Consider the following 88,017-nt stretch of genomic DNA (forward strand, 5'->3'; position numbering starts at 1 on the left):
ACACGCCGACGGCCGCCACTCAGATCACGCAAGACACGGACCGCGCGCGTAAAGCCGCGTAATCCTGTCGATCTGTCACACTTTGAACTGCGGGTCCGCCTCCCGGTTCCGGCCGGGAGGCTGTGATTGCGGAGAAACGAAGATGATCACTGCAGGACGTACTGGCGCGCCTCTGTCGCGCGCCTGCAGTTGGCCTGGACCGCGCAAACCATGAAACTCAATGGTTCGTTCAATTTGGAGGATCATATGAACGATCGGATGTTTGACAGCGCCGTTTTCGTGAAAAGCGGCGACAACCTTGTTCAGGAAATCACGTGTCTCGAGGACGCTCTGGAGTTCCTCTATGAATGGCCGAAGGACAGGCGCGGCCCCATTCACCAAACCGCATTGCGGGCCTGCCAGCGAGCTTTCGATAGCGATTATCCGCTTTCCGCAGCCAGAGACGCGTTCAGCGGTTTTGCGAAAGCAGCCAGAATCCTTGAGGAAGTATCCAAGACAATGCCGTGGATGATGGGCAGAGGTGGCGAAGGCGGAGGAGTGACTGCCTAAAGCGCGTCGCGAAACGGATTCATGCGACACGCTTTAAGTCTTTGTTTTGATGCATGTCGTTGTCCCAGAACCGCGGCATACTTCTGGGTGACATGCATTAGGAAAGGAGGTCATGATGCTATCGAAACCTTTTGAAAAGCCGGTCCGGGTGTGGGTGGGATTGGGCTTTCCCCGCCAACTCAACACGGTCGCAGATGCCTATCAATTCGCATCCGAATGGTGTGGCAACAGCCCGGAGCAGAGAGCTGCTATTCGCGCTTGCAAAGCCGCTCTGATTGGCGATGTGGAACCCGAGACAGCACGAGGCGTCTTCGTCGCGTTCGCTCGCAAGAAGGATATTCTTATGGAGGACGGCATCGAGCCTGCGCCTTCAAGGACGCTAAGCCCGCACCACGTCTAAAGCGCGTCGCGTTTGAACGGACTCAGACGACGCGCTTTAGGTCTTTGTTTTTATGCATGTCGTCGTCTCAAAACCGGGGCCACTTTTGAGCGCCATGCATTAGAATGTCCACAAACACGAGGCGGCTGCCACAAGCGGTGGCCGCCTTACCGGCTAAGTCGTCGAAGGGGTCAGCCAAAAACGGGCTTGGCTAAGTTATTGAAAGGATGGTGGGCGTGACAGGGATTGAACCTGTGACCCCTGCAATGTCAATGCAGTGCTCTCCCGCTGAGCTACACGCCCATCCGAAGCCGCGCATACACCATTTTTGGTCCAGCGCGTCAATAGCCGGAAAGGGAAAGAAAGGCTCGTTTTGTCGCGCCGCCGACGAAGCGGCGAGATCACACTGTGCGTGCTTCAGGCGGCCTGCAGCATTTTTTCGACCTCGTTGACGAGATCGCGCAGGTGGAAGGGCTTGGACAGCACCTTGGCGTCTTTCGGCGCCTTGGAATCGGGGTTGAGCGCGACGGCCGCGAAACCGGTGATGAACATCACCTTCAGGTCGGGATCGATCTCGGTGGCGCGGCGGGCGAGTTCGATGCCGTCCATCTCCGGCATGACGATATCGGTCAGCAGCAGGGAGAAAGGTTCTTCGCGCAGCCGCTCGTAGGCGCTGGCGCCATTGTCGAAATCGCTGACGTGGTAGCCGGCCCGCTCCAGTGCCTTGACCAGGAACCGGCGCATGTCGTCGTCGTCTTCCGCCAGCAGAATGCGTGCCATCTTGTCCCGTCCGAATCACCCCAGCCAAGCCTGCCGTCCGGCAAGCCCGTTAACCATCCTGTATATGAGGAGCTGACGGTAAACATCAAGTGAACGTTGGCGGCATTAATCCTGATTTGACGGGGTTCCTGACATGCCGAAATGCTGGACATGCGGCCGATGAGGTGGCAGTTTCCCATCATGATGCATTGCTGTTTCCGGGTTCGTTCAAATTGACGACGGCAGCCGAAGATTTTTCGGTCGTTCCACCCTTCGAAATCCGATCGGGCGCCGAGCAGCGCGTTCCCTTCGTCTTCAACTCACCGCATAGCGGCCGCTATTATCCAGACCGCTTCCTGGCCATGGCGCGGCTCGACCGGAACGCCATCCGCCGCTCCGAGGATTGCTATGTCGACGAGCTGTTCGGCAGCGCGGTGGTGCTGGGCGCGCCGATGCTGGCGGCGAATTTTCCGCGCGCCTACCTCGACGTCAATCGCGAACCCTGGGAACTCGACCCGCGCATGTTCGCCGAGCCGGTGCCGTCCTTCTGCAACATCCGCTCGGCGCGCGTTGCCGGCGGGCTCGGCACCGTGCCCAAGCTGGTGGGTGAGGGGCTCGACATCTATTCCGGCCGTCTGCCGCTGGCGGAGGCCGTCCAGCGCATAGAGGCGGTCTACAAACCCTATCACGAGACGCTGAAGCGGCTATTGACCAGAACCCATGCCAGGTTCGGCTATGCCGTGCTGATCGACTGCCATTCGATGCCGGCGAGCATCAGGGTGGGCGACAGCGGCCTGCGGCCGGATTTCATCGTCGGCGACCGTTTCGGCATCTCGGCCACGGCAGCCCTGACCGAGACGGCGATCGGCCTGCTCATCGGCATGGGCTACACCGTCGCCCACAACAAACCCTATGCAGGCGGCTTCATCACCGAGCATTACGGCCGGCCGGCGCGCCATCTGCATGCGCTGCAGATCGAGGTCAATCGCGGCCTCTACATGAATGAGCGGACGTTCCAGAAATCGGCCGGCTTCGATGCGCTGGCCGACGATATGGCGCGCTTTTCGGCCGACCTGATGGCGATGCCCGACCACCACTTCATAGACCTGCCGCTGGCCGCCGAATGACACGGAGCGGCGGCTGTTCATGAGATCCCGCGCTGGCCATCCCGCAGCGTAAAAAAAGACCGCATCGTTTGCACGACACGGTCGAAGTCTAGGGAGGAAACGCCCAAGGAGGGCATGGACAGGAAAACCTGTCCGAGAACAAATTTATTGTGCGATGCACAAATGTCAATCGATCCCACGCTTTTTTAATTCACTCTGATGTGAAAATGCGTTTCGATGGCGCCGATGTGTGACATTTCGGCAACGCTGATGTCTCTAAAATCGATAAACCGGCTTGTTTTGGCGGGAAAGTGCCTGCAGACCGGGTTGGCACTCTGCAATGCGGGAGAATCACGTGGACATCAGCATCGATTTCATGCGCCGGATCGCGCAAGCGGCGGCGGCTGAAACCTTGCCGCGTTTTCGCGCACAGGGCGCGGTGGCCAACAAGGAAAAAGGCAGTTTCGACCCGGTCACCGAGGCCGACCGCGAGGCCGAGCGCGCCATCCGGGCGCTGATCTCGGCTGAGTATCCCGATCACGGTATCCTTGGCGAAGAACATGGCAGCGAAAACATCTCCTCAAGGCATGTCTGGGTGATCGATCCGATCGATGGTACCCGCGCCTTCATCTCAGGCCTGCCGGTGTGGGGAACGCTGGTCGGATTGACGGTCGACGGTGACGCCGTCGCCGGTATGATGGCGCAGCCGTTCACCGGCGAGCTGTTCTACGCCAACGCTTCCGGCTCCCACTACGAAGGCCCCGGTGGGCCGCGGAAGCTGTCGACCCGCAAGAGGACGAAGCTTGACGAGGCGACCTTGTTCACCACCACGCCGGCGCTTTTCAAGGGCGAGGCGCGCATCCGCTACGACGCGTTCGAGAAACAGATCCAGCTCGCCCGCTACGGAGCCGATTGCTACGCCTTTGCCATGATTGCCTCGGGCAGCGTCGACATCGTCGCCGATCCCGGATTGAAACCCTACGACATCGTGGCGCTGATCCCGATCATCGAAAAGGCCGGCGGCGTCGTCACCACATTCGTGGGCGGTCCGGCGGAAAAGGGCGGCGACATCCTGGCCGCCGCAACGCCGGAGCTTCACGCGGCTGCAATGGCAGCCCTGCGGGGCTGATAGTCGACCCGATCAGCGCGGCTTGATCGAGCGCTGGAATTCCGCCGGCGTTCGCCCGTAGACCTGCCTGAACGCTGAGCTGAAATGGCTGTGGCTGGAGAAGCCGAGGTCCAGGCCGAGCGTGGTCAGATTGTCGTAGCGGCCAAGCAGGTCGAGCGCGCGCGCCAGCCGCAGGCGCAGATGGTAGCGATAGAGCGGCATCGCCTCGACCTGCTGGAAAACCTGCGTGAGATAAACCGGTGATACCCCGACTTCAGCGGCGATCTCGGCCAGCGTCCAGCGCCGCGAAAGATCCGAGGACAGGACGAGCTTGGCGCGATCGACCAGCTTCTGCCGGCCAGCGCTTGCGCCGGCGGCATGCGAGGTGCGCTCGCCGAGGGAGCGCCGCACCAGCGTCAGCGCCAGGGTTTCGGCCTCCAGCGTTCGGCAATGTTGCGGCTCAGGCTGTGGCGCAGCACCGCCACCAGCGCCTGAGCCCGCGGGTCGATGCGGCGGCGCTGACGACGAAACGCCACGGCGCTGCCCGAGCGCAACTGCTCCTTCGGCGTCAGCTCCTGCAGTTGCGCCTCCTCGACAACGAGATCGAGGCAGGAATCGCCACCCTCGACGGGATGGCTGATCCGGTAGCCTTCGGCGTTGTTGAAGAACAACAACTGGTTGGCTTCGGCGACCGCATCGTTGCGGCCGACATGGCGCACGAAGACGCCGCGATAGGGAAACACAAGATGCGTGGCAGCGGTGCACTCTTCTTCGCTCTTGTGCCGGCATTCGCCGCTGCAGAGGACATCCCTCACCATGACGGTGCCGGTGTCCAGAAGTGTCTGTACCGTGAACTGCGACATGGTGAGCTGAGACATGGCCGTGGCATTCTACCCTTGCACCGAAAGCTGCTCCGGCACATTAGGCGATTGACCTGTCCAAACCTGTCAGGAGACTTCACCTGTCGGGCCCTTTGTAACGGCCATGGCTCAGTCCCACAAACGGCGCATGTATTCGCAGTGAGCTTGGCTGCGCGACAGGCCGATGTCCTTGAGCTGTTCGTCGGTCATTTCGAGCAAGGCAAGGCGGCTTCGGCGCCTTTCCAATTGACGGCCGATCCAGTTGGCCGCCGCGATGCCTTGTGTCCGCAAGGACCGCCGGAACGTCGCGGTTTGAGTTGTCGGCTGATGTGCGAGGCATTGCGCCGCATGATCGGGGCGCATCGCTCAGGCTTCCCCGTTGCCGGCGCCGGCCACTGAGGCGCCGGCTTCGTTCAGCGCAATCGCGCATTCCTCGCAGCAGACCTCGACGGTCTTGCCGCCGACCTTGACGCGGATCGGGTTGGCGTCCAGCTGGCAATCGCAGGCAGCGCAGGTTTTCTCGGTCATGACGTCATCTCCTTGGCGTTCGGTTCGACCCGGAGAGATGAGCATTCCGGGGCGGCACCGGCTGTCAGAATCTTTAGCTCTTTGGGTGCTGCCGGCGCTGCTCCTGACAGTAGGCTGTCAGCAGGCGACGCAAGCTCAAGGCGCCGCAACATGCAGCGCCGGCGGCATCAGGCTGTCGGGTCGCCGTTGCCGGGTATGAAGGCGTCGAAGGCGGCGAGCAACTGCTCGCGATAGACATCGGCCTCCTGCAGGATCTCGTGTTTCGAGCCATCGATCATCAGCAGCGAGCCCAGACGCAGACGCCTGGCATAGGCTTCCACGGCCTTGGTCGAGACGACCTGATCGGCGCCGGCGGCGATCATCAGCAGCGGCACCTGGATCCTGGCCATGAAGTCGGGCTCACTGATGGCTTCGCCTGCCTTGATTGCCGCCTGCAGCCAGCGGATCGTCGGCCCGCCGAGCGCCAGTTGCGGATAGTGCTCGTAGATTTTCGTGTTGCGCTGATAGCGCCCGGGGTCCGATGTCACCTTGTTGAGGGCGAAGGGCAGGGTTTCCCTGGGACGCGGACCCCAGGCGGCGTAGAGCCGGCCGAGGCCGAGAAAGCACAATATCGAGCAGACGCGGCGCGCGGTTTTTGCCGACACGGGCGAGTCGGGCACCGTCAGGAAAGGCGCAATCAGCACCATGCGACGCACCCGGTTGACCATCGACGGCGCCGCGAGCAGCGCGATCACGGCGCCCATCGAATGGGCGAGGATGTAATACGGGCCGCGGCAGTCGGGCAGCACGATATCCTCGAAGAACTGTTCGAGGTCGCCGGTGTAATCGTAGAAAGAGCGGACATAGCCGCGTTGCGGATCGGCGATCAGCCGGTCGGAATCGCCCTGGCCGCGCCAGTCGAGCGTGGCGACGCCGAGGCCGCGGTCGGTCAGGTTGCGGATGGTTTCGAAATACTTCTCGATGCACTCGTTGCGGCCGGGCAGCAGCACGACGGTGCCTTTCAGCGGCCGGGTGACCGCGGCAAACAGGCCGTAGCGGATCTTCTTGCCGTCGCGCGTGGTGAAAAAGCCGCCGGCGACATTTTGCGGCGGCGGATTGCCTGGCGTGGGATGGAAGAGATCCGTCATTAGGCGCTTGCGTCTTCGTGGTGTCTCACCCGGCAGGGCGTCGGCATGGTGATAGACGCCAATGGATGAAAAGCAAAGGGAGGACGCCAAGGGGGCGGACGAACGACAAGCAAGGCCGGAAGCAGCCTGCGGCGGCGTGCTTCCGGCCTCTGTCGATCCGGGAGGAAGGGACGTTACACCCGGTCGGCCTCGTCGCGGCGCTTTCATCCGGCGCCGCCTGGTTCTTTATCCTGGGGGCACTCTAGCGCCGGCCGGCTGAACGGGCGCCGAAGCAGCGGTTCATCTGCCGTTCATCGACGCCTCGATTGGCGCTCTTCAAAAATCCTTGAAATGCGCTTTTGCGCTCCCCAAATGTCGGATGCAGCCGCCGATGTCGGGGCTGCTGGTCCACCCGAAACGCCTTTCCAGGGTTTCGCACCGGCCACACGCAAACATGTTGCTCAACAGGAGAACACCTCATGCGTCACGTTGATTTTTCCCCGCTCTATCGCTCGACCGTCGGCTTCGACCGCCTGTTCACCATGCTCGACTCGCTGGCCCAGCCCGATGGCGCGCAGACCTATCCGCCCTACAACATCGAGCGCACCGGCGAGGACGCCTATCGCATCTCGATGGCGGTTGCCGGCTTCTCGGACGAAGAGATTTCGATCGAAGCCCACCGCAACGTGCTGACCGTCAAGGGTGAGCGCAAGGAAGAGGGCAATGGCGAAGGCTCCGAGCTGCTCTACCGCGGCATTGCCTCGCGTTCGTTCGAGCGCCGCTTCCAGCTTGCCGACCATGTCGAGGTCGTCGGCGCCACCCTGAAGAATGGCCTGCTTTTCGTCGACCTTAAGCGCAACATCCCCGAGGAGCTGAAGCCGCGCAAGATCGCGATTACCGCCTCTTCGGCCAACGCCAAGCAGATCGAGGCCAAGAACGCCGCGTGATCAAGACGGCGGCGTCACAACGCCCAAGGTTGAAAGCGTCTCCTCCCGAGACGAAAGCGGCGCCGCGAGGCGCCGCTTTTTTTCGCCGCAGCCTCTGTCACCCCAACCGAAGAGTTCTGGCTCTTTTGCGGCGGGCGCCGTCTTCCCATGAAGGGCGATGTCTGATCTTTCGGCTGATTTTTCCCTGGCCCTAACGGCAACCATTGCGGTGACCTTCCTGCTGGCCGGCATCGTCAAGGGCGTTACCGGTATGGGACTGCCGACGTTGGCGATGGGGCTGCTGGGCACAATCATGCCGCCGGTCGCCGCGGCTTCGCTGCTGATCGTGCCGTCCTTCGTCACCAATATCTGGCAGCTGTTTGCCGGCCCGAGCTTCGGATGGATCCTCAGGCGGCTGTGGCTGATGATGGTCGGCATCGTCGCCGGCACGCTGGCCGGCTCATGGCTGCTGGCCAGCGACAATGTCAAATGGACGACGGCCGGCCTCGGGGCGGCGCTGATCGTCTATGCCGTCTATACGCTGCTGGCGCGGCAGTTGACGGTTCCCGCGTCAGCCGAGCGCTGGTCGTCGCCCATCGTCGGTTTCCTTACCGGCATCGTCACCGGCGGCACCGGCGTGTTCGTCGTGCCCGCTGTACCTTACATTCAGGCGCTGGGCTTGAGCCGTGACGATCTGATCCAGGCGCTCGGCCTGTCCTTCACCGTGTCGACGATCGCGCTCGCTGCCGGCCTTGCCTCGCACGGCGCGTTCCAGGTCGGGCATGTCGCCATGTCGTCGCTGGCGGTTGCGCCGGCCTTGCTCGGCATGTGGCTCGGACAGTTGCTCCGGCAGCGGATCAGCCCGGCGACCTTCCGGCGCTGGTTTCTTGTTTTCCTGATCTTGCTTGGCCTCGAGCTTTTGGCGCGGCCTTTCCTTGCTTAGCGATCGGTGCCGGTTGCGAGAACGGCCTCGACGTTTTGCCGGTGGACGGGCTCGTACAGCGCGAAGTACTCGACCGCGCCCGTGGCGAATATGTCGGCGCCGCAGGTTTTCAGATCCTGCTTCGCAAGATCAGGCTCACGCCGGCAGCGAAGCAGTTTTTGAACGTAGGCTTGCGTCGCGGCGATGAGGCCTTTGTCGTAGCCGCCTCGCTCAATCGCTTCGAGCGAGCCGTGATTGGGCAAGATGCGGTCTATCGACCAGCCGGCCATGCGTTCGAGATCGACCAGATGTTGCGCCAGCCAATCCGCCTCGCTGACATAGGTGATCGGATCCTCGAGCGTGTCGCCCGCCAGGAGCAGGCCGGTTTCGGGCATGAACAGCACCGTGCCGTCATGGCTGTGGATTTCGACCTGACGCAGTTCGACGGCGATCGATCCAACGGCGAGGTCAAGACTGCCTTCGAAGGTCCTGTTCGGCAGCACGAGAGGCTTGATCGGTGGAACACCGCTTTCGATCTCGGCCCGGTTGTTCGCGAGCGCCGAGGCGGTGAGCGTGTTGGCGATAATCTCGCAATCCTGAAACACCTCATTGCCGGCAATATGATCGTCATGCCAGTGGCTGAGCACGACCCGGATCGATGTTGCGCCCATGTCTTCGAGCGTCTGCCTGATGAAGCGCGCGTGAGGCAGCGAAATATGCGTGTCGTAGACAAGCGCCTGCGAACCATCGACGATCGCATAGGTGCAGATGCCGAGGGCATAGGCGCCGTCGTCCAGCCAGTTCGGCTCGTCCGACCAGGCGCGAACGCCGTCAACGCGGCCATCGTAGAAGCCGAGCACGTTTGGCGCCGGGCGAACCAGTCGCATGGTTGAGCCGAGAGGTGGCTTTGTCATTGGCGCGGTCTCGCGGGTTCAGGCGATCATCTGGCCGAAGCGATCGACCTCATCTGAAGTCGTGGCAAAGCTGGTGACGAAGCGATAGAGCAACTCGTCCTCGCCGACATGGCCGTCGAAGCCGTGCGGCCTGTGCCAGTCGTAAAAGGCTGCGCCGACGGATTGCAGCCTTTCGGCTTCCGCCTTTTTCATCACCGCGAACACCTCGTTGGCCTGCGGCAACCAGGCGAGCTTCGCCGTTGCCGAATCCTCGATCGCAGCCGCCAGGCGCGCGGCCATGGCATTGGCATGACGGGCCGTGTCCAGCCACAGGCCGTCCGTGAAGTAGGCGTCGAACTGCGCTGCGATGAAGCGCGACTTAGAGAACAGCTGTGCGGCGCGCTTGCGCAGGAAGGACAGCTCCTTGGCGCGGTCGAGGTCGAACAGCACAATGGCTTCGGCGCACCAGCAGCCGTTCTTGGTGCCGCCGAACGAGACGATGTCGACGCCGCGCTTCCAGGTCATTTCGGCCGGCGTCGTCTCAAGCGCGACCAATGCGTTGGCAAAACGGGCGCCGTCCATATGCAGCGGCAGGGAGAAGCGTTTAGCGATCTCCGAAATGATGGAAATGTCGTCGAGCCCGTACACTGTGCCGACTTCGGTCGATTGGGTGATCGAGACGGCCGTCGGGCGTCCCCAATGGACGATCTCGGGTGCGAAACGGGCGACGGCGCGTTCAAGATTGTGCGGGTCGATCTTGCCCAGGGGGCCGTCGACAGCATGGAGACGCGAGCCGCCGCTGAAATATTCCGGCGCGCCGCATTCGTCCTCGATGATATGCGATTCCCGGTGCGCAAAGGAAATGCCGCCGGGCTTGTTGTAAGCGGCCAGCGACAGCGAGTTGGCCGCCGTGCCGGTAGCGACGAAGAACACCGCGACCTCGCGTTCGAAGATCTCGCTGAAACGCTGGTAGACGGCGCGGTCGAGATCGCCATCGCCATAAGCGGTCGAAAAGCCGCCGGCATTGGCTGACAGCCCGGCGGCAATGTTGGAATGGACGCCCGCCCAGTTGTCGGATGCAAAGAACATCAGGAAAGTCCCTGTCTAGTTGAGAAAGTCTGGTTGCGACAAGAGCGCGACCATGGCCGTTTCGGGGTTTGACGCGCAAGGGCCAAGGGCTGAAAAAGCGGTAAAGCCAAAGGCGATCACGAAGGAGTGCCGGGACCGAAATTTCGTTTCAACAGCGCCTGACGTAATTTTCTGTCGCCAAACGTCCAAGAATTTGGTGAATCGGTCTTGTGTACGCCCAGGATTTCTGACATAAAAATTTAGGACAGTAGTGCTGTCTTATTTTGTCGCACAAGTCAGGCTGGATTGGCGTATCATTTAGGCCACTCCGGCCGTTGCCGCGAGCGACGGGTAGACGGCTCGGCTGTGGCCTGTACGATACCGGATACGAACCGGCGGTGCACCGCACGGTCCGCCAAGGATTTCGAAAAGACGTGCCGCAAGAATGAGAGCGGAAGCCAGTCGCTTCCCAAGGTAGACCAGCGCCCCAAATGCTAGACGTGCAAGGGGCCGGAGCGGAGGACAGGACGATGACGGAACTGACGCCATCTGCGATTATCGGCCAGGCCGCGCAGACGAAAGCGGCAGCCGTTAAAAATACCGTTCTGACCAAAGAAGGCCAGACCACCAACGGCCTGACCACCAATGGCATGGCCGCGCAGGGTCTCTATGATCCGCGCAATGAGCATGACGCGTGCGGCGTCGGCTTCATCGTCAACATGAAGAACGTGAAGTCGCACCAGATCGTCAAGGACGGGCTCTTCGTGCTCGAAAACCTGACGCATCGCGGCGCTGTCGGCGCCGATCCGCTGATGGGCGACGGCGCCGGCGTGCTGGTGCAAATCCCCGATCATTTCTTCCGCGAAGAGATGGCGGCCCAGGGCGTCGAACTGCCGGCGGCAGGCCAATACGGCGTCGGCCACTGGTTCATGCCGCAGGATGCGGCACTGCGCGCCCATATCGAAGAGATCATCGCCGAATCGGCGCAGTCAGAAGGGCTGCCGCTGCTCGGCTTTCGCGACGTGCCGGTCGACAATTCATCGCTGTCGAAGGCGCCCGATATTGCGGCCTCCGAACCGTTCCATCGCCAGGTCTTCATCGGCCGCACATCGGACATTCCAGATGACGAGGAATACGAGGCCAGGCTGTACCTGCTGCGCAAGGTGATTTCCGGCCGCATCTACGCCGAGAACAACAACAAGGATATCGGCGCCTACTGTGTGTCGCTATCGGCGCGTACCATCGTCTACAAGGGCATGTTCCTGGCCTACCAGGTCGGCGCCTATTACAAGGATTTGTCGGATCCGCGTTTCGAGACCGCGCTGATCCTCGTCCACCAGCGCTTCTCGACCAACACCTTCCCGTCATGGAAGCTCGCGCACCCCTACCGCATGGTCGCGCATAATGGCGAGATCAACACGGTGCGCGGCAACAACAACTGGATGGCGGCGCGCCAAGCCTCGGTCGATTCCGAACTGTTCGGCAACAACATCTCCAAGCTGTGGCCGATCTCCTATGACGGCCAGTCCGACACGGCGTGCTTCGACAATGCGCTCGAATTCCTGTTCCAGGGCGGCTACAGCCTCAGCCACGCCATGATGATGCTGATCCCGGAAGCCTGGGCCGGCAACAAGCTGATGGATGCCGATCGCAAGGCTTTCTACGAATACCATGCAGCGCTTATGGAGCCGTGGGACGGGCCGGCCGCGGTCGCCTTCACCGACGGCCGCCAGATCGGCGCCACGCTCGACCGCAACGGGCTGCGCCCGGCGCGCTACATCGTCACCGACGACGACCGCGTCATCATGGCGTCAGAGGCCGGCGTGCTGCCGGTGCCGGAGGAGAGGATCGTCAAGAAGTGGCGGCTGCAGCCCGGCCGCATGCTTCTGATCGACCTCGCCAAGGGCCGCATCATTTCCGACGAGGAGATCAAGTCGGAGATCGCCACCAGGCATCCCTACAAGACCTGGCTCAACAACACGCAGCTGATCCTCGAGGATCTGAAGCCGGTCGAGCCGCGCGCGCTGCGCAAGGATGTCAGCCTGCTCGATCGCCAGCAGGCTTTCGGCTACACGCAGGAAGACACCAAGCTGTTGATGTCGCCGATGGCGACCACCGGCCAGGAAGCCGTGGGTTCGATGGGCACCGACACGCCGATCTCGGCGATGTCGGACAAGTCGAAGCTGCTCTACACCTATTTCAAACAGAATTTCGCCCAGGTCACCAACCCGCCGATCGACCCGATCCGCGAGGAGCTGGTGATGAGCCTTGTCTCGTTCATCGGGCCGCGGCCCAACATCTTCGACCTGGTCGGCAATTCGCGCCGCAAGCGGCTCGAAGTGCGCCAGCCGATCCTGACCAATGGCGATCTGGAAAAGATCCGCTCGATCGGCCACACCGAGGACCGTTTCGACACCAAGACCATCGACATCACCTACGGGTCGAGCGAGGGCGCGGCCGGCATGCAGGGCGCCGTCGAGCGTCTGTGCGAGCGGGCGGAAGCCGCTGTCGCCGGCGGCTACAACATCATCATCCTGTCCGACCGCCAGGTCGGTCCCGACCGTATCGCCATTCCGGCACTGCTGGCGACGGCTGCCGTGCACCACCATCTGATCCGCAAGGGTCTGCGCACCGCGGTCGGCCTGGTCGTGGAATCCGGCGAGCCACGCGAAGTGCATCATTTCTGCTGTCTCGCCGGCTACGGCGCCGAGGCGATCAACCCCTACCTTGCCTTCGATACGCTGCTCGACATGCACAAGCGTGGCGAACTGCCGGCTGAGGTTGACGCCTACGAGGTGGTCTCGCGCTACATCAAGTCGATCGGCAAGGGCATCCTCAAGGTGATGTCGAAGATGGGCATCTCCACCTATCAGTCCTATTGCGGCGCGCAGATATTCGACGCCATCGGGCTGAAGTCGGATTTCGTCGAGAAGTACTTCACCGGCACAGCGACGCTGATCGAAGGTGTCGGCCTGGACGAGGTCGCGGCCGAGACGCTCAGCCGCCACACCGACGGTTTCGGCAACGATCCGGTGCTGCGCAACAGCCTCGAGGTCGGCGGCGAGTACATGTACCGCATGCGCGGCGAAGCCCATATGTGGTCGCCCGACGCCGTCGCCACCTTGCAGCACGCCGTGCGTCAGGGCTCGTGGGAGACGTTCAAGGAGTATTCCGCGCAGATCGACAGCGAGACGGCCCGTGCTCAGACCATACGCGGCCTGTTCAGGATCAAGCTTGCGGAAGAGACCGGCCGCAAGAAGGTGGCGATAGAGGACGTGATGTCGGCGGCCGATATCGTCAAGCGCTTCTCGACCGGGGCGATGTCGTTCGGCTCGATCTCGCGCGAGGCACACACGACGCTGGCGCGCGCCATGAACCAGATCGGCGGCAAGTCGAACACCGGCGAGGGCGGCGAAGAGGCCGACCGCTATCTGCCGCTGCCCGGCGGCAGCAAGAATCCCGAACGTTCGGCGATCAAGCAGGTCGCCTCGGGGCGGTTTGGCGTCACCGCCGAGTATCTCGTCAATTCCGATGTCATGCAGATCAAGGTCGCGCAGGGCGCCAAGCCCGGTGAGGGCGGCCAGCTGCCCGGCCACAAGGTCGACGCCACCATCGCCAAGGTCCGGCACTCGACGCCTGGCGTCGGCCTGATCTCGCCGCCGCCGCATCACGACATCTATTCGATCGAGGATCTGGCGCAGCTGATCTATGATCTGAAGAACGTCAACCCGGCGGCCGACGTATCGGTCAAGCTGGTGTCGGAAGTCGGTGTCGGTACGGTTGCGGCCGGCGTCGCCAAGGCACGCGCCGACCACATCACCATCTCCGGCTATGATGGCGGCACCGGCGCGTCGCCGCTGACCTCGCTCAAGCATGCCGGCAGTCCATGGGAAATGGGCCTTGCCGAGACGCACCAGACGCTGGTGCTGAACGGGCTGCGCTCGCGCGTTGCACTGCAGGTCGATGGTGGCTTGCGCACGGGGCGCGACGTCATCATCGGTGCGCTGCTCGGTGCCGACGAGTTCGGCTTCTCGACCGCGCCGCTGATCGCGGCCGGCTGCATCATGATGCGCAAGTGCCACTTGAACACCTGCCCGGTCGGCGTCGCGACGCAGGACCCGGTTCTGCGCAAGCGTTTCAAGGGCACGCCCGAGCATGTCGTCAACTTCTTCTTCTATGTTGCGGAAGAGGTGAGGGGGCTGCTGGCCGAGATGGGCTACACCCATATCGACCAGATCATCGGCGACAGCGACCTGCTGGAGAAGCGCGAGATGATCCAGCATTGGAAGGCGCGTGGGCTCGATTTCGGCAAGATGTTCTTCAAGCCGGACGCGCCGCATGAGGCGGTGCACTGGACCGAACGGCAGAAACACCCGATCGACGATGTACTCGATCGCAAGCTGATCGAACTGGCGAAGCCCGCGCTCGAAAGCAAGCAGCCGGTCAAGATCGAGGTCGACATCCGCAATGTCGATCGCTCCACGGGCGCCATGCTGTCGGGCGAAGTCGCCAAGCGCTTCAGGCACAAGGGCCTGCGCGAGGACACGATCCAGGTGAAGCTGACCGGCACCGCCGGCCAGTCGTTCGGCGCCTTCCTGGCGCGCGGCATCTCGTTCGATCTCGTCGGTGCGGCCAACGACTATGTCGGCAAGGGCCTGTCGGGCGGACGCATCGTCATCCGGCCGCCGGAGGAGTCCAGGATCGTCGCGGCGGAATCGATCATCGTCGGCAACACCGTCCTCTATGGCGCGACCGAGGGCGAGGCCTATTTCGCAGGTGTCGCCGGCGAGCGCTTCGCGGTGCGCAATTCGGGCGTCGCCGCCGTCGTTGAAGGCGTCGGCGATCATGGCTGCGAATACATGACCGGCGGCATCGTCGTCGTCATCGGCCAGACCGGTCGCAACTTCGCTGCCGGCATGTCGGGCGGCGTGGCCTATGTTCTGGATGAGGCCGGCGATTTCGCCGCGCGCTGCAACATGGCGATGGTCGAGCTGGAGCCGGTTCCGGAAGAAGACGATCTGATGGAAAGGCTGCTGCATCATGGCGGTGACCTCGACCACAAGGGTCGCGTCGACGTCTCGGGCGACATGACCACCCATGACGAGGAACGGCTTTACCAGCTTATCTCGAACCACGTCCATTTCACCGGTTCGGTACGCGGCCGCGAGATACTCGACGACTGGACGACCTTCCGGCCGAAATTCCGCAAGATCATGCCGGTCGAATACCGCCGCGCGCTGATCGAGATGGAACGCATGCGCATGGGCGTGGCGGCGGAATAGGTTTTTCGACTTGCCGGGAGGCGCAGGCTTCCCGGCGGAACTTTCAGCGACAGTTTGACCTCGGATGCAAGGTTGCCACGGCTGCCTCAAGGGGTTAACGGGTGCGAAAACCGCACCATCTGGACAGCAGGAACTGGACTATGGGCAAGGTAACAGGCTTTCTCGAAATCGACCGGCAGGTGCACAAGTACCAGCCGGCCTCCGACCGCATCCGGCATTTTCGTGAATTCACGCTGCCGATGTCGGACAAGGAGGTCGAGAAACAGGCGGCGCGCTGCATGGATTGCGGCATCCCGTTCTGCCACGGGCCGACCGGTTGCCCGATCCACAACCAGATCCCGGACTGGAACGACCTCGTCTACAATGGCGACTGGGACAATGCGATCCGCAACCTGCATTCGACCAACAATTTCCCCGAGTTCACCGGCCGCATCTGCCCCGCGCCCTGCGAGGAAGCCTGCACGCTGAACCTCGAGGACATTCCGGTTGCCATCAAGACTGTCGAACAGGCAATCGCCGACAAGGCTTATGAAACCGGCCATATCCGGCCTTATCCGCCAGAGAAGAAGACGGGCAAGCGGGTCGCTGTCATCGGCTCCGGCCCGGCAGGGATGGCGGCGGCGCAGCAGCTTGGCCGCGCCGGCCACGAGGTCAGCGTTTATGAGCGTGAGAGCCGTCCCGGCGGGCTGATGCGCTACGGCATTCCCGACTTCAAGATCGAGAAGCACTATATCGACCGCCGCATCGAGCAGATGCAGGGCGAGGGCGTGACCTTCCATTGCGGCGTCAATGTCGGCGTCGACAAGCCGGTGGCAGAGTTGCTCGCCGGATACGATGCGGTGCTCTATTGCGGCGGTTCGGAATCGCCGCGTCCGGCCAATATTCCGGGCGACGATCTCGGCGGCGTCTATGACGCCATGCCCTATCTGGTGCAGCAGAACCGTCGCGTCGGCGGCGAGCCGATCCAGTCGGTGGCCTGGCCGTCGCATCCGATCATCGCCGGCGGCCAGCATGTCGTCGTCGTCGGCGGCGGCGATACCGCGTCCGACTGCGTCGGCACCGCCTTCCGCCAGGGCGCGGTGCGCGTCACCCAGCTCGACATCCGCCCGCAGCCGCCGGAGAAGGAAGACAAGCTTTCGGTCTGGCCTTACTGGGCGACCAAGATGCGCACCTCGTCCTCACAGGCCGAAGGTGCGGAGCGCGAATTCCAGGTGGCGACGCTCGAATTCATCGGCGAGGACGGCCAGCTGACCGGCGTCAAATGCTGCGAAGTCGACGAGAAGCGCAAGCCTATCCCCGGCACCGAATTCGTCATCCGTGCAGACCTCGCCTTCATCGCCATCGGCTTTGCCGGACCGGCTGCCGCCGGCGTCGCGAAAGAGCTGGACGGTGAGATGAAAATCACCACCGACAGCCGCCGTTCCCGCAATGTCGAAGCCAACGATCGCGACTACAAGACCAGCGTCGACAAGCTCTACGCCGCAGGTGATGTGCGCCGCGGCCAGTCGCTGGTTGTGTGGGCGATCCGCGAAGGCCGCCAGGCCGCGCGCTCGATCGATGAAGCGCTGATGGGGTCGACGGTACTCCCCCGTTAACGGTTGATCGCCGTCGTCGTATCCGTCGCGGCAGCGGCCTTGGGCGGCCAGGAGAAGTCGTCGGCGCGACCGGGCGAGGCCTCGGGCGCCTTGCCTTCGAGGATTAGTTTTTCGCCGGGCAGATCCGGATTGGCTTTCGGCGCCGCCGCCGCACCGAGAAGCTCGGTCCCGCCGTCGAGCGCCGGATCGTTGAGCAGCATTGGAACGGTGCGGTCGACCACGATCGGGGCGGCGGGCAGCGACGGCGCCTCGACCGGGGCGCCGGCCGGTGCGGCAGCCGTCACCACGCTTCCCGGCGCTGCCAGGCCGAGGATCTTGGCCAGCGGCTTTTCGGTGTAGAAGGCGAGCTTTCGCTTGCCGGCTTTCGAGACGTTGATGCCGTCGTCGGAGCGCAGCCGCACGGCCTGGCCGTTAATGTCGGGGCCGGTCGAGACAAAGGCGCCGTTCTCGTCGACGAACCCATCCCAGACATCGACGAATTCGCCGCCGTTCTTCTCGGCAGCCGAGTGGTAGATGTCGTTGAATGCCAGCATGTCGGAGGTCATCTTCGGCGTCTTGAAGGCTGGCATGCCGACCCACAGATAAGGCACCTTGGTCGCCGCCAGTGCCTTTCCCAAGGCTTCGGTCCGGCGTTCGTATTCCTTGGTCCAGTTCTCGGAGCGCGGCTGCTCGCGCACATCGTTGACGCGCATCTGCTGGCGGTCGTTGGAGCCCAGCATGACGACCACGGCGGCGGGCTTCTCGGTCTCGACCAGCGATTTGACCTGTTCGGGCCAGTTGTAGACATCATCGCGCACGAAACCCGAAGAACCGTTGGCGCGCTCGACGATCCTGACGTTGGCATTGTCGGCAAAGGCTGTTTCGAGGCCTTCGGCCAGGCCGTTGGCCATGAAATCGCCGATCACCAGAACGACGCGGGCATCCGGTGTCTTCTCGACAATCGGAGCGGAAGGTTCAACGGGTGCACGGGGCTTCTTCTTGACCTTCGGCTTTGCCTTGCGGACGTCGAGCGGCGGCTCGATGCGTTCGCTGCGGCGCGGGAACAGAAGGTCGCGCAGCGACCAGCCGCGGTTCTGCGGTTGTTCCTGCGCCAAAGCCGGTGTGTGGAAAGTGCCGGCGAGTCCCGTCGCCAGGACAACGATGGCCAGAACGAGGATCGGCAAGCGGAAAACGATCACACGGATACGCGTTGCCGAAACCAAGCACCCTCTCCATCCCTTGGTGCATGGCCCTCGCAGGGGATCATGCACAGACCGATGCTACGGCATCCCCTGCGCGTCACAGATGCGCGCTGCCGTCGCCGGCTCTATTTCTTTCTGAGCCATTTGAGCACTTCCATGCTCGGATACCCGTCCTGGGTCAAGCCGACCGTTGCCTGATAGGTCATGATGGCGGTTTTCGTGCCGTCACCGATCTTGCCGTCGAACTTGCCGTCGTAAAGTCCGTGCTGCGAAAGCCGCTTCTGCAACTCCTGCCTTTCCTCGAAGGACAGTTTGGTGAAGGGCCGCTTCCAGTCCTGCACCAGACCATTAGAGCCGGCGATTTCGTCGGCAAGAAGGCCGACGGCCAGGGCATATTTGTCGGCGTTGTTGTAGGCCTTGATGACGGAGAAGTTCTTGATCATCAGGAAGGCCGGTCCGCCGCGGCCGTCCGGCACTTTCAGCGTCGCCTTGTCGGTTGCGTTCTTGAACGGCTTGCCATTGGCCCTGGCGACGCCGAGCGCCTGCCACTGCGCCAATGTCTTCGAGCCGGCCGGCAGTTTGCCCGCCGGAATGGTGACCTCGTAGCCCCAGGTCTTGCCGCCCTGCCAGCCATTCTTCTTCAGCAGATTGGCTGATGTCGCCAACGCATCGGGGATCGAATTCCAGATGTCGCGCTTGCCGTTGCCGTCCATGTCGACGGCATAATGCTGGTAGCTGGTCGGGATGAACTGGGTCTGGCCCATGGCGCCGGCCCAGGAGCCCATCAGGTGGCTTTCGTCGATGTCGCCGGTCTGCAGGATTTTCAGCGCGGCGACCAATTGGGTGCGGGCGAATTTCGAACGCTTCGGGTCGCCATAGGCGAGGGTTGCCAGCGAGCGGATGACATTGCGCATGATGTCGTCGCGCTTGAGGATCTCGCCATAATTCGATTCCATCGACCAGATGGCGAGCAGGATGTAGCGGTCGACGCCGAACCTCGCCTCGATCCGTTCCAGCCACGGCTTCCATTTCCTGGCCATCTGCTGGCCGACGGCAACGGACTGGTCGTGGACGCGGTTGTCGAAATAGTCCCAGGCAGGTGCGGTGAATTCGGGCTGGGTGCGTGCCTTTTCCAGCACCACCGGGTCGGGTTCATTGATGCCCCGGAACGCCCGGTCGTAGACCGCGCCGGAAACGCCGCCCGCCACGGCGGTGGCGCGGAAGCCGGCGACCCATTGCCGAAACCCGGCATCGGCGAAGGCCGGTCCGGCCGGCATCAGCAAGGCGAGCGAGAGGCTGGCCGCCGTCAGCACGCTGGTAAAGAGTTTTGCGGCACTGCGAACGGACATATTTTCCCCTTTCTTTATCTCAGGAAAGACCATTCATCGCCGAACCGGGTTAGCAATTGGTTTACCATAGGCGGCGCCTGGAACGAAAAGACACCTGGATGCTTTACCGGTTGATGTTTCCCTCAATGGCCCGATAATCCACAATTCCGGCGCGAAAATGTCGCGAGGCGGGATTGCCGGGCACGCCCTCAAACGGATAATTGACGCATGAAGCGAGTTCGCAAGGCAGTTTTCCCGGTCGCCGGTCTCGGCACACGGTTTCTCCCGGCCACAAAGGCCATCCCCAAGGAGATGCTGACCGTCGTCGACCGGCCCGTCATCCAGTATGTCGTCGATGAGGCGCGCGAGGCCGGCATCGAACATTTCATCTTTGTCACCGGCCGCAACAAGGCGGTCATAGAAGACCATTTCGATATCCAGTTCGAGCTCTATGATACGCTGGCACAGCGCGGCAAGGACGAGCAGTTGGCCCGCCTGCAGCGGCTGCAGCCGGCGCCTGGGCAGACCTCCTTCACCCGCCAGCAGGTGCCGATGGGGCTTGGCCATGCCGTCTGGTGCGCCCGTGAACTGGTCGGCGACGAACCCTTCGCGCTGTTGCTGCCCGACATGATCATGCAGTCGGAGAAGAGCTGCACGAAGGCCATGGTCGAGCTCTACGAGGAGACGGGCAACAACATCATCGCCGTGCAGGAATGCGATCCGGCCGAGACCCACAAATATGGCATTGTCGGCCGGGGCGAGGACACGCATCACGGCTTCCGCATCACCGAGATGGTCGAAAAGCCGAAGACCGGCACCGCACCGTCCAATCTCTACATCAACGGCCGCTACATCCTGCAGCCCGAGATTTTCAAGATCCTGGAAAGCCAGGAAAAGGGCGCCGGCAACGAGATCCAGCTCACCGACGCGATGCTGAAGCTGGAAAAGCAGCAGCCCTTCTTTGGCTACCACTTTCAGGGCCGCACCTTCGATTGCGGCTCGCCGGAAGGGTTCGTCGAGGCCAATGTCGCCTTCGCGCTGTGGCGCAGCGACATGAACGAGAACATGGCCGGCGTCATCCGCACGCTGCTCGATGAGATGAAGCCGTCCGAGCGTCGCGGCGCTGCTTTTTAGCTACCGCTGCAGCTTCAGCCCCAAATAGATGCTGTTGGCGGTGTAGTTGCGCCCGGGCAGATTGCTGGTCAGCTTTTCGGTGCGGGCGCGGCTGGTGAGACCGACGTAACGGTTCAGCCACCAGGTCAGCCCGGCCTCTGCACTCAGTGTCATGTCATGGCCGTCGGAGCCGGTGTAATTGCGCCAGTCGAGCCCAAGGGCTGCGTTGCCGGTCAGGTCGGCGCGGATCTGCCGCTCGCCGGTGAGGCGGCCGGAATAGAGGATGTCGCCGCTCTCACCGGCATTCGTTGTGCCTTCGACCGTGGTTCGCCCGGTGAGGCCGATGATGGTGCCGCGCTCGGGCGACCATTTGAGGTCGGCATTGATGGTGGCTCCCGAAATCGCCTCCAGGTTCTTGTCGTCGATCGCTTCCCGCAGCCAGCCGGCCGAGAACTCACCTTTGAGCTTCTCGCCCATGTCGACTTCGATACCGGCGCGTGCGCCAAGCCGGGTCGAAGAGCGCTCGAAGCCCTTGTTGTCGATCCGTTGGTCATATACCCGGCGGCCGAGCTCAATCTCGGCAAAGGGCGTCAGAGCCGGGGAAATTTCATAGCCGGTCCGCAACGTTGCGGTATAGAGCGTGTTGTCCTGGTCCTTCTGCGACAGCGAGGTGCCATCGGTAAGTTCGGCATCGCCATAGATGTCGTGGGTGACTGCGCCGGTCAGCGCAAAGCGCATCTTGCCAACGTCCTTCTCGACGCCGAGGCTGCCGTCGACCGTCTGGCGGATCGGCTGCGATTTGACGCCGGCAATGGCGTCGGGCGCGGAGGCCGATTCCGGCGCAATCTCGTAGCCGAGCTTGGCGATGGCACGCAGTTCATTGTCGAGGTCGACATTGTACGTGCCTTGGATACGGCCGCGTGCCTCATTGATCTTCTGGCCCGAAATGGTGTTGCGGAAATTGCCGTAGCCGTCGATGACCGCCGAATTCTCGCGCCAATCGGAGGCGGCGGAAAAACGCAGCGCCGTTTCGGACAGCACCGCCGACTTGCCGCCAGCGCTGGAATCGGCGTTCGACGTGACGGCAACGCCCTGCTCGAGCGTCGGCCGCAGCAGGAACGAGCCGACCTTGATGCCGGTTGCCGCGTACGGGTCGTCCTCGAGCTTCTTCTTCTGGCCCTCGATGGCGTCGGTGCGCTCGGCGCCAGGGTCGAGCTTCTCCCGGTCGACGCTGTCGACGGTGAGGACACGGCGGTTGGCTGTGTCCTGATCGGCGTCGTCTGCCGCAGTGCCGTCCGGAGTCGTTCCGGTGGTGGTCTGGTCCGTGGCTTTGCCAGGCTTCTTCTTGTCGGCAGCCTTGGTTTTGTCCTTGGCCTTGTCTGCATCCGCGGAGGCGCGTTGTTTTGCCGTCGACGGCCGGCGTGGCTGGACGGTAGGCGGCTTGTCGGCGAACGAATCGTCGATGGTCGCCGGCGGGTCGAAAATGCTGTTTGCGCCGGCCTGTGACGGGTCGGTGTCGTCAGGCAAGGCGCCATCGCTGGCTGGCACATAGGCGGTTGGCGTGTTTCCCGTGGGGGCGGTATCGGCAGGGGCGGGCTTGACCTGCGTGTTGGCCTTGCTCAATTGCCTGGCCCGGCGCTGCTGGTCGGACAGGATCGCCGATTCCGAAACTTCACCGCGCAGCTCCGTCTCCTGGGCATGAAGCGCAGTTGGCCGCAGCAAAGCGAGCACGCTCGTCGCCAGAAGCAGAGCGCAAAAGGCTCTGCCCGTTCGACCTTTTTTCTCTTGAGGCTGGGCCCGCGACATCGTCACCACTGCTTGCGCGGCGCAAGCGCGCCATACTTACCGAACCGTAAACGGGGATGGTTAACGGAGGGTTGAAGGTGTGCCTGTACGACATGGCTGGACGGCAATTCTGTTGGACAGGCGAACGGCAAAGCGCTAATCGCATCAGCCATGCATGCGGGATCCCCAGAAAAGAAGCCTTTGGAGGCTTCGGTCGCCTCGGCGCTGAGAACGGTAGCCACGGAACAGGCCGGCGTGGCGGCATTGGCCGCCGCGCTGGAGAACGAACTGGCCGAACCTTTCGCCCGCGCCGTCGACATGGTGTCGCGCATCAATGGCCGCGTCATAGTCACCGGCGTCGGCAAAAGCGGCCATATCGGCACTAAGATCGCGGCTAGTCTGGCTTCGACCGGCACGCCTGCCTTCTTCGTCCATCCGGCGGAGGCCAATCATGGCGACCTTGGCATGATCGCCAGAGACGATGCCATCATCGCCATGTCATGGTCCGGCGAGAGCAAAGAATTGATGGGCATCGTCGCCTATTCCAGGCGCTTCTCGATCCCGCTGATTGCGATTACCGCGGGCGCGGCCTCGGCGCTGGCGCGCGCGGCCGACGTGGTGGTGCTCCTGCCGTCCGCGCCGGAAGCCTGCCCGCACGGTCTGGCGCCGACGACATCGACCCTGCTGCAACTGGTGGTCGGCGATGCGCTGGCTATCGCGCTGCTCGAAGCGCGCGGCTTCACGCCCGACCATTTCCGCACGTTCCACCCCGGCGGCCAGCTCGGCGCCAATCTCACGCAGATCCACGAGATCATGCATGTCGGCGAAAGGCTGCCGCTGGTGGCTTCCGGCACGGGCATGCGCGAGGCGATCCTCGAATTGTCGAACAAGGGCTTCGGCTGCGTGGCGATCGCGACGGCGGATGGCGCGTTGGTGGGCATCATCACCGATGGCGACATCAGGCGTCACATCGGCAGCAATCTCATGGAAATGAGCGTCGATCAGGTGATGACGAAAAAGCCGAAGACGGCCACACCGGACACGCTGGTGGCGACGGCGCTGCAGATTATCAACAATTCGGCCATTACGAGCCTGATGGTGGTCGAAGGCAGGCGGCTCGTGGGACTGGTTCATCTGCACGACCTGCTGCGCATCGGCGCCGCCTGAAAAAATCAAAGGACGCGTCGCGTTCGGGAAGCCCTACGCGACGCGCCCTGATTTTCCGGATCGAAAGCGCCATGCGCTTTCGAAATGTCAGACGGCCTCGACGGTCAGTTCCAGATCGGTGTCGGCCGAACTGACGACGCGCACCTGCGTGCCGGCCGGCAGGTCGGGACCGGAGACGCGCCACAGCGTGTCGCCGAGCTTGATGCGGCCGCGACCGTCCTTGATCGGCTCGGCCAGCGTTGCCATCCTGCCGACCAACTGCGCGCCGCGCCGGTTGAGCAGCGGCTGATCACTCGGGACATTACGCCCGCCGACTAGTTTCTTGCCGACGAAGGCCGAGACCAGCGACAGCGCCAAGAAGGCGAGGACCTGGACTTCCCAGGCCCAGAAGCTTGCGTCCCAGATGAGCAGGGAAATCACACCGATTACCAATGCGGCGATGCCGATCCACAGCATGAATATTCCTGGCGCGATGACCTCCATCACCAGGAGGACGAAGCCCAGAACCATCCAGTTCCACGGACCAAGTTCGGAAATGATGCGGTCAAACATGGGCGTGCGCTCCTACTTCCTGTGGAGCATGATCTTTTCCGAAAACCGGTTCCCACTTTTCGGGATCATGCTCGCGACCTCAGTTCTCGTCAGGTCTCAGTTCTCATTCGGGCGAACCACCGGAGGGCGGCCTGCCTGCCTGGCGGCGCCGGCGGTGCCTTCGCTGCGGAACACCTCCCTGGCGATCTCGCTTATGCCGCCGAGCGTGCCGATCAGCGCCGAGGCTTCCATCGGCATCAGCACGACCTTGCTGTTGTTGGCGGTACCGATCTTGCCCATCGCTTCGGTGTATTTGAGCGCCACGAAGTAGTTGAGTGCCTGCACGTCGCCCTTGGAGATGGCTTCCGATACAACCTGGGTGGCTCGCGCTTCGGCCTCGGCCGAGCGTTCGCGTGCCTCGGCGTCGCGGAAGGCGGCTTCCTTGCGGCCTTCGGCCTCGAGGATCTGCGACTGCTTGAGGCCTTCGGCGGCGAGGATCTGCGCACGCTTGTTACGTTCGGCCGTCATCTGACGACCCATCGATTCGATGAGGTTGGCCGGCGGATTGATATCCTTGATCTCGACGCGGGTGATCTTGATGCCCCACGGATGCGCCGCTTCGTCGACGACGCGCAGCAGGCGCTCGTTGATGGCGTCGCGGTTCGACAGCAATTCGTCGAGGTCCATCGAGCCCATGACGGTACGGATGTTGGTCATCGTCAAATTGAGAATGGCGTTCTCCAGGCCGGCGACTTGGTAGGCGGCCTGCGCCGCATTGAGGATCTGGTAGAAGGCGATGCCGTCGACGCCGACAATGGCGTTGTCGCGCGTGATGATTTCCTGGCTCGGAACGTCGAGCACCTGCTCCATCATGTTCATCTTGGCGCCGATGCGGTCGACGAACGGCACGATGAGGTTGAGGCCGGGGCTTAGTGTTTTGGTGTAACGGCCAAAGCGCTCCACCGTATAATTATAGCCTTGCGGGATTGTCCGGATGCCTTTGATAAGAAGCACCAATACCAGAAAGGCAAGCGCACCAATCGCAATACCGAAACCACTGAAGTCCATTTGAATCTCCCTCAGATGCCGGCCATGGCGTTGATTCCATGCAACCGACTTCACCAAACACTTAGGTGTGTTTCAATAATGTTACAATCAGGTGATCGTTGATTATTGGTGCATGGAATAGCGCAACTGCGGCGATCGATCGCCGCAACGTGGCGGCCTCAGACCCAGCCCGACAGCTCGCGCCGCACCATCGCCTCGATCACCGCCATGCCTTCTGCACTGTCGTTGAGGCACGGGATGTGGGCGAATTTCTCGCCGCCGGCGTGATGGAAGGTCTCGGCCGCCTCGCGGCCGATTTCGTCCAGCGTCTCGATGCAGTCGACGGAAAAGCCTGGGTTGACGATGGCGATCGATTTCACGCCGTCCTTCGCCAGTTTCTCGACCGTCTTGTCGGTGTAGGGCTGCAGCCATTCCTGGGCGCCGAAGCGCGACTGGAAGGTGATGATCAGCTTCTTTTCATCCCACCCCAGTCGTTCACGCAACAGCCGTGTCGTCTTCTGGCAGTGGCAGTGATAGGGATCGCCCTTCTCGAAATAGGGCTTCGGGATGCCGTGATAGGAGGTGATGACCACCTCGGGCTCGAAGTCTAGCGTTGCCAGATGCCGTTCGATCGAATGGGCGAGCGCCTCGATGTAGACCGGCTCGTCATAGTAGGGCGGAACACTGCGCACGGCAGGCGCGCGGCGCATCTTCATCAAGGCGCGAAACAGCTGGTCGTTGGCGGTCGCGGTGGTGGTCGCGGAGTATTGCGGGTAGAGTGGGAACGACAGGATGCGGTCGCAGCCTTGCTCGACCAGCCTTTGAGCGACGCTCGCGGTCGAGGGGTTGCCGTAGCGCATCGCCCAGTCGACCACGACATCGGGTAGGTCGATGAGCGCTGCGGCCAGCTTTTCGCCCTGCGCGCGGGTGTAGGTGCGCAGCGGCGACTCGTTCCTCTCGCGGTTCCATATCCTGGCGTAATTGGCGCCGGACTTCTTCGGTCTGGTGGTCAGTACCAAGCCGTAGAGGATCGGATACCAGATCGCCTTGTTGAGTTCGATGACGCGCGGATCGGACAGGAATTCGCGGAGATAGCGCCACATCGGCTTGAAATCGGTACCGTCGGGCGTGCCGAGATTGACCAGCATGACGCCGATCTTGCCTGCCTTTACCGGCGGATGTCCGGCCGGTAGCGGGTCGAGCGCTTTCGCGGCTTTGGGGTCGACAGGCGTGGAAAGCGTCATGAAGGTCTCCCGACACCGCGAAAACCGACGATGTCGGGCGAAACTAGCGATGCGGCGCGAGTTTTCAATGCTGTGTCTGGCCGCACCTTACCTTGAAAGCCAAAAACCCCGCCGGTTACCCGGACGGGTTTTGCTGGTCGCAAGTGCGAAGCGAGGTTACTTCGCCGGAATGGTCAAGGTCGCGCCGACAGGAAGCCGGCGTGGTTCGTAGCCTTTGTTGGCCTCGGAGATCACCTTCCACTTGGCGCCGTCGCCGTAGGCCTTCTTGGCGAGATCCCAATAGGTATCGCCGGCGACGATGACATGGCTGGCTTCGGCCGGGGCGGCGTCAGCCGGCTTTGCCGGAGCAGGTGCGGCTTCGGCCGGTTTTGCCGGTTCGGCCGGAGCCGGCGTTGCCGGGGCGGTTTCCGCCGGGACAGTCGGCGGCGTGGTGGTGATGTCGCCGGAGCCTGCCGGCAATGCGGGCATCGCCGGCTCCGCCGGTGCAGCCTCGGCCGGTTTTGCCGGTTCCGCTGGAGCAGGTGCCGGTTCGGCTGGTTTTGCCGGCTCGGCGGCCGGGGCAGCCGCTACGGTTGCGGTAACCTCGGTGATGCGGCCGTCGAGCTTGGGCGTATAGGGCCGGTGCGCGGCGAGATAGTCGGCGACCACCTGTTCGAGGCCCGGGCCGTAATCATAGGCGTTCTTGGCCTTCTCGGCGAAGACCTTGTAGCCGTCGCCGCCCTGGCGGACGTAATTGTTGGTGGCGACCAGATAGTCCTTGTCCGGATTGATCGGCGCCCAGGCACCGTTCTGCATCACCTCGACCGACTTGACTCGGCCGGCATTGGGCGCGACCGACTTGTCGAAGGAGTATTTGAGACCTGCCACCTGCGGGAAGCGGCCGCCGCCGTCCTCGACCTGGCTGACGCCGTTTTCCAGCCCGGCAACCAGATCCTTTCCGGAAATCTGGAAGGTCGCCAGCGTGTTCTGGAACGGCAGCACGGTCAGCACCTCGCCCATGGTGACGGTGCCCTTGTCGATCGAAGCACGCAGGCCGCCGCCATTCGAGACGACGATCTCGACGCCCTGTCCCTTGACGCGGTCGAGGATGGCGTCGGAGACGAGGTTGCCCATCGCGCATTCCTTGGTGCGGCAGCTTTCGCGGCTGCCGTCGATGGCCTCGGTGGTCTCGGCCACTTCCTTGTTCTTCAGCGCCTCGATCGGCGCGCCAAGCTCCTTGATGCGGGCAAGAACGGCCGGATCGGGAGTGATCGACTTGTCGAGGAAGATCGGGTCGCCGCTGGCTTCCTTGACGTTGCCATTGTCGTCGAACACGACCTTGAATTCGCCGAGATATTTCGAATAGGACGCGGCCTGCACCACAGGCACCTTGGAGCCGTCGGGGTTGTCGACCATCGTCGGGTAGGGGCCTTCAGCCTTCGGGTCGGTGTTGGACAGAAGCGAATGGCTGTGGCCGCCGACCACCACATCGATGCCCGGGATCTTGGCGATGACATCGCGCTCGCGCCTGTAGCCGATATGGGTGACGGCAATGATCTTGTTGACGCCTTGCGCCTTCAGCTTCTCGACCTCGGCGGTGATCGACTTGACGTCGTCGGCGATGGTGATGTTGGGGCCGGGAGAGGCGAGTTCCGGCGTGTCGTTGGTCACGGCGCCGACAATGCCGATCTTCTGGCCGCCGACCTCAAGCACAATCGACGGCTTGATCTTGCCTGCGGCGCCGGACTTGTCGTTGGGCACGACATTGGCGCTGACGATCGGGAACTTCGCCTTGTCGAGATAAGGCACCAGCGCGCTCTCGCCATCGTCGAATTCGTGGTTGCCGAGCGTCACCGCGTCGGGCTTGATCTGATTGAGGAATTCCTCCTCCGCCGTGCCCTTGTAGGTGATGTAGAACAGCGATCCCTGAAAGCTGTCGCCGGCATTGAGCAGCAGCACGTTCTGGCCTTCGAGCTTCTTGCGCTCCTGTGCGATCGCGGTGACCAGCCGGCCGGCGCCGCCGATGCACTCACCCTTGGTCTCTTCCTCGGCCGAGCAGGTTGACTCGTATTTGTTGTTGCCTTCGATGCGGCTGTGCCAATCGTTGAAATGCAGGATGTTCAACGTGTAGTCGGCAAAGGATGGTGCGGCCGACAGGCCGAGTGTCGAGGCAGAGAGGGCGGCAATGGCGGCGAGCTTCTTCATCTTCGTCTCCCGGATATGATCAAAGGCGTTTAACGCTCTTGCCCGACTGCAGGATAACAGCCAGCATTTCGGGTATGTTCACATCGCGGTTGTGGCGATGCAAGAAGAATCAGGGCGGATAACCGGCATCGGTTTGCCGGCATAAAAAAGGCGGCGGCATCGCGCCGCCGCCATCCGCAAAGCCGCATGGGAAAGGTTCAGCCGCGCCTGGTCAGCACGAAGTTCTGCCCGGCGGAGCTGGTGCAATTCAGCTGGTTTATGGACACCAGCAGGCAGTTGAAAGCGATTGGCTGCTGCCGGATCAGCGAGGTTCCGTTGATCTCGACCGAGGTGGCGCCGGTCTTGGTGTAGCTGCCGTCAGCGAATTTCTCACCGGTCTCCGCCGAAACGGTGGTGAAGACGCCGCCGTTCAATGTCGAGACCGCCTTGCCCTCGGCGTTCAGCCAGGAGCCTTCGACGCCTCGCGCCTGCGATGAGATCGGTGGCCCGTCGGAACCGCCGGTGGTGCAGGCGGCAAGCATCGTCGCAAGAACGCCCGCCGCGCCCGCAGAAAGAATTTTGCGCGCAATCGTCATATCAAATCCTCTCCTGGCGCATCGGCCCAATCGCCAAACGACGTTTGGGGAACCGATGTGCGTGGCCTCAAGTTTCCAGAGCCGTCCCTCGTGCGTCCAAACGGATGCACACTGCTCTCGTCCGCATCCCTTCAATCGCCCGATTTCCGGGCGATTGCAAGGCAGTGGGGCAGGGGTATGGAACCGCTATCGAACGAGGATGTTGCGGAATTGCCACGGGTCGCTTTTGTCGAGGTCCTCGGGAAACAGGCCCGGACGGTTATCGAGCGGCGTCCAGTCGGTGTAGTAGCCCTTGACCGGTCCGAGATACTGGGACTGCACTTCCAGGCAGCGCTTGTAGTCCATCTCGTCGGCCTCGACGATGCCGGCTTCCGGGTTTTCCAGCGCCCAGACCATGCCGGCGAGCACGGCCGAGGTGACCTGCATGCCGGTAGCGTTCTGGTAGGGCGCCAGCTTGCGGGCTTCGGCCAGCGACAGCTGCGAACCGTACCAGTAGGCGTTCTTGGCATGGCCGTAGAGCAGCACGCCAAGCTCGTCGACGCCGTCGACCAGCTCGTTTTCGTCCAGCACATGGTGCACGGGTTGCGCCTTGCCGGCGGCGCCGAACATTTCGTGCAGCGACAGCACGGCGTCGTTGCAGGGGTGATAGGCATAATGGCAGGTCGGGCGGTATTGGACCTTGCCCTTCTTACCGCGCACGGTGAAGAAGTCGGCGATCGAGATCGCCTCATTGTGCGTCACCAGGAAACCGTATTGCGCGCCCGGCGTCGGGCACCAGGAGCGCACGCGGGTGTTGGCGCCGGGCTGTTCGAGATAGATCGCAGCCTTGGAGCCATGCTTGTGCTCCTTGCCGTTCTTCGGCATCCATCTCTCATGCGTGCCCCAGCCGAGCTCGGCCGGCTGCAGCCCTTCCGAGATGAAACCTTCGACCGACCAGGTGTTCCAGAACACGTTCATCGGCTTCGGCTTCTTGGTGCGCTGGGTGTCGCGCTCGGCGATGTGGATGCCCTTGACGCCGGCCTTCTTCATCAGCTTCGCCCAGCCGTCACGGTCGTCCTGCGCGGGTTCGGAAAACTCGAGGCCGAGGTCGCCGGCAAGGTTCAGCAGCGCCTGCTTGACGAACCACGAGACCATGCCCGGATTAGCGCCACAGGTCGAAACCGCGGTAGCGCCGCCGGGCTTGTCGTGCTTCTCCTTGATCAAGGCTTCGCGCAGCGCGTAGTTGGTGCGGCTGGCATTGCCGGCCTTGGCGTCGAAATAGAAGCCGAGCCACGGCTCGACGACGGTGTCGATGTAGAGCACGCCGAGCTTGCGGCAGAGCCGCATCAGGTCGACCGAGCCGGTATCGACCGACAGATTGATGCAAAAGCCCTGGCCGCCACCATTGGTCAAAAGCGGCGTCAGCAGTTTCTTGTAGTTCTTCTCGGTCACGTGCTCCTGCACGAAGGCGATGCCGCGCTCGTCGAGCAGCTTGCGGTCGGTGTCGAGCGGGTCGATGACCGTCATGCGAGACTTGTCGAATTTGAAATGGCGCTCGATCAGAGGCAGCGTTCCCCGTCCGATCGAACCAAAGCCGATCATCACGACAGGGCCGGTGATTTCACCGTAAACGGGCCAGTTTTCATTCGCCATTTTATCGAGCACTCCTTCAAGCAACGCGCCAAAACGGCCGTTCGACCGCCGCGCGACAAACCATAGATCATTGTCACAATAAAGCGAAAAGCAGGGATAAGGTTAGTTCCCGACGGCGCAGATGCGCCTACGGTTCGAGCAGTTTCGCGAATTCCGGTGTGAACAGCGCTTGTGCTTCGGAGACCGGCATTTCAACGAGATCGTCGCCGCAAGCCTGGATGACGTTGGGCAAACCTTGCAGCCCGAAGACCAGAACCTGCCTGTCGCCATCGCGCTTCAGGCTGGCGCCGAGATAGTCGCTGATCAAATCGTCGATGCCGCATTCGGCCTCGTAATCCACCTCGGTCTGGTCGCTTGGCTTCTTGCGGTTTTCCCTGACGAAGGCGGCCAGCGAGGGGCCTGGCTTGCCGTCGCCCGTATCGGAAAACATGTCCTGAAGGGTAAGCAAGGCGCCACGGCGCACGTCCATGACATAGGCGTCGGAATAGTTGTTCGGATGCGCACCGCCGCAATAGAGGCTGCCGGATTCCGACCAGCTCATCAGCTTCGGCGTCAATGACGTAACTTTGGACGTCGTGTCTTCATAGCCGCCAAGCGAATCGTCGTCCATGCCCTCCATCGGCGGCCCGTCGTGGAAACCGGCATATTGCAGCGCCGCGCACGTCAAGGCGCTGAGGCTGTCATGCCAATGGCGGTTCTGCAGCAAGGCATTGGCGGCTTCGATCGGCGCACTGCCGGCGAGATCGACGATGCGCGGCCTGGCGAATTTGGTGCGCGGATCGGTGACATAGTTGTAGGCTGCATCCGGCCAACCTTCCTTGGCGTCTGCCTTGGGCGCGAAATCCAGCTTGAGATAGTCGTAGGGCGATGCCGCCATGGTGATCGGCGCATCGTCGCCCGAGAATGTCATGTCGGTGAAATCATAGAGATCGCGTGGCGTCGTCGCCGGCGTCTCCGTCTGGGCACGGCTGGCGATCCTTGTCAGCTTCAGCGGCAGGGTCTTTTTGGCCGTCCAGGTGCCTTCCAGCGTCTTGCCCTTGTCGGCGGAACTCAACCGCCAGACGGCGCCGATGGGTGGAGCCTGGCCGTCGCCGCACTTCTTGGCATCGCAGGCTTCTTCCTCGGCCAATTGAAAGGTGGCGCCCTTGCTCGACTTCGCCTGCAGAGGAATATCGACGCCCTTGGAACGGTAGAAATAGCGCGCCGCCAGTGCCTCTCCAGCCGTCGCCGGATCACCGGTAAACTCGACGACGATGTCGATGTTGCCGAGCTTCCCCGCATAGGTCACCGGTTCCGCATGCGCTGTTGCCGGCAACGCCAGGAATGCACCGAGCAGGACGGCTAGCTTCAGAACATGTCGGACCATCGTCACTCCTGAGCCATGGTTTGCAGGCGTTGCACCAGCCGGTCACGGTCTGATGTCATCCCCTTGTAGTCGAGTTGAGCCTCATCCAGCGCCTGCAATTGCGCCGCGAAAGAGGCGGCAAGCGTTGCCCGGTCGGGATGCCGCGCCAGCACTTTCAACGGGTCGAGATGGATGCGGATGGTGAACAGGATGTCGCGCGAGACGGACAGTTTGCGCAGCGTCTGGCGCTCGACGCGGATGAAGGCGTGGGCGTTTACGTCGCCGTCGGGAAATCGCGAGGGGCGCCTGGTGGCACGGTCGATGCGCTCGACATTGGAGAGCGGATGATAGAGCGCGTCGTCGGCCTGGATCGACCAGTTGAAGCGTTCGACAGCCTGACCCTGCAGGCCGTCGAACATGCGGTTGATGAGCTCGGCCGGCCTGGTGCCCGGACCGAAGCCCGGCACCGGTGCGTGGATCTGCTGCAGCGGCCGGCCGAATTTCTCGACCAGCGACCAGGATGACGGGAAACACAGCGAGCCGGCGGCGAGCCGCCAGCCGGTGTCGTCACGGCGCATCAGGATCAGGTCTTCCTGGACGAGCAGCGACGCTGCGACCAGCGGGGCATCGGGGAAGGTGGCGTCAGAGTCGGCTTTGGCGCCAATGACCTCAACCCCGGCATTGGTGCGCCGGTACATCCCGGGAAATCTCGACAGCAGATGTGCTTCGAGGAGGCCGCGCACTTCGCGCTGGGCGTCGCGCGTGCCGTCTTCCTCGACAAACACCTTGTCGGGAATTTCGGCATACAGCCGGCGCTTTTCGGCGAGATGGTCGAAGAGATACCGGTCGACCTCGATCCACTTGTCGAGTTCGAGCGGCTTCAGCCCGATGGTGAAGAGCTTTGAGGAGCCATCATAGGGCGTGTGCGTGGGCTGACGAGAATTCATGCTTCGCTAGAAAGTGTCCAATGCCGGCGGTTATTCTCGCAGCCGCTTCGTATCAGGCCAATGTTGCCGGGATCAAGCCGCGCAGAGAATTGCCGACGAACAGTGTTTTGGCGGATTTCAACTCGTCATAGCTGTAGATCGCCTCTTGGGCGCGGCCTTCGTCCAGCAGCTCGGCGCGCAATACGCCAGGCAGCAGGCCGCAGTCGAGCCTGGGTGTCATCAGCATGCCATCACCGAAATCGGCGAAGACGTTGGTGATGGTGCCTTCGCAGATTTCGCTGCGCTCATTTGCGAGCAACACTTCGTCGGCCTGGGTGATCAGATATTCGGAGCGGGCGTGGGTGTAGATCTGTCGCCGGCTGGTCTTGTGGCGCAGCAGCGCGTCCGAGGAAGAGAGCCGCACCCGCGCCAGTCGCAGCCGCCAGACCTTGTCGGCGGCGAACGGCTCATAGGGCTGGACCGAGGCGGTCACTTCGCCATTGCGCTGCAGGGCGAGCCGGGTGCGCAGCGCCGTCTGCTGCGCCCCGATAGTATTCGCCAGCACCTCGCCGATCGGCTGCGGATCGCAGGCAAAGCCGAGTTCTTCCGCCGAGCCGTAAAGGCGCGCGAGATGGCGTTCGAAGCGCAGAAAGCCCTGGCCGGGCTCCCAGCGCATCGTCTCGATCAGCTCGAAATCGGCGGTGTCCCCGTCGCGAAGCGCGCCTTCAGCAGACACTCCTGATACTCCTCTTGCGCCGTCGAATCGAAGACGACGCCGCCGCCGACATTGTAAACGGCCTCGCCACTGGAAAAGAGCGATATGGTGCGGATCGCCACCGAAAAGCGCATCATGCCGCCAGGCGCGATCCAGCCGATGGCGCCGCAATAGACGTCGCGCGGTGTCTCTTCCAGCTCGTGCAGGATTTCCATGGCGCGGATTTTCGGTGCGCCGGTAATCGAGCCACAGGGAAACAGCGCGCCAAAGATTTGGCGGATGCCGAGATCAGGCAGAAGCTTCGCCCGCACACGGCTCACCATCTGATGGACGGTCGGGTAGCTCTCGATGCGGAACAGTTCCGGCACTTCCAGCGTGCCGATCTCGCTGATCAGGGAGATGTCGTTGCGCAGGAGATCGACGATCATCCGGTTCTCGGCCTGGTTCTTTTCGTCGCTGCGCAAGAAGGACTTCAACCGCGCGTCCTCGGCCTTGGTCGCGCCGCGCGGTGCGGTGCCCTTCATCGGATGGGTTTCGATCATGCCTAAGGCATTGATCTCGAAGAACAGCTCGGGCGAACGCGATAAGATGATGGGATCGCCGAGCGAAATCAGTGCGCCATACTTGACCGGCTGGCGTCCTGTCAGTGCGTCGAAGGCAGCAACCGGATCGCCCGACCATTGGGCACGGACCGGAAAGGTCAGGTTGCCTTGGTAGCAATCGCCCTTGCGGATGTGGTCGTGAAGGCGCGCGAAGCGTTTGGCGTAGTCCTGAGCGGACCAACTGGCCCTGGCGTCGAAGATGGGGCCATTGGTGGCCGGCGCATCGTTGCGCGGCACGGCCTCTTCGGCCGGAGCATTGAAGACACCCAGACAAACCAATGGCGCGCGCCGGCCTTCAGGCAGCAGCGGCACGAGTTTCGGTTCGAGCAGATAGCCCGCTTCGTAGGAGAAATAGCCGGCCAGCCATTTGCCGGCATCGCTCGCCGCCTGCGCAGCCGCCAGCGCCGGCAGAAAATCCTTGGCATCATAGGCAATGATGATGTCGGCCGGGTGGTCGAAGACCAACTGACGGCCGCTTTCATCGTTGCGGAAAATGGCAGAGGGCAGGGGCATGGGGCTCGGGTACTGCGGTCGATGACGCCAGAACCGCTCTATATGGGGGCCGGGCGGCGTGCAATCGAGGGAGCGGCGTCGCAGGGCGCAAAGACAGTGGCGAATGCAAAAACAAAGACGGCGCCCGAGAGCGCCGCCTTCTGCTTATGTTGCCGATGACAGATCAGCTGTTGTTGGCGGTCCCGGCGCTCGGGAATTGGCGTGCGAACTCCTTTTCGTCGCCGGCGGCAAGCAGCTTGGCCTGCTCGACCCACTTTTCGCGAGCGATGCGGCCGTCGAAATTCAGCGTGTCCTCGATGCGCTTGACGTCGGCCGCGGTCCAGCCGGCGATCTGCGCGTAGGTCGTGACGCCAAGGCCCTTGAGCAGTTTGTCGTTGACCGGGCCGATACCGATCAGGCGACGCAGATTGTCGGCCTTTCCAGCTGCCGGGGCGGCCTTCTTCGGGACGGCGGCGGGCTTTGAAGCCGCGGCTTTGGGCGCGGCCTTGGCGGCGGCAGGTTTGCTGGCCGCTGGTTTTGCGGCCGCGGATTTGGCCGCAGCTGGTTTGGCCGCGGCGGGTTTGGCGGGGGTCGGTTTCGCGGCCGGGGCGGACTTGGCCGTTGCCGCTGTCGATACCAGGGCGGCCGGCGCCGAACTTGAAGGCTTGGCGGATGGAGCTGATGTTTCACGCAGCCGCCGTTCGAGATCGGCGCGGGTCTTGCCGCAGGCGTCGAGTTCGCCAGTCAGGCGATCGGCGTCGGCGCGCAGTCTGTCACGCTCGCTGCGGGTGCGGTCGAGATCGCCGCGCAGGCTGTCGAGTTCGCCGCGCAGCCGGCCCCAGATAAACCAGCCAACCAACACACCTACAAGGAACGCCAGGACAATGTAAAAGAAGGTCATCGTCTCTCTCCAGTCGGATCCGTCTGCCGCCGTCCCAAGTCATGACCTTGGCAGATCGGATCATCCAATGTGGTTCGGCGGCTCAGGGAACAGCCGGTCTGTCGTCGAGTGTCGGCGTTCGGCTTTCCGCCCATTGCCAACCGTCGCTGTCGCATTCGTCAGACCGCTGCCATGGGCCGGGATACTGTCCGGCCTTAAGCCGCGCGCCCGGCTGAGCTTCAGTCGGAAAGCTATCATACGGTTTCGGGAAAGCTAACGGAATTTTCGCCGGAGAGTTATTCAAGAACAGATATTTAGAACAAGAACAGAGCTGCCGTCACATGCATTCCGGCTAAACTGTTCTGCGATTCTGCAAAGTCGAGGCCGCTGCTGAACCTGCCACTCTGCGCCATCGGTCCAATGGGTGCGCGCATTAACTGTCGAGCGCTTCCAACTCGTCGATCAGGCCGCCGATCACGCCAAGCCCGATCTGCCAGAAGGCGGGGTCGGTGGCGTCGAGGCCGAAGGGCGCGAGAAGCTCCGAGTGATGCTTGGTGCCGCCGGCGCGCAACATCTCGAAATACTTATCCTGGAAGCCATGCTCAGCGTTCTGGTAGACCGCGTAGAGCGAGTTCACCAGGCAGTCGCCAAAGGCATAGGCGTAGACGTAGAAGGGGGAGTGGACGAAGTGCGGGATGTAGGTCCAGAAGACCTCATAGCCCTCGCGCAGCTTGATCGCCGGCCCCAGGCTTTCGGCCTGCACCTCGAGCCAGAACTGGCCGAGCTTGTCGGAGGTCAGTTCGCCGTTCTTGCGCTCTGCATGCACCTTGCGTTCGAACTCGTAGAAGGCGATCTGGCGCACGACCGTGTTGATCATGTCCTCGACCTTCTGGGCGAGCATCGCCTTGCGCTGGCGCTTGTCGGTGGTCTGGTCGAGCAGCGAACGGAAGGTCAGCATCTCGCCGAACACCGAGGCCGTCTCGGCCAAAGTCAGCGGCGTCGAAGCCATCAGCGCGCCCTGGCCGCCGGCCAGCACCTGATGCACGCCGTGGCCGAGTTCATGCGCCAGCGTCATCACATCGCGCGGCTTGCCCATGTAGTTGAGCAGCACGTAAGGGTGCGCCGAAGGCACGGTCGGATGGGCGAAGGCGCCGGGCGACTTGCCGGGCCTGACCGGCGCGTCGATCCAGTTGCGGTCGAAGAAGGTGCGGGCGATCTCCGCCATGTCGGGGGAAAAGCGCTGATAGGCCGATAGCACAGTGTTCCTGGCATCATCCCAAGGAATCACCGCTTGCGGCGTTTCGGGCAAGGGCGCGTTGCGGTCCCAGTGGTTCATCACCTCCATGCCCAGCCAGCGCGCCTTCATCGCGTAGTAGCGATGAGACAGGCGCGGATAGGCCTCGCGCACGGCCGATGCCAGCGCGTCGACCACGCTGCGCTCGACACGGTTGGCGAGATGGCGTGAGTCGGCGATGTCCTCGAAGCCGCGCCAGCGGTCGGAAATCTCCTTGTCCTTGGCCAGCGTGTTGGTGATCAGCGTGAAGGTGCGCAGGCTCTTGCGGAAGGTTGTGGCCAGCGCTTCGGAGGCGCGGCGGCGGACCTCCCCATCGGCGTCCTGCAGGCGGTTCAGCGCCGGCTCCAGCGTCAGTTCCTCGCCGTCTATGTCGAAACGCAGATCGGTCATCGTCTCGTCGAACAGCCGGTTCCAGGCACCGCGCCCGGTGATCGACTTCTCATGGAACAGCTGCTCGACCCGATCCTCGAGCTGGTAGGGCTTGTCCATTCTGAGGTCGAGCACCCAGGGCCGGTAATGGGCAAAGCCGGCGTCGGCGGCGAGGGCGGATTCGAGCGCCTTGTCATCGATCAGGTTCAGTTCCAGCGCGAAGAACAGAAGATGCGCGCTGGCGTCGGTCATCTTTTCCTGGATGTCGCCATAGAGCTTTGCGCGCTGCGGATCGGCGGTGTTGCCGGCATAGATCAGGCCGGCATAGGAGACGATGCGGCCGATCAGTTCCTCCAGCGCCTCATAGGCTGTCAGCGCCTCGCCAAGCCTGCCGGCGCTTCCGCGCCCGGCCTCCGCAGCCAGTGTGCCCTTCCAGCGGTTCTCGAAGGCGACGGCGTCGGCCGCCGCCTTGGCAAGGTCACGCTTCAGTTCGGGCGCTTCCATGCCGGAATAGAGGTCGGCGAGATTCCATTCCGGCAGGTCGCCGAGTTCCGCCGCGCCCTGACCGGACGCTACCGCCGCAAGCTGCCGACCGAGAATCCTGCTCATCAACAATTACCTTCTGGAATCAAGGGGAAAGGACAAGCCGGTCAAATCCTAAGGAATTCGTTCACCGGGTTTTTTGAAACCTTGTTTAGAACCCTGTGCCAAGATGATCCATGGGAATTTCCCAGGCGGGCAACTCAAATCAGTCATGACAGGTTCCATTCTTATAGTCGATGACGATCCCGTGCAGCGCCGGCTGCTCGAGGCGGCGGTGACGAAATTCGGCCACAGCGCCATCGTTGCCGATGGCGGCGAGGCCGGTCTGAGCGCGCTTGACGGACCCAATGCGAGGGATATTTCGGCAGTCATCCTCGACCTTGTCATGCCGGGCCTCGACGGCATCGGCGTGCTGAAGGCGATGCGCGAGCGCGGCATCACTGTTCCCGTCATCGTGCAGACTGCGCAGGGCGGCATCGAAACGGTGGTTTCGGCGATGCGCCACGGCGCCTTCGATTTTGTCGTCAAGCCGGCGTCTCCCGACCGGCTGCAGACCGCGGTCGGCAACGCGCTCAAGGTCGAGGCGGTCGAGGACGAGGTCAAGCGCACGTCGCGGCGTCGCGGCGGCCACCTGACCTTCAAGGACATGATCACGCACAGCCCGGCGATGGACCGGGTGATCCGCCTCGGCCAGAAGGCTGCGGCCTCCAACATCCCGATCCTGATCGAGGGCGAATCGGGCGTCGGCAAGGAATTGGTGGCGCGCGCCATCCAGGGCAGCGGCGAACGCCGCACAAAGCCGTTCGTCACCGTCAATTGCGGCGCCATCCCCGACAATCTGGTCGAATCGATCCTGTTCGGTCACGAAAAAGGTTCGTTCACCGGCGCCACCGAAAAGCACACCGGCAAGTTCGTCGAGGCGCATTCGGGCACCCTGTTCCTGGATGAGATCGGCGACCTGCCGCTCGACGTGCAGGTCAAGCTGTTGCGCGCCGTGCAGGATGGCGAGGTCGATCCGGTCGGCGGCCGTTCCACCGTCAGGGTCGACATCAGGCTGATCTCGGCCACGCACCGCAACCTTCTGCAGCAGGTCAAGGACGGCAAGTTTCGCGAGGACCTGTTCTACCGGCTCAACGTTTACCCGATCGTCGTGCCGCCGCTGCGCGACCGCCGCGACGACATCCCCTATCTGGTCAAGCATTTCATGGACAAGGTGGCGCCGGCGGGCAATCGCCTGCACGGCATCTCGGATGCCGCACTGGCCATGCTGCAGGCCTATGATTGGCCGGGAAACATCAGGCAGCTGGAAAACGCCGTGTTCAGGGCCTCGGTGCTTGCCGAAGGCGATGTGCTCACGACTGACGAATTTCCGCAGATCCGGGCGCAGGTCGACGGCACCGTGAATCTCGACGCCGATGCGTCCTTGTCGGACCCCGGCATGGCCTTGAGCACCGGATCGCAAGGCGATGGCGCGCAGACTGATGACGCCGGTACTGCAGCTGCCGAGCTCGCCCCTCCGGCCAGGTTGCTTCAGCGTTTCGGCACATTGAGGGCGCTGGACGAGCGTGGCAATGTGCGTGCGCTGGCCGATGTCGAACTCGAAATGATCAAGCTCGCCATCGACCATTACAACGGCCAGATGAGCGAGGTCGCACGGCGTCTCGGCATCGGCCGCTCGACGCTCTACCGCAAGCTCAAGGAATACGGCATCGACCCGGAAACCGGCCGCCTCGACCGCCTTGCCTCCTGAACGCCGAATTCCACAGCTTGCCAACGCAAGGCCGGGACCAGCTTGCCATGCCATATCCGGCGCTGCATAAGGGGGTTGGGGCGGGAATATGGCTGACGCGGACAGCGTTGTTCACGCATTAAGGCCAGCGGTAACAGATCGTGTAGCGCGAAAAGGCTGAATCTTGATCTAAACCAGCAGTTTACCAAGAAATCCTGTGTATTATTTTTGACGGGATATCGCCACGGTGTTACCGCATTTCGGCTTCAATAAGCGATGATTAACCATTAGGATCGATATTCGGATGTGAGAACCACGCATCCGTTTGGACAAATCCGGGGACAAACGGCAGCCTGCAAGGCCTTTTGATTTGAACAAAGTCGAACGACACAGAAACGGGCGGCGCGATCACATGGGCGTCTGGCCGAGATGGCTGGCAGCGTTGATCGTTGCGTTCGCTTTCCTCGCCGCAACTGCTGCCGGCGCTAGCGCTGAAACGCGCTCGCTCAAGCTCTATCACCTCCACACGCACGAAAAGGCCGAGATCGTCTACAAGCGCAATGGCCGCTACGATCCGGCAGGCCTCAGGAAGATCAACATCATCCTGCGCGACTGGCGTCGCAACGAACCGACCAAGATGGATCCGCGCCTGCTCGATCTGGTGTGGGAAGCTTACCGGCAGGCCGGCGCCACCGACTATATCCAGGTCGTCTGCGGCTATCGCTCGCCGTCGACCAATTCGATGCTGCGCAGCCGCAGCCGCGGTGTCGCCAAGGAAAGCCAGCATATGCTGGGCAAGGCGATGGACTTCTACATTCCGGGTGTGCCGCTGAAAAAGCTGCGCAACATCGGCCTCAAGATGCAGGGCGGCGGCGTCGGCTACTATCCGTCGTCGGGTTCGCCCTTCGTCCACATGGACGTCGGCAATGTGCGACATTGGCCAGGCATCAGCCGCCAGGAACTGGTCAGCCTGTTCCCCAATGGCAAGACGCTGCATGTGCCGAGCGACGGCAGGCCGTTGCCGGGTTATGACCAGGCGCTCGCCTCCTACAAGGCGCGCAAGGGCGCCGGTTCTCCTGCCATCATGATGGCCAGCGCAGGCGGCAGCACCAAGAAATCCGGTGGCTTCCTGTCCGCTTTCTTTGGCGGTGGCGGCGAAGACGAAGCCGACGACAGCGCCGATGTCGCTACCGCCGCGCCGCCGCCGAGAAGCGTGAAGCCGGTGCTGGCTGCCACGAGCAACAACAACAGCAATCTGCCTGGCATCGCGATCGTGTCGCCGCAGAACGCCAAGCGCGCCAACATTCCGCAGCTTGCCGACGACAGCGCTGACGATTCGGAGCCGCAGGACACGCCGGAGACGATCATCGCCGCGCTGCCCGCCAAGGAAGTGCCGCTGCCCGCTTTCGCACCGCGGCCGAAGGCCGATGTCGGCGCGCAACAGCCTGAGACCGTGCCGTTCGGCGTGGCCGATGCCACCACCGAACAGACGGTGGCGACGGCGCAGGCGCCGGCCAATGTGCCGTTCGGCACGGCCGATGCGAGCAATGCCGACCAGGGGGCCGATCAAGCTGCCGCTCCGGCGCAGGTCGCGGTGAACGTCCCGTTGCCGACCTGGCGTCCCGACCGCTCTTCGCCGCCGGCTGAGCTTGCGCCGCAGGACGAGGGCGTTCTGCTGGCGCTGGCCGATACGGCTGCCCACAAGCAGAGCGCAACCGACGCGTTCTCGGTGCTGCCGTCGCAGCGTCCGGACGAGGTCAAGGCGGTTCTCGAACAGGCCAGCGCCGCCGATACAGCCGGTGCTACCGACGACTATCAGGTCGCCTCGCTCGAGCCGCGCTCGGCGTTCAACGATCCGTCAGGTGTCGATGCCGCATCGCCGCGCGGTGCTATTGCTGCCCGTCCCGCCGGTACCGATCCGGCCTCAGTGATCGGCGCCGGCGTCAAGACGACACGCAAGGAAGCCAGGGCTTCGGCCCGCGACCTGAAGCCAGGACCGAAGGCAGTGGTGGTGGCGGCCGAACCGCAGGCGGCCCGCTGGGCGCTGAGCAGCGGCGACAACATCGCCACCGTTTCCAGCCCGACGACAGCGCCGCGCTATGCATACAACATCGTGCATACGCCGCCGAGCGAGGTCTACACCGCAGGCTTCCAGGCGGACAACCAGATGGCCGATGCCAACCGCTTCACCGGCAATGCCGTGAAATTCCTTTCGGTCGCCCGCTTCCAGACGAAGTAAGAGCTCGACGGGGTAAACATCGAAGCCGCGCTGGGCAACCCGCGCGGCTTTTTGCTGTTGGCGAATCTCCAGCACTGGCTTCTAGCGTCCCGGAATGCTAACCACCAGCCTGCATTCCCGCTTCGTCTAATGGTAGGACAGCGCCCTTTGAAGGCGTGAATCGAGGTTCGAGCCCTTGAGCGGGAACCAAAATCTCAATGCGTAGCAACCCCCGTCGGCGCAAGCTGGCCGGGTTTCTTGTGCCGAGAGCAATCCAGGAACAGTGTGAAACGATTTGCCGGGAAAAGCGCGGAGCGTTTCCCTTGGGAATTGCGCAAAGATAAAGTAGCGAGGTTATTTTCCGAGCTTGCTCGCGGTCTGTGCGAGCGCCTCGATCTCATCCCACTTGCCGGCCTTGACCAACTCGTCCGGCGCCACCCACGAGCCGCCGACGCAGATAACGTTGGACAGGCTGAGATAGTCGGCCGCGTTCTTGGCCGAGATGCCGCCGGTCGGGCAGAATTTCACGTCGGCCAGCGGCGAGGCAAAGGCCTTCAGCGAGGCGATGCCGCCGGATTGTTCGGCCGGGAAGAATTTCAGGAACCGCAGGCCGGCCTCGCGGGCAGCCATGATCTCGCCGGGCGTGATGGCGCCGGGCAGCAAGGGAACGTCGCTGTCCTTGGCCGCCGCCAGCAACTCTCGCGTGATGCCGGGGCTGACGATGAATTTCGAGCCAGCGGCCGCTGCCTCGTCGAACTGCTTGGCATCCAGAATTGTGCCGGCGCCGACAATGGCGCCCTCGACCTCACCGGCGACGCGGCGGATCGCTTCCAGCGCATCGGCGGTTCTCAACGTGATCTCGATTGCCGGCAGGCCGCCGGCGGCCAGCGCCCGGGCGAGCGGGACGGCGTCCGCGACATTGGCGATCTTCAGCACCGGAATGACCGGCTGGCCATTGAGCAGCGACAGGAGCGTTTCGGTCTTGCTGAGCATTGGCTTGTCTCTCCCTAGGTGATTTCAACCGATTAGCAGAAGGCCGATTCCGAGTCCACGAAACCCGGCCTGCCGCGATGTCACATGTCGGCCAACGAGCCTGCGGGCGAATACCGAGGAAGTGCTTTAGCTCTGCCTTGAATCCGCTTTGACCACAGTCTAGTGGCTTGGCGATGACCAACCATGAACCCGTGCGCGTCGCCGCGCTCTACAAATTTGCGAGGCTGGGCGACTTCGACGCGCTGCGGGTCTTGCGCACGCCGCTTGCCGCCTTCTGCTGCGGGCGCGGCATCAAGGGCACGCTGCTTCTGGCGCAGGAGGGCATTAACGGCACGGTCGCCGGCAGCGAAACCGACATAGCCGACCTGATCGCTTATCTCGAGGCCATCGAGGGTCTTGCCGATCTCGAGGTCAAATACAGCACTGCCGCCGAAATGCCGTTCCATCGCATGAAAGTGCGGCTGAAGCGCGAGATCGTCACCATGGGCGTCGAAGACCTCGACCCGGCGACGGGTGCGGGGACCTATGTCGCGCCGGCCGACTGGAACGCGCTGATCTCGGACCCCGGCACCATCGTCATCGACACACGCAACGCGTACGAAGTGTCGATCGGCACGTTCGAGGGCGCGGTGGACCCGCGCACGTCGAGCTTTCGCGAATTCCCGGCCTGGGTGGAAAAACACCGCGACCAACTCGACGGCCGCAAGGTTGCGATGTTCTGCACCGGCGGCATCCGCTGCGAAAAGGCGACGGCCTATGTGAAGTCGCTCGGCTTCGAGGATGTGTTCCATCTCAAGGGCGGCATCCTCAGATATCTCGAAGAGGTGCCGGACGAAGACAGCCTGTGGCAGGGCGAGTGTTTCGTCTTCGACGAGCGGGTCTCGGTGTCGCATGGGTTGACCGAAGGCGAGGCCGAACTCTGCCGCGCCTGCCGGCATCCGCTGACGCCGGAGAACCGGCTGTCGCCGCATTTTTCCACCGGCGTGTCATGCCCGCATTGCTACGAGGCACGCTCGGATGAGGATCGCACCCGCTATGCCGAGCGCCAGCGCCAGGTCGAACTTGCGCAGGCGCAGGGCAGGGGACATATCGGCAGTTAAGTGCCGCCGACGCCCTGACTGGATCACCACACGACAGAATAGCGGTCGATCACCCACAGCCATGTGCCGTCGGCCTGCCGGCGCGCGACCTCTGAGGTTATCGAGCCGTCGGCAAGCCTGGTCGACGTCAACGCGAGTTCGCCGTTAATGGCCGCCGGGCGCTGCTCGCCGCGCTGGAATTTTCGCCAGCTCGCGGCAAAGGCTTCGAACAAAGCGCGGATCGCCTCATGGCCACGGGTCAATTCGGCTGCTCCGGTGTCGATGACGGCATCGGGTTCGAACAGCGCTACCATGCCCTCAATGTCTCCCGCCCATTGCCGATCAATTAGCAGGCGCTCCAGATCCTGGGGATCTCGTGCTTGGTCGCGGTCTGGCTGATCGGTCACGGCAAAACTCCTCCCTCGCCGACGTTGCGGCGACACTAACCGAAGCCGAGGCGGGTTTCGACACATCGAATTTGATTTGCGGCATTGCCGGCGCCGATAGCAAAGCGCCGGTCCGTCATTGTAATGTCAACAATCGGGACCTACGTCTGCAACGTCCAAAACCTGCCCGTCCACGTTGGCGCGGGCCCTTTTCTGGAGGCACCATGTTCGACCCCAAGAAGCTTCTCGACGATCTGCTCGGCTCGCAAGTTCCCGGCACAACCGGCACCGTTCGCGACAAGGCCGGGCAGGCTGTGCAGATGGCCAAGGACAATCCGCTGGCCGCCGGTGCGCTGGCCGCGGTGCTGCTTGGAACCGGCACGGGACGGCAGGTCACCGGCACGGCCGTGAAGCTCGGCGGACTGGCTGCGATCGGCGGTCTCGCCTACAAGGCCTACCAGAATTACAAGGCCGGCAATGCACCCGAGCAGGCGCCGGCGGCCGGCCAGCCGGAATTGCTGCCGCCGCCCGCCGACACCGGCTTTCATCCTTCACAGGCGCCACAGGGGGAGGACGAGTTCACGCTGACCCTGGTGCGGGCGATGATCTCGGCGGCCAAGGCCGATGGCCATGTCGATGACGCGGAACGCCAAAAGATCGCCGGCAAGCTCAGTCTGGCCGGCATCGGCACGGAAGCGGAAAAGTTTCTGATGGCCGAGCTGGACAGCCCGCTCGACCTCGATACGCTGGTCGCAGGCGCCAAGACCGATGAGCAGAGGCTCGAGCTCTACACGGCGTCCCGACTGACGATCGACCCCGATACGCGCGCCGAACGCGGCTATCTCGACCTGCTCGCCGGCCGGCTCGGCCTGCCGGATGCGCTCGTCGATCATGTCGAGGCGACGGTGTCGGCGGTCAAGGTGCCGGTTCCGTCAGGCACGGCGCCGAACCCGCGCTGGTAGACAACGCAGCCGCGGCGGGAAAAGCGTTAACTTCTCGTTTACCGAGGAAGCGCATGATTTTAGTTAGTCGGATCGGCTTTTCCTCCTCCCAAGCCCGGTTCAGATCAGGGGGCGGTCGCCAATGACCGCCCTTTTTGTCGGACCGATCACATAAAGCGCGTGGCGCTTCATGTTTTTGTCCTGGTGCATGTCGTTCTCTCAGAACCGGGGCCACTTTTGAGCGACATGCATTAGTGTCCGGCTTGCCATGATCGCCCTCATTTGCGATGGGTCGGTGCATTCGGATGCACCCCGATCTGTGCCGGGGATGCGCGGCGCGCAGGAGCAAAATCCATGACAGCCCTCACAGAGAAAACCGCCATCGTCACCGGCGCCGGCACCGGCATCGGCAAGAGCGTCGCCACGGCGCTGCTCAAGGCGGGCTGGAACACGGTGTTTTGCGGCCGCCGCAAAGCGGTGCTCGACGCCGCCATTACCGAAGCCGGGAAAGCGGACGCCAAGGCGCTGGCAGTTGCCTGCGACATCAGCAAGGCCGGCGAAGTCGATGACCTGTTCGAGACGGTGGCCGCAGCCTTCGGCCGTGTCGATCTGCTCTTCAACAATGCCGGCATGAGCTACAAGTCGACGCCCATCGACGAGATCCCGGTCGAGGTCTGGAACGATATTGTCGGCGTCAATCTCACCGGATCGTTCCTATGCGCTCGCGCCGCCTTCAGCGTCATGCGCAAGCAAAAGCCAATGGGCGGCCGCATCATCAACAATGGCTCTGTGTCGGCCTATGCGCCACGGCCGGGCTCGGTGCCCTACACCGCGACCAAGCACGCCATATCGGGGCTGACCAAGACGCTGGCGCTCGACGGCCGGCCCTATGACATCGCCTGCGGCCAGATCGACATAGGCAACGCGCTGACCGATATGGCGCACGCAATGACGGTCGGCGTGCCGCAGGCCAATGGCACCATCGCCGCCGAGGCGGTGATGGACGTCCAACGCGTCGCCGACGCCGTCGTCCACATGGCCAGCCTGCCGCTCGACGCCAACGTGCTGTTCATGACCGTGATGGCGACCAAGATGCCGTTCGTGGGGCGTGGGTGAGCAGCCGAAGGCCTACTTCTTCAAAAACGCCTCGATCCGCTCCAGCGCTCGCAAGATGTTCTCTTCGGAATTGGCGTAGGAAAGCCTGATGTAGCCTTCGCCGAGAATGCCGAAATCGGGACCGCCGATCAGCGCCACGCCGGCCTCCTCGAGCAGTGCCGAGGCGAGCTTCTTGGCCTTCCAGCCGGTCTTCGAGACATTCGGAAAGGCATAGAAGGCGCCCTTCGGCGTTATGCAGGAGACGCCGGGCAGCGCGTTCAGCCCCTCGACCACGATCTTCCTGCGGTTGTCGAAGGCGCGCATCATCTTGTCGACATCGTCCTGCGGGCCGTCGATCGCGGCGATGCCGGCGAACTGGCTCGGCGCGTTGACGCAGGACCAGCAATTGACCGCCAGCTTGCGGACCTTGTCGTAGAGATGCCCGCCCTTGTCGCCATTCGGCCAGATCGACCAGCCCATGCGCCAGCCGGTCATCGCCCATGTCTTCGACCAGCCGTTGAGCACGATCAGCCGGTCGCGAATTTCCGGAAAATTGAGCAGCGAAAAATGCGTCTCGCCGTCATAGGTCATGACGTCGTAGATTTCGTCGGAGAGGATGGCGACCTGCGGATGCGCTTGCAGTCCCTTCACCAGCTTCTCGATCTCGGCGCGCGGCGTGACGCCGCCGGTCGGGTTGGCCGGTGAGTTGAGGATTAGCAGTCTGGTCTTCGACGTGATCAGCGCCAGCGTCTCTTCTGCCGAGAAGGCAAAGCCGTTCTCCTCGCGGATCGGCACCGGAATGGGCGCGGCGCCGGTGAACTCGATCATCGAGCGGTAGATCGGAAAGCCTGGGTCTGGATAGAGGATCTCGGCGCCGGGTTCGCCGAACATCAAGATGGCCGCGAACATGGTCGGCTTGCCGCCGGGCAGGATCATTACATTCTCGGGCGAGACTTCGACGCCGGTAGTGGTCAGCGTGCGCCGCACCACCGCTTCGCGCGTCGCCAGCAGGCCATTGGCGGGGGTGTAGCCATGGTGGCCGTCGCGCAGCGCCTTGATCGCGGCCTCGACAATGTGCTGCGGCGTTTTGAAGTCGGGCTGGCCGATGCCGAGATTGACGATGTCGCGGCCCTGTTGAGCCAGTGCAGTCGCGCGCGCCAGCACGGCAAAGGCGTTTTCCTCGCCGAGACGGTCGAAGGCCGAAATCGTGTGGAGCATTTTTCCCGTCCGTGTGGTTCTTGCTGTTAGGTCGCGTTTTTGTGAGCGTCTGCTCACAAAAGTCAAACGGATTGGAGTTTTGCGTGTCGGAAAATCTCAAAGATTGGCAAGCGCGTCCGCGGCCCGAGCGCAAGCCCATTGACGGCCGCTATGTCCGGCTCGAACCGCTGAGCGCCGAAAAGCACGGCGATGGGTTGTACGAGGCGTCGTCCGTGCCCGACATCGATGGACGCTTTGCCTGGCTGCCCGACTACCCGCCGCAAACCCGCGCCGATTTCCAGCCATGGCTGGACAAGGTCGAGGCGAGCGAGGATCCGCTGTTCTTCACCGTCATCGACAAGGCCAGCGGCAAGGTCGCCGGGCGACAGACGCTGATGCGCATCGATCCCGCCTATGGCGTCATCGAGATCGGCAACATCTATTGGGGGCCACTGATCTCGCGCAAGCCGGCAGCGACCGAGGCGCAGTTCCTGTTCATGAAGTATATTTTCGACGGGCTCGGCTATCGCCGCTACGAGTGGAAATGCAACAACCGCAACGAGCCGTCAAAGCGCGCGGCGGAACGGTTCGGCTTCAAGTTCGAGGGCATTTTCCGCCAGCATCTTGTGGTCAAGGGTGAAAACCGCGATACCGCATGGTACTCGATCATCGACAAGGAATGGCCGGCGCTGCGCAAAGCCTATGAGGCATGGCTCGATCCCGCCAATTTCGACGGCGAAGGCCGGCAGAAGCGGCGGCTCGAGGATTTCCGCGCCGAGTTTGGCGCGTAACAGGAGTTTTTTCCGATGGCGCACAGCCATTATCATGGTTCGCATGCTGGGCATGGCGCCGGCCACGTGCATGGCTCGACCGACAAGAAGCGTGTGCTGATCGCAGCCTGCCTGACCGCCGGCTTCATGGTGGCCGAAGTGCTTGGCGGCCTTTTGACGGGATCACTGGCGCTGCTGGCCGACGCCGGCCACATGCTCGCCGACTCGATCGCGCTTGGCCTTGCCTGGTACGCCTTCCATCTTGGCGGACGGCCGGCGACGGTGCGCCTCACCTATGGTTTCGGCCGGGTCAAGACGCTGGTCGCCTACACCAACGGCATCGCCATATTCGCCATTGCTTTGTGGATCGTCTACGAAGCCTGGGGCCGGCTGATGACGCCGGCGCCGGTGCTGGGCGGGCCGATGCTGGTGGTGGCGATCGCCGGCCTTCTGGTAAACTTCGCCTCGTTCTTCGTGCTGCATGGCGGCGACCACGACAGCCTCAACATGCGCGGCGCCATCCTGCATGTGCTGGGCGACCTGCTCGGTTCGGCGGCGGCGATCGTGGCGGCGCTGGTCATCCTGGCCACCGGCTGGACGCCGATCGACCCGATTCTGTCGGTGCTGGTCTCGGTGCTGATCCTGTCCACCGCATGGTCGTTGATGCGCGAAGCCGCCCACGTCCTTCTCGAAGGCGTACCGGCAAGCCTCGACCGCGACATCATCGCCAAGGACATTGCCGGCACCGTCAAGGGCGTGCGCGAGGTGCACCATATGCATGTCTGGTCGCTGGACGGCTCCAGCAACATGGCGACGCTGCATGCCTGCCTCAACGATGGCGTCGATCCGCACCAGGCGGTCAGCGCCATCAAGAAGCGGCTCGCCGCCGAACACGGCATCAGCCACGCGACGGTCGAACCGGAATTCGGCCAGTGCGCCGACAGCCATGACGAGCACGATCATGACCACGACCATGGTGCGCCACCGCATCACGGCCATTATCACTGACAGGGAATTTCATGGCATTGGCATCCGAGTTGACGAGTTCCCAATGTGGCGGGACGGCATGATGGATCGCGACACGCGAAACGCGCTGATTGCCGCAGCCTGGATCATGCTGCTGTTCGGCATCGCGGCGTTCTATCTGCCGACGGTGATGCTGGCTGTCGGCAATATCTCGACCGTACTTGCCGGCATCGTCGGCATCGCCTTCGTGCTGGCATTCTTTCTGGTGTTCTGGTTGCGGGGCCGCAGCCAGAACAAGGGCAAATAAGAGGCTTTCGAAATGCGCATCCTGATTACTGGCGCGGCCGGCATGGTCGGCCGCAAACTTGTCGACCGGCTGGCCAAGGACGGCACGCTCAACGGCCGCAAGATCACCGGGCTCGACCTGCACGACATCGTGCCGCCGCAGGCGCCGGCGATGGATGGCGTCAGCATCGCCACGCATACGGGCGACCTTGCCGACGCCGGTGCTGCCGAGAGCCTGGTGGCGTCACGCCCCGACGTCATGTTCCATCTCGCCGGCATCGTGTCGGGCGAGGCGGAGGCGAATTTCGATCTCGGCTACCGCGTCAATCTCGACGGCACACGGGCTCTGTTCGATGCGGTCCGGCTGGCGGGCTTTTCGCCGCGTCTGGTCTTCACCTCGTCGATCGCGGTGTTCGGCGCGCCGTTCCCCGATGTCATCCCGGACGACTTTCATCCGACGCCGCTGACCTCCTACGGCACGCAGAAGCAGATGAGCGAAGCGCTGCTGGCCGACTATTCCAGGCGCGGCTTCTTCGACGGCATCGGCATAAGGCTGCCGACCATCTGCGTGCGGCCCGGCAAGCCGAACAAGGCGGCGTCAGGTTTCTTCTCCGGCATCATCCGCGAGCCGCTGAGCGGCCACGAGGCGATCCTGCCGGTGCCGCGCTCGGTGCTGCACACCCATGCCAGCCCGCGCTCTGCGGTCGGTTTCCTGATCCATGCCGCCGGGCTCGACGGTGCCGCTGTCGGGCCGCGCCGCAACCTCACCATGCCCGGCGTTGCCGTCACCGTCGGCGAGCAGATCGAGGCGCTGGAGCGCACTGCAGGCGCCGAGGTGGCGAGCCTGATCCGTGAGGAGCCCGACGAAACGATCTGGGCGATCGTCAAGGGTTGGCCGACGCGCTTCGAGGCGCGCCGTGCAAGGGACCTCGGCTTCAGCGCCGAAAACAGTTTCGATGAAATCATCCGCGCTCATATCGAGGATGAGCTGGGCGGAATGATCGCGGGTCAGGCCTGACCCGCCGAGGTCACACAGCTCCGGACAGGCTCGCCGACAACAGCAACAGTCCGAACAGGAAGACGAAGGTGGCGCCGCCGATCTCGACGAATGTGTGAATGCGATTGCCCATGCGGCCATCGCCGGCGAAATAGACCGCCCAGTTCTTGGCGGTGACTGCGATCGTTGCCAGCGCCGAGACTGTGATGGCGGTTCCAATCGACATCGCCAGCACCGACAGCAGGCCGCCGAGCCACAGGCCGTTGAGCAAAGCGAAGCTCAGCACAATCAGCGCGCCGGAGCAGGGGCGGATGCCGACGGCGGCTACAGCCGACCAGGCCGTGCGCCAGTCGAAGCGGTCGCCCGACAGCAGCGCCGGATCGGGCGCATGTGAGTGGCCGCACGTATCACAGACCTCGCCGGCTGGGTGATCGTGAGCGGCGTGATCGTGATGAGCGTGGTCGTGATGGGAATGATCGTGTGTGTCGTGGTCGTGCGCAGCGTGATCGTGATGATCATGCGAATGGTCGTGATGCACATGCAAGGCATGCGAATGCGCATGCGCCGCGTGGCTGTGAGCGGCATGCGAATGGCCGCCATGGGAATGACCGGCGTGGGCTGCCGACAGGCTGTAGGCGGGCGCCTTGCCGAACCAGCGCAGGACCGTAGGCCTGAGCTTGCGCCACAGCAGCCAGGCGCCGAACAAAGTGACGAAGACATAGCTCATGATCTCCATGAACCAGGCTGCGTCGGTCATTGAGATGGCGGTGCCGCGCAGGACGAAATAGGCAAGCAGCATCACCAGGATCGCGGTCAGGCCCTGCAGCAGCGCCGAGACGAAGGACAGCAGGATACCGCGCCTGAGCGCCACTTCATTGGCCACCATGTAGGACGAGATCACCGCCTTGCCGTGGCCGGGGCCGGCGGCGTGGAAAATGCCGTAGGCGAAGGACAGGCCGATCAGCAGCCACATCTTGCTGCCGTCCTCGCGCATTGCTTTCATCGCCGTGGCCAATGCGCGGTAGAATTCCTGCTGGCGCAGATTGATCCACATCAGGATATGGGCGAACGGGCCGGTGGTGGGCGCCATGCCGTCATTGACACCGATGCCGAGTGAGCTCTGGGCATGGGCCTGCCCGAGAAAGTGCGTCATCAGCAGGGCAGCGGCCACGAGGCCGAATGCCAAACGCAGGGACGGTTTCATCACCGGATCTATCCTTCTGGCGGGCAATTCAGTTCGAGCTTGGTGGCGAAGATCTTGCTCATGTCGGTGCCTGTCGGGTCGTTGAAGAACGCGTCCGTCAGGGTCTTCTGGTTTTCCTTGATCGCCTCGTCTGGATCAGGCCGGATGACGCTCTTGGTGCAGTTCGAGGGCAGGCCTTCCACCGTGATGTTGCTATCCTCGGTGAAGTCGATCGCTGTGTAGAAGGTTGGATCGTAGACGCCGAAATCGATCTTGCCGGCGAGCTTGATCGGCACCTTGGGTTCGGATTCGAACAGGATGATCAGCTGGTCGTTTTCGAAATTGGCCATAAGATGCGGTGGCGGCGTCATCGGCACGTCCTTGCCGTCGACGGTGACGAGCTGGAAATAATTGAACTCGGCCAGCGAGGCATGAACGGTGTCGGCGACATCCTTCAGCTCCTTGTCGTCAAGCTTCAGGTCGGAGTTCTTGTCGAACTCCATCATCACCGTACTCGAAAACAGATCATCGAAACGCCAGAGGTGACGCAGCGCTTTCACACTTTGGTGATCCGGAGAGAGGATCACGTCGAGGCGGGCCTCGGCGAAGACATGAGGATGCGCGCCAGCCGCTCCGACGGCGACAAAAGGCGCCGCCAAGGCCGAAGCCAGCATGATTGCGTGCCGTTTCAGATGCATTCTCGGTCGCTGTTCCATCGGCCTCGGAGAGATTTCGAGAGGTTACCAGAAACGGGGCGAAATTGGGACCGCGGCACGGCAAGACCGGGTCAGGCGCTCTCGCGGTTCTTGAACCACTGCACCAGAAAATCGACGAAGACACGGACCTTGGCCGGCAGATAGCGGCGGTGCGGGTAGACGGCGAAAATGCCGCTGCCCGACTGGATGCGGTCGTCAAGCAAGGACACCAGCAGCCCGGATGCGAGGTCGGGTGCGGCGATGAAATCCGGCAGGATGGTGAAGCCCAGACCGGTCACGGCGGCGGCTCGCGCGGCCATCGGGCTGTTGACCTCGATCGGACCCGATACGTTGACACTGACAGACTCCTCGCCATCGCCCCTGAAGCGCCAGTTGGCGAGCGAGCGGCCATTGGTGTCGACGATGCAGGGCAAGTTGGCGAGATCCTGCGGGCGCGTCGGCTTGCCGTGCTTGGCGATCAGCTCCGGCGAGGCGCAAAGCTTGATCGAAAACGGCCCCAGGCGGCGGGCGATCAGCGATGAGTTCTCCAGGCGCGAGATGCGCACGGCAAGATCGAAACCTTCCTCGACCAGATCGACAAAACGGTCGTCGAGATGGATGTCGAGCACGATGTCGGGATGCTGCTTGGCGAAGTCGATCAGCGACTGGCCGATCGGTGCGTCGGCGAAGGTGCGCGCCGCGGAGAGCTTGATCCTGCCGCGCACGTCGCCGGAGGATTCGCGCACGGCGTCGGCTAGGCTGTCGACCTCGCGCACGATTTCCGAAGCGCGGCTGTAATAGGTATGGCCGGCCTCAGTCAACGAGAACTGCCGCGTGGTGCGGTTGAGCAGCAGCGCGCCGAGTTCGTCCTCGAGTTCGCGCACATATTTCGACAGCAGCGCCTTGGAGCGACCGATCTTGCGCGCGGCCGCCGAAAAGCCTTCGGCCTCGACGACGTCGATGAAGGCGCGCATGCGGGTCAGTGTATCCATCATCAGGCCTTTCGTGCCGCATCGAGAATTCGCCGGCCGAGCCGTATCAGGGCAATGTCGCTGCCGGGAGGGCCGAGCAGCGAGAGGCCGAAAGGGGCACCGTCAACCGAGCCCAGCGGCAGGGTGATTTGCGGAAAGCCTGACAGACCCGAAAGGCACAAAAGATGCAAGGCCCTTTCGCGGTAGGCCTGGAGCTGCTGCGGCTCGCTTTTGACCAGAGGTGCGGGGCCTGGAACGGTGGGCAGGACAAGAAACCCGTCCTGGCCGAGCAGCGCGGCTAGCTCGGAGCGGAACGTCAGGCGGCGCACCGCCTCGGCCCGCGCGGTCTTTTCGTCGATCGTGCGGCCAAAACCAAAGCGCTCCTCGACGCCCGGCCCGAGATCGCGCTCGCCAGAAATGATCCAGGCGCCATGCTGCTGCCAGGCCTCGGCGGCCTGGAGGCGGCGAAAGCACCAGTAGAGCTCGTCGGGGAAGGAGGCGAAGCTGTACTCTTCCGGCGCCGGCTCACCGATAAGACTGGCGGCCAGCGCTCTCATCCTGGCATATTCGGCTGCCTCAGCGGGGCCGGCCACGAAAGCGTCCAGCCAGCGGATCGAAAGCGGCCGGGTGAGCGGATACGGATGCGGGTCGCGGCCGAGCAGCAATTTGCCGATCGTCTCATAGGTCTCGATGTCGTCGGCGAACCAGCCGAATGTGTCGAAGCTCGGCGCCAGCTTCATCGTGCCTTCGAGCGAAATGCGGCCATGCGTGGTGCGCAGCCCGATCAATCCGCAAAAGCTCGCCGGGGCGCGGATCGAGCCGCCGGTGTCCGAGCCGGTAGCGATATCGGCAAGCTTGCCGGCCACCGCCGCCGCCGAGCCTGACGAGGAACCGCCGGTGACGCGATCGGGAGCGGCCGGGTTCACCGGAAACGGAAAATGCGCGTTCTGGCCCATCAGCGAGAAAGCGAACTCGTCGGTCTGCGTCTTGCCGATGAAGCGCGCGCCGGCGTCGAGAATCATCTGCACGGCCGGTGCCGTGCTGGACGCGGCATGCGCCTCGTCGAACTTCACCGGATTGCCGCAACCGGTGCGGTAGCCGGCGACGTCGTAAATGTCCTTTACCGCCAGCCTGAGCCCGGCCAGCGGCCCCAGTTCCGCATTGGCGACCGGCATGCGGCGCAGGTCAAGAAAGGCGTTGAGCGGGCCGTGCGTGCCTGGCATCGTTCGATATCCGTATACAGTAGGCCCAGCATTGTTCGATGCCGGAAATTTTACAACCTGGGATACGATTTTTATTGATTGTGAAATCTTTCGATCTTATATCGCGCTTGCCCAAAGTCGCACGTGCCTGTGGGTGTCCGCCGATCCTCGAATGGTGAGGGAAATCGGTAAGGTAACTGGAGCTAACCCCTCCAGTCGGTCTAGCGGCCAACCGCCAGCCCGAGGACACCTTGAAGCAACGACGGTGCGGGCCTTTCTGGTGTTCTGCCGGTCGTCCAAAGACCGGGGTTACTGAAGAGGCACACCTTCATTGCCGGCAGTGCGGACGGGTCTCCCATCCAAGCCAAGGCAGACAAAGCGAACCGAGGCCGGGCAAGGCCAAGGTTCACCGCCGCGAGACGGCGTTTCATGGTTCCGGGGTCTCCACCGGCTGGTTCCATGAACTTCCGTCCCGCCTTTGTTTGACCGCGCGTCGCGAGGCCGAGAGCCCGCGTCCGCAGCCTTATTGCGCGCCGCAAGGCGTTAATGGAGAGACCCCGATGGCCACTCAGCGCATCCTCGACTTCCTCGCCACCCGACGTCCGTCCGGCCCCTGCCTCGTCGTCGACCTCGATGTCGTGCGCGACAATTTTCGCGCCTTCGAAAAGGCGCTGCCCGATTCCCGGATCTACTATGCGGTGAAAGCAAATCCGGCGCCGGAAATCCTGCGCCTGCTTGCTGCGATGGGCTCATCCTTCGACACCGCTTCCGTTGCCGAGGTCGAGATGGCGATGGACGCCGGTGCGCCGGCGGACCGTATCTCCTTCGGCAACACCATCAAGAAGGAGCGTGACATTGCACGCGCCTACCAGCTCGGCATTCGGCTGTTTGCCGTCGATTGCGTCGAGGAAGTCGACAAGATCGCCCGCGTCGCTCCCGGCGCCCGCGTGTTCTGCCGCGTGCTGACCGACGGCGAAGGCGCCGAGTGGCCGCTGTCGCGCAAGTTCGGCTGCGTGCCGGCGATGGCCGTCGACGTGCTGCGCCATGCCAGGACGCTCGGCCTCGACGCCTATGGCGTGTCGTTCCATGTCGGCTCGCAGCAGACCGACCTGACGGCGTGGGACCGTGCGCTGGCCGACGCCAAGAAGGTGTTCGCCACGCTCGCCGATGAAGGCATCGTCCTCAAGATGGTCAATATGGGCGGCGGTTTCCCGACGCGCTATCTGCGTGACGTGCCGGCGGCCCAGGCCTATGGCCAGGCCATCTTCTCGGCGCTGCGCAAGCATTTCGGCAATGCGATCCCTGAGACCATCATCGAGCCGGGTCGCGGCATGGTCGGCAATGCCGGCGTCATCAAGTCGGAAGTCGTGCTGATCTCGAAGAAGGCCGAAAACGACAATGTGCGCTGGGTGTTCCTCGACATCGGCAAGTTCGGCGGTCTGGCCGAGACGATGGACGAGGCGATCCGCTATCCGATCGTCACCCGCCATGACGGTTCGGAGACCGCACCTTGCGTGCTCGCCGGCCCGACCTGCGATTCGGCCGACGTGATGTACGAGAAGACGCCGTATCCGCTGCCTCTGTCGCTGACCATCGGCGACGATGTGCTGATCGAAGGCACCGGCGCCTACACGACCACCTACTCGGCGGTCGCCTTCAACGGCTTCGAGCCTCTCCGATCCTACGTGATCTGACGGCTTCGGCCTTCAGATCACCCCAGGCGGACGTTTGCGTCCGCCCGGGTTCGCCTGTGGAACAAGCTCCGCTCGTGAAGGATCGCGGAAATGGACATTGTAAATTACATTGACGGTGCCGTGGGAATCTCCCCCCTTGAGGGGGAGATGGCAGGCAGGCCAGAGGGGGTCGTCTCGCGTGAAGCGCCGGCATCCCTCGTCCACGACGCGGTGTCGCGTCAGGTCGTGCCGACCCCCTCTGTCGCCTTCGGCGACATCTCCCCCTCGAGGGGGGAGATTGCCCGCGCCATTGTTGTCGTCGCCGAAACTGCGGCAGACATCGCATCGCGTGAAGCGTTGCTCGATCGCGCCATGGGGCCGATGCGGCGCAAGAAATCGTCGGAGAAGCTGCGGCGTGGCCGCCGGCCTTCCGAAGGCCTCGCCTTCGTGGCGCGTGATGCGGCGGGCGCGGTGATCGGCACTGTGCGGCTGTGGGATGTAAGGCTGGGCGAGGGTGGCCCGGCGGCGCTCCTGCTCGGACCGCTCGCCGTCGATCCGGCGCTGAAGAACGCCGGCATCGGCTCGGCGCTGATGCGCCATGCTTTGGCCGAGGCCGCGCGTCTCGGCCATGCCGCGGTGCTGCTGGTCGGCGATGCGCCTTACTATGGCCGCTTCGGCTTCTCGGCGGAGAAGACCGGCGCGCTCGCCATGCCTGGTCCGTACGAGCGGCACCGCCTGCTGGCGCTGGAACTGATCGATGGTGCGCTCGACGGCGCGCGTGGCACGCTGAGGGCTGCAGGTCGCAAGCTCAAGGCACAGAGGCTGTCGCTGGCCGCCTGATTGTCCAAAAACAAACGCCGCCGGTCCTTTGCATTTCAGCGAGGGCGGCGTTTGTTTTTGCGAAGGGCTCAGCCGATCAGTTGGCTGAGCGCCATGGCGGCCGACATATCGCCTTCGACCTTTATCTTGCCGGACATGAACGCCATGGTCGGGTTGAGGTCGCCGGCGATCAGCGAATCCAGATCGTCGAGCGACAGCTTTATGGTGCAGTCGGTCGTCGCGTCGGTGGTCGAGACGGTTGCGCCGTCGATGACGATGACGCCGTCACTGCCGGTATCGAACTTCACGGAATGTTCGAACCCGGCGCTCGCCACGCGCGACCTCATCTTCTCGGCAATGTCCTGAACGCTCATGACTGTTCTCCTGGTCTCGTTGCGTTTTGCCGCGCTTCAGTGACCGGCCTCCGCCGAAGTCGCTGTCTCGCGCGTGCCGCGATCCTGGTCGCTTGGCGCATATAGCTTCGAGTTGACGTAAACGTCAACGCGCGATGCGTCATCTCGTTTCAGTCGGAAGGAATGCGGCAGAGAACATTCACCCTGCGACGAAGGTTAGTGTTCAGCAGCGGGCTTCGCCGCCTCGGCCTGGGCCGATTCCGCCGGGGCCGGTTCGGTCGGCGTGGCCGGATCCTTGCGGCGGCGCATGGCGTTGTCGCGGATTTCATCCTTGGTCAGGAAGTTGACTTGGTCGATCAGCACTTCATGCACTAGGTCGGCGCCGACGCGGGCGTTGACGGTGTCGCGTATGGCCTTGCGGAAGGCATCGAGATCGATGGTTTCCTTCTTGGTGAAGTCGATCTGAGGATTGGAGTAGAGATAGGAATAGACCTGATCGGTCATCAGCGCTTCGGCCGGGATCGACATCTTCTTTATCTCGGCCGGCTCGACCGTGTAGACGAGCTTGGTGAGGAAATAGCCGTCGATCTTGGAATCGCGGATCAGCGGCACCGAGATGATGTCGGTCTTGACGTAGTCGAGGCCACCCAGCATCGGTTTCGGCGTCTCGCCGACGCCGCGCTCACCGGCCGCCTGGAACGAATAGAACACCGCGCCAAGCGTGGCGGCGCAGATCCAGATCGCGGCGGCGATGAATTTGATCACCGGTTGTTCCCGCCTGTTGCCGAGATCATCAGCTCGCCCAACCGAATTCGCCGGCCGAGTATGTGCCGTCGGCTTCGGCGCGCTGAATGGCGTTCTTCAACAGCGTGGCGACTTCGTTGACCGCGTTGAGGTGGGCGAGGATTGCAGCCTCGTTTTTCGCGAGCTTCTGGCGCAGCCGCGCCAGACTGTCGCGATGCTGTTCCAGGAATTCGATCTCGTTGGCGCCCTTCATGGCGCGGGTCAGCTCATAGAGGTAGCGGCTCTTGCGGGCGTTGGAGGCCTTGAGGTCATAGCTGGTGTCGTTCTTCAAACCGGCCGTCTCTTCCTCGACCGCTTCCTCGATGCGGCCGATGATGGCGGCAAGGTTGCCCGGCCGTGCAAACGGGATCGGCGCTTCGGACGTACGCGCCGGCAGGTTGGAAGAGTATTTTGAAAAATCGGCCATTGAAAATCCTGGTCTAGATCTTGATTTCGGTTTTGATGGTCGTCTCGTCGCCGGTCATCGACCGTGCGGCCTTGCGCTGCAATTCCTCGACCAGCGAGGTGGACAGCCGCGCCTGCTGGTCGATCTCGGTCTTGTGCGGCCCGGTTGACACCGGGCCGATCGGCACGGTGCGCTTGCCGTCCTTGTAGTGGTCGGCGAGCAGCGATTTGGCAATGCCGATCCCTCCGCGCTCGGCCATGACGTCGGCGACACGCTCGGCAAGCTGCGATTTCCACATGTCGCCGGCCAGCCCCTTGCCGTAGACGCCCTCTGTGTCCTTGGGCAGCATGTTCTGGATGAAGGTCTGCAAGACCATGGCCTCGAACTTCTTGAATTTTCCCGCGGGATCGGCGCCTGCCGCGGCCTTGTCGGCCGTGGCACGCGACAAGATCGAGCCGGTATCCACCGAAGCCGCCATGTCGACAAAAAAGGCGCCGCCAACGCCGTTGGCCCGCTTGGCCAGCGCGGCACGGGCAGCCTCGATATCCGTCGGGTCGACGGCTCGGGCAACATCGAGAACGATGTCGCTGGGTGGAGAAATCGCCAAGAAAGTCCGCCTCTTTGCCGGGTTTCCTGAGCGACCATGCCGCAAGAAGCTTGTGGCAGGCTTGCCGGTTTGAAATCCTTCGCCGGATGCTGGGCCATTGCTATCAGCAGCGGCAAGTCCGGCTGGGTCGATGCGATCTGGTCGTTTGCGGTGGGCGCTGCCGGCGTCGCCATGGTCAGATCGTAGGTGGCGTAAGCGCAGAGGCCGAACACGGCGCCGTACACCCAATACAGCCCGCTGCACGGAACGAAACCGAACGCCGTCCGCAAGTGACGCGGCTCTAACTTCCGATTATTCCTGCCCGCGCTTCTGCGCGATCAGATCGAGCCGGTCGCGGTCGGAGCGTTCGCGTTCGTCCTGTCGGCGCACGTCCTTGTAGGCGCGCTCGACCATGTTGGTGCGCGCCGTCGCAGTGGCGATGAGCGTGACCTCCTGCCTGGCGCTTTCCAGGCTCGCTTCCTGCCGGACCAGCGCATTGGCGATGCGGCGATGGTAGAGGTCAGGGAACAGCACCGCCATCGACTGGTCGGCGTCGAAATGCTGGACAAGTTCCCTGGCCTCGGTTTCGGCGGTTGCCGCTGCCGCCAGGAACGCCGCATGGCGCGTCTCGTGCAGGGCCTTCAGCTGCTCCTGCACCTTGACCAGTTTCTTCAGCCGTTCCTTGCGCGTGCTCATCTCACCTCGCCAGCGTCAGATCGACAAAGCCGTCGACGAACAGCGACAGCATGGTGCCGATGGCGAAGTAGAAGATGATCATGCCGCCGGCGATGACGAAAGGCAGTGAGATGAAGTAGACCGGAATCTGCGGCGTCAGCTTGTTGACGAAGCCGATCGTCAAATTGACCAGGATGGCATAGGCGATGAACGGGCTGCCGAGCCGGATGACCAGGAAGAAGGCGTCCGACACCGTGTCGGTGAGATCGACCAGGGCGGCCTGCGGATTGAAGAAGACGTTGACCGGCGCCACCGTGTAGGAGGCGACCAGAGCGCGGATGATCTCGTGGTCGAAATCGAAGACGAAGAGCAGCAGCAACGCTGAAAACGAGATGATGGCGGCGAGGGCCGCCTGCGGCTCTGGCTCCTCGATGGCGGGGCCGCCGGTGCCGCCATAGCCGATCAGCATGGCGATGGCCGAACCCATGAAGCGCAGCGCCTCCATGTAGAGCCTCGTCATCGCGCCGATCAGCCCGCCGACCAAAAGTTCGGAGATGATCATCGGCGCCAGCACCTGCGGACGCGCATCGACGAAGGGAAAGATCTTGTCCCACAGGAGGGCGAGCAGGCCACCGGTGGCGGCGATCGACACGAACAGCCGGACCTGGACCGGCACGCGGGCGCTGGACAGGCCCGGCATCAGCATGAAGCAGGCGCCGATGCGACAGAAGGCGAGGAAGGCGGCGATGACGACGCCTTGCGACAGTATGTTCACGAGATCGTCCCGAGCACCTTGATCTCGACGCCCTTGGCGATTTCGACATGGGAGAGAACGGGAAGCGTCGTGAACAGGCGCTCGATGATCATGCGCACATAGGGGCGAGCATCGGGCGCGGTGACGAGGACAAAACGCTCGCCGGCCTCGAGATGCTTGCGGATCGCCTTGGTCGCGTCCTGGCCGAATTCCTCCAGCTGGCGCGGGTCGATGTCGAATTCGCGCACCTCGCCCTTGGCGTCGCGCTTGAGGCTCTGGTGGAAGGCGAGGTCCCAGCGATTGCCGAGGCGCAGCACCTTGAGCATGCCGCCTTCGGAGAGATCGCCGCAGATCTGCTGGGCCATGCGGATGCGGACATGCTCGACGATCTGCTCGGTGCGCCGCACATGCGGAGCGATCTCGGCGATGGCCTCAATGATCAGGTGCAGATTGCGGATCGAGACGCGTTCGGCCAGCAGCAGTTTCAGCACCGCCTGCAGGCCGGGATAGGAGATGTGCGAGGTGCAGATCTCGTCGGCGAGCTTGCGGTATTCCGGATCCTGGCGCTCGAGCAGCGCCTTCATGTCCTTGTAGGACAGAAGCTGCGGCAGGTTGTTGCGGATCACCTCGGACAAATGGGTGAGCAGCACCGACATGTTGTCGGCAAAGGTATAGTTCTCGCGCTTCAGATCCTCGGCGAAGGTTTCGAGCACCGAGAAGGCGCGCATGCCGAAGGCCGGCTCGCGGATTTCCTCGCCGGGAACGTCGGGCAAATCCCGGTTGCCGAGCAGCACCATGATCTCACCGACGCGCATCTGGTATTCGGCGACGACGGTGCCGTGGACCTTGATCTGATAGCTTTTCGGCGGGATGCCGAAATCGTCGGCGACGCGCACTTCCGGCACGACGAAGCCATATTGCGTGGCAAATTTCTTGCGCATCTTGGCCATGCGGAACACCAGTTCCTGATGCGACACCAGCAGCCGCGTCGACAGCTGTTTGCCGATCAGAAGCTCGATCTCGGCGGTGGTCAGCGAAGCCTTGACCGAGTTCTTCTCTTCCTCGACCTTGTTCGCCTTCTCCAGATCCTTGATCGCTTCGGCGGCGGCAGCCTCGCGGTTGGCGCGCATCGGGATGACGTAGCCAAGGCCGGCCATGCCGGCGGCTAGCGTGAAGAACGGGAAGAACGGCAGGCCGGGCATCAGGCCGAGCAGGACGAGCAGCGAGGCCGCGACATAGAGCGCGCGCGGATGCGCACCGAGCTGGCCGAACACCGCCTGGTTGGTCGAGCCGCGCGTGCCGCCCTTGGACACAAGCAGGCCGGCGGCGAGCGAAACGATAAGCGCCGGGATCTGGGTGACGAGGCCGTCGCCGACCGACAGTTTGATGAAGACATCGGCGGCTTCGCCCATGCCCATGCCGTGCCTGATGTAACCGATGGCGATGCCGCCGACGATGTTGATGGCGGTGATGATGAGGCCGGCAATGGCGTCGCCGCGGACGAATTTCGAGGCGCCGTCCATCGAGCCGAAGAAGGAGGATTCCTCTTCCAGCTCGCGGCGGCGCAGTTGCGCTGTCTTGTCGTCGATCATGCCGGCGGACAGGTCGGCGTCGATCGACATCTGCTTGCCGGGGATGGCGTCGAGGGTGAAGCGGGCGCCGACTTCGGCAATACGGGTGGCGCCTTTGGTGATGACGATGAAGTTGACCACAATCAGGATCATGAAGACGATCAGGCCGATGACGAAATCGCTGGCCATCACAAGTTTGGAGAAGCCGGCGATGACATAGCCGGCGGCGTGCGTGCCCTCATTGCCGTGCGACAGGATCATGCGCGTGGTGGCGATGTTGAGCGATAGCCGTAGCATGGTGGCGATCAGCAGCACGGTCGGGAAGGACGAGAAATCGAGCGGCCGCTGGATCCACAGCGCCACCATCAGGATCAGCACCGACAGTGCGATCGAGAAGGCGAGGCCGATGTCGATGAGGAAGGCAGGGATCGGGAGGAACAGCACGGCCAGGATGATGACGATGCCGATGGCGAAGAAGACATCGCGGCCGTTCTTGGCCACTGTTCCTGTCGCTAAGCTTTCGCTGACGGCCATATCGTCCCCAATCACAAGCCTGCCGAGCACGCGACAGCCCTTCGAGCCTAACCGGTCAAGCTTGCGCGAGGGTGGGAGGACTGGTTACTTGCCAGGACGACAGAGGCCTTGAGGAGAGAGATCATGCTGGTGATCATCGGCACCATTCGCCTGCCTGCGCAACGGCTCGACGAGGCAAGGCCGGCCATGCGGCGCATGATACTGGGCAGCTGGGCGGAGCCCGGCTGCATCGAATACTCCTACGCGCAGGACGTGCTCGACGCCGGGCTCATCCATGTAATCGAGGTGTGGAGCGACAGGGCCGCGCTCGACGCGCATTTCCGCTCGCCTCACATCGCCGATTGGCGGGCGAGCTGGGCATCGCTCGGCATAGGCGAGCGCAACCTCATGCTCTACGAGGCCGGCGAGCCGAAGCCGATCTGAGGACCAGGCACAGTCAAGAAGGCGTGGGCCCAAGAAAGTCTAGCAGGCGTTGACCTGTCTGCAGACCATCCGCCGCCATCGGTATCGTGGCAGTCTTCATAGCTGCCGTAGCAGGTGTTCGTCGAATTGCGATACCAAGGATAGCCGCCAGGACAGCAAACATCTTGTTGTGCAGTCTGGATAAATTCCTTTGCCGGCCGGCTTTGGTTTTCCGGATTGCCTCCCGCCAAAAAAAGAGACATCGGGTGTGACACAACAGACCTAACCGGCATATCCATGCTTGAATTGCTCACCGCAGACGAGCTCAAAAAAATCATGCCAACAGCTAATGAAAAAAATCCCCGCGCACTCATCTTCTCCTCCTTGAGGGAAATAGAGACGGCCAAAAATAACACAGCTGCGTCGATTGCGTAAGCGATCGCTCATATACCTCGACGCGCTCGCGGGGAATTGAAGCGGGGCGGCAAGCCTGACTGCGCCTCAGCGCCAAAATGGCGCCGCAAGCAGCCGGCATTATGTCGGCGTGCTGATCGTCGCCGAACTGCACAGCGATCCGTCCGATGGTGAGACGCCGGTGCTGGCGCCGGCCAAATTCCGGCATGCGGTGCTGGTGCCGACCATGAACGTCCAGTCCACCGCCGAAACCATCCAGCGCGCCGTCGCGGAGGAACTGGAGGTGGTCGAGAATTTCGACAACCGGGCCGTTGTCGGGCTTTTGACCGAGGGCCATCTGATGCGGCGCTACGCCGAGGAACTCGACAAGGCGCGGCGCGACCTGTCGGGCGAAGACTAGGCCTCGGCCGGCATCTTAAATGTCCCCACTCGGCGCTTGCCACGTGTACAGTGTCACTGTACAAATTGTTCAGTGGGAGAAAAAGACGGGATGAGCACCGACCAGGCTCCGGTCAAGAATGGCGTCGCCTCGACGGCGACGCATGCCCATCAGATGTTGGGCCAGCGGCTGAAGAGCCTGCGTCTCGGCCGGCGGCTTTCGCTGCGCGAACTCGCCGAGCTGACCGGGACCAGCGCCAGCTTCATCAGCCAGCTCGAGCGCGGCCTGACCGGCGCCAGCACCGCCTCGCTCAACCAGATGGCCTCGGCGCTTGGGGTGAGCGTGGCGATGCTGTTCGAGGATAGTGCCGCCGGGCAGCGCGGGGTCTTGCTGCGCAGCGAGCGGCCGAGCCTGCCGCCCAGCGACGGCTGCCGCAAGATGCTGCTCTCGCGTCCCCCTTTAAGCGACATGGAAGTCTATGTCGGCGAGTTCGAAATCGGCGGCTCGACCGGCCCAGCGCTCTACACCCATGGCGACGCGCACGAGATGCTCGTCGTGCTGCGCGGCATCGTCGAGGTTTCGCTCGGCGATGTCAGGCATGTGCTGGAAGAGGGCGACAGCATCGAATACGCGACATCGACAGCACATCGCTCAGAGAACATCGGCAGTGGCCGAGCCGAGGTGATGTGGATCATTGCGCCACCGACTTCGGTGCGCGCCGAACTCGATCAATACAGGGCCTGGAAACCGCTCGCAGCCAGGTAGGTTCAATCCATGCGGGTCAAATGGGAGAACAATAATCATGCTGAAAACAAGACATCTTGGCCTTGGCGCCGTGCTGGCGCTCGGCGTTCTGGCAACCGCAGCGTTCGCGCAGGAAAAGCCTGTCGCGGGTGAGGTCAAGGAAGGCTCGCTCAAGGGCAAGACGCTGACGCTCGTCTCCTATGGCGGCATCTACCAGGACGGCCAGGCCGCCGCGCTCAAGGAGTTCGTCGAAAAGTCCGGCGCCACGCTGCTCAATGACGGGCCGACAGAGATCGCCAAGCTGCAGGCGCAGGTCGAATCCGGCAACGTCACCTGGGACGTCGTCGACACCGCCGACCTGCCGCCTTACGTCTATTGCGGCAAGCTGTTCCAGAAGCTTGATTTCAGCAAGCTCGACGTCTCCAAGGTGCCCGAGGGCCAGGTCGGCGAATGCTCGGTGCCGGCCATGAACTACGGCGTCGTGCTGATGTACAACAAGGAGAAGTATGGGGATAACCCGCCCAAGAACTGGGCCGATTTCTTCGACACGGCAAAATTCCCCGGCACGCGCGCGCTCGACGGTTCGGGCGACCCGACGGGCGGCCTGCTGGAGCAGGCGTTGAAGGCGTCTGGCGGCGACCCGAAGGCGATGACGGTGGCCGACATCGACAAGGCCATCGATGTCATCCGCAAGCTCGGTCCCGACACGATCTATTGGAAGACCGGCGCTGAATCGCAGCAGCTTGCCGAATCTGGCGAAGCCGACATGCTGATGATGTGGACCGGACGTGCCATGACGGCGGTGAAGAACGGCGCCAAATATGCGCCGGCCTGGCAGGACTGGCTGGTGGTGATGGACCAGATGACCATTCCGGTCGGCGTCAAGGATACGGATGCGGCTTATGCGCTGCTCAATGCCTATCTCGGCAAGGGGGCGCAGGAGATCCTGGCGCAGCAGACCTCCTATACGCCGATCAACAATGACGCGCAGCCCAAGGTCGATGCGTCGGTCGCCGCCTTCCTGACCAACACGCCCGAGCGCCAGAAGCAGGGTTACAAGCAGAACATCAAGTTCTGGGTCGAGAACTTCCCGGTGGCGCAGGAGAAGTGGTCGGCGCTGATGGCCGGCAACTGAACAGCCAAGTGAGAGCCAGGCCGTGAGCGCGTCCGAACCCATCGCCCAACCCGCCGCCCATGCGCGGTCGGGTCGGGCATGGCGGCCGTTCGCGCTCACGGCGCCGGCGCTCATCCTGCTCGTCGCGGTGATCGGGTATCCGCTGCTCACCATCGTGCTGCGCAGCCTGTCGGAACCTGAGTGGGGGCTGCAGAACTATGCCTGGTTCTTCGGCGCGCCGGTCAACCTGACAGTGCTGCAGCGGACTTTCGTCATTTCGGCCTGGGTGACGCTGGTCTGCGTCATCGCGGCCTATCCCTATGCCTATCTTATGACCGCGGTCGGGCCGCGCGTCCGGCTGGTGCTTGTGCTTTGCGTGCTGATCCCGTTCTGGGTGAGTGGTGTGGTGCGAACGCTGTCATGGGTGATCCTGCTGCAGGATTCGGGCGTCATCAACTCGTTGCTGCGCTCGGTCGGGTTCGGCGGCGTCAAGCTGATCCGCACCCAGACCGGCGTGGTTATCGGCATGGCGCAGGTGCTGTTGCCGTTCATGATCCTGCCGCTCTATTCCGTGATGCAAGGTATCGACCTCAGGCTGATGCGGGCGGCGCAAAGCCTTGGCGCGCGGCCGTCCCGAGCGTTCTTCACCGTCTATCTGCCCCTGTCGCTGCCCGGCGTCTATGCCGGCGCGATCATCGTCTTCATCCTGTCGCTCGGCTTCTACATCACGCCGGCTTTGCTCGGCGGCCCGCGCTCGACCATGCTGTCGACGCTGGTGCAGACGCAGGTGCTCAGCCTGCTGCAATGGGGCAGGGGCGGCGCCATGGGCGTCGTTCTGCTGGTCACCACCTTCGTGCTGCTGGCGCTGGCAGCACCCGTGATGCGGTCCAGGCATCGGGAAGCGGGGCGGCGCTGATGGAGATGAAGCCGCTCACCCGCGTTCTTCTCGGGCTCGTCTGCCTGCTGGTGGCGATATGGCTGGTGGCGCCGACGCTGGTCGTGGTGCCGATGTCGTTCAACGAAAACAAATCGCTGGCGTTTCCGCCGCAAGGCTTTTCCTGGCAGTGGTACCAGAATTTCGCCACCAATCCGGACTGGTCGAACAGCTTCCTGAACTCGCTGAAAGTCGCCTCCATCGTTGCCGTCCTGGCAACGGTGCTCGGCACGCTTGCCGCCTTCGGCCTCGACCGCATGAAGGCGCGGCCGGCGAACCTTTTGCGTATGCTGATGCTGACGCCGATGGTGGTGCCGGGCGTGGTGCTGGCGATCGGCATCTATGCCGTCTATCTCGACACGCAGCTCGTCGGGACGCTGCTCGGCTTCGTGCTGGCCCACACCATCCTTGCGCTGCCCTTCGTGCTGATCGCGGTCTCGGCCAGTCTCGAAGTGTTCGACCGCCGGCTGGAGACAGCCGCCGCGAGCCTGGGCGCCGGCGCACTGACCACGTTTCGCACGGTGACGCTGCCGCTGATCGCGCCGGGCGTGCTCTCAGGCCTGCTGTTCGCTTTCGCCACGTCGTTCGACGAGATTGTCGTGTCGCTGTTCATCACGAACCCCTATCTCAAGACATTGCCGGTGCAGATTTTTGCCTCGATCACGCGCGACGCCGATCCGACGGTGGCGGCTATCGGCACGATCCTGCTTTTCGCGACCACGATCCTGATCGGCGGCGGCATGCTCCTTCTTGGCCGCGAGCGGAAAGGACGCCAATGAATCCGAAGCCGACAAGCAAGGGCGCGGCGATCGATCTCGAAGCGATCAGCAAGGCCTATGGCGGCTTCAAGGCGCTGGACGGCGTGTCGCTGCGCATCGAGCCCGGCGAGTTCATGACGCTGCTCGGCCCCAGCGGCTCGGGCAAGACGACGACGCTCAACGTGATTGCCGGTTTCACCGATGTCACCAGCGGCAAGCTTCTGGTCGGGGAAAAAAGCGTCGTCGGCGTGCCGGCGCACAAGCGCAACATCGGCGTCGTCTTCCAGCATTACGCGCTGTTCCCGCATATGAGCGTCGGCCGCAACGTCGCCTATCCGCTGACGCTTCGCGGCGTCGACCAGGCGACGAGGCAGACACGCGTGGCAAGGGCGCTCGACATGGTCAAGATGGGCGATTTCGCGCATCGCTATCCCAGCGAATTGTCGGGCGGCCAGCAGCAGCGCGTGGCGTTGGCACGCGCCATCGTCTTCGACCCGCCGCTGCTCCTGATGGACGAGCCGCTCGGCGCGCTCGACAAGAAGCTGCGCGAATGGCTTCAGCTCGAGATCAAGCGCATCCATCGCGAACTCGGCACCACCTTCGTCTATGTCACGCACGATCAGGAAGAGGCGCTGGTGCTGTCGGACCGCATCGCCGTGTTCAACCGCGGGCGCATCGAGCAGGTCGGCACCGGCCGCCAGCTCTATGACGAGCCGGCAACGCTGTTCGTCGGCCGCTTCATCGGCGATTCCACCGTGCTGCGCGGCAAGGCGCGCAGCGATGGCAACAGCACCGCGCTGAGCATCGCCGGCGAGACGGTGACGGTACCGCGTAAGCTGTCGGGAGAAGCCAGTCCGGTGATGCTGCTGCGTCCCGAAAAGCTCGCGATCCGAAGAGCCGGCCAAAGTGCTGCCAATGGCGCCAACCGCCTGTCGGGGACGATCGCGGAAGCCATCTATCTCGGCTCGGAATCGAAATACGAAGTCAAGCTCGCCGACGGTTCGGCCGCGATCGTGCGCTCACCGCTGACCGGCGAGAGTTTTGGCCTCGGCGACAAGGTCGAGCTCTGCTTCGACGGCAGCGACGCCAAGCTGCTGGCGGACGACGCAAGCGCCGACACCACACTCACCTGATTCCATCTGGCCTGATCCCATCTGGCCTGATCTCATCTGAAAGTCATTCCATGCAAGCCAAGCGCAACGGCGACATATCGTTCTGGTATGCGGATCTGGGGGCGGTTCCCGTTCCGCGCCCGCCCTTGCCTGGAAACATCGAGGCCGATGTCGCCATTGTCGGCGCCGGCTATACCGGCCTGTGGACCGCCTACTATCTGAAAAAGGCGAAGCCATCGCTGCGCGTCGTGATCGTCGAGCGCGAATTTGCCGGCTTCGGCGCTTCGGGGCGCAATGGCGGCTGGCTGTCGGGCGGCTTCAGCTGGTCGCGCGAAAAATATCTCAAGACATCGAGCCGCCAAGGCGTGATGGCGATGCAGGCGGCGATGGCAGGCTGCGTTGATGAAGTGATCCGGGTCGCGACCGAGGAAGGCATCGACGCCGACATTCGCCGCGTCGACAATCTGACGGTGGCCACCAACGCAGCGCAGTTGGAGCGCGTGCGCGAAGAATGCGAGACGATCCGTTCCTGGGATGTCGACCCGAACCGCGTCGAGATGCTGGACGCCGCCTCAACGCGCACGCGCATCAACATCCGTAACGTCATGGGCGGCTTCGTCGTCCATGGCCAGGCGCGGGTGCAGCCGGCCAAGCTGGTGCGCGGGCTTGCCGATGCCGTCGAGCGGCTGGGCGTGCCGATCTATGAGAAGACGACGGTGACAAGCATCGCCAAGGGCAGCGTGACGACAGACCGCGGTACGGTGCAGGCGGAGACGATCATCCGCGCGACCGAGGGTTTTACATCAGGCATCCCCGGCGAGGAGCGGACCTGGCTGGCGCTCAACAGCGCGCAGATCGTGACTGAGCCGCTGCCGCCCGACCTGTGGCGCGACATCGGTTGGGAAGGGCACGAACTGCTCGGCAATGCGGCGCATGCCTATTGCTATGCCCAGCGCACGCGTGAGGGACGCATCACGATGGGCGGACGCGGCGTGCCTTATCGCTACGGCTCGCGCACCGACGTCAACGGCCAGACGCAGCAGGCCACGATCGACCAGCTGCACACGATCCTGACGACGCTCTTGCCGCAGACCAAGGGATGCCGCATCGATCACGCCTGGTGCGGCGTGCTCGGCGTGCCGCGCGACTGGTGCACCACGGTCGGCCTCGATCCCGCGACCCGCATCGGCTGGGCCGGCGGCTATGTCGGCCTCGGCGTGTCCAGCTCCAACCTTTCGGGGCGCACGCTGGCTGACCTTGTTCTCGGGGCAAACACCGAGCTGACGAAGCTGCCCTGGGTCAACCGCAAGGTCAGGCCATGGGAACCGGAGCCCTTCCGCTGGCTGGGCGTGCATTCGATGTACCAGCTTTATCGCATTGCCGATGGCCGCGAGGCGGCAGGGCTTGCGCGCACCTCGAAGCTGGCCGCGTTGGCCGACAGCATCACCGGCCACTAAAGCCATTTGTTCTCACGCAATTCCGGGGCAGACCCCTTTCCTGGAATTGCTCTTATCCATGGAGCTAGACTTGATCGATCTTTCGACCTTCCACGATCTCGCCAAGGCCGAGATCGGCGCGTTCTCTCCTAAGCCAAGCTCGATTGAAGGCGATCAGGTCGAGGCCGTGCGCTCGTTCTTTCAATCGCCTGACGGGACTGTCGATGTCGGCATCTGGGAATGCACGCCCGGCCGCTTCACCGCCGATCGTTCGGACTCGTCGGAGATCTGCCACATCATTTCGGGGCGCGTGGAACTGAGCCGCATCGATGGCGAGGTGCGGGAACTCGGTCCGGGCGATCTCCTCGTCCTGCCGCAGGGCTGGAAGGGCGAGTGGCTGATACGCGAGACCACGCGCAAGCTCTACATGATCCAGAGCGCCGGCTGACCGGCGCTACGGCTATGGCGAGCTCAGTGATCGATCGGCCCCTTCGGCGAGACCAGCGCGGTGCCGGCGGTCGTCGGGCGCTCGATCAGGCGGCGCACGCGCGGCGGTTCGTCGCCGCTGTGCAGCGCCCGCACCCGCTCGCCGACGACGGCGTCGGCATGGGTGGCGCGCCGGTTGTGGCGGATGTATTCCAGCCAGGTCGGCGTGTGGTAGTGTTCGATCCAGACTGCGGGATTTTCTAGGTCCCGAGCCAGCGTCCAGTTGCGGGCGCCGTCGCGGCGGCGGATGCGCCCGCGCTCGGCCATGGTGGCGAGGAATTCGGGTACATCTTCGTCGCGGATAATGTACTCTATCATGATGGCGATGGGGCCGCTGCGCGGCTTCAGGTCGAGGCCGAGATGCGGCTCCTTGAAGCGGTTGAGCGGGTCGAGGTTGAGAGTCGTCTGCTGCGGCAGCGGCAGGAACAGGCCGATGGCGCCGCCAACAAGCATCGCGATGGCCGCCGCAATCAGCGCGGTTTCGGCGCCATGCGCATCGGCAACGACGCCCCAGATCCAGCTGCCCAGCGCAATGCCGCCGAAGGTCGCCGTCTGGTAGACCGACAGCACCCGGCCGACGACCCAGCGCGGCGTCGACATCTGCACCGTGACGTTGAAATGCGACAGCGCGATCACCCAGCAGGCGCCGCCGATGAGCAAACCCGCCGCAGTCTGCCAGGCATTGAGGCTGATGGCGGCATTGAAGGCGCAGACGGCAAAGCCGGCGAAGGCCATCCGCACCATCGTCTCGCTGGACAGCAATTGTCTGAGACGCACGCTTATCAGCGCGCCGCCGACGGCGCCGATGCCGAAGGCGCCGAGCATGATGCCGTAGGTCAAGGCATCGCCCTTGACGACGTCGCGCGCCACCAGCGGCAGCAGCGCCAAAACCGCGCCGGCGCTGAAGCCGAAGGCGGAGCCCCTGACCAGCACCTTGCCGATGTTGGGCGACATGGCGACATAGCGCAGGCCGGCGCCCATGGCGGCGCCCAGCGTCTCGCGCGGCAGCGTCGAGACCGGCAGCTCCGGCTTCCAGCGGAAGAGCACGATGATGAGACCTATATAGCTCAGCGCATTGGCGGCGAACGCAGCAGCCGCACCAGCGGCGGCAACGATGATGCCGCCGATCGCCGGGCCGACGCTGCGTGTCAGGTTGAAGCCCAGTGAATTGAGTGCAACCGCGGCCGGCAGCTTGTTGCGCGGCACCATGTCGCCGACCGATGCCTGCCAGGACGGGTTGTTGAGCGCCGTGCCGCTGTCGATCAGGAAGGTGAAGGCAAGCAGCGTCCACGGCGTCATCCAGCCGTTCCAGGTGAACAGCGTTAGAAGTGCAGAGACGACCAGCATGAAGATTTGGGCGATCAGCATCACCTTGCGCCGGTTGAAGCTGTCGGCGATGGCGCCGGCGACGAGTGCAAACAGCATGATCGGCAGAGTGGCCGAGGCCTGGACCAGCGCCACCTGATAGGGCGACGTGGCGATGGTGGTCATCATCCAGGCGGCGCCGACGCCCTGGATCAGGCCACCGAAATTCGACACCAGGCTGGCCGACCAGACGGCGCGGAAGATGCCGTGCCGGAACGGCGCCAGCGCCGAAACGCGTTCGCTGTCCGGCTCGTCATCGATCATCAGACCTGTCCCACCTTAACGTGCTGGTTTCGTCCGCGGGGACGACAATCATGGCATCCGTTTGAAATAGAGCACGACATCCAAAAGGGCGAACGCGTCTTCGAAAAAGATCATGGTCCAACAACAGGATAGCAAGGCGAAAATACGTCAGCCGGGAATGGTCCGCTACCCAGAGCGATGTTCTCATTGGTCCACTGCGCGGGGCTGTCGGCCGCGCGCGAAGTCAGCTTCTGTCCCGGGCAGCGGTATGCAAGGCTTCGGTCAGCGTGCCTGTCGTCTCGCCGCCGGCGTGAAGGCGCAGGAAAAGCTCCATGCCGACAAGCCGCAGCCTGGACGGTTGCTCGCGCCGCGCCAACTGGACCATGTCCTCCAAATTCGCGGCGGGCCATTTCAAGGCATCGCGCAGGAAACCGCCGCGTAGCAAAGTCTCCGTGCCGGCCGAAAATTGCGACGACATCTCGAAGCCGATCTTGCGCGCCTGGACGTTCTGGCGCGGAATATGCTTTTCAGCGACCTTTCGCAAAAGCCATTTTCCTGTTTTGTCGCGGTATTTCTGCCGCCTCGGCAAATGGATGGCGAAGTCGATCAGGCGGTTTTCCAGGAACGGGACCCGCAGTTCCACGGACGCCGCCATGCTCAGCCGGTCGTGCCGGTGCAGGATGTCCTGCAGATGCGAATAGAGGTCGTAGAGGCAACTACCGAGAAAGGCGCGATCCGCGGGCGGCATAACCGGCTCCAGGCGGTCGAAGATCTCGGTTTGCAGAAAATTCAGCTCCGGCGACAAAGCACGCAGGACCATGCTGCGATCCATTTGTGAGTGGCTTCCAGCCGAGACCTTGTAGGGGGCATGACGCTGTTGCTCGAATCTCCGGTCGAGCGAGCGCTTCGAATGGACCAGGCGCCGGGGCCACGACCAGGAACGCCACTTCTTCATGCTCAAGGCCTGCAAGGGGTAGCCGCCAAACAATTCGTCTGCGCCTTCGCCGGTGAGCAGCACCTTGACACCATCGGCCCGGCATCGTTCGGCAAGCGCCAGCAGTGCGACATGGCTGGCGTGCCAGCCATCGCTTTCAAGATGCCAGATTACCCTTGGCCAAAGTTCGAAAAACCGGTTCCTGTCGACCGGCACCCGGCGCAAGGGCACGCCGACATGGCGGCCGGTGCGTTCGGCGTCTTCGGCCTCGCTGTTGCCGAGCTGCGGGTCGACGACATAACCGTGGACTTCCGGCCTGAACCGCTTTGCCAGCGCCGTTATCAGGCCGGAATCGACACCGCTGCTGCAGGCGGTGGCAACGCTGGTATCGGCGATGCAGTGAAGTCCGACGCTGTCCTTGAGCAACGCCTCGAGCGTCGCCATGTGTTCAGCATCAGCGGATGCATCGCCGGTAATGCGCGCGGTCTCCAGCACGTCCAGCACATGCCAGAAGCGGCGCTTCTCGATAACGCCATCGGTGATCTTCCACAGGCCGGCGGGCGGCAGGCGCTCGATGCGGTCGAACAGGCTGTAGCTGGAATCGCGGCTCTGCCAGGCAAGCCGCAAGGTGATCTCGCGGCTGTCGATGTCGCGCGGAAAACCGTCGCAGGCGAGGATCGCCTTGTCCTCCGAGGCGAACAGGATTCGCTCCGGCGTGTCGGCCACCGACATCGGCTTGATCCCAAGACGGTCACGCGCAAGCCACAGCGCACTGCTGCGAGCGTCGAAATAGGCGAAGGAAAACATCCCGTCGAACAGCGGCACGGCTTTTTCGGGACCCCAGTGATGCAAGGCTTCGAGAACCACTTCGGCATCGCAGATGGTTCGAAAGACGACGCCTTGCGCCTGCAGCGTTTCGCGCAACGAGCGGTAATTGTAGACCTCGCCATTGTAGACGAGAACGCCATCGCCGGAAGAAGTCAGCATCGGCTCACGGGCGGCGGGCGAGGGATCGATGATGGTCAGTCGGCGGTGACCGAGGGCCAGCCGATTGTTGTGCCAGCTGTCATGATCGTCGGGGCCGCGATGTACCAGCGCCTGCATCATGCTGGCGACATCCGACAGGTCGTTGGCGTCGATCGGGTTTCGTTTGCGCCAGACGCCGGCTATTCCGCACATGGCCTGCCGGTGAGTTCTGCCTGAGTCATGGCCTGCAATCTAGCCGGAACACAGCCGCCTGCAAGCGCTGCCTAGAACCCGTTTTCAATGCGCTCGAAGATGACGTTGGTGAAGGCCGAGATCTGGCTGCCGATGAACGGACCGGTCAGCGCCACGACCAGCATGATGGCGACGATCTTGGGCACGAAGGTCAGGGTGATTTCCTGGATCTGGGTCAGGGCCTGGATCAGGGCAATGCCGATGCCGACCACCATGGCGACCAGCACCACCGGCGCGGAAGCAACAAGCACCGTCCATACCGCGTACTGGACGATGTCGAGTGCGTCGGCCTCGTTCATGTGAGCGCGCCTCTATGGAACTGTCTAGCTGGCCGGCTTTATCGAAACGCCCGCGCCGACCGGCACTTCGGTGCCGTTCTGCAGCACGGCGATCACGCCGTTGCTTGCAAGCCTGACCGAGGCCACGACGCCGGTCGTCTTGCCGTCGGCCGAGGTGATCGAGCGGCCGATCAAGGCATCGGCCTGCGACAGCGCCGACGACTGCATGATCTGGTCGAGCTTGGTGTTGGTCTGCACGGATTGCTCTACCTGCGAGAAGGTGGCGAGCTGGGCGACATACTGTGTCGAATCCATCGGTTTCGTCGGATCCTGGTTCTTCATCTCGGCGATCAGCAGCTTCAGGAACGACTGGTAGTCGACCGCTGTCTTCGACGTCTGCTGGGTGCCCTGGTTGGCGCCCGTGGGGATCGTCGTCGTCATGTCCACATTCATCAGTATTGTGCTCCCACGGCCAGCGGGCGCTTCGCACCCTGAACATCGTCATTGCCGCCAAGTGCGCGGCGTTCGAGCGGATAAAGCGCACGGATAGCCTTCAGCGCTTCATAGATATGGTCTTCGCCGACCATGCGGTCGATCTGCTTCAGCGCGCCACTGATCTGCTCATCCTCGAAGCTTGCCAAAAGCAAGGGCAGCGAGCGGCGGAACATGGCGCGCGCCTCGATGGCGCCGGCCGGGTTCATCAGCATCACCTGCAGGATGAAATAGAGCTGCTTGAGCGGCGTCGAGGCATCGTCGGCCTGGATGACATGGTTCTCGAGCAGGAACTGTACGTCGTTCATCAGCTCGACGGTGACCTTGCGGTCGACGCGGATGACGGCGCCGTTGATGTAGATCTTCTCGTTCGGCTTCAGCGATATCTTCAGCGTGTTGGTCATTGAATGCCGTCCCGGATGATCTGGGACACTTCGATCAGCCCTTCGAAATTGTCGGTGCGGCCCTGGCGGATGTCCTCGGCCTCGCGCAGCAGCCACAGGCCGATGGAGATGAGGTTGGCGCGCAGTTCCTTGGGCAGGACATTGTCGCTGGAACCGAGATCCTCGACGAAGGTGGTCCAGACCCGGTTGGTGAAGTGCAGCGCCTCGACCGCTTGCATCGAGGTGTGGCCGACAGCCGCTGCCGCCGCCAGCATTTCGATCGAGCGGGTCAAAAGCTGCCGCTCGCGATCTTTCGCATCGGCAACGGAGTCGGTCTGGATGTCGGCGTAGGAGAATTGGTACATCGTTTGGCTCTACCGTTGCGGTTGAGATTGTCAGGTCAGGTAGTTCAGCAGGCTCATCTGCTGCAGGCGCGCGGTCAGCGCGAAGGACGTCTCGATATGCTGCGTCAGATCCGCGACGCGGGTGGCGGCCTCGGCCGGATCGACGCCCTCCAGATCGAGGATATGGCGCTCGAACAGGTCGACCTGCGTCTTCATGCGGTCGCTCGCGTCGGAAACACGCTTCTCGGCAAGGCCGGTCTCGGCCTGCAACTGGCCGAGACCGCCCAGCGCCTCGCCGACCATCGCCTGGGCGCGACCGACGACGGTGGTCTTCGCCGCCTGGCTGATGTTGCCGGAGAGCAGGCCGGTGACCAGGGCGGAAGCCATGGCGAGCTTGCGGATGCTGTCTTCATTGGCGCTGGCCGAGGTCTGGGTGGTTTCGCCCAGCGAAATGCGGCTGACGATCTGCTGGTCGGTGGCGTTCGACCAGTTGGCCTGCCAGCCGGCGCCCATGAACTGCGGCACGACATTGCTGGTGATGAAGCCGTCCATCTGGGCGGCGGTGATGTTGGCGGCGAGCGGATCGGTCTGCGTGAAGCCGAAATACGACGAGAAGGAAGCGTCGAACGCCGCCTTGGCCGGCGAGCCGGCGGCGGTGAAATCGTCGATCGGCTTGACGTCGGTGTTGGTGCCGGCAAACAGATATTCGCCGTTGACGCTGGCATTGAGAATAGAGGTCATCTGCTGCACGGCGGCCTTGCCGGCTTGCTGCGTGATGGTGCTCGAGGAATTGCCGGCGGCGGTCAGTGCGGTCAGCAAATTCTGCGCAGTGTCGGAAAGCTGGCCAAGCGCAGCCTGCGTCGAGGACAGCCGAGCGGTGACCAGCGAATTGGAATCGATGATGACGTTCAACCGGTCGAGGTCGCGCGAGAAGGTGACCGCCTGCGAGGTGCGCGCGCCGAGCGCCAGACCGACATCGGCGACGGTGCCGGTCGTCGATTCCTTAGTGGCTTTGACCAGTTCGCCCTGCATGCGCATCTGCTGATAGCGCGCGGCGTTGGAGAGAGCGGCTGAGGAGACGGATGTGGCTTTCATGGCTTATCCCACGGCATCGAGCAGGGCCGACAGCATGTCGTCGACGGTTTTCATCATGCGCGCCGAGGCCTGATAGGTGTGTTCGAGGTCGAGCAGCAGCGACATCTCCTGGTCGACATTGACGCCGGTGTCGTTGGACAGCGCCTCGGCGGTGCGCGATGCCAGCGCTTCCTTGGCGTCGGCGTTGCTCGAGGCCTGCTGGCGCTGGCCTTCGAACCAGCCAATGGCATTGGCGGCGTAGTCGGACACGCTGGACGTCACGGTGATGCCGGCCGCAGCGTCGAAAGGCATCGGCTTGTCGAGCTTGTCGCCATAGCCGATCAAGAGCTGCGAGTAGGAGGCGTTGCCGGCGGTGTTGGCGATATAGGCCGCACCATTGGCGCCGCCGTCGCGCAGCAGCACCGGATTGCCGCCGACGCTCGGGTCCATTGCGGCGTTGACCTTGATCGAGCCGGCAAGGCCGTCGATCAGTGTGCCGGCGGCCGGAATGGCGGGCGCACCCGACCAGGTGAACAGGCCGGTTCGGTCGGGCTGTGAAGGTGCTGTTTCGGCAAAGGCGGTGATGAGGCCGCGCGCCACTTCGTCGAGCTGGCTCTGCATCGTCGCCGCGACGCCGTCTCGCAAGGTGATGAGCCCGGCGAGCTTGCCGTCGGCGCTGGTGTTGCCGCCACCCCCGGCGCTGACCGGCACATTGTCGATGTAGATGGTGTTGCCTGGTGTGCCGGCGGTGTAGCCCGCCGACGGGGTGAAACTCACCGAGCGCGGAATGGTCTCGAACAGTGTCGTGCCATCCTTGGTGGTGATGACCATGTCGTTGTCGCCACGCGTGAAGGTCGACACCGGCACATAGTCCGCGATCTTCTTCAGCAAAGCGTCGCGCTGGTCGAGCGCGTCGGATGCGTCGGTACCCGAACGGGTTGCGGAGATGACCGCCTTGTTGGCGGCCTGGAACTGGCTGAGCAACGAGTTGAGATCGTCGACCGCCGTTGATATCTCGCCATCGGCCTGGGTGCGGAAATCCTGGATCGCCTTGGTGCCGTCGTTCAGCGAGCGCACCACTTGCTGGGCCGCGTCGATGACGCTGGAACCGAGATTCTGGTTCGATGGCGTGGCGGCGTAAAGCTGCAGCGCGTTCTGCAGCTTGCCGATCGCGGTCGAGGCAGAGGAGGCGTTGTCGACGCCGTTGACTGCAACGGCGAGGCGGTCAATGCCGCTGTAGAGCGTGCTCTGGCCGCTCCAGGCCGATTGCGCGCTAAGGTTCTGGCGAAACAGCAGGGCGTTGGTGGCGCGCTGGATCTCGACCGAGCGGGCGCCGGGCGCGCTGCTGACGACGACCGCCGTGCGGCGGGCATAGTCGGGGTTGCTGGCGTCGGCAATGTTGCGGGAAAGGACGCTGGTCTGCTTCGATGTGGTCTGAAGCGACTGTTGGGCTATGGTCAATGCGGAAGTCAGCGACATGCGGGTCTTTCACGAGGCCGGTGGGGAGGGGATGACGTCTCTGCCCTGTCGGCGGCGTCGGCGCTCGGAAACCTGCAATCCTGGACCACCCCGGCCGGTTTGCCGGTGTGGCCTCGAATTCGAAATCCGCGCACCGCGCTGCTCTGGTTTGGGTTCATTCCCCTGGCGCCCGTCGTTTATCTCTTCAGGTTGACAAGGACATCCATGAGGTCGGAACCGGTCTGGAACACTTTCGAGTTAGCGGTGTAGCTGCGCTGCGCCGCGATCATGTTGGTCAATTCCTCGGCGATATCGACGTTGGAATTTTCCAACGCGCCGGAGATGATGCTACCGAGCTTGCCTTCATTGGCGAAGCCGATGCGCACGGTCCCGGAGTCGGTGGACTGTGCATAGACATTGCCCGGCAGTGCGGTGAGGTTATCGGCGCTCTGGACGTCAGCCAGCGGGATCTTGAACAGCGGCTTGGTCGAGCCGTCCTGATACTGGGCGTAGATGACGCCGTCCTCGCCGATCTGGATCTTTTCGATCGTGCTGGGCGCGTTGCCGTTGACCTTGGCTTCGGAGACCGTGAAGCCGGTGCCGAGCTGGGTCAGCTTGGACAGATCGAGATCGAGCGACGCACCGCCCGGCACGGGGATGGTGATTGAGTCGACGGCGCCGGTGAGTTTGCCGGTGGTGGTGTCGAAGGTCAAGTTGGCCGTGGCCAGCGCACCGCCCGTATAGGGGAAGGATGTGCCCGGCGTCGCCTGGGACTGGTCGAACACAGAGACCGACCAGGTGCCGGTGCCGGTGTTGGTGAAATAGACGTCGAGCAGCTTCTTGTTGCCGAGATTGTCGTAGGTGACCATCGAGGACTTCGACGTGTATTCCGCGGTCGGGCTGTTGGTGGAAGGCAGCGGACCGGCGGGCGGCGTGGCGCCAGCCGGCAGATTGGCATTGAAATTGCCTGTGGTGCTGGGCGTCGCCGTCATTTCCTGGTCGGAGATCTGGACCGGAACCAGCCCTTCGAAGCCGTTGGCGGTGGCTGCCGGCGTGCCGTTGGCGTAGCTGTATGCCATCAGCTGGTAGCCGGCGGCGTTGACCAGCCTGCCCTGAGCGTCGGGAACGAATGCGCCGGCGCGGGTGAGGAAAGGCGTTCCGCTGGGGTCCTGGACGACGAAGAAACCGTTGCCGTTGACCGCAAGGTCGGAAACCGAGGTCGTGTACTGCAGCACGCCCTGGGCGCTGATGGCCGAGCGGATGGTGGTGTTGACGCCGCCGGAATTATAGGCGCCGCCGACCTGCGGCATGATCAGCGTCGAAAACTCGGCCGAGGATCGCTTGTAGCCGGTGGTGTCGGAATTGGCGATGTTGTCGGCTGTGGCCGAAAGGCGGTTGGCCTGCGCGTTCATGCCGGAAACGCCGGTCCGCATCATTCCGTAAAGGCTCATCGAAACGTCTCCTCAATGCCCAACATCGTTGGGCCCATGTCTGTGGTCGCGAGGATATAATTTTTGTCTTGCGCGAGGCTGGCGCAGACCGGCATCAGAACACCAGCCGGTAGCCGAGGAAGCGCTTGGAATCTATCGGGTCCTGACCAAGCTTTTCGCGCAGTTTCTTGCGCAATTTGGAGATGTGGCTCTCGACCACGTTCTCCTCGACCTCTTCGTCGAAGATGCCGTAGATGGCGTTGAAGACCTGGGTCTTGGTGACGCGGCGTCCGCGGTTGCTCGCCAGATATTCGAGGATGCGGCGTTCGCGGCGCGGCAGAGGCAGCGGCTGGCCATCGATCTCGGGATCGCGGCCATCCATGAAGATGCGCATGGCGCCGATCTCGGTGTAGCTGACGTCCTCATGGGCGCGGCGGCGGATGGCGGTGATGCGGGCCAGGATCTCCCGGATATGGACCGGCTTGCGTATGACGTCGTCGACACCGCTCTCGAACAGCCGCAGCGTATTCTCGAGCGAGTGCTGTTCGCTCAGCGCAATGACCGGAGCGCCGGTGCGGTCGCGGATCTGGCGTGGCGAGATGGCGCCTTCGCGGCAGTCGCCGATGAGGAAGGCTCGGACCGATCGCAAATCCGTGTCGGCGGCCGATGTCACCCACTCGCCGAATTCACCGGACGCGAAGCCTGCACAGGCAACGCCCTCACGATCGAAAAGTGAATTATAGCCTTCAGTTACGAGCTCTCGCTCGTCAACGATTACAATCATCGGCCCCGCCTCCGAATCAGATCATCTGCCCCGTGGGAAGAGGCGTAACCGGTGCGGGGAATCCTGAACAACCGTCATTTCTTGTAGCTATTTTCTTGGGAGTTATTTCGAGGTTCGAAATAACCGCAATCAGGAGGTTGTATCGTTGGTTGCCGAACGGGTGACGTGGCACGTCACCCGCCGGGCGTGGATTTGCAGCCGTTCGCAAGAGCTGATTCACCTAAGGGTTGCAAAAGTTGCGGGCATTCGGGGTCCATTTGCCGAAGCCGGTGGCGACCATATTGGCGATGACGCGGCAGACATAGAATTTCTGCGCGGGATCATTGTCGGGGCCGGCGTGGTAGCGGGCGACGGCCATCGACCAGCTGACATGACGCGCATGCAGGCTGGCCAGGAAGCGTGCGGCATAGTCGACATTCTGGCGCGGGTCGAGCATGTCGTCGACGCTGCGGAAATGCGCGGCGTGATAGTGATGGTTGATCTGCATGCAGCCGAGATCGATGAGTGTCTTGCCGTCGCGCCGGGCTGCTTCGAAGGTGGCCAGGGCCTCGGTGCGGTTCCTTGGAAATACCGCTTTCCCCTCTATATTCAACGCATTAGGTTGCAAGCTACCCTTCTTGCCGGTCTCGGTCAGCCCGACCGCATAGAGGATGCCGGCGGGCACGCCATAGCGGTCGGCGGCACGCAAAATCTCGGGCTCGCAAGGGTTGGTGGCGGCGGTGGCCGGCTTGGTGGCGAGGCTAGATAAACATATCGTCGCCAGCGCGCTCGCCAGCAGGCGCGCCAGCGCGGCCGAATTCCTGGGCATCGTCATTGCGGTTTCTTCCCGACTGCTGGCCGCCCGAACCCGTATTGTTGCCGCTCGAGTTTCCGGGCTGAAAAGCGGACTGGTCGCGGCCTTGCGGCATTGGATGCGAGTTCGCTGCATCGCTGCGGGCCGCTGCGTGGATCGCTATCGAGGGTTGCAGGATGGTGACCTTGTCGACATCGAAGCCGAGCCCGCGCAACGACTTCACGATGGCGTCGCTGTCGGTGGCGAGACGGCGGTAAGCCTCTTGGGTTTCGGGCTTCAATTCTATCGAAAGTTGTTCTCCGGAAAGCCTGAGACTGGCGGTGACCATGCCGAGCTCTGCCGGGTGAAGCTCGATCTTCAATATATGTGTCGGAACGGCAACAGAACCGGCCGTCTGGGCGGTCGTCGACGGCGTCGAAACCGCTTGCCGCAGGCCGTTATCCGAAGCCAGCGCGTCGATAAGCGCCGAAGTCGTTTGGTTTATCGGACTATGCGCCGGCGCGGGGAAGCTCTGTTCGGCGACAATGTCGACGCGCGCAGCGAATGGCGGCTGTTTTCCCTGTGTGGACGATGCCGCGGAATGGGCTCCATCGACGGACTTCGCCGACGGCGCGGACCGTTTTGCCTCGGGTGCCGAAACGTCGCTTGCCGTCTGGTCCGCCGGTAGAGGAGGCGTCGGACCATCCTGGTGCGGCAGTTTGCCGGACTGGAGCCCGATCGCGGGCAGCTTTTGCGCCTGATCCTGTGCGGAAACGCTGGCACCGGGCTTGGCCCGTTCCGATCGCGTCGTCGTGTCGAGTCTGTCGTCAATGCCGGACGCTGCGCGGTGTCTCTTCAGAGGCGACGTCTGTGCAGAAATGGCCTCGCCAGCGGGCGCCGGTTGTCCAGTCTGTCCATTCGTCGCGATGCCGTTCCCGCTTGTCCGGACCGTTGAGAAATGCCTGATATCGTGCAACGCCAGCACCAGTGGCAAATGATCCTGCAGCGATCCTGCATCCGCGTCTCGTCCGGCCACCTCAGCGTCCTTGGATGGTTTGTCCGGGCCACTATCGGCATGTTCTTTTGCGGCCTTGCCGGCAGCGGATTTCGTCCCCGTTTTGCCAGACTGGGTGTGTGGGATTTCGCTTTTGCCGGGACCGGCAGGGCTGCGTTTGGCCCAATGCGGCTCGTGCGACGCGGCCTCAATTGCTCCCTGGCCTATCGGTGTCGGCGCATCGTCGTCGCCGCGCACCATGTCGCCGAAGCTTTTGTCGCCGCCCTTGGCGTTTGAGGCCGACTGCTTCGATCCGGCGTGCGCGGGAGCCGGCAGGGCCTGGCCAACATTGGTGGTCATTTCGGGGCTGCTCCAAGCATCTGGTCGATCAAATCGAGCTGGCGACGCGTCCTCGCCATGGCGGCGTCGGTGGGATCGGCTGGCTCTACGGCGGCGGGGGCCGGCGCCGATGCCGGCACGACCGGAGCCGCATCGCTGGCCGAGGCGACTGCAGGCGTTTCCGCCGCCTTTGCCTCTGGCGTGCTCGGTGCCTGCGCGGCCGGCTCACTTGCCGCCTTCGGTTGGTCGGTTGCGGGCTGTTCACTCGACGTTGTGGCGGCTGGCTGTTCCGGCATCGCGCCTTCGACCGGCGGCAGCTCTGGCTCGTCGGGTCTTTCCACTGCCGCGGTCTTGACCGGCTCCTGCCTGGCCGCGGCAGGTGCGGGCTTTTCGGCAGGCAGCGGCGCCGGCGGGGCGATGACTTCACCCGCCACGGCCTGCGCGGCATCGAGCAGGTCGCGGTCGCTTTGCGAAAGCTGGTTGCGATCGATCTTGTCCAGCTTGGCGCGGACCTCGCCGATGGTGCCGGACGTTACCGTGGACAGGCTGGAATAGAGCTGGGCGCGCGGATCGTCCTGATTGTGGATGCCGTCGCGGCCCCGTTCAGCCCTGGCCGAGGCAAAGGCGGAGAGATCGGCAAAACCGTCGATCGCGGCGCGGCGGGCGATGCGCAGATAGATCACCTTCTCGCGTTCTGGATCCATCATTGCGGTGATGTCGGCGAGCTTGTCCTGGCTGATCGCCATGTGCAGCGTGATGACGCCGGAGACGAAGGCGTCGGCGAACTGGCTGGCATAGGGCGAATAGAGGTAGTCTTCGACATATTGGGTTGAGGCAAGCGCGAAACGCGCACCGTCGCCTTGCGCGGCGGCGATGCCGACCGAGCGGCGCAGCGCTGCTTCCTCGACCAGCGTGCCTGGGCTGAGCAGGCGAGCATCGTCGAGCAGCGCAAGCGCGCTGACCGGTTGCTCGGTGGCGAGAAGCGAGCCCTTGACCAGCGCCAGAAAGGCACCGAGATCGGCGGGCAGGGTCATCGGATCGATCGGCTTCAGCGCCTCGATCGCAGCCGCCGGCCGGCCGTTCAGATAATCGACAATGCCCTTGGCGATGGCCAGGCTTTGCGGGTCGGCCTTGGCGCGCGACACCGCCGCCTCGACGGTGACGGGGTTGCCGCCACTCATGCCATAGACCAGCAAGGCGCGAAAATTCTTCGGGTCGCTGAAATCATCTGCGTCGGCCGCGCGCAGCCTTGTGTCGGCCATTTCGAGCAGCTTGGCCTGCATCGGCAGCGCGGCGTGATCGCCGGCGGCTATGCGGTCCTGCACAAGCTGCAGCGAGCGCACCAGCTGATAGGGCTGCAATGCGTCCTCCGCGAAGGCCGATGGCGGATGGACGGCGCTCAGCAGCAGCAGCCCGACGGCGCGGCCGATGATGGCGGCGCGCCTCATCCGTCGGTCGCCATCAGGATTTCGATGCGGCGGTTCGCTGCAGCCATCGGGTCGGCCGCGATTTTCGGCTCGCGGTCGGCGAAGCCGGCGACCTCGGTGATGCGGCGCTCGTCGACGCCGCCGCGCACCAGCATGTAGTAGGCGGAATGGGCGCGCGCCGTGGACAGCCGCCAATTGTCGTAAGTGTCGCTGCGGAACGGCCGCGCGTCGGTGTGGCCGTTGATGCTGATCGTGCCTTTCTGCTCGTTGACGATGCGGCCGATCTTTTCCATCGCCAGCACCAGTTCACGCCTAGGCACCGCCGATCCGATCTCGAACATGCCGAAATCGAACTGGTCCGTGATCGAAATGACGACACCCTTGTCGGTGGCTTCGACGGAGACGCCGTCATGCAATTTGTCGCCGGGCTTGAAGGCCTCGGCCAGTTCCTGCTTGACCTGCGCCGTGGCTCTAACAGTGGCGGCCGTCGGCGCTTTTTCCGCGGCTTCGGGTTTGGGTGCGGGTTGTGCTTCGGCGGCTTCGGCCTTTGCAATTTCGGCCTTCGCTGCTTCAGCCTTGGCCTCTGCTTTGGCTTCAGCCTTGGTCAGCGGCTTATCGGAAACGGATTTCGCCAGCGGCTCGAGCGGCGCCGCAGCCACTGGCGGCGCGGCCGGCACGGCCTTCACCTCCGCCACTTGCGTCTGTGCCGCTTTGTCACCCGGCTTCAGCGGATCGCCTTCGATCTTGGTGCGTTCGGCGGTGGCTTCGGCGCCTGGTGCAGCCACCTGCTGCGACCAGAAATCCGGCGCGAACGGGTCGCGGTAGGATTGGCCGCCGGATGCGCCGGTAGCCGGGCCGGACGCCTGCGCGCCGCCATCGCCCTTCTCGCTGACATTTTGCATGACGCCGGTGTCGGTGGCGATTTCCGACAGCACCGCATAGGGATCGGCAAACAGATGCTCGTCGGAAAGATCGGTCTTCGGCGCCGATTCCTTCGATTGCTTCTTGTCCGAGGTGCCGGCGCCGCCGATGCCGTCCTGTCCGGCCTTGCTGGTCTTGTCCCGCGGGTCGTCCGCCGTCAGCCCGACCTTGCTCGGGCCATCGCCGAGGTCTTCGAGGCCCTTGCGGCTGGCGTTGCGATCGACCAGCTTGACCGGATTGAAGTAGCTGGCAACGGCCGCCTTGGTCTGCTCGTTGGCGGCGTTGATCAGCCACATGACGAGGAAGAAGCACATCATGGCGGTCATGAAATCGGCAAAGGCAATCTTCCAGACGCCGCCATGGTGGGCGTCGTCGTGGTCGTCGTGATTGCGCCGCACGATGATGATCTCATGCCTGGCGTCTGCGGCCTCGACAACGCTCATGACGTCCACTCGTTCGTAAGAGGGCCCTCGCTCATGACAGGGCCTCCGACAAGGCGGCCGACCATTCGGCAATGCGGGTTTCGAACACCGCCTCGTCAATGGCGACGGTAAGGTCGAAGCCGGGCGCCTCGACGAAATCGAGATTGGCCGCGCGTGGGCCGAGCGAAGCCTTCAGCGTCTCGAACAATGACAGCGGTCCGCGCACGGCGATGCGCACCGCCTCGCTGTCGCCGACGGCTTCGCGGATCGTGCCGGCAAGGGCTTCCAGCGAACGCTTCTGCAGATCGTCGCTGACAAGGCCGCCAATGATGCGCGCAATGGTGGCGCCGACGAGGTCGCTGACCTTGGCCTCCATGATCTCGATACGGGCAGTGACGACCGCGCCGAGATCGCCGCCGAAACTTTCCAGAAAGGCCTTTGCTTCATCGGCGTTGGCCTGTCTCTGCGCCTCGAGCGCTGCCTGGTGGGAGATGGCAAGGCGGGCTTCAAGGGCGGCTTCGGCATCGATGACCGCTTCGGCGATCAGCGCGCCGATGTCGGCCTGCGGCGCCGACGTCTCCGGCCTTGGCTCGGCCATGGCCGCGAGCGAGGGCTGGCCGGCACGCTGGCTGCGTGCGCCGAAATCCGGCAAAAGGTCGAAAAGCGCTGCCGAGGCCATGGTCTATACCGCTGCTTCCTGGGCCGCCCATTTGCGCAGGATCTGCGCGGTGCGCTCCTCATTGATGTCCACCATGCGGGCAAGCCGCTCCTGCGGCGCCGGCCTGATCTTCTGGCGAAGATCGTCGAGTGGAGTCGGGCCGGGGCGGCTGCCGGGCAAGGCAGCCGGCGCCGGTTCGGCGCTGGCGGCTTCGGGTGTCGGCAGTGAACGCTGGACGTCGTCGAAGCTCGGACCGGCAAGTGCCGGCGTCGGCCGCGCGCTCAGCGCGGTGGCCATTGGCCTCAGGCCGAAGAAGGCGACCAGGAACACCACGACGATGAACGCGCCGGCATTGATCATCGTACCGGCATGGGTTCCGATCGACGCCATTATGCCCGGCTGCTCGACCGCCTCGCCGTCGAGCCCGTCGATGAACTCGACCGCCGAGACATCGATGATATCGCCGCGCTTGTCGTCGAAGCCGGTGGCCGAAGCCACCATCTTCTGGATGTCGGCAACGCGCTTGGCGATCTGCTCGGGCGTTGCGTCCTTGCCGAGGATGGTCATCAGCCGCTGCTGATTGACGACGACGGCGATCGACATCTTGGTAACGGAATAGCCGTTCGATACTGTGGCGATCTTCTTGGAGTTGATCTCGTAATTGGTGATCTCCTCCTTGCGGTCGTTCGCCGATGACGTCTGCGGACCATCGGTGCTGGTCGCCTGGGTCTCGGGCAGGTTCTGCTCGACGGTGGCCGGGGTCGAGGCCTGCCTCTGATTGCTGTTTTCGTTGGCGCGCACCGACTGCACGGAACGCTCGACGCGCGACTCCGGATCGAAGATTGTCTCTTCGGTCTGGCGGGTGTCGGTATTGACGTCGGCTTTGACGCTGGCGCGGAAATTGTCGGGGCCGAGATAAGGCGTCAGCGCGCGGCGGATGTTGTCGCCGATCTGCGCCTCGACGGTCTGCTCGACGCCGAGCGTGCGGGCAGCACTTGTGTTGGAGGGATCGTCGCCGGCGGCGAGAAGATTGCCGTTGGAATCGAGCACGGTAACCTTGTCGGCCGACAGGCCCGGCACGGCGGCGGCGACGAGATGGCGGATCGACATGGCGCTCTTTTCAGCATCGATGCCGGAGTAGCGGATGACCACCGAGGCGGAGGGCTGCTGTTCGTCGCGGCGGAAATTGGCGCGCTCGGACATGACGATGTGAACGCGGGCCGCCTTGATGCCGGATATCGACTGGATGGTGCGGGCGATCTCGCCTTCCAGCGCGCGCACGCGGGTGATCTGCTGCATGAAGGAGGTCAGCCCGAGCGAGCCGACATTGTCGAACAGTTCGTAGCCGGCATTGGCGCTGGTCGGCAGGCCCTTTTCGGCGAGCAGCATGCGCGCCTGCGCGGTGGTGCCGGCCGGCACCAGCACGGAGGTGCCGTCGGAGCCGACGTCGAAGCCGATGCCGGCCTCGCCGAGCACCAGGCCGATCTGGTTCACGTCGGAGCGATCGAGCCCGACATAGAGCGTCTCATAGGCAGGGCGGTTGAGATAGACCGAGCCGATGCCGATGACGGCCATCACCAATGCGGCAATGCCGGCCAGCATGGCAAGGCGCCTGACGCCAAATGCCCTGAGATTCGAGATGATGCTCTGGATCTGTTGCGGCACGATTCAAGCGCTCCCAGCATGATATTCCGTGGGAACACTAGACCGCGAAGCTTGTGCGAAGATGATAGAGCATGTCGCCCGGAAGTGCAGCGGTTCCGTGTCAACGACATGCGTCAAAACACAGCCACAAAGCGAAAGGGCC

Annotated in this window: 82 protein-coding genes, 2 tRNA genes and 1 pseudogene; 32 read left to right on the top strand and 53 right to left on the bottom strand. The window is 63.3% G+C overall.

Annotated elements, in window-relative coordinates:
- Positions 1 to 126 precede the first annotated feature (126 nt).
- Entirely contained in the window at positions 127 to 549 is a 423-nt protein-coding gene (locus NKI61_RS09315; RefSeq protein WP_352624327.1) for a DUF982 domain-containing protein, read from the top strand.
- Between the two features lie 112 nt (positions 550 to 661).
- On the top strand, positions 662 to 949 hold the full coding sequence (locus NKI61_RS09320) for a DUF982 domain-containing protein (RefSeq protein ID WP_031197745.1): 288 nt from the start codon (positions 662 to 664) through the stop codon (positions 947 to 949).
- A gap of 207 nt (positions 950 to 1,156) precedes the next feature.
- Here NKI61_RS09320 and NKI61_RS09325 read toward each other — a convergent pair.
- A tRNA-Val gene (locus NKI61_RS09325) sits at positions 1,157 to 1,231 on the bottom strand.
- A 114-nt stretch (positions 1,232 to 1,345) separates the two neighbouring features.
- Positions 1,346 to 1,708 (bottom strand): cell cycle two-component system response regulator CpdR, encoded by a 363-nt coding sequence (cpdR, locus tag NKI61_RS09330; protein WP_023671195.1) that lies wholly within the window; start codon positions 1,706 to 1,708, stop codon positions 1,346 to 1,348.
- 164 nt (positions 1,709 to 1,872) lie between these two features.
- Between cpdR and NKI61_RS09335 the strand changes: the two genes are divergently transcribed.
- Entirely contained in the window at positions 1,873 to 2,814 is a 942-nt protein-coding gene (locus NKI61_RS09335; RefSeq protein WP_023704024.1) for an N-formylglutamate amidohydrolase, read from the top strand.
- Positions 2,815 to 3,148: 334 nt separating this feature from the next.
- Positions 3,149 to 3,922, top strand: a complete 774-nt coding sequence (gene hisN / locus NKI61_RS09340; protein WP_023735045.1) for a histidinol-phosphatase — start codon at positions 3,149 to 3,151, stop codon at positions 3,920 to 3,922.
- Between the two features lie 12 nt (positions 3,923 to 3,934).
- Here hisN and NKI61_RS09345 read toward each other — a convergent pair.
- The 4 genes and pseudogenes from NKI61_RS09345 to NKI61_RS09360 form a co-directional block, all read right to left on the bottom strand.
- Positions 3,935 to 4,764, bottom strand: a pseudogene (locus tag NKI61_RS09345) (helix-turn-helix domain-containing protein).
- A gap of 126 nt (positions 4,765 to 4,890) precedes the next feature.
- Entirely contained in the window at positions 4,891 to 5,124 is a 234-nt protein-coding gene (locus NKI61_RS09350; RefSeq protein WP_023751336.1) for a DUF1127 domain-containing protein, read from the bottom strand.
- A gap of 3 nt (positions 5,125 to 5,127) precedes the next feature.
- On the bottom strand, positions 5,128 to 5,289 hold the full coding sequence (locus NKI61_RS09355) for a hypothetical protein (RefSeq protein ID WP_023695699.1): 162 nt from the start codon (positions 5,287 to 5,289) through the stop codon (positions 5,128 to 5,130).
- Positions 5,290 to 5,456: 167 nt separating this feature from the next.
- On the bottom strand, positions 5,457 to 6,416 hold the full coding sequence (locus NKI61_RS09360) for an alpha/beta fold hydrolase (protein ID WP_023735042.1): 960 nt from the start codon (positions 6,414 to 6,416) through the stop codon (positions 5,457 to 5,459).
- A gap of 458 nt (positions 6,417 to 6,874) precedes the next feature.
- On the opposite strand from NKI61_RS09360, the gene NKI61_RS09365 reads away from it, so the two are divergent.
- Together NKI61_RS09365 and NKI61_RS09370 are read left to right on the top strand one after the other, a co-directional pair.
- On the top strand, positions 6,875 to 7,342 hold the full coding sequence (locus NKI61_RS09365) for an Hsp20 family protein (protein WP_023671202.1): 468 nt from the start codon (positions 6,875 to 6,877) through the stop codon (positions 7,340 to 7,342).
- 157 nt (positions 7,343 to 7,499) lie between these two features.
- Positions 7,500 to 8,264 carry a sulfite exporter TauE/SafE family protein gene (locus NKI61_RS09370; protein WP_023686418.1) on the top strand — a complete coding sequence of 255 codons (765 nt, stop codon included), beginning with the start codon at positions 7,500 to 7,502 and terminating at the stop codon, positions 8,262 to 8,264.
- Here NKI61_RS09370 and NKI61_RS09375 read toward each other — a convergent pair.
- The gene (locus tag NKI61_RS09375; RefSeq protein WP_023751335.1) at positions 8,261 to 9,157 is read right to left on the bottom strand and encodes an MBL fold metallo-hydrolase; all 897 of its coding nucleotides are present in this window, start codon (positions 9,155 to 9,157) and stop codon (positions 8,261 to 8,263) included. The two genes, NKI61_RS09370 and NKI61_RS09375, sit on opposite strands and share 4 nt — an antisense overlap.
- 18 nt (positions 9,158 to 9,175) lie before the next feature.
- On the bottom strand, positions 9,176 to 10,225 hold the full coding sequence (locus NKI61_RS09380; RefSeq protein WP_023751334.1) for a threonine aldolase family protein: 1,050 nt from the start codon (positions 10,223 to 10,225) through the stop codon (positions 9,176 to 9,178).
- A 509-nt stretch (positions 10,226 to 10,734) separates the two neighbouring features.
- Here NKI61_RS09380 and gltB point away from each other — a divergent pair.
- Complete coding sequence (gltB, locus tag NKI61_RS09385; protein ID WP_352839239.1) at positions 10,735 to 15,486, top strand: glutamate synthase large subunit; 4,752 nt, start codon at positions 10,735 to 10,737, stop codon at positions 15,484 to 15,486.
- A gap of 140 nt (positions 15,487 to 15,626) precedes the next feature.
- Complete coding sequence (locus NKI61_RS09390) at positions 15,627 to 17,081, top strand: glutamate synthase subunit beta (RefSeq protein ID WP_023686414.1); 1,455 nt, start codon at positions 15,627 to 15,629, stop codon at positions 17,079 to 17,081.
- On the opposite strand, the gene NKI61_RS09395 is transcribed toward NKI61_RS09390, so the two are convergent.
- Entirely contained in the window at positions 17,078 to 18,283 is a 1,206-nt protein-coding gene (locus tag NKI61_RS09395) for an SGNH/GDSL hydrolase family protein (protein WP_023755025.1), read from the bottom strand. The genes NKI61_RS09390 and NKI61_RS09395 overlap by 4 nt on opposite strands.
- A gap of 104 nt (positions 18,284 to 18,387) precedes the next feature.
- Complete coding sequence (locus tag NKI61_RS09400; RefSeq protein ID WP_023714036.1) at positions 18,388 to 19,611, bottom strand: lytic murein transglycosylase; 1,224 nt, start codon at positions 19,609 to 19,611, stop codon at positions 18,388 to 18,390.
- Between the two features lie 207 nt (positions 19,612 to 19,818).
- Here NKI61_RS09400 and galU point away from each other — a divergent pair, with 207 nt between their 5' ends.
- The gene (gene galU / locus NKI61_RS09405; protein WP_023714035.1) at positions 19,819 to 20,724 is read left to right on the top strand and encodes a UTP--glucose-1-phosphate uridylyltransferase GalU; all 906 of its coding nucleotides are present in this window, start codon (positions 19,819 to 19,821) and stop codon (positions 20,722 to 20,724) included.
- Here galU and NKI61_RS09410 read toward each other — a convergent pair whose 3' ends face one another.
- Positions 20,725 to 22,509 (bottom strand): outer membrane beta-barrel protein, encoded by a 1,785-nt coding sequence (locus NKI61_RS09410; RefSeq protein WP_352536544.1) that lies wholly within the window; start codon positions 22,507 to 22,509, stop codon positions 20,725 to 20,727.
- A gap of 150 nt (positions 22,510 to 22,659) precedes the next feature.
- Between NKI61_RS09410 and NKI61_RS09415 the strand changes: the two genes are divergently transcribed.
- A complete protein-coding gene (locus NKI61_RS09415; protein ID WP_023704013.1) occupies positions 22,660 to 23,655 on the top strand; it encodes a KpsF/GutQ family sugar-phosphate isomerase in 996 nt (331 codons plus the stop codon).
- A gap of 87 nt (positions 23,656 to 23,742) precedes the next feature.
- On the opposite strand, the gene NKI61_RS09420 is transcribed toward NKI61_RS09415, so the two are convergent.
- The 12 genes from NKI61_RS09420 to NKI61_RS09475 all read right to left on the bottom strand — a co-directional run bounded on the left by NKI61_RS09420 (position 23,743) and on the right by NKI61_RS09475 (position 38,100).
- Entirely contained in the window at positions 23,743 to 24,207 is a 465-nt protein-coding gene (locus tag NKI61_RS09420; RefSeq protein WP_023701036.1) for an NfeD family protein, read from the bottom strand.
- A 96-nt stretch (positions 24,208 to 24,303) separates the two neighbouring features.
- Positions 24,304 to 25,254 carry an SPFH domain-containing protein gene (locus NKI61_RS09425; RefSeq protein WP_023701037.1) on the bottom strand — a complete coding sequence of 317 codons (951 nt, stop codon included), beginning with the start codon at positions 25,252 to 25,254 and terminating at the stop codon, positions 24,304 to 24,306.
- Between the two features lie 158 nt (positions 25,255 to 25,412).
- A complete protein-coding gene (hemH, locus tag NKI61_RS09430) occupies positions 25,413 to 26,477 on the bottom strand; it encodes a ferrochelatase (protein WP_023686407.1) in 1,065 nt (354 codons plus the stop codon).
- A 156-nt stretch (positions 26,478 to 26,633) separates the two neighbouring features.
- The gene (locus tag NKI61_RS09435; protein ID WP_023701038.1) at positions 26,634 to 28,661 is read right to left on the bottom strand and encodes a bifunctional metallophosphatase/5'-nucleotidase; all 2,028 of its coding nucleotides are present in this window, start codon (positions 28,659 to 28,661) and stop codon (positions 26,634 to 26,636) included.
- Positions 28,662 to 28,858: 197 nt separating this feature from the next.
- Positions 28,859 to 29,236, bottom strand: coding sequence for an Omp10 family outer membrane lipoprotein (locus NKI61_RS09440; RefSeq protein ID WP_023671949.1), 378 nt, complete (start codon positions 29,234 to 29,236; stop codon positions 28,859 to 28,861).
- Positions 29,237 to 29,422: 186 nt separating this feature from the next.
- Positions 29,423 to 30,868, bottom strand: coding sequence for a homospermidine synthase (locus tag NKI61_RS09445; protein WP_023710944.1), 1,446 nt, complete (start codon positions 30,866 to 30,868; stop codon positions 29,423 to 29,425).
- Between the two features lie 127 nt (positions 30,869 to 30,995).
- Positions 30,996 to 32,234: a hypothetical protein gene (locus NKI61_RS09450; RefSeq protein ID WP_023671947.1), complete on the bottom strand. Its 1,239-nt coding sequence runs from the start codon at positions 32,232 to 32,234 to the stop codon at positions 30,996 to 30,998.
- A 2-nt stretch (positions 32,235 to 32,236) separates the two neighbouring features.
- On the bottom strand, positions 32,237 to 33,160 hold the full coding sequence (locus NKI61_RS09455; RefSeq protein WP_023671946.1) for a heme-dependent oxidative N-demethylase family protein: 924 nt from the start codon (positions 33,158 to 33,160) through the stop codon (positions 32,237 to 32,239).
- A 52-nt stretch (positions 33,161 to 33,212) separates the two neighbouring features.
- Complete coding sequence (locus tag NKI61_RS09460) at positions 33,213 to 33,875, bottom strand: aminotransferase class IV family protein (RefSeq protein ID WP_031201292.1); 663 nt, start codon at positions 33,873 to 33,875, stop codon at positions 33,213 to 33,215.
- The gene (locus NKI61_RS09465; protein ID WP_023671944.1) at positions 33,824 to 34,969 is read right to left on the bottom strand and encodes an aminodeoxychorismate synthase component I; all 1,146 of its coding nucleotides are present in this window, start codon (positions 34,967 to 34,969) and stop codon (positions 33,824 to 33,826) included. Before NKI61_RS09465 ends, NKI61_RS09460 begins: the two co-directional genes overlap by 52 nt.
- A gap of 163 nt (positions 34,970 to 35,132) precedes the next feature.
- Positions 35,133 to 35,849, bottom strand: a complete 717-nt coding sequence (locus tag NKI61_RS09470; RefSeq protein WP_023671943.1) for a helix-hairpin-helix domain-containing protein — start codon at positions 35,847 to 35,849, stop codon at positions 35,133 to 35,135.
- Between the two features lie 412 nt (positions 35,850 to 36,261).
- On the bottom strand, positions 36,262 to 38,100 hold the full coding sequence (locus NKI61_RS09475; RefSeq protein WP_023671941.1) for a M3 family oligoendopeptidase: 1,839 nt from the start codon (positions 38,098 to 38,100) through the stop codon (positions 36,262 to 36,264).
- Positions 38,101 to 38,245: 145 nt separating this feature from the next.
- Here NKI61_RS09475 and NKI61_RS09480 point away from each other — a divergent pair, with 145 nt between their 5' ends.
- The 3 genes from NKI61_RS09480 (at position 38,246) to NKI61_RS09490 (ending at position 42,191) form a co-directional block, all read left to right on the top strand.
- Complete coding sequence (locus NKI61_RS09480) at positions 38,246 to 39,784, top strand: sigma-54-dependent transcriptional regulator (RefSeq protein ID WP_023671940.1); 1,539 nt, start codon at positions 38,246 to 38,248, stop codon at positions 39,782 to 39,784.
- Between the two features lie 391 nt (positions 39,785 to 40,175).
- Positions 40,176 to 42,002: a peptidoglycan L,D-endopeptidase MepK gene (gene mepK / locus NKI61_RS09485; RefSeq protein ID WP_023733474.1), complete on the top strand. Its 1,827-nt coding sequence runs from the start codon at positions 40,176 to 40,178 to the stop codon at positions 42,000 to 42,002.
- 115 nt (positions 42,003 to 42,117) lie between these two features.
- A tRNA-Gln gene (locus NKI61_RS09490) sits at positions 42,118 to 42,191 on the top strand.
- A 144-nt stretch (positions 42,192 to 42,335) separates the two neighbouring features.
- On the opposite strand, the gene NKI61_RS09495 is transcribed toward NKI61_RS09490, so the two are convergent.
- Entirely contained in the window at positions 42,336 to 42,974 is a 639-nt protein-coding gene (locus NKI61_RS09495) for a 2-dehydro-3-deoxy-phosphogluconate aldolase (RefSeq protein WP_023701045.1), read from the bottom strand.
- A 173-nt stretch (positions 42,975 to 43,147) separates the two neighbouring features.
- On the opposite strand from NKI61_RS09495, the gene trhO reads away from it, so the two are divergent.
- Positions 43,148 to 44,074, top strand: a complete 927-nt coding sequence (gene trhO / locus NKI61_RS09500; protein ID WP_023733473.1) for an oxygen-dependent tRNA uridine(34) hydroxylase TrhO — start codon at positions 43,148 to 43,150, stop codon at positions 44,072 to 44,074.
- A gap of 23 nt (positions 44,075 to 44,097) precedes the next feature.
- On the opposite strand, the gene NKI61_RS09505 is transcribed toward trhO, so the two are convergent.
- Entirely contained in the window at positions 44,098 to 44,460 is a 363-nt protein-coding gene (locus NKI61_RS09505; protein ID WP_023733472.1) for a YybH family protein, read from the bottom strand.
- 203 nt (positions 44,461 to 44,663) lie between these two features.
- Between NKI61_RS09505 and NKI61_RS09510 the strand changes: the two genes are divergently transcribed.
- Both NKI61_RS09510 and NKI61_RS09515 read left to right on the top strand, forming a co-directional pair.
- Complete coding sequence (locus NKI61_RS09510; RefSeq protein WP_023733471.1) at positions 44,664 to 45,401, top strand: tellurite resistance TerB family protein; 738 nt, start codon at positions 44,664 to 44,666, stop codon at positions 45,399 to 45,401.
- Between the two features lie 333 nt (positions 45,402 to 45,734).
- The gene (locus NKI61_RS09515) at positions 45,735 to 46,496 is read left to right on the top strand and encodes an SDR family oxidoreductase (RefSeq protein WP_023733470.1); all 762 of its coding nucleotides are present in this window, start codon (positions 45,735 to 45,737) and stop codon (positions 46,494 to 46,496) included.
- 12 nt (positions 46,497 to 46,508) lie between these two features.
- On the opposite strand, the gene NKI61_RS09520 is transcribed toward NKI61_RS09515, so the two are convergent.
- Positions 46,509 to 47,693: a pyridoxal phosphate-dependent aminotransferase gene (locus tag NKI61_RS09520; RefSeq protein WP_023710953.1), complete on the bottom strand. Its 1,185-nt coding sequence runs from the start codon at positions 47,691 to 47,693 to the stop codon at positions 46,509 to 46,511.
- Between the two features lie 83 nt (positions 47,694 to 47,776).
- Between NKI61_RS09520 and NKI61_RS09525 the strand changes: the two genes are divergently transcribed.
- The 4 genes from NKI61_RS09525 to denD are packed head-to-tail and all read left to right on the top strand — an operon-like array spanning position 47,777 to position 50,711.
- A complete protein-coding gene (locus NKI61_RS09525; RefSeq protein WP_023733469.1) occupies positions 47,777 to 48,463 on the top strand; it encodes a GNAT family N-acetyltransferase in 687 nt (228 codons plus the stop codon).
- A gap of 15 nt (positions 48,464 to 48,478) precedes the next feature.
- Positions 48,479 to 49,450, top strand: a complete 972-nt coding sequence (locus NKI61_RS09530) for a cation diffusion facilitator family transporter (RefSeq protein WP_023733468.1) — start codon at positions 48,479 to 48,481, stop codon at positions 49,448 to 49,450.
- 58 nt (positions 49,451 to 49,508) lie between these two features.
- Positions 49,509 to 49,715 (top strand): hypothetical protein, encoded by a 207-nt coding sequence (locus NKI61_RS09535; RefSeq protein ID WP_023683268.1) that lies wholly within the window; start codon positions 49,509 to 49,511, stop codon positions 49,713 to 49,715.
- 12 nt (positions 49,716 to 49,727) lie between these two features.
- On the top strand, positions 49,728 to 50,711 hold the full coding sequence (denD, locus tag NKI61_RS09540) for a D-erythronate dehydrogenase (RefSeq protein ID WP_023710956.1): 984 nt from the start codon (positions 49,728 to 49,730) through the stop codon (positions 50,709 to 50,711).
- Positions 50,712 to 50,721: 10 nt separating this feature from the next.
- On the opposite strand, the gene NKI61_RS09545 is transcribed toward denD, so the two are convergent.
- The 4 genes from NKI61_RS09545 to NKI61_RS09560 all read right to left on the bottom strand — a co-directional run bounded on the left by NKI61_RS09545 (position 50,722) and on the right by NKI61_RS09560 (position 54,762).
- Positions 50,722 to 51,894 (bottom strand): nickel/cobalt transporter, encoded by a 1,173-nt coding sequence (locus NKI61_RS09545; RefSeq protein ID WP_502899884.1) that lies wholly within the window; start codon positions 51,892 to 51,894, stop codon positions 50,722 to 50,724.
- 8 nt (positions 51,895 to 51,902) lie between these two features.
- Positions 51,903 to 52,571, bottom strand: a complete 669-nt coding sequence (locus tag NKI61_RS09550) for a DUF1007 family protein (RefSeq protein ID WP_352839240.1) — start codon at positions 52,569 to 52,571, stop codon at positions 51,903 to 51,905.
- Between the two features lie 89 nt (positions 52,572 to 52,660).
- A complete protein-coding gene (locus NKI61_RS09555) occupies positions 52,661 to 53,560 on the bottom strand; it encodes a LysR family transcriptional regulator (protein ID WP_352839249.1) in 900 nt (299 codons plus the stop codon).
- A gap of 2 nt (positions 53,561 to 53,562) precedes the next feature.
- Entirely contained in the window at positions 53,563 to 54,762 is a 1,200-nt protein-coding gene (locus tag NKI61_RS09560; protein ID WP_023740970.1) for an amidase, read from the bottom strand.
- Between the two features lie 539 nt (positions 54,763 to 55,301).
- Here NKI61_RS09560 and odc2 point away from each other — a divergent pair.
- On the top strand, positions 55,302 to 56,435 hold the full coding sequence (odc2, locus tag NKI61_RS09565) for an ornithine/lysine decarboxylase (RefSeq protein WP_023671923.1): 1,134 nt from the start codon (positions 55,302 to 55,304) through the stop codon (positions 56,433 to 56,435).
- A gap of 147 nt (positions 56,436 to 56,582) precedes the next feature.
- Entirely contained in the window at positions 56,583 to 57,254 is a 672-nt protein-coding gene (locus NKI61_RS09570) for a GNAT family N-acetyltransferase (protein WP_023751320.1), read from the top strand.
- A gap of 68 nt (positions 57,255 to 57,322) precedes the next feature.
- On the opposite strand, the gene NKI61_RS09575 is transcribed toward NKI61_RS09570, so the two are convergent.
- The 4 genes from NKI61_RS09575 to NKI61_RS09590 all read right to left on the bottom strand — a co-directional run bounded on the left by NKI61_RS09575 (position 57,323) and on the right by NKI61_RS09590 (position 59,382).
- Positions 57,323 to 57,607: an SCP2 sterol-binding domain-containing protein gene (locus tag NKI61_RS09575; RefSeq protein ID WP_023751319.1), complete on the bottom strand. Its 285-nt coding sequence runs from the start codon at positions 57,605 to 57,607 to the stop codon at positions 57,323 to 57,325.
- Positions 57,608 to 57,802: 195 nt separating this feature from the next.
- Positions 57,803 to 58,351 (bottom strand): hypothetical protein, encoded by a 549-nt coding sequence (locus NKI61_RS09580; protein ID WP_023683275.1) that lies wholly within the window; start codon positions 58,349 to 58,351, stop codon positions 57,803 to 57,805.
- A 28-nt stretch (positions 58,352 to 58,379) separates the two neighbouring features.
- Positions 58,380 to 58,796, bottom strand: a complete 417-nt coding sequence (locus tag NKI61_RS09585) for a hypothetical protein (RefSeq protein WP_023671919.1) — start codon at positions 58,794 to 58,796, stop codon at positions 58,380 to 58,382.
- A 13-nt stretch (positions 58,797 to 58,809) separates the two neighbouring features.
- Positions 58,810 to 59,382 (bottom strand): rod-binding protein, encoded by a 573-nt coding sequence (locus NKI61_RS09590; RefSeq protein WP_352839241.1) that lies wholly within the window; start codon positions 59,380 to 59,382, stop codon positions 58,810 to 58,812.
- A 36-nt stretch (positions 59,383 to 59,418) separates the two neighbouring features.
- Here NKI61_RS09590 and NKI61_RS09595 point away from each other — a divergent pair, with 36 nt between their 5' ends.
- Positions 59,419 to 59,568 (top strand): hypothetical protein, encoded by a 150-nt coding sequence (locus NKI61_RS09595; protein ID WP_352839242.1) that lies wholly within the window; start codon positions 59,419 to 59,421, stop codon positions 59,566 to 59,568.
- A 105-nt stretch (positions 59,569 to 59,673) separates the two neighbouring features.
- On the opposite strand, the gene NKI61_RS09600 is transcribed toward NKI61_RS09595, so the two are convergent.
- The 3 genes from NKI61_RS09600 to flhA are packed head-to-tail and all read right to left on the bottom strand — an operon-like array spanning position 59,674 to position 62,895.
- On the bottom strand, positions 59,674 to 60,057 hold the full coding sequence (locus tag NKI61_RS09600; protein ID WP_023683277.1) for a hypothetical protein: 384 nt from the start codon (positions 60,055 to 60,057) through the stop codon (positions 59,674 to 59,676).
- A gap of 1 nt (position 60,058) precedes the next feature.
- On the bottom strand, positions 60,059 to 60,811 hold the full coding sequence (gene fliR, locus NKI61_RS09605; protein ID WP_352839243.1) for a flagellar biosynthetic protein FliR: 753 nt from the start codon (positions 60,809 to 60,811) through the stop codon (positions 60,059 to 60,061).
- Entirely contained in the window at positions 60,808 to 62,895 is a 2,088-nt protein-coding gene (gene flhA / locus NKI61_RS09610; protein ID WP_023671908.1) for a flagellar biosynthesis protein FlhA, read from the bottom strand. Before flhA ends, fliR begins: the two co-directional genes overlap by 4 nt.
- 123 nt (positions 62,896 to 63,018) lie before the next feature.
- Here flhA and NKI61_RS09615 point away from each other — a divergent pair, with 123 nt between their 5' ends.
- The 9 genes from NKI61_RS09615 (at position 63,019) to NKI61_RS09655 (ending at position 70,636) form a co-directional block, all read left to right on the top strand.
- Positions 63,019 to 63,318 (top strand): putative quinol monooxygenase, encoded by a 300-nt coding sequence (locus NKI61_RS09615; RefSeq protein WP_023733453.1) that lies wholly within the window; start codon positions 63,019 to 63,021, stop codon positions 63,316 to 63,318.
- Positions 63,319 to 63,841: 523 nt separating this feature from the next.
- On the top strand, positions 63,842 to 64,111 hold the full coding sequence (locus NKI61_RS09620) for a hypothetical protein (RefSeq protein ID WP_023737663.1): 270 nt from the start codon (positions 63,842 to 63,844) through the stop codon (positions 64,109 to 64,111).
- A 90-nt stretch (positions 64,112 to 64,201) separates the two neighbouring features.
- A complete protein-coding gene (locus NKI61_RS09625; RefSeq protein ID WP_027049833.1) occupies positions 64,202 to 64,855 on the top strand; it encodes a helix-turn-helix domain-containing protein in 654 nt (217 codons plus the stop codon).
- Between the two features lie 37 nt (positions 64,856 to 64,892).
- On the top strand, positions 64,893 to 65,969 hold the full coding sequence (locus NKI61_RS09630; RefSeq protein WP_023686368.1) for an extracellular solute-binding protein: 1,077 nt from the start codon (positions 64,893 to 64,895) through the stop codon (positions 65,967 to 65,969).
- Between the two features lie 22 nt (positions 65,970 to 65,991).
- Positions 65,992 to 66,864, top strand: coding sequence for an ABC transporter permease (locus NKI61_RS09635; protein WP_023686367.1), 873 nt, complete (start codon positions 65,992 to 65,994; stop codon positions 66,862 to 66,864).
- The gene (locus NKI61_RS09640) at positions 66,864 to 67,661 is read left to right on the top strand and encodes an ABC transporter permease (RefSeq protein ID WP_023737665.1); all 798 of its coding nucleotides are present in this window, start codon (positions 66,864 to 66,866) and stop codon (positions 67,659 to 67,661) included. The genes NKI61_RS09635 and NKI61_RS09640 overlap by 1 nt, the downstream gene beginning before the upstream one ends.
- Positions 67,658 to 68,773, top strand: coding sequence for an ABC transporter ATP-binding protein (locus tag NKI61_RS09645; protein ID WP_023686365.1), 1,116 nt, complete (start codon positions 67,658 to 67,660; stop codon positions 68,771 to 68,773). Before NKI61_RS09640 ends, NKI61_RS09645 begins: the two co-directional genes overlap by 4 nt.
- Positions 68,774 to 68,823: 50 nt before the next feature.
- Positions 68,824 to 70,209 (top strand): NAD(P)/FAD-dependent oxidoreductase, encoded by a 1,386-nt coding sequence (locus tag NKI61_RS09650; RefSeq protein WP_023817289.1) that lies wholly within the window; start codon positions 68,824 to 68,826, stop codon positions 70,207 to 70,209.
- Between the two features lie 58 nt (positions 70,210 to 70,267).
- Complete coding sequence (locus tag NKI61_RS09655; RefSeq protein WP_081725355.1) at positions 70,268 to 70,636, top strand: cupin domain-containing protein; 369 nt, start codon at positions 70,268 to 70,270, stop codon at positions 70,634 to 70,636.
- A gap of 23 nt (positions 70,637 to 70,659) precedes the next feature.
- Here the strand turns inward: NKI61_RS09655 and NKI61_RS09660 are convergent, their stop codons facing one another.
- The 16 genes from NKI61_RS09660 to fliF all read right to left on the bottom strand — a co-directional run bounded on the left by NKI61_RS09660 (position 70,660) and on the right by fliF (position 87,875).
- On the bottom strand, positions 70,660 to 72,303 hold the full coding sequence (locus NKI61_RS09660) for an MFS transporter (RefSeq protein WP_023671898.1): 1,644 nt from the start codon (positions 72,301 to 72,303) through the stop codon (positions 70,660 to 70,662).
- A 223-nt stretch (positions 72,304 to 72,526) separates the two neighbouring features.
- Complete coding sequence (gene asnB / locus NKI61_RS09665; RefSeq protein WP_023691732.1) at positions 72,527 to 74,395, bottom strand: asparagine synthase (glutamine-hydrolyzing); 1,869 nt, start codon at positions 74,393 to 74,395, stop codon at positions 72,527 to 72,529.
- A 71-nt stretch (positions 74,396 to 74,466) separates the two neighbouring features.
- On the bottom strand, positions 74,467 to 74,733 hold the full coding sequence (gene fliQ, locus NKI61_RS09670; protein WP_023671896.1) for a flagellar biosynthesis protein FliQ: 267 nt from the start codon (positions 74,731 to 74,733) through the stop codon (positions 74,467 to 74,469).
- A gap of 24 nt (positions 74,734 to 74,757) precedes the next feature.
- Positions 74,758 to 75,165, bottom strand: a complete 408-nt coding sequence (gene flgD, locus NKI61_RS09675) for a flagellar hook assembly protein FlgD (RefSeq protein WP_023683289.1) — start codon at positions 75,163 to 75,165, stop codon at positions 74,758 to 74,760.
- The gene (gene flbT, locus NKI61_RS09680) at positions 75,165 to 75,608 is read right to left on the bottom strand and encodes a flagellar biosynthesis repressor FlbT (RefSeq protein WP_023683290.1); all 444 of its coding nucleotides are present in this window, start codon (positions 75,606 to 75,608) and stop codon (positions 75,165 to 75,167) included. Before flbT ends, flgD begins: the two co-directional genes overlap by 1 nt.
- The gene (gene flaF / locus NKI61_RS09685) at positions 75,605 to 75,952 is read right to left on the bottom strand and encodes a flagellar biosynthesis regulator FlaF (RefSeq protein WP_023686359.1); all 348 of its coding nucleotides are present in this window, start codon (positions 75,950 to 75,952) and stop codon (positions 75,605 to 75,607) included. The genes flbT and flaF overlap by 4 nt, the downstream gene beginning before the upstream one ends.
- A 30-nt stretch (positions 75,953 to 75,982) precedes the next feature.
- Positions 75,983 to 77,026: a flagellar hook-associated family protein gene (locus NKI61_RS09690; RefSeq protein ID WP_023683291.1), complete on the bottom strand. Its 1,044-nt coding sequence runs from the start codon at positions 77,024 to 77,026 to the stop codon at positions 75,983 to 75,985.
- 3 nt (positions 77,027 to 77,029) lie between these two features.
- A complete protein-coding gene (flgK, locus tag NKI61_RS09695; protein ID WP_352839244.1) occupies positions 77,030 to 78,484 on the bottom strand; it encodes a flagellar hook-associated protein FlgK in 1,455 nt (484 codons plus the stop codon).
- Between the two features lie 176 nt (positions 78,485 to 78,660).
- Positions 78,661 to 79,914, bottom strand: coding sequence for a flagellar hook protein FlgE (locus NKI61_RS09700; protein WP_023683293.1), 1,254 nt, complete (start codon positions 79,912 to 79,914; stop codon positions 78,661 to 78,663).
- A 94-nt stretch (positions 79,915 to 80,008) separates the two neighbouring features.
- Complete coding sequence (locus NKI61_RS09705) at positions 80,009 to 80,677, bottom strand: response regulator transcription factor (RefSeq protein ID WP_023683295.1); 669 nt, start codon at positions 80,675 to 80,677, stop codon at positions 80,009 to 80,011.
- A 220-nt stretch (positions 80,678 to 80,897) separates the two neighbouring features.
- Positions 80,898 to 81,485, bottom strand: coding sequence for a transglycosylase SLT domain-containing protein (locus NKI61_RS09710; protein WP_023755008.1), 588 nt, complete (start codon positions 81,483 to 81,485; stop codon positions 80,898 to 80,900).
- On the bottom strand, positions 81,418 to 82,803 hold the full coding sequence (gene fliK / locus NKI61_RS09715; protein ID WP_352839245.1) for a flagellar hook-length control protein FliK: 1,386 nt from the start codon (positions 82,801 to 82,803) through the stop codon (positions 81,418 to 81,420). The genes NKI61_RS09710 and fliK overlap by 68 nt, the downstream gene beginning before the upstream one ends.
- Positions 82,800 to 84,230 carry a MotC family chemotaxis protein gene (locus NKI61_RS09720; protein WP_352839246.1) on the bottom strand — a complete coding sequence of 477 codons (1,431 nt, stop codon included), beginning with the start codon at positions 84,228 to 84,230 and terminating at the stop codon, positions 82,800 to 82,802. The genes fliK and NKI61_RS09720 overlap by 4 nt, the downstream gene beginning before the upstream one ends.
- Positions 84,227 to 85,573: a MotB family protein gene (locus NKI61_RS09725; RefSeq protein ID WP_352839247.1), complete on the bottom strand. Its 1,347-nt coding sequence runs from the start codon at positions 85,571 to 85,573 to the stop codon at positions 84,227 to 84,229. Before NKI61_RS09725 ends, NKI61_RS09720 begins: the two co-directional genes overlap by 4 nt.
- A gap of 31 nt (positions 85,574 to 85,604) precedes the next feature.
- Complete coding sequence (locus NKI61_RS09730; protein WP_352839248.1) at positions 85,605 to 86,231, bottom strand: hypothetical protein; 627 nt, start codon at positions 86,229 to 86,231, stop codon at positions 85,605 to 85,607.
- A 3-nt stretch (positions 86,232 to 86,234) separates the two neighbouring features.
- On the bottom strand, positions 86,235 to 87,875 hold the full coding sequence (gene fliF, locus NKI61_RS09735) for a flagellar basal-body MS-ring/collar protein FliF (protein WP_023695749.1): 1,641 nt from the start codon (positions 87,873 to 87,875) through the stop codon (positions 86,235 to 86,237).
- Positions 87,876 to 88,017 lie beyond the last annotated feature (142 nt).

Origin of the sequence: Mesorhizobium sp. M0514 (genome assembly GCF_040321145.1) — a bacterium.
GTDB lineage: Bacteria > Pseudomonadota > Alphaproteobacteria > Rhizobiales > Rhizobiaceae > Mesorhizobium.

What these genes read in the sequence shown, in the direction of transcription:
- NKI61_RS09320 (WP_031197745.1), top strand. Translation starts at nt 662, where the DNA reads ATGATGCTATCGAAACCTTTTGAAAAGCCGGTCCGGGTGTGGGTGGGA.
- cpdR (WP_023671195.1), bottom strand. Translation starts at nt 1,708, where the DNA reads ATGGCACGCATTCTGCTGGCGGAAGACGACGACGACATGCGCCGGTTC.
- NKI61_RS09350 (WP_023751336.1), bottom strand. Translation starts at nt 5,124, where the DNA reads ATGCGCCCCGATCATGCGGCGCAATGCCTCGCACATCAGCCGACAACT.
- NKI61_RS09355 (WP_023695699.1), bottom strand. Translation starts at nt 5,289, where the DNA reads ATGACCGAGAAAACCTGCGCTGCCTGCGATTGCCAGCTGGACGCCAAC.
- NKI61_RS09360 (WP_023735042.1), bottom strand. Translation starts at nt 6,416, where the DNA reads ATGACGGATCTCTTCCATCCCACGCCAGGCAATCCGCCGCCGCAAAAT.
- NKI61_RS09365 (WP_023671202.1), top strand. Translation starts at nt 6,875, where the DNA reads ATGCGTCACGTTGATTTTTCCCCGCTCTATCGCTCGACCGTCGGCTTC.
- NKI61_RS09370 (WP_023686418.1), top strand. Translation starts at nt 7,500, where the DNA reads ATGTCTGATCTTTCGGCTGATTTTTCCCTGGCCCTAACGGCAACCATT.
- NKI61_RS09375 (WP_023751335.1), bottom strand. Translation starts at nt 9,157, where the DNA reads ATGACAAAGCCACCTCTCGGCTCAACCATGCGACTGGTTCGCCCGGCG.
- NKI61_RS09380 (WP_023751334.1), bottom strand. Translation starts at nt 10,225, where the DNA reads ATGTTCTTTGCATCCGACAACTGGGCGGGCGTCCATTCCAACATTGCC.
- gltB (WP_352839239.1), top strand. Translation starts at nt 10,735, where the DNA reads ATGACGGAACTGACGCCATCTGCGATTATCGGCCAGGCCGCGCAGACG.
- NKI61_RS09390 (WP_023686414.1), top strand. Translation starts at nt 15,627, where the DNA reads ATGGGCAAGGTAACAGGCTTTCTCGAAATCGACCGGCAGGTGCACAAG.
- NKI61_RS09400 (WP_023714036.1), bottom strand. Translation starts at nt 19,611, where the DNA reads ATGTCCGTTCGCAGTGCCGCAAAACTCTTTACCAGCGTGCTGACGGCG.
- galU (WP_023714035.1), top strand. Translation starts at nt 19,819, where the DNA reads ATGAAGCGAGTTCGCAAGGCAGTTTTCCCGGTCGCCGGTCTCGGCACA.
- NKI61_RS09410 (WP_352536544.1), bottom strand. Translation starts at nt 22,509, where the DNA reads ATGTCGCGGGCCCAGCCTCAAGAGAAAAAAGGTCGAACGGGCAGAGCC.
- NKI61_RS09415 (WP_023704013.1), top strand. Translation starts at nt 22,660, where the DNA reads ATGCATGCGGGATCCCCAGAAAAGAAGCCTTTGGAGGCTTCGGTCGCC.
- NKI61_RS09420 (WP_023701036.1), bottom strand. Translation starts at nt 24,207, where the DNA reads ATGTTTGACCGCATCATTTCCGAACTTGGTCCGTGGAACTGGATGGTT.
- NKI61_RS09425 (WP_023701037.1), bottom strand. Translation starts at nt 25,254, where the DNA reads ATGGACTTCAGTGGTTTCGGTATTGCGATTGGTGCGCTTGCCTTTCTG.
- hemH (WP_023686407.1), bottom strand. Translation starts at nt 26,477, where the DNA reads ATGACGCTTTCCACGCCTGTCGACCCCAAAGCCGCGAAAGCGCTCGAC.
- NKI61_RS09435 (WP_023701038.1), bottom strand. Translation starts at nt 28,661, where the DNA reads ATGAAGAAGCTCGCCGCCATTGCCGCCCTCTCTGCCTCGACACTCGGC.
- NKI61_RS09440 (WP_023671949.1), bottom strand. Translation starts at nt 29,236, where the DNA reads ATGACGATTGCGCGCAAAATTCTTTCTGCGGGCGCGGCGGGCGTTCTT.
- NKI61_RS09445 (WP_023710944.1), bottom strand. Translation starts at nt 30,868, where the DNA reads ATGGCGAATGAAAACTGGCCCGTTTACGGTGAAATCACCGGCCCTGTC.
- NKI61_RS09450 (WP_023671947.1), bottom strand. Translation starts at nt 32,234, where the DNA reads ATGGTCCGACATGTTCTGAAGCTAGCCGTCCTGCTCGGTGCATTCCTG.
- NKI61_RS09455 (WP_023671946.1), bottom strand. Translation starts at nt 33,160, where the DNA reads ATGAATTCTCGTCAGCCCACGCACACGCCCTATGATGGCTCCTCAAAG.
- NKI61_RS09465 (WP_023671944.1), bottom strand. Translation starts at nt 34,969, where the DNA reads ATGCCCCTGCCCTCTGCCATTTTCCGCAACGATGAAAGCGGCCGTCAG.
- NKI61_RS09470 (WP_023671943.1), bottom strand. Translation starts at nt 35,849, where the DNA reads ATGACCTTCTTTTACATTGTCCTGGCGTTCCTTGTAGGTGTGTTGGTT.
- NKI61_RS09475 (WP_023671941.1), bottom strand. Translation starts at nt 38,100, where the DNA reads ATGAGCAGGATTCTCGGTCGGCAGCTTGCGGCGGTAGCGTCCGGTCAG.
- NKI61_RS09480 (WP_023671940.1), top strand. Translation starts at nt 38,246, where the DNA reads ATGACAGGTTCCATTCTTATAGTCGATGACGATCCCGTGCAGCGCCGG.
- mepK (WP_023733474.1), top strand. Translation starts at nt 40,176, where the DNA reads ATGGGCGTCTGGCCGAGATGGCTGGCAGCGTTGATCGTTGCGTTCGCT.
- NKI61_RS09495 (WP_023701045.1), bottom strand. Translation starts at nt 42,974, where the DNA reads ATGCTCAGCAAGACCGAAACGCTCCTGTCGCTGCTCAATGGCCAGCCG.
- trhO (WP_023733473.1), top strand. Translation starts at nt 43,148, where the DNA reads ATGACCAACCATGAACCCGTGCGCGTCGCCGCGCTCTACAAATTTGCG.
- NKI61_RS09510 (WP_023733471.1), top strand. Translation starts at nt 44,664, where the DNA reads ATGTTCGACCCCAAGAAGCTTCTCGACGATCTGCTCGGCTCGCAAGTT.
- NKI61_RS09515 (WP_023733470.1), top strand. Translation starts at nt 45,735, where the DNA reads ATGACAGCCCTCACAGAGAAAACCGCCATCGTCACCGGCGCCGGCACC.
- NKI61_RS09520 (WP_023710953.1), bottom strand. Translation starts at nt 47,693, where the DNA reads ATGCTCCACACGATTTCGGCCTTCGACCGTCTCGGCGAGGAAAACGCC.
- NKI61_RS09530 (WP_023733468.1), top strand. Translation starts at nt 48,479, where the DNA reads ATGGCGCACAGCCATTATCATGGTTCGCATGCTGGGCATGGCGCCGGC.
- NKI61_RS09535 (WP_023683268.1), top strand. Translation starts at nt 49,509, where the DNA reads ATGATGGATCGCGACACGCGAAACGCGCTGATTGCCGCAGCCTGGATC.
- denD (WP_023710956.1), top strand. Translation starts at nt 49,728, where the DNA reads ATGCGCATCCTGATTACTGGCGCGGCCGGCATGGTCGGCCGCAAACTT.
- NKI61_RS09545 (WP_502899884.1), bottom strand. Translation starts at nt 51,894, where the DNA reads ATGAAACCGTCCCTGCGTTTGGCATTCGGCCTCGTGGCCGCTGCCCTG.
- NKI61_RS09550 (WP_352839240.1), bottom strand. Translation starts at nt 52,571, where the DNA reads ATGCATCTGAAACGGCACGCAATCATGCTGGCTTCGGCCTTGGCGGCG.
- NKI61_RS09555 (WP_352839249.1), bottom strand. Translation starts at nt 53,560, where the DNA reads ATGGATACACTGACCCGCATGCGCGCCTTCATCGACGTCGTCGAGGCC.
- NKI61_RS09560 (WP_023740970.1), bottom strand. Translation starts at nt 54,762, where the DNA reads ATGCCAGGCACGCACGGCCCGCTCAACGCCTTTCTTGACCTGCGCCGC.
- odc2 (WP_023671923.1), top strand. Translation starts at nt 55,302, where the DNA reads ATGGCCACTCAGCGCATCCTCGACTTCCTCGCCACCCGACGTCCGTCC.
- NKI61_RS09570 (WP_023751320.1), top strand. Translation starts at nt 56,583, where the DNA reads ATGGCAGGCAGGCCAGAGGGGGTCGTCTCGCGTGAAGCGCCGGCATCC.
- NKI61_RS09575 (WP_023751319.1), bottom strand. Translation starts at nt 57,607, where the DNA reads ATGAGCGTTCAGGACATTGCCGAGAAGATGAGGTCGCGCGTGGCGAGC.
- NKI61_RS09585 (WP_023671919.1), bottom strand. Translation starts at nt 58,796, where the DNA reads ATGGCCGATTTTTCAAAATACTCTTCCAACCTGCCGGCGCGTACGTCC.
- NKI61_RS09595 (WP_352839242.1), top strand. Translation starts at nt 59,419, where the DNA reads ATGCCGCAAGAAGCTTGTGGCAGGCTTGCCGGTTTGAAATCCTTCGCC.
- NKI61_RS09600 (WP_023683277.1), bottom strand. Translation starts at nt 60,057, where the DNA reads ATGAGCACGCGCAAGGAACGGCTGAAGAAACTGGTCAAGGTGCAGGAG.
- flhA (WP_023671908.1), bottom strand. Translation starts at nt 62,895, where the DNA reads ATGGCCGTCAGCGAAAGCTTAGCGACAGGAACAGTGGCCAAGAACGGC.
- NKI61_RS09615 (WP_023733453.1), top strand. Translation starts at nt 63,019, where the DNA reads ATGCTGGTGATCATCGGCACCATTCGCCTGCCTGCGCAACGGCTCGAC.
- NKI61_RS09625 (WP_027049833.1), top strand. Translation starts at nt 64,202, where the DNA reads ATGAGCACCGACCAGGCTCCGGTCAAGAATGGCGTCGCCTCGACGGCG.
- NKI61_RS09630 (WP_023686368.1), top strand. Translation starts at nt 64,893, where the DNA reads ATGCTGAAAACAAGACATCTTGGCCTTGGCGCCGTGCTGGCGCTCGGC.
- NKI61_RS09640 (WP_023737665.1), top strand. Translation starts at nt 66,864, where the DNA reads ATGGAGATGAAGCCGCTCACCCGCGTTCTTCTCGGGCTCGTCTGCCTG.
- NKI61_RS09645 (WP_023686365.1), top strand. Translation starts at nt 67,658, where the DNA reads ATGAATCCGAAGCCGACAAGCAAGGGCGCGGCGATCGATCTCGAAGCG.
- NKI61_RS09650 (WP_023817289.1), top strand. Translation starts at nt 68,824, where the DNA reads ATGCAAGCCAAGCGCAACGGCGACATATCGTTCTGGTATGCGGATCTG.
- NKI61_RS09655 (WP_081725355.1), top strand. Translation starts at nt 70,268, where the DNA reads ATGGAGCTAGACTTGATCGATCTTTCGACCTTCCACGATCTCGCCAAG.
- NKI61_RS09660 (WP_023671898.1), bottom strand. Translation starts at nt 72,303, where the DNA reads ATGATCGATGACGAGCCGGACAGCGAACGCGTTTCGGCGCTGGCGCCG.
- asnB (WP_023691732.1), bottom strand. Translation starts at nt 74,395, where the DNA reads ATGTGCGGAATAGCCGGCGTCTGGCGCAAACGAAACCCGATCGACGCC.
- fliQ (WP_023671896.1), bottom strand. Translation starts at nt 74,733, where the DNA reads ATGAACGAGGCCGACGCACTCGACATCGTCCAGTACGCGGTATGGACG.
- flgD (WP_023683289.1), bottom strand. Translation starts at nt 75,165, where the DNA reads ATGAATGTGGACATGACGACGACGATCCCCACGGGCGCCAACCAGGGC.
- flbT (WP_023683290.1), bottom strand. Translation starts at nt 75,608, where the DNA reads ATGACCAACACGCTGAAGATATCGCTGAAGCCGAACGAGAAGATCTAC.
- flaF (WP_023686359.1), bottom strand. Translation starts at nt 75,952, where the DNA reads ATGTACCAATTCTCCTACGCCGACATCCAGACCGACTCCGTTGCCGAT.
- NKI61_RS09690 (WP_023683291.1), bottom strand. Translation starts at nt 77,026, where the DNA reads ATGAAAGCCACATCCGTCTCCTCAGCCGCTCTCTCCAACGCCGCGCGC.
- flgK (WP_352839244.1), bottom strand. Translation starts at nt 78,484, where the DNA reads ATGTCGCTGACTTCCGCATTGACCATAGCCCAACAGTCGCTTCAGACC.
- NKI61_RS09700 (WP_023683293.1), bottom strand. Translation starts at nt 79,914, where the DNA reads ATGAGCCTTTACGGAATGATGCGGACCGGCGTTTCCGGCATGAACGCG.
- NKI61_RS09705 (WP_023683295.1), bottom strand. Translation starts at nt 80,677, where the DNA reads ATGATTGTAATCGTTGACGAGCGAGAGCTCGTAACTGAAGGCTATAAT.
- NKI61_RS09710 (WP_023755008.1), bottom strand. Translation starts at nt 81,485, where the DNA reads ATGCCCAGGAATTCGGCCGCGCTGGCGCGCCTGCTGGCGAGCGCGCTG.
- fliK (WP_352839245.1), bottom strand. Translation starts at nt 82,803, where the DNA reads ATGACCACCAATGTTGGCCAGGCCCTGCCGGCTCCCGCGCACGCCGGA.
- NKI61_RS09720 (WP_352839246.1), bottom strand. Translation starts at nt 84,230, where the DNA reads ATGAGGCGCGCCGCCATCATCGGCCGCGCCGTCGGGCTGCTGCTGCTG.
- NKI61_RS09725 (WP_352839247.1), bottom strand. Translation starts at nt 85,573, where the DNA reads ATGAGCGTTGTCGAGGCCGCAGACGCCAGGCATGAGATCATCATCGTG.
- NKI61_RS09730 (WP_352839248.1), bottom strand. Translation starts at nt 86,231, where the DNA reads ATGGCCTCGGCAGCGCTTTTCGACCTTTTGCCGGATTTCGGCGCACGC.